This window comes from Paenibacillus sp. NEAU-GSW1 (assembly GCF_009737085.1).
Lineage (GTDB): Bacteria > Bacillota > Bacilli > Paenibacillales > Paenibacillaceae > Pristimantibacillus.
The window spans coordinates 1-111552 of record NZ_WOVL01000009.1 but is presented as its reverse complement, the minus strand read 5'-3'; the positions used below and the strand labels follow the sequence as shown (position 1 = coordinate 111552).

Annotated in this window: 133 protein-coding genes, 1 tRNA gene and 2 pseudogenes (1 of these 136 only partly in view); 98 read left to right on the top strand and 38 right to left on the bottom strand. The window is 48.8% G+C overall.

Annotation, left to right across the window (positions count from 1 at the left end):
- Positions 1–135, bottom strand: the 5' portion of a protein-coding gene (locus GOM71_RS08960) for a helix-turn-helix domain-containing protein (RefSeq protein ID WP_253944771.1). The gene continues 210 nt to the left of window position 1, outside the view; only the first 135 of its 345 coding nucleotides appear in the window; it begins with the start codon at positions 133–135; the stop codon falls past the left edge of the window.
- Positions 136–283: 148 nt separating this feature from the next.
- Between GOM71_RS08960 and GOM71_RS08955 the strand changes: the two genes are divergently transcribed.
- The 16 genes from GOM71_RS08955 (at position 284) to GOM71_RS08880 (ending at position 6594) form a co-directional block, all read left to right on the top strand.
- Positions 284–520, top strand: a complete 237-nt coding sequence (locus GOM71_RS08955) for a helix-turn-helix transcriptional regulator (protein WP_156280039.1) — start codon at positions 284–286, stop codon at positions 518–520.
- Positions 521–568: 48 nt separating this feature from the next.
- Entirely contained in the window at positions 569–1348 is a 780-nt protein-coding gene (locus tag GOM71_RS08950) for a phage antirepressor (protein ID WP_173275423.1), read from the top strand.
- A gap of 115 nt (positions 1349–1463) precedes the next feature.
- Entirely contained in the window at positions 1464–1631 is a 168-nt protein-coding gene (locus GOM71_RS08945; RefSeq protein WP_156280035.1) for a hypothetical protein, read from the top strand.
- An 81-nt stretch (positions 1632–1712) separates the two neighbouring features.
- Entirely contained in the window at positions 1713–1946 is a 234-nt protein-coding gene (locus GOM71_RS08940) for a hypothetical protein (RefSeq protein ID WP_156280032.1), read from the top strand.
- The gene (locus GOM71_RS08935) at positions 1943–2242 is read left to right on the top strand and encodes a hypothetical protein (protein ID WP_156280030.1); all 300 of its coding nucleotides are present in this window, start codon (positions 1943–1945) and stop codon (positions 2240–2242) included. The genes GOM71_RS08940 and GOM71_RS08935 overlap by 4 nt, the downstream gene beginning before the upstream one ends.
- Positions 2239–2544: a hypothetical protein gene (locus tag GOM71_RS08930; RefSeq protein ID WP_156280026.1), complete on the top strand. Its 306-nt coding sequence runs from the start codon at positions 2239–2241 to the stop codon at positions 2542–2544. Before GOM71_RS08935 ends, GOM71_RS08930 begins: the two co-directional genes overlap by 4 nt.
- A gap of 147 nt (positions 2545–2691) precedes the next feature.
- Entirely contained in the window at positions 2692–2907 is a 216-nt protein-coding gene (locus GOM71_RS08925) for a hypothetical protein (protein WP_156280021.1), read from the top strand.
- Positions 2900–3643, top strand: coding sequence for a hypothetical protein (locus tag GOM71_RS08920; protein WP_156280019.1), 744 nt, complete (start codon positions 2900–2902; stop codon positions 3641–3643). Before GOM71_RS08925 ends, GOM71_RS08920 begins: the two co-directional genes overlap by 8 nt.
- A 312-nt stretch (positions 3644–3955) precedes the next feature.
- Positions 3956–4165 (top strand): hypothetical protein, encoded by a 210-nt coding sequence (locus GOM71_RS08915; RefSeq protein ID WP_156280017.1) that lies wholly within the window; start codon positions 3956–3958, stop codon positions 4163–4165.
- Positions 4162–4599: a hypothetical protein gene (locus GOM71_RS08910; protein WP_156280015.1), complete on the top strand. Its 438-nt coding sequence runs from the start codon at positions 4162–4164 to the stop codon at positions 4597–4599. The genes GOM71_RS08915 and GOM71_RS08910 overlap by 4 nt, the downstream gene beginning before the upstream one ends.
- Positions 4596–4796 (top strand): hypothetical protein, encoded by a 201-nt coding sequence (locus tag GOM71_RS08905; RefSeq protein WP_156280013.1) that lies wholly within the window; start codon positions 4596–4598, stop codon positions 4794–4796. The genes GOM71_RS08910 and GOM71_RS08905 overlap by 4 nt, the downstream gene beginning before the upstream one ends.
- On the top strand, positions 4780–4935 hold the full coding sequence (locus tag GOM71_RS08900) for a hypothetical protein (RefSeq protein WP_156280011.1): 156 nt from the start codon (positions 4780–4782) through the stop codon (positions 4933–4935). The genes GOM71_RS08905 and GOM71_RS08900 overlap by 17 nt, the downstream gene beginning before the upstream one ends.
- The gene (locus GOM71_RS08895) at positions 4928–5263 is read left to right on the top strand and encodes a BC1872 family protein (RefSeq protein ID WP_156280009.1); all 336 of its coding nucleotides are present in this window, start codon (positions 4928–4930) and stop codon (positions 5261–5263) included. The genes GOM71_RS08900 and GOM71_RS08895 overlap by 8 nt, the downstream gene beginning before the upstream one ends.
- The gene (locus GOM71_RS08890; RefSeq protein ID WP_156280007.1) at positions 5260–5628 is read left to right on the top strand and encodes a hypothetical protein; all 369 of its coding nucleotides are present in this window, start codon (positions 5260–5262) and stop codon (positions 5626–5628) included. Before GOM71_RS08895 ends, GOM71_RS08890 begins: the two co-directional genes overlap by 4 nt.
- A 335-nt stretch (positions 5629–5963) precedes the next feature.
- On the top strand, positions 5964–6269 hold the full coding sequence (locus GOM71_RS08885; RefSeq protein WP_156280005.1) for a hypothetical protein: 306 nt from the start codon (positions 5964–5966) through the stop codon (positions 6267–6269).
- Positions 6270–6306: 37 nt separating this feature from the next.
- Positions 6307–6594 carry a hypothetical protein gene (locus GOM71_RS08880; RefSeq protein WP_156280003.1) on the top strand — a complete coding sequence of 96 codons (288 nt, stop codon included), beginning with the start codon at positions 6307–6309 and terminating at the stop codon, positions 6592–6594.
- Here GOM71_RS08880 and GOM71_RS08875 read toward each other — a convergent pair.
- On the bottom strand, positions 6591–6806 hold the full coding sequence (locus GOM71_RS08875) for a helix-turn-helix domain-containing protein (RefSeq protein WP_216651741.1): 216 nt from the start codon (positions 6804–6806) through the stop codon (positions 6591–6593). The genes GOM71_RS08880 and GOM71_RS08875 overlap by 4 nt on opposite strands.
- A gap of 147 nt (positions 6807–6953) precedes the next feature.
- Here GOM71_RS08875 and GOM71_RS08870 point away from each other — a divergent pair, with 147 nt between their 5' ends.
- The 37 genes from GOM71_RS08870 (at position 6954) to GOM71_RS08690 (ending at position 32084) form a co-directional block, all read left to right on the top strand.
- Entirely contained in the window at positions 6954–7097 is a 144-nt protein-coding gene (locus GOM71_RS08870; RefSeq protein ID WP_156279993.1) for a hypothetical protein, read from the top strand.
- A gap of 4 nt (positions 7098–7101) precedes the next feature.
- Positions 7102–7920, top strand: a complete 819-nt coding sequence (locus GOM71_RS08865) for a hypothetical protein (RefSeq protein ID WP_156279991.1) — start codon at positions 7102–7104, stop codon at positions 7918–7920.
- Positions 7874–8386 carry a replicative helicase loader/inhibitor gene (locus GOM71_RS08860; RefSeq protein ID WP_156279989.1) on the top strand — a complete coding sequence of 171 codons (513 nt, stop codon included), beginning with the start codon at positions 7874–7876 and terminating at the stop codon, positions 8384–8386. Before GOM71_RS08865 ends, GOM71_RS08860 begins: the two co-directional genes overlap by 47 nt.
- A 1-nt stretch (position 8387) precedes the next feature.
- Positions 8388–8582, top strand: a complete 195-nt coding sequence (locus GOM71_RS08855) for a hypothetical protein (RefSeq protein ID WP_156279987.1) — start codon at positions 8388–8390, stop codon at positions 8580–8582.
- A gap of 21 nt (positions 8583–8603) precedes the next feature.
- Positions 8604–8861, top strand: coding sequence for a hypothetical protein (locus GOM71_RS08850; protein ID WP_156279985.1), 258 nt, complete (start codon positions 8604–8606; stop codon positions 8859–8861).
- A gap of 113 nt (positions 8862–8974) precedes the next feature.
- Positions 8975–9415, top strand: coding sequence for a YopX family protein (locus GOM71_RS08845; protein ID WP_156279983.1), 441 nt, complete (start codon positions 8975–8977; stop codon positions 9413–9415).
- Positions 9412–9576: a hypothetical protein gene (locus GOM71_RS08840; protein ID WP_156279981.1), complete on the top strand. Its 165-nt coding sequence runs from the start codon at positions 9412–9414 to the stop codon at positions 9574–9576. Before GOM71_RS08845 ends, GOM71_RS08840 begins: the two co-directional genes overlap by 4 nt.
- Before the next feature lie 2 nt (positions 9577–9578).
- On the top strand, positions 9579–9980 hold the full coding sequence (locus GOM71_RS08835) for a RusA family crossover junction endodeoxyribonuclease (protein WP_156279978.1): 402 nt from the start codon (positions 9579–9581) through the stop codon (positions 9978–9980).
- A 344-nt stretch (positions 9981–10324) separates the two neighbouring features.
- Positions 10325–10546, top strand: a complete 222-nt coding sequence (locus GOM71_RS08830; protein ID WP_156279973.1) for a hypothetical protein — start codon at positions 10325–10327, stop codon at positions 10544–10546.
- A gap of 25 nt (positions 10547–10571) precedes the next feature.
- Entirely contained in the window at positions 10572–10844 is a 273-nt protein-coding gene (locus GOM71_RS08825) for a hypothetical protein (RefSeq protein ID WP_156279971.1), read from the top strand.
- A gap of 17 nt (positions 10845–10861) precedes the next feature.
- A complete protein-coding gene (locus GOM71_RS08820; RefSeq protein WP_156279969.1) occupies positions 10862–11197 on the top strand; it encodes a hypothetical protein in 336 nt (111 codons plus the stop codon).
- 37 nt (positions 11198–11234) lie between these two features.
- Entirely contained in the window at positions 11235–11468 is a 234-nt protein-coding gene (locus GOM71_RS08815) for a hypothetical protein (RefSeq protein WP_156279967.1), read from the top strand.
- Positions 11469–11519: 51 nt separating this feature from the next.
- Positions 11520–11828 (top strand): DUF4406 domain-containing protein, encoded by a 309-nt coding sequence (locus GOM71_RS08810; protein ID WP_156279965.1) that lies wholly within the window; start codon positions 11520–11522, stop codon positions 11826–11828.
- 204 nt (positions 11829–12032) lie between these two features.
- Positions 12033–13073: a coiled-coil domain-containing protein gene (locus GOM71_RS08805; protein ID WP_156279963.1), complete on the top strand. Its 1041-nt coding sequence runs from the start codon at positions 12033–12035 to the stop codon at positions 13071–13073.
- Between the two features lie 76 nt (positions 13074–13149).
- A complete protein-coding gene (locus GOM71_RS08800; RefSeq protein WP_156279961.1) occupies positions 13150–13653 on the top strand; it encodes a sigma factor-like helix-turn-helix DNA-binding protein in 504 nt (167 codons plus the stop codon).
- A 229-nt stretch (positions 13654–13882) separates the two neighbouring features.
- Positions 13883–13955: transfer RNA gene (locus GOM71_RS08795), tRNA-OTHER, on the top strand.
- Positions 13956–14158: 203 nt separating this feature from the next.
- Positions 14159–14344 (top strand): hypothetical protein, encoded by a 186-nt coding sequence (locus GOM71_RS08790; protein ID WP_156279959.1) that lies wholly within the window; start codon positions 14159–14161, stop codon positions 14342–14344.
- A 10-nt stretch (positions 14345–14354) separates the two neighbouring features.
- The gene (locus GOM71_RS08785; RefSeq protein WP_156280216.1) at positions 14355–14885 is read left to right on the top strand and encodes a transposase; all 531 of its coding nucleotides are present in this window, start codon (positions 14355–14357) and stop codon (positions 14883–14885) included.
- A complete protein-coding gene (gene terL / locus GOM71_RS08780) occupies positions 14848–16347 on the top strand; it encodes a phage terminase large subunit (RefSeq protein WP_156279957.1) in 1500 nt (499 codons plus the stop codon). The genes GOM71_RS08785 and terL overlap by 38 nt, the downstream gene beginning before the upstream one ends.
- Entirely contained in the window at positions 16344–16607 is a 264-nt protein-coding gene (locus tag GOM71_RS08775; protein ID WP_156279953.1) for a hypothetical protein, read from the top strand. The genes terL and GOM71_RS08775 overlap by 4 nt, the downstream gene beginning before the upstream one ends.
- A gap of 11 nt (positions 16608–16618) precedes the next feature.
- Positions 16619–16837 (top strand): hypothetical protein, encoded by a 219-nt coding sequence (locus GOM71_RS08770; protein ID WP_156279948.1) that lies wholly within the window; start codon positions 16619–16621, stop codon positions 16835–16837.
- 3 nt (positions 16838–16840) lie between these two features.
- Positions 16841–19102: a portal protein gene (locus tag GOM71_RS08765; protein ID WP_253944765.1), complete on the top strand. Its 2262-nt coding sequence runs from the start codon at positions 16841–16843 to the stop codon at positions 19100–19102.
- The gene (locus GOM71_RS08760) at positions 19095–19256 is read left to right on the top strand and encodes a hypothetical protein (protein WP_156279946.1); all 162 of its coding nucleotides are present in this window, start codon (positions 19095–19097) and stop codon (positions 19254–19256) included. Before GOM71_RS08765 ends, GOM71_RS08760 begins: the two co-directional genes overlap by 8 nt.
- Before the next feature lie 17 nt (positions 19257–19273).
- Positions 19274–19468: a hypothetical protein gene (locus GOM71_RS08755; protein ID WP_156279944.1), complete on the top strand. Its 195-nt coding sequence runs from the start codon at positions 19274–19276 to the stop codon at positions 19466–19468.
- Positions 19469–19570: 102 nt separating this feature from the next.
- A complete protein-coding gene (locus tag GOM71_RS08750; RefSeq protein ID WP_156279942.1) occupies positions 19571–20350 on the top strand; it encodes a hypothetical protein in 780 nt (259 codons plus the stop codon).
- 13 nt (positions 20351–20363) lie between these two features.
- Positions 20364–21563: a phage major capsid protein gene (locus GOM71_RS08745; protein ID WP_156279940.1), complete on the top strand. Its 1200-nt coding sequence runs from the start codon at positions 20364–20366 to the stop codon at positions 21561–21563.
- Between the two features lie 62 nt (positions 21564–21625).
- Complete coding sequence (locus GOM71_RS08740; protein ID WP_156279935.1) at positions 21626–22018, top strand: hypothetical protein; 393 nt, start codon at positions 21626–21628, stop codon at positions 22016–22018.
- Between the two features lie 13 nt (positions 22019–22031).
- Positions 22032–22631: a hypothetical protein gene (locus GOM71_RS08735; protein WP_156279933.1), complete on the top strand. Its 600-nt coding sequence runs from the start codon at positions 22032–22034 to the stop codon at positions 22629–22631.
- Between the two features lie 131 nt (positions 22632–22762).
- A complete protein-coding gene (locus tag GOM71_RS08730; protein WP_216651740.1) occupies positions 22763–24517 on the top strand; it encodes a hypothetical protein in 1755 nt (584 codons plus the stop codon).
- Between the two features lie 11 nt (positions 24518–24528).
- Positions 24529–24984: a hypothetical protein gene (locus GOM71_RS08725; protein ID WP_156279926.1), complete on the top strand. Its 456-nt coding sequence runs from the start codon at positions 24529–24531 to the stop codon at positions 24982–24984.
- A 12-nt stretch (positions 24985–24996) separates the two neighbouring features.
- On the top strand, positions 24997–25449 hold the full coding sequence (locus GOM71_RS08720) for a hypothetical protein (RefSeq protein WP_156279924.1): 453 nt from the start codon (positions 24997–24999) through the stop codon (positions 25447–25449).
- Between the two features lie 10 nt (positions 25450–25459).
- Entirely contained in the window at positions 25460–25885 is a 426-nt protein-coding gene (locus tag GOM71_RS08715) for a hypothetical protein (protein WP_156279917.1), read from the top strand.
- A gap of 5 nt (positions 25886–25890) precedes the next feature.
- Positions 25891–26316, top strand: coding sequence for a hypothetical protein (locus GOM71_RS08710; RefSeq protein ID WP_156279915.1), 426 nt, complete (start codon positions 25891–25893; stop codon positions 26314–26316).
- An 85-nt stretch (positions 26317–26401) separates the two neighbouring features.
- Positions 26402–26644 carry a hypothetical protein gene (locus GOM71_RS08705; protein ID WP_156279913.1) on the top strand — a complete coding sequence of 81 codons (243 nt, stop codon included), beginning with the start codon at positions 26402–26404 and terminating at the stop codon, positions 26642–26644.
- Positions 26637–26789, top strand: coding sequence for a hypothetical protein (locus tag GOM71_RS08700; RefSeq protein WP_156279911.1), 153 nt, complete (start codon positions 26637–26639; stop codon positions 26787–26789). Before GOM71_RS08705 ends, GOM71_RS08700 begins: the two co-directional genes overlap by 8 nt.
- 11 nt (positions 26790–26800) lie before the next feature.
- Complete coding sequence (locus GOM71_RS08695) at positions 26801–28336, top strand: hypothetical protein (protein ID WP_156279908.1); 1536 nt, start codon at positions 26801–26803, stop codon at positions 28334–28336.
- A 10-nt stretch (positions 28337–28346) separates the two neighbouring features.
- Complete coding sequence (locus GOM71_RS08690) at positions 28347–32084, top strand: LPD38 domain-containing protein (protein WP_156279903.1); 3738 nt, start codon at positions 28347–28349, stop codon at positions 32082–32084.
- A gap of 118 nt (positions 32085–32202) precedes the next feature.
- On the opposite strand, the gene GOM71_RS08685 is transcribed toward GOM71_RS08690, so the two are convergent.
- Positions 32203–32757 carry a hypothetical protein gene (locus tag GOM71_RS08685; protein WP_156279901.1) on the bottom strand — a complete coding sequence of 185 codons (555 nt, stop codon included), beginning with the start codon at positions 32755–32757 and terminating at the stop codon, positions 32203–32205.
- Positions 32758–33372: 615 nt separating this feature from the next.
- Here GOM71_RS08685 and GOM71_RS24085 point away from each other — a divergent pair.
- On the top strand, positions 33373–33927 hold the full coding sequence (locus GOM71_RS24085) for a hypothetical protein (RefSeq protein ID WP_216651739.1): 555 nt from the start codon (positions 33373–33375) through the stop codon (positions 33925–33927).
- An 11-nt stretch (positions 33928–33938) separates the two neighbouring features.
- Entirely contained in the window at positions 33939–34703 is a 765-nt protein-coding gene (locus tag GOM71_RS08675) for a peptidoglycan recognition protein family protein (protein ID WP_156279899.1), read from the top strand.
- 109 nt (positions 34704–34812) lie between these two features.
- On the opposite strand, the gene GOM71_RS08670 is transcribed toward GOM71_RS08675, so the two are convergent.
- The 6 genes from GOM71_RS08670 to mscL form a co-directional block, all read right to left on the bottom strand.
- A complete protein-coding gene (locus GOM71_RS08670) occupies positions 34813–35184 on the bottom strand; it encodes a YhjD family protein (protein WP_156279895.1) in 372 nt (123 codons plus the stop codon).
- 149 nt (positions 35185–35333) lie between these two features.
- Positions 35334–35912, bottom strand: coding sequence for a superoxide dismutase family protein (locus GOM71_RS08665; protein WP_156279893.1), 579 nt, complete (start codon positions 35910–35912; stop codon positions 35334–35336).
- 236 nt (positions 35913–36148) lie between these two features.
- The gene (locus GOM71_RS08660) at positions 36149–36667 is read right to left on the bottom strand and encodes a hypothetical protein (RefSeq protein WP_156279891.1); all 519 of its coding nucleotides are present in this window, start codon (positions 36665–36667) and stop codon (positions 36149–36151) included.
- A 117-nt stretch (positions 36668–36784) separates the two neighbouring features.
- Complete coding sequence (locus GOM71_RS08655; protein ID WP_156279889.1) at positions 36785–37045, bottom strand: hypothetical protein; 261 nt, start codon at positions 37043–37045, stop codon at positions 36785–36787.
- 304 nt (positions 37046–37349) lie between these two features.
- Positions 37350–37982 carry an NUDIX hydrolase gene (locus GOM71_RS08650; RefSeq protein WP_156279887.1) on the bottom strand — a complete coding sequence of 211 codons (633 nt, stop codon included), beginning with the start codon at positions 37980–37982 and terminating at the stop codon, positions 37350–37352.
- Between the two features lie 15 nt (positions 37983–37997).
- Positions 37998–38504 (bottom strand): large conductance mechanosensitive channel protein MscL, encoded by a 507-nt coding sequence (mscL, locus tag GOM71_RS08645; protein WP_156279885.1) that lies wholly within the window; start codon positions 38502–38504, stop codon positions 37998–38000.
- A 253-nt stretch (positions 38505–38757) separates the two neighbouring features.
- On the opposite strand from mscL, the gene GOM71_RS08640 reads away from it, so the two are divergent.
- Together GOM71_RS08640 and GOM71_RS08635 are read left to right on the top strand one after the other, a co-directional pair.
- The gene (locus GOM71_RS08640; RefSeq protein ID WP_216651738.1) at positions 38758–40587 is read left to right on the top strand and encodes an ATP-binding protein; all 1830 of its coding nucleotides are present in this window, start codon (positions 38758–38760) and stop codon (positions 40585–40587) included.
- A gap of 122 nt (positions 40588–40709) precedes the next feature.
- Positions 40710–41795, top strand: a complete 1086-nt coding sequence (locus GOM71_RS08635) for an FUSC family protein (RefSeq protein WP_156279880.1) — start codon at positions 40710–40712, stop codon at positions 41793–41795.
- 386 nt (positions 41796–42181) lie between these two features.
- Here the strand turns inward: GOM71_RS08635 and GOM71_RS08630 are convergent, their stop codons facing one another.
- The 6 genes from GOM71_RS08630 to GOM71_RS08610 all read right to left on the bottom strand — a co-directional run bounded on the left by GOM71_RS08630 (position 42182) and on the right by GOM71_RS08610 (position 46234).
- Positions 42182–42487 carry a transposase gene (locus tag GOM71_RS08630; RefSeq protein WP_156279878.1) on the bottom strand — a complete coding sequence of 102 codons (306 nt, stop codon included), beginning with the start codon at positions 42485–42487 and terminating at the stop codon, positions 42182–42184.
- 50 nt (positions 42488–42537) lie between these two features.
- Entirely contained in the window at positions 42538–42681 is a 144-nt protein-coding gene (locus GOM71_RS23850) for a hypothetical protein (RefSeq protein WP_173275417.1), read from the bottom strand.
- 95 nt (positions 42682–42776) lie between these two features.
- On the bottom strand, positions 42777–43115 hold the full coding sequence (locus tag GOM71_RS08625; protein ID WP_156279876.1) for a hypothetical protein: 339 nt from the start codon (positions 43113–43115) through the stop codon (positions 42777–42779).
- 20 nt (positions 43116–43135) lie between these two features.
- Complete coding sequence (locus GOM71_RS08620) at positions 43136–43762, bottom strand: TVP38/TMEM64 family protein (protein WP_253944764.1); 627 nt, start codon at positions 43760–43762, stop codon at positions 43136–43138.
- Between the two features lie 67 nt (positions 43763–43829).
- Complete coding sequence (locus tag GOM71_RS08615; protein ID WP_367649523.1) at positions 43830–45011, bottom strand: MFS transporter; 1182 nt, start codon at positions 45009–45011, stop codon at positions 43830–43832.
- 44 nt (positions 45012–45055) lie between these two features.
- Positions 45056–46234 carry an MGDG synthase family glycosyltransferase gene (locus tag GOM71_RS08610; protein ID WP_156279874.1) on the bottom strand — a complete coding sequence of 393 codons (1179 nt, stop codon included), beginning with the start codon at positions 46232–46234 and terminating at the stop codon, positions 45056–45058.
- A gap of 513 nt (positions 46235–46747) precedes the next feature.
- Between GOM71_RS08610 and GOM71_RS08605 the strand changes: the two genes are divergently transcribed.
- On the top strand, positions 46748–47725 hold the full coding sequence (locus GOM71_RS08605; RefSeq protein WP_156279872.1) for an aldo/keto reductase: 978 nt from the start codon (positions 46748–46750) through the stop codon (positions 47723–47725).
- Positions 47726–47733: 8 nt separating this feature from the next.
- Here GOM71_RS08605 and ilvA read toward each other — a convergent pair whose 3' ends face one another.
- Positions 47734–49029: a threonine ammonia-lyase IlvA gene (ilvA, locus tag GOM71_RS08600; RefSeq protein ID WP_156279870.1), complete on the bottom strand. Its 1296-nt coding sequence runs from the start codon at positions 49027–49029 to the stop codon at positions 47734–47736.
- A gap of 154 nt (positions 49030–49183) precedes the next feature.
- Here ilvA and GOM71_RS08595 point away from each other — a divergent pair, with 154 nt between their 5' ends.
- Positions 49184–49735 carry a hypothetical protein gene (locus GOM71_RS08595; RefSeq protein ID WP_156279868.1) on the top strand — a complete coding sequence of 184 codons (552 nt, stop codon included), beginning with the start codon at positions 49184–49186 and terminating at the stop codon, positions 49733–49735.
- Between the two features lie 1123 nt (positions 49736–50858).
- On the opposite strand, the gene GOM71_RS08590 is transcribed toward GOM71_RS08595, so the two are convergent.
- On the bottom strand, positions 50859–51026 hold the full coding sequence (locus tag GOM71_RS08590; protein WP_216651737.1) for a hypothetical protein: 168 nt from the start codon (positions 51024–51026) through the stop codon (positions 50859–50861).
- A gap of 186 nt (positions 51027–51212) precedes the next feature.
- On the opposite strand from GOM71_RS08590, the gene GOM71_RS08585 reads away from it, so the two are divergent.
- From GOM71_RS08585 to GOM71_RS08575, 3 genes are read left to right on the top strand one after another with little or no spacing between them, the layout of a single operon-like run.
- Positions 51213–51383 carry a hypothetical protein gene (locus GOM71_RS08585; protein WP_156279864.1) on the top strand — a complete coding sequence of 57 codons (171 nt, stop codon included), beginning with the start codon at positions 51213–51215 and terminating at the stop codon, positions 51381–51383.
- Positions 51380–52228 (top strand): hypothetical protein, encoded by an 849-nt coding sequence (locus GOM71_RS08580; RefSeq protein ID WP_367649522.1) that lies wholly within the window; start codon positions 51380–51382, stop codon positions 52226–52228. The genes GOM71_RS08585 and GOM71_RS08580 overlap by 4 nt, the downstream gene beginning before the upstream one ends.
- A 40-nt stretch (positions 52229–52268) precedes the next feature.
- Positions 52269–52715 (top strand): flavodoxin, encoded by a 447-nt coding sequence (locus GOM71_RS08575; protein ID WP_156279862.1) that lies wholly within the window; start codon positions 52269–52271, stop codon positions 52713–52715.
- A gap of 104 nt (positions 52716–52819) precedes the next feature.
- Here GOM71_RS08575 and GOM71_RS08570 read toward each other — a convergent pair whose 3' ends face one another.
- From GOM71_RS08570 to GOM71_RS08560, 3 genes are all read right to left on the bottom strand, one after another.
- On the bottom strand, positions 52820–53506 hold the full coding sequence (locus GOM71_RS08570; RefSeq protein ID WP_216651736.1) for a zf-HC2 domain-containing protein: 687 nt from the start codon (positions 53504–53506) through the stop codon (positions 52820–52822).
- Positions 53507–53510: 4 nt separating this feature from the next.
- Positions 53511–53990: an RNA polymerase sigma factor gene (locus GOM71_RS08565; RefSeq protein ID WP_367649521.1), complete on the bottom strand. Its 480-nt coding sequence runs from the start codon at positions 53988–53990 to the stop codon at positions 53511–53513.
- A 105-nt stretch (positions 53991–54095) separates the two neighbouring features.
- The gene (locus tag GOM71_RS08560) at positions 54096–54623 is read right to left on the bottom strand and encodes a hypothetical protein (protein WP_156279858.1); all 528 of its coding nucleotides are present in this window, start codon (positions 54621–54623) and stop codon (positions 54096–54098) included.
- Between the two features lie 250 nt (positions 54624–54873).
- Between GOM71_RS08560 and GOM71_RS08555 the strand changes: the two genes are divergently transcribed.
- Both GOM71_RS08555 and GOM71_RS08550 read left to right on the top strand, forming a co-directional pair.
- Positions 54874–55728: an AraC family transcriptional regulator gene (locus tag GOM71_RS08555; RefSeq protein ID WP_367649520.1), complete on the top strand. Its 855-nt coding sequence runs from the start codon at positions 54874–54876 to the stop codon at positions 55726–55728.
- 72 nt (positions 55729–55800) lie between these two features.
- A complete protein-coding gene (locus GOM71_RS08550) occupies positions 55801–56472 on the top strand; it encodes an SOS response-associated peptidase (RefSeq protein WP_156279856.1) in 672 nt (223 codons plus the stop codon).
- A gap of 820 nt (positions 56473–57292) precedes the next feature.
- Here the strand turns inward: GOM71_RS08550 and GOM71_RS08545 are convergent.
- The 3 genes from GOM71_RS08545 to GOM71_RS08535 form a co-directional block, all read right to left on the bottom strand.
- Positions 57293–58348 carry an S-layer homology domain-containing protein gene (locus tag GOM71_RS08545; protein ID WP_156279854.1) on the bottom strand — a complete coding sequence of 352 codons (1056 nt, stop codon included), beginning with the start codon at positions 58346–58348 and terminating at the stop codon, positions 57293–57295.
- 402 nt (positions 58349–58750) lie between these two features.
- Positions 58751–59743 carry an electron transfer flavoprotein subunit alpha/FixB family protein gene (locus tag GOM71_RS08540; RefSeq protein ID WP_156279852.1) on the bottom strand — a complete coding sequence of 331 codons (993 nt, stop codon included), beginning with the start codon at positions 59741–59743 and terminating at the stop codon, positions 58751–58753.
- A gap of 36 nt (positions 59744–59779) precedes the next feature.
- A complete protein-coding gene (locus GOM71_RS08535; RefSeq protein WP_156280202.1) occupies positions 59780–60625 on the bottom strand; it encodes an electron transfer flavoprotein subunit beta/FixA family protein in 846 nt (281 codons plus the stop codon).
- Positions 60626–60896: 271 nt separating this feature from the next.
- On the opposite strand from GOM71_RS08535, the gene GOM71_RS24395 reads away from it, so the two are divergent.
- The 13 genes from GOM71_RS24395 (at position 60897) to GOM71_RS08465 (ending at position 79945) form a co-directional block, all read left to right on the top strand.
- The gene (locus GOM71_RS24395) at positions 60897–63377 is read left to right on the top strand and encodes a (Fe-S)-binding protein (protein ID WP_483311030.1); all 2481 of its coding nucleotides are present in this window, start codon (positions 60897–60899) and stop codon (positions 63375–63377) included.
- A 238-nt stretch (positions 63378–63615) separates the two neighbouring features.
- Positions 63616–65997 carry a 3-hydroxyacyl-CoA dehydrogenase/enoyl-CoA hydratase family protein gene (locus GOM71_RS08520; RefSeq protein ID WP_483311033.1) on the top strand — a complete coding sequence of 794 codons (2382 nt, stop codon included), beginning with the start codon at positions 63616–63618 and terminating at the stop codon, positions 65995–65997.
- A gap of 102 nt (positions 65998–66099) precedes the next feature.
- Positions 66100–67323 carry an acetyl-CoA C-acyltransferase gene (locus GOM71_RS08515; RefSeq protein WP_156279850.1) on the top strand — a complete coding sequence of 408 codons (1224 nt, stop codon included), beginning with the start codon at positions 66100–66102 and terminating at the stop codon, positions 67321–67323.
- A gap of 1499 nt (positions 67324–68822) precedes the next feature.
- The gene (locus tag GOM71_RS08510) at positions 68823–70595 is read left to right on the top strand and encodes an acyl-CoA dehydrogenase family protein (protein WP_156279848.1); all 1773 of its coding nucleotides are present in this window, start codon (positions 68823–68825) and stop codon (positions 70593–70595) included.
- 15 nt (positions 70596–70610) lie between these two features.
- On the top strand, positions 70611–72542 hold the full coding sequence (locus GOM71_RS08505; RefSeq protein ID WP_156279846.1) for a long-chain-fatty-acid--CoA ligase: 1932 nt from the start codon (positions 70611–70613) through the stop codon (positions 72540–72542).
- A gap of 41 nt (positions 72543–72583) precedes the next feature.
- Entirely contained in the window at positions 72584–73024 is a 441-nt protein-coding gene (locus GOM71_RS08500; protein ID WP_367649527.1) for a PaaI family thioesterase, read from the top strand.
- A 173-nt stretch (positions 73025–73197) separates the two neighbouring features.
- A complete protein-coding gene (locus GOM71_RS08495; RefSeq protein ID WP_156279842.1) occupies positions 73198–73398 on the top strand; it encodes a hypothetical protein in 201 nt (66 codons plus the stop codon).
- A 210-nt stretch (positions 73399–73608) separates the two neighbouring features.
- Positions 73609–73797 (top strand): hypothetical protein, encoded by a 189-nt coding sequence (locus GOM71_RS08490; protein ID WP_156279840.1) that lies wholly within the window; start codon positions 73609–73611, stop codon positions 73795–73797.
- A 223-nt stretch (positions 73798–74020) separates the two neighbouring features.
- On the top strand, positions 74021–74767 hold the full coding sequence (map, locus tag GOM71_RS08485) for a type I methionyl aminopeptidase (RefSeq protein WP_216651735.1): 747 nt from the start codon (positions 74021–74023) through the stop codon (positions 74765–74767).
- 134 nt (positions 74768–74901) lie between these two features.
- The gene (locus tag GOM71_RS08480; protein WP_156279838.1) at positions 74902–76203 is read left to right on the top strand and encodes a molybdopterin-dependent oxidoreductase; all 1302 of its coding nucleotides are present in this window, start codon (positions 74902–74904) and stop codon (positions 76201–76203) included.
- Between the two features lie 270 nt (positions 76204–76473).
- Complete coding sequence (locus GOM71_RS08475; RefSeq protein WP_156279836.1) at positions 76474–77961, top strand: P-loop ATPase, Sll1717 family; 1488 nt, start codon at positions 76474–76476, stop codon at positions 77959–77961.
- 388 nt (positions 77962–78349) lie between these two features.
- A complete protein-coding gene (locus tag GOM71_RS08470; RefSeq protein WP_156279834.1) occupies positions 78350–78868 on the top strand; it encodes a hypothetical protein in 519 nt (172 codons plus the stop codon).
- 234 nt (positions 78869–79102) lie between these two features.
- On the top strand, positions 79103–79945 hold the full coding sequence (locus GOM71_RS08465) for a sulfurtransferase (protein WP_156279832.1): 843 nt from the start codon (positions 79103–79105) through the stop codon (positions 79943–79945).
- 279 nt (positions 79946–80224) lie between these two features.
- Here the strand turns inward: GOM71_RS08465 and GOM71_RS08460 are convergent, their stop codons facing one another.
- Positions 80225–80620, bottom strand: a complete 396-nt coding sequence (locus GOM71_RS08460; RefSeq protein ID WP_156279830.1) for a winged helix-turn-helix transcriptional regulator — start codon at positions 80618–80620, stop codon at positions 80225–80227.
- 146 nt (positions 80621–80766) lie between these two features.
- On the opposite strand from GOM71_RS08460, the gene GOM71_RS08455 reads away from it, so the two are divergent.
- From GOM71_RS08455 to GOM71_RS08410, 10 genes and pseudogenes are all read left to right on the top strand, one after another.
- Positions 80767–81120 carry a DoxX family protein gene (locus tag GOM71_RS08455; RefSeq protein ID WP_156279828.1) on the top strand — a complete coding sequence of 118 codons (354 nt, stop codon included), beginning with the start codon at positions 80767–80769 and terminating at the stop codon, positions 81118–81120.
- Between the two features lie 25 nt (positions 81121–81145).
- The gene (locus GOM71_RS08450; protein ID WP_156279826.1) at positions 81146–81556 is read left to right on the top strand and encodes a DUF6069 family protein; all 411 of its coding nucleotides are present in this window, start codon (positions 81146–81148) and stop codon (positions 81554–81556) included.
- A 21-nt stretch (positions 81557–81577) separates the two neighbouring features.
- Positions 81578–82346 (top strand): annotated as a pseudogene (locus GOM71_RS08445) (DODA-type extradiol aromatic ring-opening family dioxygenase).
- Between the two features lie 25 nt (positions 82347–82371).
- Positions 82372–83223 (top strand): SDR family oxidoreductase, encoded by an 852-nt coding sequence (locus GOM71_RS08440; RefSeq protein ID WP_156279824.1) that lies wholly within the window; start codon positions 82372–82374, stop codon positions 83221–83223.
- Positions 83224–83340: 117 nt separating this feature from the next.
- Positions 83341–83676, top strand: coding sequence for a hypothetical protein (locus GOM71_RS08435; protein WP_156279822.1), 336 nt, complete (start codon positions 83341–83343; stop codon positions 83674–83676).
- A 221-nt stretch (positions 83677–83897) separates the two neighbouring features.
- Positions 83898–84128 carry a hypothetical protein gene (locus GOM71_RS08430; RefSeq protein ID WP_216651734.1) on the top strand — a complete coding sequence of 77 codons (231 nt, stop codon included), beginning with the start codon at positions 83898–83900 and terminating at the stop codon, positions 84126–84128.
- Positions 84129–84932: 804 nt separating this feature from the next.
- Complete coding sequence (locus GOM71_RS08425; RefSeq protein ID WP_156279818.1) at positions 84933–85457, top strand: hypothetical protein; 525 nt, start codon at positions 84933–84935, stop codon at positions 85455–85457.
- A 381-nt stretch (positions 85458–85838) separates the two neighbouring features.
- The gene (locus GOM71_RS08420; RefSeq protein WP_216651733.1) at positions 85839–86558 is read left to right on the top strand and encodes an RNA polymerase sigma factor; all 720 of its coding nucleotides are present in this window, start codon (positions 85839–85841) and stop codon (positions 86556–86558) included.
- A gap of 75 nt (positions 86559–86633) precedes the next feature.
- Positions 86634–87422 (top strand): VOC family protein, encoded by a 789-nt coding sequence (locus tag GOM71_RS08415; RefSeq protein WP_156279814.1) that lies wholly within the window; start codon positions 86634–86636, stop codon positions 87420–87422.
- Between the two features lie 70 nt (positions 87423–87492).
- Positions 87493–88143: an alpha/beta fold hydrolase gene (locus GOM71_RS08410; RefSeq protein WP_156279812.1), complete on the top strand. Its 651-nt coding sequence runs from the start codon at positions 87493–87495 to the stop codon at positions 88141–88143.
- Positions 88144–88334: 191 nt separating this feature from the next.
- On the opposite strand, the gene GOM71_RS08405 is transcribed toward GOM71_RS08410, so the two are convergent.
- The 12 genes from GOM71_RS08405 to GOM71_RS08350 form a co-directional block, all read right to left on the bottom strand.
- On the bottom strand, positions 88335–88592 hold the full coding sequence (locus GOM71_RS08405) for a hypothetical protein (protein WP_156279810.1): 258 nt from the start codon (positions 88590–88592) through the stop codon (positions 88335–88337).
- 29 nt (positions 88593–88621) lie between these two features.
- Complete coding sequence (locus GOM71_RS08400) at positions 88622–88858, bottom strand: RNA polymerase sigma factor (RefSeq protein ID WP_156279808.1); 237 nt, start codon at positions 88856–88858, stop codon at positions 88622–88624.
- Positions 88859–88863: 5 nt separating this feature from the next.
- Complete coding sequence (locus GOM71_RS08395; protein ID WP_156279806.1) at positions 88864–89289, bottom strand: VOC family protein; 426 nt, start codon at positions 89287–89289, stop codon at positions 88864–88866.
- A gap of 512 nt (positions 89290–89801) precedes the next feature.
- On the bottom strand, positions 89802–90653 hold the full coding sequence (locus GOM71_RS08390; protein WP_156279804.1) for a sulfurtransferase: 852 nt from the start codon (positions 90651–90653) through the stop codon (positions 89802–89804).
- A 49-nt stretch (positions 90654–90702) separates the two neighbouring features.
- Positions 90703–91476, bottom strand: coding sequence for an ABC transporter ATP-binding protein (locus tag GOM71_RS08385; RefSeq protein WP_156279802.1), 774 nt, complete (start codon positions 91474–91476; stop codon positions 90703–90705).
- 21 nt (positions 91477–91497) lie between these two features.
- Positions 91498–92532, bottom strand: a complete 1035-nt coding sequence (locus GOM71_RS08380; RefSeq protein ID WP_156279798.1) for an ABC transporter substrate-binding protein — start codon at positions 92530–92532, stop codon at positions 91498–91500.
- 35 nt (positions 92533–92567) lie between these two features.
- Positions 92568–93347 carry an ABC transporter permease gene (locus tag GOM71_RS08375; protein ID WP_156279793.1) on the bottom strand — a complete coding sequence of 260 codons (780 nt, stop codon included), beginning with the start codon at positions 93345–93347 and terminating at the stop codon, positions 92568–92570.
- A 42-nt stretch (positions 93348–93389) separates the two neighbouring features.
- The gene (locus GOM71_RS08370; RefSeq protein WP_156279791.1) at positions 93390–94757 is read right to left on the bottom strand and encodes an LLM class flavin-dependent oxidoreductase; all 1368 of its coding nucleotides are present in this window, start codon (positions 94755–94757) and stop codon (positions 93390–93392) included.
- 57 nt (positions 94758–94814) lie between these two features.
- Complete coding sequence (locus tag GOM71_RS08365; protein ID WP_156279786.1) at positions 94815–95801, bottom strand: aldo/keto reductase; 987 nt, start codon at positions 95799–95801, stop codon at positions 94815–94817.
- A gap of 356 nt (positions 95802–96157) precedes the next feature.
- Positions 96158–96793 carry an FMN-dependent NADH-azoreductase gene (locus GOM71_RS08360; RefSeq protein ID WP_156279784.1) on the bottom strand — a complete coding sequence of 212 codons (636 nt, stop codon included), beginning with the start codon at positions 96791–96793 and terminating at the stop codon, positions 96158–96160.
- Positions 96753–98168 (bottom strand): MFS transporter, encoded by a 1416-nt coding sequence (locus GOM71_RS08355; RefSeq protein WP_216651732.1) that lies wholly within the window; start codon positions 98166–98168, stop codon positions 96753–96755. Before GOM71_RS08355 ends, GOM71_RS08360 begins: the two co-directional genes overlap by 41 nt.
- A 57-nt stretch (positions 98169–98225) precedes the next feature.
- Positions 98226–98957 (bottom strand): type 1 glutamine amidotransferase domain-containing protein, encoded by a 732-nt coding sequence (locus tag GOM71_RS08350; RefSeq protein ID WP_156279779.1) that lies wholly within the window; start codon positions 98955–98957, stop codon positions 98226–98228.
- Between the two features lie 140 nt (positions 98958–99097).
- Between GOM71_RS08350 and GOM71_RS08345 the strand changes: the two genes are divergently transcribed.
- Positions 99098–99469 carry a winged helix-turn-helix transcriptional regulator gene (locus GOM71_RS08345; protein WP_156279777.1) on the top strand — a complete coding sequence of 124 codons (372 nt, stop codon included), beginning with the start codon at positions 99098–99100 and terminating at the stop codon, positions 99467–99469.
- Between the two features lie 133 nt (positions 99470–99602).
- Positions 99603–100397, top strand: coding sequence for an N-acyl homoserine lactonase family protein (locus tag GOM71_RS08340; protein ID WP_156279775.1), 795 nt, complete (start codon positions 99603–99605; stop codon positions 100395–100397).
- An 83-nt stretch (positions 100398–100480) separates the two neighbouring features.
- On the opposite strand, the pseudogene GOM71_RS24390 reads toward GOM71_RS08340, so the two are convergent.
- Positions 100481–100697: pseudogene (locus GOM71_RS24390) on the bottom strand (GNAT family N-acetyltransferase); the annotation flags it as partial.
- Positions 100698–101060: 363 nt separating this feature from the next.
- Between GOM71_RS24390 and GOM71_RS08335 the strand changes: the two are divergent.
- Entirely contained in the window at positions 101061–102338 is a 1278-nt protein-coding gene (locus GOM71_RS08335; protein ID WP_156279773.1) for a methyl-accepting chemotaxis protein, read from the top strand.
- Between the two features lie 116 nt (positions 102339–102454).
- On the opposite strand, the gene GOM71_RS08330 is transcribed toward GOM71_RS08335, so the two are convergent.
- Entirely contained in the window at positions 102455–103222 is a 768-nt protein-coding gene (locus tag GOM71_RS08330; protein WP_156279770.1) for a class I SAM-dependent methyltransferase, read from the bottom strand.
- 338 nt (positions 103223–103560) lie between these two features.
- Between GOM71_RS08330 and GOM71_RS08325 the strand changes: the two genes are divergently transcribed.
- The 8 genes from GOM71_RS08325 to GOM71_RS24935 all read left to right on the top strand — a co-directional run bounded on the left by GOM71_RS08325 (position 103561) and on the right by GOM71_RS24935 (position 111537).
- Positions 103561–104154, top strand: a complete 594-nt coding sequence (locus GOM71_RS08325; RefSeq protein ID WP_156279768.1) for a histidine phosphatase family protein — start codon at positions 103561–103563, stop codon at positions 104152–104154.
- 96 nt (positions 104155–104250) lie between these two features.
- Positions 104251–105138, top strand: a complete 888-nt coding sequence (locus GOM71_RS08320; RefSeq protein WP_367649526.1) for a helix-turn-helix domain-containing protein — start codon at positions 104251–104253, stop codon at positions 105136–105138.
- Between the two features lie 65 nt (positions 105139–105203).
- Entirely contained in the window at positions 105204–106304 is a 1101-nt protein-coding gene (locus GOM71_RS08315) for a phosphotransferase enzyme family protein (protein WP_156279764.1), read from the top strand.
- Positions 106305–106532: 228 nt separating this feature from the next.
- Entirely contained in the window at positions 106533–107213 is a 681-nt protein-coding gene (locus tag GOM71_RS08310) for a class I SAM-dependent methyltransferase (RefSeq protein ID WP_156279762.1), read from the top strand.
- Positions 107214–107345: 132 nt separating this feature from the next.
- The gene (locus GOM71_RS24940) at positions 107346–108146 is read left to right on the top strand and encodes an aminoglycoside phosphotransferase family protein (protein ID WP_367649519.1); all 801 of its coding nucleotides are present in this window, start codon (positions 107346–107348) and stop codon (positions 108144–108146) included.
- Positions 108147–108543: 397 nt separating this feature from the next.
- A complete protein-coding gene (rsgA, locus tag GOM71_RS08300) occupies positions 108544–109617 on the top strand; it encodes a ribosome small subunit-dependent GTPase A (RefSeq protein ID WP_156279757.1) in 1074 nt (357 codons plus the stop codon).
- Positions 109614–110621, top strand: a complete 1008-nt coding sequence (locus tag GOM71_RS08295; protein ID WP_156279750.1) for an aminoglycoside phosphotransferase family protein — start codon at positions 109614–109616, stop codon at positions 110619–110621. The genes rsgA and GOM71_RS08295 overlap by 4 nt, the downstream gene beginning before the upstream one ends.
- Before the next feature lie 115 nt (positions 110622–110736).
- Entirely contained in the window at positions 110737–111537 is an 801-nt protein-coding gene (locus tag GOM71_RS24935) for an aminoglycoside phosphotransferase family protein (protein ID WP_367649519.1), read from the top strand.
- The last annotated feature ends 15 nt before the right edge of the window (positions 111538–111552 follow it).

Genomic DNA, 111552 nt, shown 5'->3' with positions numbered 1-111552 from the left:
AGGGAATCCCCCTTCCGTTGTCTCATATCTTCTTATAGTAGATGCAGGTAAGTCTAATTTTTTTGCCAGATCCTCCTGTGTCAATCCTCGCTCGTTTCTCAAAGATTTCAAGCGATCTTTAAAGGCCATAATCATCACCTCGTATTCCTCCATTCATTTTAATTTATAATGTTCATAAAATAAACGTTCAACTATTGAACAAAAACTATTGACAAGTTCAAAATATGAACGTATACTGTGATTACAAAGTTCATTTTTTGAACATAGGAAGGAGGACAAATAAATGCAGACACTAAAGCCATTAGATGCCTTAGTTAGAGCAAGAAAAAGCATGGGATTGAATCAAGAAGAGTTCGCAAAACGAGCAAAGCTATCAAGACCAATGCTTTCTCACATTGAACGTGGTGCAGCTCTTCCATCTCTTGATGTTGCGTATCGTATTTCCAAGGTTGCAAATATGAGTATTGAAGAGATTTTTTTTGTAAAGAACGCTCGAAAAATGAACAAAAAGGGCGCGTAACACTTCAATAATAATCCATCAATAACTTTTATAAAAGGAGGAATGAAAATGAATATTTTCAAGTTTTCACAAAACGAAGTTCGGGTCATTGAAGTTTCAGGAGAACCATGGTTTGTGCTGAATGATTTGGTTAACATTCTTGGTCTTTCAAACGCTCGGATGGTTAAAGAGCGATTAACAGATGATGTAAGTTCAACTTACCCCATCCCCGACGCACTAGGACGCATGCAAGAAACAACAATAGTTAATGAAGATGGCCTTTACGACGTAATCCTCGAAAGTCGCAAACCTGAGGCTAAAGCGTTCCGGAAATGGATTACAAGCGAGGTACTTCCTTCGATTCGTAAAACTGGATCGTACAGTGTTCAACATCAATTTCAGTTGCCGCAAACCATGCCCGAAGCCCTCCGGCTGCTGGCTGCAGAGATGGAAGAAAAGCAACAGATTCAAATTGAAAAGGATCGGCTGGCTCTACAAACGGCAGAACAGCAAGCGAAGCTGAGAGAGCAGGAAGCGCCAATCGCCATCTACAACCTTGCAATATCAGCTAAGAACACAATGACGATGCAAGAGGTTGCTAAGGCGCTTGGAACAGGCCGTACGCGTTTGTACAACATACTTCGAGAAACCGGCTTGATCATGACAAGCTCCACGCTTCCATATCAACGCTACCTTGATGCTGGTTATTTCAAAGTAGTTGAACGGCCAAGACAAAGCGGTGATTCAATCGTAAACGACACGGCTACTCGGGTGACGGCTAAAGGGTTTGATTATATCGCTCGGATGATGCAGAAGCGTAATGAAATTCACCTTGTACAGGAGGCCTAACCCCATGAACAAAGTAACCATCTCCACATCAATGTTCAGCCGAGAGTTGCTAGAGAAAATGCACCGAGAGATAGAAGAGAACAAAGGCAAGAAGAAGGCTAAGGGGGCTTAAACGATGGACGAGCTGCTAAAGCAAATCTACCGCGAGAAAAGCCAGCTAGAAGAGCACATAAAGCATAAAGAGCTAGCGGAATACGGCGGGAACAACGCCGACGATCTGATGCACTTATTCAATGGATTAATCCAATATTTCAGCAAAGGAGCTGGTAAAGATGCGGCATAGAGTCCAGCAAGTAGTAAGACCACAGCCTATAAGAAATCCGCGTAATGGCGATCCGTTTAACGGGAAAGGGGGAGTGAGAGCATGAAGGTTGATTTCATCCATAAATACGGTGGCGCTGAGTTCGCTGCAAAAATGAATATGCGGAACAAACATAATCAAGTTTTAAAGCTATTCATTGAAACGGAAGAAGGCGAGTTTGCTCATAAGTTAACCGTCGATGAAGCTATCAAACTTATTGGCGAACTTGAAGATGCGCTAGATGATATCAAACGTGCTGAGCGATATATCAAAGAAGCTGAGGGGGTAAACGCATGATAACCGTTCAAATCAACGTAAACTGGTCAATTCTCATGCCACAGCTGGCAGATTGCATTAAAGACCTAACAAGCTTTGGATACACCATGGAGGATATCAATAAATCCCTCTCAGACCGCCACAATTGGACGGAGAGCAATTTGTTTCGGCGGCAGGAGTTCAATTATGAGAATGCTAGATTCACGCTTACACAGCTTTGCAACTTGGTTGAGTTACTAACGGGTAATGACCTTTCATTTTTGGACGAGCTGCGCGGACGGATTCAAGGATTGTTGAGAGAGGTAGTGGCGGCATGATTAATAGAGAGCGGTGGCTTCCTGGTGGCGATAAGTACGAAGATCTCAAATATGACGAACGTCGCGCCTTTTACGAACGAGTAGAGGCTGAGCAAGAGGACATTCTAGCAGCTCTTAAAACTCAGGTAAGCTGCTGGACGGAGAACACGATGGAAAACGGTGACGAACCGCTAATTAGCGATTTTCTGAACGAATATCCAGAGTGGGATCACGAACAATTGCATGGCTTCATCACAAAGGAGCGTGACCGCATTGAATCTCTCATTTTGCGAGATCGCCAGAATATGGCGGCATCGTCCTAACGGTGAGCGGATAGCTAAATTGATGCTGCTTAACCAGCACAGACGCATGAGAGTGCAAAAGAAAAAGGCGCAGTAGCACCTGCGCCAAAAATCACCAATTGTCGAAAAAGGTTACCCCTATTTTAATACGAAGGCGGTGATTGTGCAATGGAAACAAAACGACAAATCGTCCTTCGCCATAAATCCGGCCTCTACTTCGGGAGAGATACAGAGTTAACCAAAAAATTATGGAGTGCTTGGCGATGGTATCCAGAGCAATTCGAAGTATGGATAGAGGCCTCTATATACGCTCCGAAAAATAAAGACGAATTTGATCCAATTGAGGTTGAACTGGTGATTAGGGAGGTAGAACAAAATGAGTGAAAACATGAAGGTTTATGAGCAGGTTCGTGCAGTTCCTCCGGAAGCATTGAAGGCTATAAACGGTGGACGGTTGAAGGGCATGAGCGATATTAACCCCATGTGGCGCATTAAGATGCTTACGGAGATGTTCGGTATGTGTGGTATTGGATGGAAAACCGAGATTACCGACAGGCGTTTAGAACATGGATCGGGAGATGAAGTTGTTTGCTTTGTCGATATCCTGCTCTACGTGAAAGTGGATGGAGAGTGGTCGGCTCCTATTCCTGGCATGGGAGGAAGTTCATTCGTAACAATGGAGCGCAATGGGCTTTATACGAGCGACGAGTGCTTCAAGATGGCATATACGGACGCTATCAGCGTTGCTTGTAAGTCTCTTGGTTTCGCAGCTGACGTTTACTTTGCAAAAGATCGCACTAAATATTCAGACCAAGAAGATAAAGCGCCACAATCCCCACAAGGCTCGCAGAACAATTATGCAAATCAACCAAATCATAATACCCAAATGCAACCACAAGATCCTAGTTCGGCTCCTGCGTCTCCTAACAGGAACTCTGTATTATCAGAGGTTGCATCAGGCGCACAGCTTGGCATGATCGGGCGGCTCAAAAACGAGAAGAAAATCAGCGATGACGATTATCGCGAATTACTGGTTGCTAAATTCAACCTTAGCAGTTCAAAGGAATTGAGCAAGAAGCAAGCTAGTGAATTCATTAAATACTTACAGGATGCGGTGTAAACATGGGATTACCATTCAACCCTGTTCCAAAGCCCTCATATGCCCGTAACAAGCCCACAGCTAAACAGCGTGGGCAAATCACCACAAAGGTTCGCAGAGAGCTTAGAGAGCGCTCAGGAGGCATATGCGAACGATGCGAATATAACCTTGCAGTCCATGCAGCGCATTTAGTCCGGCGGTGGCAGATACCCGAAAAGACAACGGTAAAGCTGGTCGCACATTTATGTCTTGGGTGCCATACGTGGGCAGATACCACTAAGGGCGGTAGAGAGTGGCTGAAAGCATTTAAAACCAAATTGGAGGCGAAGAAAAATGGCTAAAGCTAGATTCACTTTAACAGTAACAGTGGAACGGGAAATTAATCCTCGAAATTATTTACCATTTATTCCTCTAGAGGGAACAGATGAAGAACGAATTGCAGTAGATATAGAAATTATCCAAGATAGTCACTTTCTCATCCTTGACGATGACAACGCAATTTATGAGGTTAAAGGCGAAATCATTCAGGAGGATGCGAAATGAACGATACGATCAGGCAGATAAAAGAAGCGTTGGAGAAGGCGACACCGTATCCATGGAGTTTTCAAAAAATAGAAGGTGATGAATTCGACGAGGGGGCATTTGTTGCCAAAAACGACGAAACAATATGCTCATTTGGCAGTTCTGAACAATTCTATCCTACCAGTGGAGAAGCGCCAAACAAACATGATGCTCACCTAATAGCCAACGCTCCAACATGGCTGCAATGGGCGGTAGAAGAACTGGAGAAGGCACAAACACTAGCAGAAGATTATTCCGATCGTTACTTGGATGCAATAAGGACATTAAACGAGACTCGTGATGAACACAAGGCCATGAAAGAAGCATTGGAATGGATTGAGGAATGCGGCGTTGATTACCAGAGCAATAACAAAGCCCGTTCCGTCCTCTCTTCTCTAAAGGAGGAATCTGAATGAACTATCGAGTTATTAAGGACATAGATGATGGCTGGGAAATTAGTGCCAAGATTGGAGATATACTACATGTCCAATGGTGGGAAGGAGCTCCAACTTTGATGAAAGGTAAAAAGGCTGTGTGTGACAAGGATAGTAAGTTAGCTAATGAGAACTGCGAGCTCATTAAGGAGGAATCAGCAAATGAAGAAGTTAGATAAGGATAAGCTACTGGAATGGCTGAATGAACAATATGATGATGAAAATTTTCCAATTTCACAGGCGAGAGCTTACCAGCGTGTGATTAGAGAGATTCAATCAGACCGTTTTGATATCAAGGAGGAACAATCCAATGATTGATATACCAGCAGGACGCGAGTTGGATGAACTGATTGCAACGAAGTTGATGGGGTGGGAGCAAGGAGAGTCATGGGGAAGTGCTTATTGGGTTGACTCAGATGGTTGTATCCGCTTCGAAATAAAAAAATTTAAACCGTCTCTCTATTGGGAAGATATGCGCCTAGTGGTAGAAGAGATGCATGGACGGCGGGGGTATGATTTCACCCTCGAATGGTATGGAAATAGATACATCTCATGGTTTGGCTCAATGCAATCAGTCGGAGCAGACACCGCACCTCATGCAATTTGTCTTGCGGCTCTATCAGCTCTAGAGGGGGAATCGGAATGAATTATAAAACGTGGTTTGCAGGAGATTCGCGAGTAGAAACATACATGCATCCTATCAGCGAGGCTATTTCAAGACATATTTCAAAAGGTGATTCATGGACTGATATTTACAACAGATCATACGAAGCGGTTTTTAAGGCTATTAAAGATCAAGAATTGAATGTTCTTGCCAATAAAAATAATCACGCCATAGACCGAGCCTTAGCAGCAGAGAAGGAACGGGACGAGCTGCGCGAACGTGTTGAGAAACTAGAGAAGGAACTTGTCGCTCATAAATGCCCTGATTGTGCGGTAACTGATTTTGAATACTGTCCAGAACATCATAGTGCTAGAACTGAAATTTGGTCAGGTGGTGATGGTTGGTAATGAAACATCCTAACGAATCCGGCCAACTACAGCAAATGAAAATCCGTCACAACTGGCTGCAACTATGGATATGGAAATGGCGGTACTTGCGCAAAGAGAAGAAAGGACGTAGTAGAGAAAATGGAATTTATTAATATACACCGTATGCTCCAAGCTGGATCGGAACCTACGGAATGCTTGGAAGGCAAAGAGCATGATTTCAAGCACGTATTGCACGTTGACGGAGCTGAGATACATGCGAACGTTTCTCAGTGTCAGCATTGCAGTCAGTACGTTAAAAAGACGTTTCAGCGGTCTAAGGAAAGTCGCCAATATTGGGATTAGGGGGAGAGTCAATGAAAGAGTTAGCTATGACCAAAGAACAATACGATCTTGTGATAAAGGAGATAGAGGAAAATCATTATTTTGGCAAATCTTTCTCCACTGCTCCTAATAGCAAGCATATCAAGTATGTCCGTCCTAATTGGGATATGCGAGACGGAATGTGCTTTTCCATTCAGTTTGACGGTTTAAGTTGTGGCATGGGCGGTAAAGCGTTTGGTTCAGGACATCTAGAGTCAGAACCTCTTTATGATCGAGTCATGAACTGGTTAAAGAGCGATAATCCTGCACTTATTCCTCGCGATGGTCGACACGCATAGAAACGCCCTTTAGATAAGTGAAAAGGAGTGCATGCGAATGAGGTTTATTAAATATCAGTTGATACTTGAAGATTTAAATGAAGACGTTTTTAACGAGAAGTTTGGTGATGACGGATTTTGGAACGAAATAGAAGATGAGGACATTAAGTATGGGATAGAAGGATTTGGAATAAGTCGTAGCGATAAAGTAGTTGTTATGGGCGAGATTAGAGGTAACAACTCCAGTTTGTGCAAAGGACTTTTGTCTGAATTCAAACAATGGTTGAAGAATGAATACAAGAGCAAAATCACAGAGCGCTTAATTGCTTCAGGTAAACTTATTTAATCTTTATCTTCTGCAACATACTCTAGCAGATCACCAGGAGTGCAATTGAATCGTTTGCAGAGGGCGTTGAGGGTTTCGTAATCGATGCCGCCGCCCTCACCATTGAATATCTTGGCTAAGGTTCGACGAGAAACACCGGTTTCTTTTTCGAGCTGGGAGAAGTTTTTGACTTTATGTAGACCCATCATTTCCGACAACTTTGGTTTTATCATACGATCACCTATTAGATTATTAGTTAATCCTATCATACCCATATAGCTTCATAAGTAAACGATATAAGCCAAATCGGTAAGCATATATACCAAATTGGTTGTTATATGATACAATGACGTCATAGTAAATAATAGGAGTGATGAAAAATGAACAAGCCTAAAAACATTCCTTATCGGTTGGACGAGCATGAACATAAACGGCTAAAAATGTTCTGTGTCGAACATGGTATTCCGATGCAGCAGTTTCTTGAAAAGGCTGTACAGGAGTACATGAAGAAATGGGCGGTGTAGTCCAATGTCAGGCGCATTCCAAACAAGCAGAGAGATATTCGGGAGCCCCATATGGAAAAACATCGTCGATTTCCGGATGTTCTTCCTAATCTACGGTAATGCGGTATTCTCCGATGAAGGCGTAAGGCTAGCTGATGATCTTGATTTAAAGCGCGGTGAATGGTGCCGATCCACTCGTAAGCTGCAAGAAGATTTGCAGTATATCGAGAACCGGCAGATCAAGACATATTCTACTTCCGTTGTTAACCGTTGCATAAAGAGGTTGGTTGACATGCAGATGATATGCACGAGAACGCACCAACTTGGAACAGTGTTTACGGTAGTGAATTACGAGAAGTATCAAGGACTTTCCAACTACAAGAAAGACAACTTGGAACGGAACTTGGAACACTCGGGGAACAGTGGAGGAACACTCGGGGAACACTCGGGGAACAATAATAAGAATGTAAAGAATGCTAATAAGGTAAAGAATGAAAAAAAAGAAGTAATTAAAAAAGAATATGCGCCTTACATCTTCCTGACGGAAGACGAACACTCCAAACTGACCGATTTATTTTCTGAAGATGAATTACAAGGATGGTTTCTCAGATACGCATCATGGATTAGTGGTCAATCCGAATCGGTTCAGAAAAAGAGAAGCGCATACTTCTCCATACTTAACTGGCATCGAGATGAACAGAAGAGACCGAAACAGGTATTTCAACCGCAATTATCCAGTTATCAAAAAACTAAAAGTAGGCTAGATCAGATGCTGGCTGAAGAGGAGGCGAAGAAGAATGGAGCGCGAGGATATTATCCGACTGGTACGGATCCTTTCAGCTAACTACCGTAAATGGCCTGAAGAAGGCAAGGAAGACGATGTCATATCACTTTGGGATATGATGCTATCTGACTTATCACTAGATGTGGCAAAGAAGGCGGTTCAGTACCATTTAAGCCGGTCTGTATATCCTCCGACCGTTGCGGACATTCGCGAAGCTGCCGCCAAGGTTTCGAATCCGCGCACACTCGATTGGATAGAGGCATGGGAGAAGATCGGAACGGCAATTCGAAGGTTTGGTTTCTACCGCGAGAAAGAAGCCTTGGAGTCCATGCCTGACGAGGTGGCTCGGATGGCGAAGCAATTCACATGGCGCGAATTATGCCTAAACGAAAACATCGACACGCTCAGGGCTCAATTTCGGATGGCATGGGAGACGCAAACCAAACGGAACAACGAGCAGCGCATCTTACCACTTGAGCTGATGGATGCTTTAGAAAATCCAATGCTGGTAAAGAGGTTGGTGTGAAATGGACAGGGCGACGATCCTAGCGCGTATCGAAAAGTCTCGATACTACCTTGACCGGTTGGACTTGACCAAAGGGCAGCGAGAAAAGGCAGAGAAGCTAAGGGGCGAGTTGAGCGCGCAGTTGAAAGAGTTGGAATATTCCGACGAGAGAGTTATCAAATCTATCAATGCTATTCGTGAAATGCTGAAAAAATAATCGGTTAGAGGGGCGGCAAAGGTGCCAAGTAAGAAACAAAACTTGCAGGAGAAGAAAGAAAGTGAAATAAATTCAGCATGGAATCTATGGGAGATGATCCTATACAGCAAGCTAGAAGGAGATAGATACGGATTAGATTACCTCATAGAGCAGATCATCCATGATCTATCATCAGCAGGATTGCCTAAAAAGAAAGGTAGAGTATTCGTCCAGCAGCAGATGGATGAAATGATTGAGCAGATTCGGGAAAACAAATTGGCTCGGAAGAGAGCCGGCTAGGAGGAAAACACGATGAAACCAAAACCAAAAGTAATATCCCTAGAAAAAGCAAAAAGAAAGCGTAAGGGTAAGGTAAAGGTTAACCAGTATAACGGCGGGGGGAACGATAGCGCATGAGAGAGATTAAATTCAGAGCATGGGACAAAGAAAGAAAAGAGATGCTGCCGGTAACATTGATGGATTGGCCTCAATGGTGGGTGAGTTGCGAACCTGTTCTTGAAGGCGTGATTCAACCTTCGGATTATGGCGAGAGAAACAGCTTCAAAAACGAAGAAACGGATCGCCATATACTTATGCAATACACAGGCCTAAAGGATTGTGAAGATCGAGAAATCTATGAAGGTGATGTACTGGAATTTGTGATATTCGACCATGAAGGCGCAGATTCAGGAGTGTTGAAAAGAAGCGTCAAATGGGCAAGTGAAGCAGCTTCGTTTGTTGTTGGTGAGGAAGAATGGTGGATGTTCTTTATTTTAGCCAATGATGACGGAGCAAAAATAATCGGAAATATCTACGAATCCCCTGAACTATTAAACAAGGAGGAATCACCATGAAAAACCATTTAGTATTTGCAAACAAAGGTTTCATCAGCGCACCTATGAGCGCGCTAGAAGCATATCGGTACAGTTACAATCTCAAATTACTGGGTAACGAAAACGTAATGGTTCTGTCGGAACGGGATTTAGCCGGTTATCATGCCTGGAAAGGGGTGTAGGGATGCAACTAACCGTAAACATTGCGCCGATGGGCTGTGTTCGAATGACGCGGCGAGGGAAATGGACGAACGCATACGCTCAAAGGTACCTAGCCTATAAGAACACAATCGCATGGGCGGCACGAGAAAAGGTTAAGAAGCCGATAGAATCGCCAGTAACGGTAAAACTGACATTTTACTTTCCAATCCCTCCATCTTGGCCGAAGTGGAAGAAGCAAGAAGCCCGCGAGGGTAGGATACGGCCAACGGTTAAGCCGGATATCGACAATATCGTGAAAGGCTGCTTTGACGGCATGAACGCGATTGTGTGGAAAGATGACAACCAAGTGGTCGAGGAATCCAGCAGCAAGTGGTACAGCGATCATCCAAGAATCGAAATTGAAGTGCTGGAGGTATCGGCATGAAGGTATTCCGAGACATTGAAAAATACATCGTTATAAACGGCACTCATTTAGCTCTTACAAAGGACAATGTAGCGGTAGGGTACATCATACCAGTTGAGAACCTTCCTAGACCGCGTAAAAGGCTCGTATAGGCGTTTAAATCGTTAGGACGGTAATTTGTATGTATGATATACAGCGTGTCTCTATGAGTCTTGTAGAGCGTTTAAAGTGATAGGCGGTGATCGCGTGAAAATCACATGCGTATTCTGCAATGGTACAGGGAAGTTCAAACACATTAACGGCAAGTGGTACCGCTGCTATTGTGTGAGGGTTAAATAATTCAGTGAATTGGCGGTGAACGTGGGATGACTCCAGAAGAAATCGAAAAACTAAAACAAGAGCGCGACGCTTGTTACTGGTTCGTGAAGCGTTATTACATGACATATTTGCATTACCACAACAAGCGCGAAGACATTTCTCACAACGAACAATTTTTTATGTGTGGAGACGCAAACGCAATAATTGGAGAAATTGAAGGCAAGGCTCCGAATGGTGCGAATGTGGAAGTCGAGAAAAGTTTTAAGTAATTCAATGAATAGGTGGTGTTCATGAATGAGCAATCTTGGATTTGGATTGTGGCACGAAGGCGGTAATCCATCCTGTTACGCAGCTCCTAAAAAGAGGTACACCAAAGAGGAGTTCGAAACCGAGTGTGTTGAAGAAGCTGACGGGTATTTCGAGTTTGGAGAAACGAGAGAAGGGTTTGCAAGGTGGTACCCCATAGCTCCTGAAGGAGTGGACATAGAGGGTGGGTGCTACTCTTTCTGTAAAGAAGGCAAGGGAGCATTTCCTGTTTGGATAAAAGACGTCAAAGTATCTGAATGAATAGGCGGTGTAAATGAATGGAACGGTTAAATATCGAGGATGGTAAGCATTCGAAATTGCTAGAGGAAATCGAAAGTTTAATGAACGAAGGAGAAACACTTGACGTTGTTTTCTTTGACAGCGTTGGTGGAGAGCCGGAGCATAAGATTTATACAAGGACAGCTGTAATAAATTGGGGTGGAGAATGGCTCATTCTACAAACGCACGATTGGGTTGGCGAGTCGGACGTTCATACCGTGCGTATTCCAGAAGCAGTTGTGAAATTCATGTGTTCTGACCTTTTGGCAAGGTCGATTTATTGTGAGGGATACCAGATTTCATCAAGCGGTGAGCGCAGGCGAATCAAGCTTTAATTCGGTGAAACATATTGAATAGCAAAGGAGCGAGGACATGGAAAAAGTAGTCGGGATTAGAGAGACAGAGCAGAAACTGCGGCAAGAAATCGAAACATTGAAACTCCAATTGGAATCAGTAGAACGTGTGACCAATCGGACTTTGTCGAGGATGGACTCGCAAATCAAACATTATCGTGGGGCATTGCGAAGGATCGTTTGTTTGAACACACCAATGCCTGATGAAGTGTTCGAAATCGCTAATAACGCATTGGAAGAAGACAATTACTAAGCGGTTCGACGATACAACATAGTGAATATTGAGGATCATGGAGGGGTTAATTTGAAAGTTGTATATATCTCCGGGCCAATGACCGGTTATGAAGAACTTAACTTTCCAGCGTTTTTTGAAGCAGAGGAAAAGTTACTATCACTCGGATATAAAGTAATCAACCCAGCACGGATTGAACAACCGAATAAGGATTGGGCATCGTGCATGAAACGTGATATTGCTGAAATGATGGCAGCAGATACAGTGGTGACTCTGTCAGGGTGGGAAAAATCAAAAGGGGCAACTATTGAGGTTGAGTTAGCCAATAATCTCGAAATACAAGTTGTTGAGATTGGGAGCCTTGTTACTAAACCAGCTTGAACATAGAGGAATAAAACATCACCTGAAAGGGGGCATCCATCCCAAATGGAGAGGGCACCGCCATGACTATATATAGCACAATACTGACGTAATAACCATTAGTGAAATAAGGTATAAAACAGTCTTAAACCCTTGATAATACTGGAAAATTAGCACATTTTGATGTATACTATATGTAGTACTATTATGATTCGGAGGGATAACATGAGCGTAGTCGAAACAGAAAGCCGAGAGGTGCAAATTAGCAACTTGAAAGTGCAGATTGAGAACTATGAAAACGAGCTTGAGTTGCTCAATTGTGAGCCGAACAAGAATGACGCGCAGCTGAATGCAATATCTGCAATTGAAACGGAGCTTGAAACGGCGAAGGCAAAACTTGCTGCTATCAAAGGGATGGAACAGGCGGCAGAAATCGAGGTTCAGGAGTCGCTTGAAGCTTTGAACATTCCAGGCACAGATGATGTCATTTCGCTGGCGTTGCTGATCAACTCGGATGATATCCCGTTAGAAGATAAAATCGCAGTTATCAAACACCATGTGCAGGTTAAACAAGTGAATGCCGCGGTAGTGAATGCTAGCTTGCGCAGTCAGTTGTTGGACGTTGAAAAGAAGAACGGCAATTTGGAGATGCAATTGGCTTCAAAGGACGATGAAATCTTTAAACTGACGGAAGAGAACGACGATCTGCAGCGGAAGTTAAGCAACGCGGCGGCACAGCTTGAAGAAGAACGCGGAGACAAAAAGAGATTGGGCGAAGAAGTGGAGAAATTGCGTGAGCAATTAACCAAATCTTCGCTACCAACCCAAACCGATCTTAACATGTCTTCGGCAGAATTGGTACAAAAAGTAAAAGACGCTCAAAAGCCAATCATTAATCTGCGTTGGGAAGACGAAATCAAGCACGTTTACTATCTGGCCGAACTTGCTGAAACAGGGGAGACGGTTCGATTCCACTATTTCAACAAAGGCTTGTATAGGGAGGTAACAGCCGAAGAGGCTGAGACATTTCGGAAAGAAGCTGAACAGGCTGCTGCAGAAAGCCAAAATAACGCTATTCCAGATAACACACTGGTAACCGATTATCCGGAGGTTCCCAAGGATTTGTTTCCCGAGAGCGCAACCGACGGAGTGGATGAAAACCAATCTATACGAGAAGATGATGCGCCGCCTACTCGCGCAGAATTCGAAGCTTTGAGCGCTGAAGTCGCTGAAATTAAACGTGTGATCGGCATTAAAGCAGCTTAAATCAATCAGCAGTCAGCTCACCGCAGCCAAAATGTTTTTTACGGTGGGCTGATTGCATTTACAGGGTGGTGTGAACATGAGACGGGAAAACGTTACAGAACTCCTTAAAAACTACCGTAGCTACAAATACGCAATCAATCGATATGATCGACATAAGCCGGGAGCGGCTGCGGGCGTTGCTAGTTACGATGCAATGCCAAGCGGTTCGGGGGCATCGGAATACTTCTTTGACCTTAACGCTCGAATGGCCGATATGGGCACGACGAATAACGCCGATTATAAAGACTATCTGGAATATAAACGTGTCGTACAGGACATTGAAGGCGGATTAGACGAACTGACTGATGAAGAACAAAGCGTTGTGCGCCTGAAGTGGATGGAAGACATGAGTTTACGAGATATTGCCAAACGAAAGCAATACAGCGTCGAAACGGTCAAACGAAACCATAAACGTGCGCTTGAGAAGCTTGGCATCTGTTACCGGTTTATCAAAGTGCCGCAGATCGAACCGGTCACGTTGAGAGGTTCGGAACACTACCACCATCAGGAGAATCCGAATAACCGCCTGACACTTTTGTGACACTTTTTTGACACTAAAGTTTGCACTTTTTTGACACTTTACCCATGTTAAAATGTTTGTGTAGGATGCTGTGATGAACGTTCCCGATGATCACGAGCCGTTCACACGTATCGTTCTGGCAGCTCGCTGAACTGGCAAAGCGCACCCTGCGCCCATTCGGCGGCTGTCACTGAATTCGGTGACTAGCATACCTTTAGCCAGACAGCCTGCCGGTATGCATCACATAAACGTACACTTAGCTCAGTTGGGAGAGCGAATGGGAATAACCATTTATGACACTGGTTCAAATCCAGTAGTGTGCATTCGGTTGAAACCATCTGACGGTGACAAAAGAGCAAGAGGGAATGGGTTACCCGTTCGGCCGTCGATGGTTCACATAAAATAACTCGGTTGTCCCCACGCAAGATAGGGCGTACCGGTTATGATTGACACGCATAAATTTAAAACTCTGCAAGGAGGAGCCGCCTAGTAACCGGTTCCTTTTTTGCGTTTATAGAGGTGAATCATGAGTGAGGAACAAATCCAGAAAGCCATTGATCACGGTCTTGAACCCGATTCAATCAAAGTCGAGGATGTCCCCTTGGGAACGGGTGAGGAAGCGGCTGGGAAAAGCGTTAAGCAGGTTTCGGGAAAAATGAAGGTAGGGAATCAGCTCATTGATGTTTCGTGGGAAGTAAAATCAGAAGAGTGAGGTGATGATTATGGCAGTAGGTAAGTACGAAACACATATTAAGCCCAAACTACTGCTGATAGAAGCGTGGGCGAGAGATGGGTTAACAGATGAAGATATCGCAAAGAATCTTGATGTAGGCGTATCGACATTTCATGCTTACAAGAAGGATCATCCAGAGTTGGTAGAGTCCTTAAAAGTATCGAAGGATGAAGCTGACATAAAGGTTGAAAATGCGTTATATAAACGAGCTATTGGTTATGAGTATGACGAGGTTACACAGGAGCCGATTTATAATGCTGTAACTGGAGATCCTATTTTAGACGAATATGGGGAGCCAAAGATTGCAATAACCAAGATTGTTCGAAAGATGGTCAACCCTGATACGACCGCGCAAATATTCTGGCTAAAGAATCGCAAGCCTAAACAATGGCGAGACAAGCAGGACGTTGAACATAGTGGATCGGTTACAACTGAGGTAAAACACGATTTGAAGAAATTGAATAGCGCGGAGTTGATGCAGCTTGAGCAAATTATTGCAAAATCTGCCGACACTGAGTGAAGTCCAGAGAGCGAGAGCTTTCGTGGACTTTTCTTATTTTATGGACTACGACAAGAACACAGAGGGCTCACAAGATGCAGACGGCAAGCACTTGGATGTACTTGACCAGCATTTGCAGGACGTGTCAGAAGGGCGTATAAAGCGGCTGATCGTTACAATGCCGCCACGGCATGGCAAGAGTGAGCGAGTTTCTAAGAAGTTCCCTGCTTGGCACATTGGGCGTAATCCCAATGATGAAATGATAATTGCATCGTACTCAATCGATTTGGCGCGAGACTTTAGCCGAATATCGAGGGATACATTCACGAATCATGGTGATGTGTTCGAACATCCGCTTGATCCTAACAACAAATCCTCCGAGTCATGGGGTATTGCAGGTTATCGCGGTCGTATTACAGCTGCTGGTGTCGGTGGTGCGATAACTGGTAAGGGCGCACGAATAGCAATCGTTGACGATCCTATCAAGAACCATAAGGACGCACAATCTGAGGTTATACGAGAAACGCTATGGGGCTGGTATCAATCGACTCTGTACACTCGTTTAACGCCAGATGGTGCGATCATTGTCGTTCAAACGCGCTGGCATGAGGATGATTTAGTAGGGCGGTTACTTGCTGAGGAAGAACGGCAGATTGCAGATGGTACGCACGTAGGTGAGCGGTGGACGGTAATCAACTTTCCTGCAATCGCTGAATCAGATGACTTTTTAGGCCGTGATATTGGTGAACCATTATGGCCTGAATATGGATTTGGTGCTGATCAGCTAGCAAAGATCAAATCAGAGGTTGGCTCATATGTGTTTAATGCCCTGTACCAACAACGACCGGCAGCGGCTGAGGGCAATATGCTCAAACGGCAATGGTGGAAGTATTACGAAGAGCTACCACCTATTGCGGTTCAACTGATTACCGTGGACGCAGCATTCAAAGACGGTGATGACAATGATTACGTTGTCTTACAGGTATGGGGGAAAGCTGGCCCTGATATGTACCTAATAGACCAAATACGCGATCATATGAACTTCCTAGCTACCTGCCAAGCGATCCGCAATATGGCTGCCAAGTATCCATCAGCTCACGTTAAATTGATCGAGGACAAGGCGAATGGATCGGCAATCATTCAGACGCTCAATCTGGAAATGTCGGGGATCATCCCAGTAAATCCAGAGGGTGGAAAGATTGCTCGAGTTAATGCGGTTTCGGCTGCGATAGAGTCTGGACATGTTTACCTTCCTGCTAACCGTACATTCATTGATGATTTCATTGACGAGTGCGCTAGTTTCCCGAATGGTAAGCATGACGATCAAGTAGATGCTATGTCACAGGCGCTTCATAGATTCATTTACTACAACGCAGGATTGAAGAAAGAAGAATACCCTGATACCTCTATGGAGGCGCGTATACGCCGAAACATGGCGACAGGAGGACACAAGTCCAAACGAAAGGGGGCGAACTTACTATGATTGAGGTTGTCATTATGGCGCTTCTATTTATCATCACAATTCTGCTGGTTGACCGGCACTTTGTACAGCAACGTATGGGCGATGCAGTCAAAGGGGCATATGAGGATATGCGAAGCCAACAAGAGTTATGGATACAGGAACGATCCGAACTGCTTGATCGGATACAGTCTACTTCATTCCAAGAGTTTAAAACGCAACAAGTACGGACTATCAAAGCTCAGAACAAAGAGCCGGAACAACCGGCAGTTCAACTACTATAGGGGGTTAACCAATGAGACTTTACCGTTACACGATAGGGCATACGGAACTATACAGCGCAGCTGATAATGATGAAGAAGCATATGAGCGAAGAACTGAAGTCGATCCTACATTCGGTTGGACACCAGTGGTTATTGAAGAGGTCAAACTCGAAGGCTATGAAATCACGGTTACACCATTAAACGGTGAACCATCACGTAACAGAGGCGGCAGGCCAAGAAGAGAGGTGTAGTCGATGGCAGCACCTACAAAAGACGATTCTCGTACGGGTGGACACTCGAAGGTTGTACAGAACGACGAGCCACAAACGCGAGATCAATGGGTATCATACGTCGAGAACAAGATCAAAGAGGCTACCAACTGGATTGAGCGGCGGCAGATGCTGGTCAACCTTAACTATTATGTGGGCAACCAGTGGATAGTATGGGACAACAACCAAAGACAGGTTGTTACGGCTCCGAATCCTAACAACCAAGAGAGGATTACCCATAACGTTCTGGCTGCACGGGTAATGGCTAAGCTGGCGAAGCAGACAAAGAACCGAATTAAGTTCGATGTACGACCGGACACCAATAGTCAGGAGCGAATCGAGACAGCGAAAGCCGCTACTAAGTACGTCCGAGTTTGGTGGGATGAACAAGAACTGGACTTGCTGACTCGTGACATTCACCTTAACGACAATGTTAAAGGCTGGTGCGCTCTCAAAATCGTGTTTGATAACACGAAAGGCGTTGATATTACTCCGGATGGCGAAGAATCCAAGATATATACTGGCGAGATTACGGCGCAACTCATTGATCCGTTAACGTTGTATCTTGATCCTGCTGCAACGACAGAGGATGGTTTACGGTGGGCGGTGGAAGAAACTCCAAAAGATATAGATTATATCTTCGCTAAGTATGGGGTGAAGGTGTCGCCTGACCAAAACATCAACTACATGTCGGCCTATGACGTTACGCAGACAGCTTCTAGCGGTCTTACAACGCAATCTCAGACGCGCAAGACAACGAATATGGCGATGGTTCGTGAAATGTGGATTGCGCCTTGTAACGAGCATCCGAAGGGTTTGAAGATAACTTGTACAACTGGCGTGCTCCTTGATTATGACGATGCAGCCGGTGAGATTCCATACACCCTATTTGGTGATATTCCAGTACCTAACACTGTGAAATATCGTTCGTTCCTGCAAGATATGATACCGATACAGCGTACCATCAACATCGCTAAAACGATGATGGCTACGCATATGAAGAGAATGGGTAACAGTATGTGGGCTATTCCGATGGGGTCTGATGTTGATGAAGAGATGCTGACCAATGACGAAGGCGGTATGTTCTATTTTAACGCCATGAATGGGTCTCCACAGCGCATCCCACCTAATGATATTCCAAGCTTCTTCGACCGGATTCTTGAGTACATGATACGCGATTTGGATGATATGTCCGGCGTTCGGGAAATTACAGGCAACGCGCTCCCGGCTGGGTTGGATACTGCATCCGGCTTGTCACTCATGGTTGAGCAGGAAAACGAAAAACTAGCTGTTACTGCACAAGGGTATGAGCGCGGTATGAAAAAGGTTCTGAATCGCGTACTGCGTCTCATGAAAATGCATTATACAGAAGAGCGGCAGGCGAAAATACTCGGTCCCGACAACGAAATTGAACTCGTTAGCTTCCGGGGCTCTGATCTTTCTGGCGAGGAAGACATTAATATCGTCTCGGGATCTTCGCTCCCTGAAATGCGCAGTGCTCAAGAGGATAGAATAATGACGCTCTGGAATGCTGGCGCAATAGTAAATGACTCGGGGCAACCTGATTCTAATAAACTGCTGAAACTCATGGGAATGGGTGACTCCAAGCATCTCTATGAAATGGACATGCTGGACGAAAACAAGGCCAAAATGGAGAACAAGCAGTTTAAAGACATGGGTGAAAACCAGCAATTGTATGTGGCTGCGCAAAGAATTAACGGACAGCGCGAACAAATCATGCAGACGAACCAACAAATACAGATGGAAGCACAGAACGGCGGCATTCATCCCAATGCTGTCGGCGCTATGATGCAGCAAGTTCCGCCTCCGCCTGAGTTTATACCGTTTGTGAGGGACTTCCAAAACCATGAGATTCACGTTTTCAATCATAACCTGTTCCGTAAATCTTCCGAATACGAGCGGTTGCCGTTTGAAGTACAGCAAATGGTGGATTCGCATATCGCAGACCATGAAAGAATCCTGCAAGAACGTGCGCAGAGTATATCTCCACCGCCTGATATTGCAGTAAAACAGGAAGCAAACCAAATCAAGCGTGAGCAAGTGCAGAATGATGCGAAGAATGACGCTGAGAAGAACCAAATCGAAATTATGAAAGTTCAAGCTGGTCAGCAGCAAGCCGTTGCCAAGATGGCTCATGAGTCGAGAATGTCGGAGCAGAACCATAACTCAGCATTCCAGCAAACAATCCTCAATAGCCGCTTGAAAGGTGGTGATAACAATGGCTAAAGCAGGTAATCCGGGTAGCGGTAAGAGCTGGAAAACAAGCGATTTTAAAGACGTTATCATGACCGACAACAAAATTGCCGCCAGCATGGGGCAGAAAACGGACGATTCCAGCCGTTCTAAAGGCGCTGCGATCACCGATTACAGCAAAAAATAATAAAGGAGTGGTCAACAATGGGTAAATGGACAGCTTCACAGTTCGGAGTAAGTAAAAACGGTGTTAGCAACATCAGCGGTACTGACTATAACCGGTCAAACAACAGCACGGATACGGCATCGACCAAATCCGGTCAAACAAGCTGGAACAATTCGAGCGCTACGCAGTCCGGTCAGACGCAAATGGGCAACAGCCGGTCGACGAAATCATAATCAGCAGGGCATCCGAAGAGCATCGGGTGCCCTTTTTCATGCAGTTAATTCGTAACGGGCGTTAATGATCTAGTGCCGCCGACTAGAAAGGGGAAAGGGGAAATGGATATGCCAGCATTTTTAGCAAGACTGTTTAACTCGTTCCATATGGACGCTGACACGGGCGTAGAAGTACCGACTGGTACTGAGGGTGCCGCCGACCCAAGCGCACAGGAACAACCTCCTTCGCCTTCTGGTGACATTACTGCCGAGCCGCAACAAGCGGACGAACGCACAGAGAAGGCCTTTGCAAACCGCCTAGCTTCTGAACGCAAGAAATTGGAAGCGGAGTTTGCGGAGAAGTACAAGGACTATGACACATTGAAGGATGTTAGTGAGTACTTCCGGCAAGTAAACAACTTTGATGATGTGTTGTCCATGAAAGAACAGATTGAGCTTCAACGTTTGCAAGAACGGGCTGCTGTTTCTGATATTCCGGTAGAGGTGCAGCGCCGCTTGGAAGAGTTGGAGAGCCGTGCAGAACGAGCCGACAAGCTCGAGCAAGAAAAGGAACTCCAAGACTGGTACCGCGATTTTCGTAATGGTTTGGAGAAGTTCGCGGGAGAAAAGGGTGTCGACGCAAATGAACTCGAGAAGTTCATGTCCGACAACCAAATCACTAATAGCGAGATGGCCTATCGTGCAATGACCTTCACTGATGCGGAAGCTCGGAAGGAAGAAATCAAGCAACAGGCCATACAAGACTATTTAAATAGCAAGAAGGCTCCAAGAGTTGAAGGAGCTGCCACGCCGGGATATATCCCTCCAGCAACGCCAAAAACATGGAAAGAAGCCACTGCAGGAGCGCTTGAAATGATTCGTTCTATGCGACAACAACAATAAGGAGATGAATTAAATGCCAGCTAACTTAACTACCTTTGCAGACGTACTGAAAGTTCAATACCTTCCGGTGATCAAAGAGCAAGTAAACAACGGATCTAACTACTTCATCATGGAGTTGATGAAGAAAGCGGAGAAGATCGACGGAGACGGCAAGAACTTCTCGATCACTCATCACTTTGGTCGCAACAGCGGCGTGGGTTACACGACTGAGGCCGGTGCGTTGCCGACAGCAGGAAACCAAGGTTACAAAGCATCCACTGGTAACGTTTCATACCTGCATGGCCGCTTGCAAATCACGGTTGCAATGATCGAAGCTTCAAAGCGTGATGAAACATCGTATCTCCGCGCAATGCAAGCAGAGGTTCAAGGCCTTACGGCAGACCTGCAGAACCAAAAACGTGTAGCAACTTACGGAAATGGCACAGGTGCAATTGCTACATTTCCGGCGAATGCTTCGGGAACAACGCTTGTTGTGTACGATGTGAAGCCGTTCTATATCGGGCAGATCATCGACATTTACACGCTACCTTCTACTTCCGTAGTAACAGCGCGCACGATTACAAACATCGATTACACAGCAAAAACAATCACAATTTCCGGTGGAGCAACTGCAACTACTGCTGGAGATGTGGCTATTCCGACTGGTTCTTTGAACCTTGCACCAATGGGATTGAGCGGCATCATTTCTGATACGCTGACGCTCCAAGGGCTTACAGTAGCAGCGCAGCCATGGTGGAAAGCGAATATCCTCGCTAACGGTGGTACAGGACGCGCAATATCTGACGCGCTGCTTCGTTCGATGGTAGACCGCGTAGATGTTGTATCTGGTAAAAAGGTAACATTCTTATCCACTAACCATGGCGGACGTGCGGCGTATGAAGCTGTACTGACAACGAATAAGCGCTATACAAACGTTATGGAGCTTGAAGGCGGTTATAAGGCGTTGGAGTTCGACGGATTGCCATTGCTGGCAGATCGCTACCACCCGAACACATCGGCTACTACCACTTCCGTATATTGCGGTAACTTCGACGACCTCGGCTGGTATTACACAGCAGACCTCCAATTCATGGAGGAAGACGGCTCGATGTTTAGCCGTGTACCAAATACGCCAGCGTACGAAGCTACGGCATACTGCTACGAAACAATGGTCTGCCACGCGCGAAACGCATTCGGCAAGCTGGATGACATCACAATGCCAGCTGGTTACTAGTCACTTTAAAGGGAGGCTGCGAGCCTCCCTTTTCTTATATCTTCAGTCATTAGGAGGTCAAAATGCTTGAAATTGTACGAGAGGATTACCACTTTGACACTGTTGTAATGTCCCGAAATCACTTGGAGAATAGGGGCTTTTTTCCGTATCCATGCCAAGTTGAGGACTGGTTAAAAGAGCATGACACTGATTTGGAGGTATGGAAAAACGCCCGTACGAACAAATATCGAATCGTGGGCGTTGATTACTGGACGATCATGGAGATTGATGCCTGGCAGCTCAGTTATGGAATTGTTGAGCATATCAAGCGAATCGATAGCCGAAGAGGATACCGCGCTATCAACGAATTGAACGCGGCAGACGAACGACATGACCGTAACCAGCAAAACTTGCTTGAAGATATTGGTTACAACTTAGCCAAGGACACAAGGAAGATGGTTAGCACTATGCACTAAGGGGTGATGTTCTATGAATGTGGGGCAGATTAAAAACCTTGCGCTTAAACTGATGGACGAGTATACATTGTCGGGTGTTCCGGAGACTGGACAGTTAACGCTCGACTATACCAACAAAATGAATAGTTTTATCGACATGGCGCAGCAGGAAATAACGGATCATGTTGGCATTTATGCATTTACAACTATTGATACAGTGGCGACAACGGCGGTCATGTCTGCGAATGGTTACAACTTTTACGCGCTCCCAACGGATATGAAAGACTTCCGTTACTGTGTAGTCGATAACTGGCCGAATCACTTCAACGATTTCGAAGTCGAAATCGGTATGTTTAAGATCAACACGGCTTATAACAACTCTCAATTCGTTCTGCATTACTTCAAGTACCCTGAAATGATTACAGACGCTACGCCTGACGATACGGAGCTTGAAGTAGACTTATACACACAATATGCGATTCCGTATTATGTGGCTGGCATGTGCTTAGCTTCAGCATCTGAAGATTTGCAGTTGTCCGACAAACTAATGACCGTTTGGTCTACGAAATTGAATGGAATGACAAAACGAGAGATTCGATATCCTCGCCGTGCGCGGGAAGTGGTGTGGTTCTAATGCCTACAAAATGGCCTGTAACGAGTTCTACCACTACGCCAACACAAATGGTAATCGAGAACTTTGCTGGTCTGAATACGTCAACTACGGCTTCACAGATCGCGTTTAACGAGTCGCCCGATATGCTGAATATGACGCTGGACGCGGAAGCAAAGCCGGATAAGCGATTAGGCTATGATCGCATCTATTCATCTTCTCTCGGCAGCGGCAAGATTAATGGGATGTTCTTCTTTGTGAAGAAGGACGGCACCACGAGGTTTCTAATCCATCATGGGACCGTATTGTATACACAAACAGGATCAGACCAGCCAGTCGGCATATATGCGCTCATGGCAAATAATCGGAGCGTGTTTTTTGCTTTTAATGACTACGTTTGGATTATGGACGGCACAAATTATCTGCGGTATGACGGAACAAGCGTTGTTACTGTAAGTAGCATAGCGTATGTGCCGACCGTTCTTGTCAGCACTCCGCCGGCAGGTGGAGGGACAGCACTAGAGGATTTCAACTTACTTGGGTCAGGATTCAAACAATCATTTAGCGGCAATGGCACAGCAAAGGATTTTCAACTGGCGCTTAACACATTGGATGCTACGCCGCCTGTAACCGCTGTTGTAAATGGTACGACGATTACTGAAGGTTCAGGGCTAACGGTTAACCGGTCAACTGGCGTTGTAACATTCACAACTTCGCCAACAAACGGCACAAACAATGTCGTAATAACCGCTTATAAAACGGTGTCCGGTAAGTCAGACACAATCAATAAGGTCACTAATTACGTCATTTTCGGCGGAACACAGGACACGCGGGTATTTTGGTATGGAAATCCTAATTTTCCCGCAAACGTGTATCGTTCAGGGTTATACGATCCTTCCTACGCGCCGGAGAACGGGTTAATCAAAGTAGGTTCAGACGCTTCAAAAGTGGTCAATATGATCGCCCAATATGACAGCTGCATCATTGTGAAAGGAAACCTTCAAAACGCTCAGGCGACCACTCAGAACGTATACGATGTGCTTATATGGCAACTTAGGTATGAACTATCTGCATCCGGTTCCGTTTCGTTTCCGGTGCTTCCGCTTAACAATCAGATTGATTCGATTGCAAAAGACTCAATGCAGCTGATTGACAATACTCCAACATGGTTAACGTCTCGCGGAGTGTACCAGTTAAGTGGAACAAACGTTAAGGATGAACGGAATACGATGCATATTTCAGCAAAAATTGACCGGTCAGCAGATGGCGTACTGGTTGGTTTGCTGGACAATACAAATCTTGTGAACTCAGTGAGCATCGACTATGACAAAAAATACATCTTAGCCATCCAAGACAGCGCAAATACAGCATTTGTATTCGATTACGTGTTAGGGATATGGCTTAAATGGGACAACATCAAAGCGTCATGCTTCCTTGAGATTAATGATTATCTGTATTTCGGAGATAACACTCAGGGCTTAGTGTATCGGTTCAAGAAAATAACGGAGGCATTGCCATTCAACGACGATGGATCCGCGATAAACGGGTATATCAAAACAAAACTGATGAATTTTGATACGCTCCGGTATTTGAAAACGGCACCTCGCTTGTGGTTGCATTTGAAACCGGCAGATATTTCGTCAGCAGACCTGTATTACACCACAGATCAATTCGATACTGTGGGTCTTGGCCTATTCAATACGGAGTATACGAACATATTCGATTACTCTCTGTGGGATTACTCCAACTTCACGTATAACCTTACCTCAATTCCATCTACTCAGATGTTCAAAATAAAGGCTAAAAAGTTCATGTATTTGCAGATTACGCTTCGAAATCCGCGTGTGAATGAGTCGATGCAAGTGCTTGGGCTTCATATCTATGCGCAGATGGTAAAAGAGGCTAAATAAGGAGGTTTCCTATGTCTATAGCAGACAACAAGGTTACGAGCTTTACGTTTGAGCATAAGAACCAACCGGACAGACCGAACACCGTATTTCCCAGCTCGGCAGCGTTTAAAGCTGCCCTCGATACACAAGCAGAGCAGTTGCAAGCGGGGCTTAATGGTCTAATTGATACGCTATTAAGCGCTATTGCTGGTAATAGCGGTTCTGAGAATATCGGATCTGCACCAATTACAGGAGTAGCAGGATTGACAGTATTCCAACAACTGACTGATTTAAAAGCTCAGGTTCAAGCTATAGTGGGCGATAGTATCCCGACCGGATCCATTGAAACCGAAATGATTCAAGATGGAGCGGTTACAACTCAAAAAATCGCTCCGGGCGCGATCCAGTACAGCATTCTTGATGATCAACTTAAAACCGCAAGCGTAGGCGGTCTGCTCTACGCATATCAAGCCTGCTACGGCGTTTAGGAGGAAAAAACAATGACATACAATCGTAATCCGGTTTTCCCGAATGTGTTCACATCGTCGTGGGCAACTCTTATTTCTGCCAATACCGCTAAGGATGGAACAGGTACTGTAGCAACGGTATTTACGGCCACTCCTTCTGGTTCTGGTGGCGTAGGTGCAAAGGTTGACCATATCAAGGTGCGCGGACTTGGCACGAACGTTCCAACGGTGTTACGTCTATTCATTAACAACGGATCGACAAATGCAACAGCGGCTAATAACAGTTTGTTTTTGGAAGTGACTATTGCGGCTACTACATTGTCGGAGGTTTCTGCACTTGCGGATACAGTAATTCAATTCGACGGAATCAGTAACCCGCAATTAATCCTTCCTGCTGGTTATAAGATTAACGCCACAATCGGGACGGCTGTAGCAGCTGGACTTCAAATCACAGCATTCGGTGGCGAACTGCTGTATACGGCGTAGGGGTGATCCTATGACGATGATATATGAGCCAATCCAAGTTGCCAGGTTGAACACACTCCGGATGAACACCTTTAATACAACAACAAGTTTATTCACCGCAACAACAACACCTACAAGTGTTTTTGTATTAGAAGTACAGGGTGGTGGAGTGATAACGGATTTTTCATTACTTGCAGGAGGAACAGGCGTCACATTACTGACAACTATTAAAATTGATGAATTCACATATACGCTAGGACAGTTTGTAACCGATAGACAATGGCGCAGATTTTTAACAGCTGCTATTTTCGCGAACGCATCGGCAAATGATAACAGGGCTATACAATTTTCAGGGCCATTTCTCTTTAAGAGAATTGAAGTATTGCTTGCTACTGTATCTGGAACATCAGCCAATGCATCGGTTACATGTAATATTGTTTATTCTACTAGGAGGTAATTGAAATGGGGATGATACCACAACCTTCTAACCCATCAATGAGTGATTCTTTCTCATCTGGATTAATTTTTAGGGCGTTGGACGTTGCAACGCCTGCTACATCAATTGGAACAACGCCGGTTAAAATACTAGAGATAAATGAAAATGTAGGGATATTAACCCAATTTGAAATGACGGCAAATGGATCAGACTCACATTTTGCAATTTTAGAAGTGGATGGGGTGCAATATACCTTTCATACAGCATCAGGGGGTAATGCGGTACGTGTGTACAATGCTTCCATACATTATAGCGGCTTACCAGCTGGAATAAACTTCTACGGCTATCGCACGAACATGTTTTTGCGCTTCAAAAAAATCGTTCTTTATGTCGCTGACACTACAACGGCATCTAGCATAATAGTGACGGCATCATTAATCTATGGGAAGTAGGTGTGACATGAAAACAATCGAAGGAAATTATGTTTATGAAACTGAGACAACAGAAGATGGCGCATCAATTACAAAATTGATAGGTATGACTAAACGAACAGAATTAGCCTTTACAGGCACGCATATAACGGCAACGGTGCTTAATTACGAGGGCATCGTACAATTCGGCTACAACGATCCTGTGACGTTTGAAGTTGAAGGGTCAACGTTCACAACAAACGCGATCAACGGCGTGGCTACGATGGAATTTGACGTGGATCCGGGGACGTACACGGTGCGCACCGTAAACGCCGATCTTGCTAACGGGGAGTTGATTGTCAATGCCTAATGAAATCGAACAAACCAGCGGCGGCATTAAGATTCGAAAAGTAAAAAGTGCGCTAGAACAGAAAGCTGAATCCTCTGATCAACTCGAACGGATTGAAGCTAAGCTTGACGTAATTATCAAGCATTTTGATATCAAAATTGAGTAGGAGGGAAAAATATGGTAATAGCAGACTTAACTAAGCTGCAAGCCGTCAAGAATATGAAAAATAAACCTCCGAGTATGTCACAAAATATGTCGTTAAACAAATTGAATACAATGGCACCTCCTACCACTGGAACTGGTGCGGCTACTCCTGCCGTCATCAAACCCAACGCAGTCCCCACTCAAGTTCAACCGCAATCATTTAATAAGACGCAACTTAGTGTTCCAGTAGCGAATTATAAAGGCGGAATCGACTATAACAATACGAATGCGGCCGGACGTGCGGCCGTGACAGCGAATGAACAGCGGTTGAAGGATGATCCTGCTTTTGCCGGTCAAGATTTACAACGAGCATTGCAAGTTCAGAGTGATATGGCAGCACAAGGATTGGATACATCACAACAAGACGCGTATATTAAACGACTACAGGGAATGGTTAATGCACAAGGTGCTCAAGGTGTAACGGAAGGATCGGACAATTCTTCAAACAACTATATCCGTCAGATGCGAGATTTAGCAGTCAAACAAGCCAATCAAGCGGCCTACGATTCACGGAACCAGACCGATGCAGTTAACTTGCAAAACGCACAAGGACTGCAAGAGTTGATGGCTAATCGTGGTCTTGGTGCATCTGGTGAGAACATAACCGCTACCCTTCAACAGAATGCGGCACGTTCAAACGACCTAAACTCCATTAACAATCAACTGGCTGCAAACATCGCTAATATTGACATGAATATGGCACAGCAGTTGCAAAACCAGTCCAATATCGACAAAGACAGGGCATTACAAATAGCGAATATGATGGGCAATTATAATGGTCAGTCGACGTTAGCCGGTAGGCAATTTGATTGGGGCAAGGCGACAGATATGGCTAATCTCACTGGTTATCTGAACGGCCAACGTACTATGGCGGGTCAATCGTTTGACTGGGGAAAAACAATGGATTCAGCCAATATGACCGGATATTTTAACGGAAACCCTACGTTTGCACGCGAGCAATTCAACCGTAATAATTTCGTTGATGATAGGAATTACAACCGCGGCGTGTACGAGGACGACCGGAACTATGATCGAGGGGTCTATGAAGATGACCGTAATTATGATCGTGGAGTATACGTAGATGATCGCAACTATGACCGTGGCGTATTCGAAAGCGATAGGGGCTATAATAGGAACGTTTTCGAAAGTGATCGAGCGTATGACAGAGGCGTTCTTGAAAGTGATCGAGACTATGGGTTAGCCAGTAGAAAAGCCTCAGGTGGAGGCTCTGGAGGCTCTAAGAGCACTAAAGGTTCGTCAGATACTGCCATTATCGCGGATTTGAACAAGCCTAAAACATCATCAACTATGGAAACTTGGCTCCTGAAAAATCTACCAGGCGGGACAAAAACGGCGGGGCCAATTGTAGATAGTAAAGAAGGAGCTGGCGGTAAAATAACAGCGAGTCAGCTCGAATGGATAGAAACCAACATCTTAGCTAATCCGAACTTATCGGATAAGGATATAATCAAACTTTTCAAACGCTTTGGAATCTCACTTCCGGAATAGGAGGTACCCAATGAGTATATTTGATCAAAGACGAAAAGAAATCGCCGAAAAAAGAGAAGCCGAGAGGCAGCAGTCAATAAAAGAATCCGAGGAGAGAAGAAGGCGCGGAGAGTATAATGATACTCCTTCGAAAAAAGCTACCGCCAATTTCGGCTCTCCTTTCCAGCAGTTGGAGAATACGAAGAAGGTAACCAGTCCGTCAAAACTTAAAACCCAAATTGGAAGGGAGTCGCTTAAATCGCGACTTCCTTCTTTTAGTGAGCAGGTTGAAAATACGAAGCGATACGAACGGAATGATGAACCTCAGTATAAATCAAAAGGTTTAGCAACTGCAGCAGCAGGTGGTATTGGTGAGATCCTCGACCGTATTACATTTGGCGGTACCGATAAATTTACGGATTGGTTTGAGGGATACACCGCTGATGCGACAAAAAGTCCTCCCTTGGATGAAAAGAAAACGAGGGTGGCTAAGGAAGTGTCAGGTCTCGTGGGAGAGTTGGGGGCAGGCGCTGGGTCGTATCGGCTTGCAGCGAGGGCAACTAAACCATTAGTTTCTAAATTACCATCATTAGGCGAGAAAATAGTTAGTCCATTAGCCAACAGGCTTTCTCCACAGGCTGGCGCGTTAACTAAGATTGGTGCTAATACAACGGGTAAAGTGGCTGGTGAAGCTCTCACAGGGGTTGCGTCCGGTGCTTTGTATGGAACACCTAGGGAACTTATTGATGAACTGCAAAATCCAGATAAGCAGACATTAGCTGAACGATTAAAGGATGTTGGCATAGATGCTGCAACTGGGGGAATCGCTGACCCATTCATAAGTTCACTTGGACGTGCATTAAAACCTTTCCCTAATTTGGATGCGAATACAGATAAAACCAAACAGCCCATTATTCCAGATAAAGTAGCCGAATCCCCGGTTAATACTTTGAAGGGGTTAAGTGCAGCGCCAGAACAAGCTGCGGCAATAGCTGAAAAAGGAATCATGGCATCAAACGCAAAAGAATTACAAGCCCCTAAAGAGCATTGGTTTACCAAGTTGTTTGGAAATCAAGGTGTCGGGGTAACGCCGGGGAAAAAGACAAAAGAGTTGATTGACACACAAGTTGTTAGTAATTCTCGCGAACCTCTGGCATTGATGGATAAAGCGCGAGAATTTACGGAGAAAACTAATCAAGATTACATTGATCGTTTTTCTCCATTCCGTAAGATTAACGAACAAACATATGATGCTGCTATGGACTCCACAAGGGCAAACAACCTTGCTAATATCGCGATCAAAGACAAGCTCGTAGACCTTGAAGGTAACGTGATCGGCAACTCCCTTGCCGAAGTATATTCAACCGTTCCAAGAGGACAGAAGCACGTTGCAGATCGTTACCTTATTGCTCGTGATGCGATTAACCGCATGGACCGTCAACAGCAGGTATACGGAAAGGAACAATGGTTCCCACAAACGTCCAAAGAAGCGGAAGCGCTTGTAACGAAACTAGAGCAGCAATATCCGTGGCTTAAAGAGTTTGGTACGGAGTGGAACCAGTTCAACCGTAATCGTCAAGATTTATGGGTACAAAGTGGGATATCTTCTCAACAACTAATTGACACGCTGAGACACACAAACCCGAACTATACGCCTATGTTCCGTCAGCAACCGAAACTAGGATTGGGTCGAAAACTTGCGCTTAATACAGGTTCAGCAGGGTTCAGTGGACAAAAAGGGCCGATCAAACGCGCAGTAGGTAGCGGACGAAAAATCATTGATCCGGCGCAGGGAATGATTGAAACGACAGCATCGTCATACAATGCCATGATGCGTAATCGTGCCATGCAGGAGCTTTACAAGGCTGTACAAGCTAATCCTGAGCGTTATGGCGGCGTTATGGAAATCGTCGAAGAAGCGGCAGACGCGAAGCAAGCAACTCTTAAGACGATCAACGATGCAATTGCAGAAAACGGCGTAGACGGAATTGCAGACCTTCTTAATGACGAAATGAACCATCTTTGGAAGAAGGCAAACCAATCCGGTAAGACAACGGATAATATCGTCACTGTCATGGTAAACGGCGAACCGGTTAAGATGCGAGTCATGGACCCTAGCCTATTGAAGGCAATCGATGGTATTACACCTAACCAACTAGAGGGATTCATGAGGATTGCGGACACCATTTCGCGCGGCATCAAGCAATCTGCAACAGGATTACTTGCACCGCTTCAAGGGGCGAGGCTGGCATTTCGTGATCTTCCTGTGGCATTGGCGCAGTCTAATGACAAGTTGCACTTCTTTCAAGACATTTCCCATGCACTTGTTAGTCAAATTGGGGACTGGTTGCCATCTTTCATCCCAGGTTCAGAACGTTTGGGACGATTGGCTAGGGAATATTATCGCGCCGGCGGTGGGTACGAGGCGTATTTGAAAGGAGATAGTCGCATACGTGCGGCATCGCGTGACATTACGAGAGACCCTATATTATCAGGACGCAACATCGCAAAACAGGTTGTTAAATATAACCCGATGCGGCCATTGAAGGAGTTAGGGGATGCAATGGAGAACATTCCAAGGATTGCTGCATACGCTGCGGAGATGCGAAAGTCGGGATGGAATAAAACACCTCAGAACGTCCGCAGAGCTTTGGACGCTGGCAGGGAAGCTACGGTTAACTGGTCTCGTAGAGGCGCAAAAACACAGGGTATTGAAGCCGTAGCACCTTATACAAATGCCGCAATTCAAGGGACATATAGGATTGCAAAGCGGTTTAAGGAACAGCCTATTTCCGCTTCTGCGCTAGTCGCTTCTATCGCTGCTGCGAAGATATATGCCTATGAGCAATTTAAGAACGATCCCGACTATCAACAACGCAGCAAGTTTGAAAAGGGGATACCTGTATGGAAGAACGCAGACGGAAAATTCGTGACAATTCCGGTGGAGCCATCAGACGCATACATTGCCGACCAAGTTCTAAACTTCTACAAATGGGCAAAGGATAAAGAATCAATGCCTAATGCAAAAGAAAATGTTCAAGCCGGCCTTGATTCGTTTTTACCATCTGTTTTATCGGGTCCGGCCGCAGCGTTTACCACTCCGGGCAGAATGGTTGATCTCAAAGAGGCAGGAGTTAAGACGGCTGGCGGCACTGTTTTAGAACCGATTATTGCTGCTACAACAGGAAAAAATTATTTCGGTGGCGATATTGTACCGAGAGAGTATCAAGACGATCCAACGCAATTGCAATACGACGAAACGTCCAGCGCTGCTGCAAAATGGGCGGCTGAGAACCTAGGTATTGATGCTTTCACTTTCGACTATATCGCCAATAAATTCGGCGGCGATATTGCGAAGATTGGTTTGCCCCTTACGTCTGATGTCGGCAAGGGAGATATAGAAGGCAACTTTATAGACCAGGTGAACGCAAGGATCAAACTTCTTGAAGATCCAGTTATGCGCAATAACATTTCTGAGGACTATTATAGCCGGTTGGAAAAGGTATCCGATACAAAAGCGATCAGCGATAGAAAAGATACGCCATTGCCAACGTGGTATCAAAGGGCTTATGATGAAGTCACGAGCATGAAAAAAGGCAGCCTGAACAAAGCCATTTCGGAACTTAACGCCATGAAGAAAGAGATCACCAAAGACACAACGCTAACCGCCAAGGAACGCGCCGATCAACTCCGAGATGTGCAACGTAACATTAACATGCTACGCATACAGGGAATTAAGCGCCTAGAGGAATTGGGCGTACCTAAGTAGGAGGGGCTCTTTCATGTCGTGGGGTTTAGTCATATTTATTATTGTAATCTATTGCTTTCTTTACTTGTTAGGAAGAGCAAGATAACAAAAAAGACACCTCTAAGGGGTGTCTTTTTTGTTAACCAACTACGATCTTGTAAATGGCTACTATGGCTGCAACGGAAGAGACAGCAATTCCAATCCAAAATTTTCTGTTTGTTACAGAGTCGCTGCTTTTAGTTTTTAAGAATTCAATATCCTTTTTAACTTCAACTAATTGAGTGTTTATAGTTGCTGCAGGAGTTTGTATCTCCTTTTGGATATAATCTTTACTAGGTATGTTATCGAGCTTGGAGGATATTGTCTTCAACGTTTCTTCGATAGCATTGAAACGAAATTTCATTTCAGTCTCAATTTTACCCAGATTTACGTTCAAGGCATTTACATTGCCTTCTATAGTATCAACTTTATCTTTTATGATGGCTAATGTTTCACTCATATGATCACCTTCCTTACTAGAGGCGAAGTACATTTCAATTGAAAGTTGCTTTAAAGCTTCTTTTAGTTGTTCCTGTTCATTGGTAATTCCTTTTATTTCAAGTGTAGCATAGTCAATCCATTGACGGAAAGGGTAAAGTTGTCGTGATGAAATTGTTTCAATAAGTCGGTGAATATCGGGGACTATTTTTGACAACCAACTCACCCACCATTGTGTTTATTTTCTTTGTAATTATCATATAGGTTTTGCAGAGATTGTATGATGAAAGGAAGTTGATCGGGTTGAATGTTAATCGTTGTATGTATCATGTTAATAAGATTTGACTCGGGTGGAAACGAGTCTACTTCTCCATCAGGTGAAATCGAATATCCCCTTGGATGAGTCAAAGTTTCTTCACAAAGATCAATAACTGCAATATCCCTATGAAGATTAGTCATAACATGGGTAACTAGATGCCGTCTATGCTGCGGATCCTTTTCAAAAGTTATTATGTAATTACTTCCCATACAACACGCTCCTTTATACTAATCGACACAATTCTACTACAATTACTACATTTTGCCTATATAGGAGGACGAAAATGGCTAGAGATGCACCTAGATATTTACAAATCCGCTAGAATCGAATAAAATCATATCGAGCCGTATGGGAAAGCATCCCTGCGGCTTTTTCTATTGGAGCTGATGCTTATGCTTGTCTTTGACGAATCCGAATATCTAGACTCACCACTGAGCGACGAGGCCTTACGCCTTATCGCTCTTTTTGTTGACCGCGACACTTACGACAAACTGCTATACAGGCAGGTGCACTATGTACGATATCATCATCGAATTGGCTCACGCCCTTTGGAAAAACGGATTCAGCTTAACCGCATTAGGCACAGCCGTATTCGTATTATTGAAGCAGCGGATAGTCAAGAAGAAGCTTCGCCGCTATATCCCTTGGCTTCTGGAGGATGATTCAGAGGTTAAAGAATACGTTCATAACCAACGACTTATCATGGAAAGGCTTGGTATACCATGGAATGCAACTTCTGGAGAAGAAAAACCCAAGGACTCAGCAGACAAGCGAAAGCCGTTATCGCGCTCGCACTTGGAGACGTTTACTACTGCCCACGGTGCAGAACTACCCACAATATTAAGGAGGAAAAGACTTATGAAGAAGCTTAAAAGCAGAAAGTTCATTTTGGCGGTCGTTGGTGCTGGCTTGATTGTTGCAAATGATGGGCTAGACCTTGGAATCAATTCGGATACGGTGATTGCTTTTGCCGGCCTGTTGGCAACATGGATTGTTGGGGAATCGGCGGTTGATGCGAAGAGAGCTGCAGCATCATCGGAGGCACCTAATCTAAACGACATGGAATAGGAGTGGTGGCTATGCGCGGCCTAAAGCTTGCAAGTAATTTGCCATGGAACGACATTCCGGAGATCGTGGATATTACCGATCAGCTGCCTAAAAAGGCTTCGTGGGAGTCACTTAAAAAGAAGTGGACCGTTAAAGGCGTTTGGGATCAAAAAACATACCTGACCGGTCTCAGAAAGCCTGAAGATATAAGCTGTATTGTGATTCATCATAGCGGACCGCCAAACGGTACGCTCGAGTCACACGCACTATACCATGCGAATAAGTGGGGAGCTGGCATTGCGTATCATATCGCTATCGATAAAGGCCGGATACTCCAACTTAACGATCTTCTATCCATGACGTACCATTCCGGAAACAATAATACGTATACTGTCGGGATCGTGATAAACCGTGATTTATCCAACTCAGACTTAACCGATCTTGAAAGGAAACTGCTCTACGCCGCCATATTGAGCGTTAAAGCAGTGTTGCCAATTAAGGAGATAAAAGGGCATAGGGAGTTGCCAACGGCTGCTACGGCTTGTCCTGTAACGTCTGAGAATAGAATAAGAGAGGATGTCTTTACATTGGAGCAGCAGATTGAACAAGCGGATTCTTCAGCGAAGAAAGCTGAGATTGCCTACCGTATGGCTAACGAATTTATGTGGCTCTACAACATGTATTATAAAGGTGTTGACTCGAAGGGGAAGCCGGCCACTGATGATCAAAGGGAATGGGCTCTCAATCGAGTGTTAAAGCTTGAACCTGAAATGCGCCGACTTGGCTTCTTGCAATAATGGCTTTGGCAAAATCGACGTGAAATATTCCAAAAAATATTCCGAAGGATATTCGGTTGCAAAATCATCGTTATTTTGGCAAAGGATATGCAAAGAGCAAAAGGGGCGTTCATCGCCCCTCAAACATCCTATTTATATACCTCCCCAGCCTGACTGAAATCTCCGATTTAACAACCATCCGCATTAACGAAAAGTGATCCTCATACCCCTTGTACCAAAACTTATAATTTAAAGCTGTTGGAGTCCGGTCTATTTCCTCCACTTTGATCCCCAGCCGTTTAAGCTCCTGTTTAACCGCGAATAAATCTTTCATCAGAATGTTCAATAAAGCATCGTCGGCCTTCAGATACAATTCTTTCAACGATAAAAACTCATACTTCATTTTATCGCGGTCACTTTTAACCACATCGAGCATGATCGGGAGCAGCACATAATCGCGGATTAATTCAAGTTCTTCTTTAGTCGGTAATGATGCCGTCATGTTATCACCCGATGTTATTATAACACGAACCTATGTTCCCGTTAAATCTAATATTTTGTATGTACTTTATGATTGTTCACGCCCTTCATCAGCACCACTTGAACAAACAAACAGCGCGGCTCCGATTCTGATCGGAAGCCGCGCTTTTTTCATTTAATTACGCCGCATGCGATGCGGTTGCCTGAATTGCCGGAAGGATCTGTTTTGTAATCGTCCGTCTTTTCGTGAATGATCAGCGCGGAGCCTTCGGAAGACAGCAGCGAGCCGGGAGCGTTTTTTACCAGCGTAACGTTTTTCGAGATGATCTTCGCATCAATATTGCCGGAGGCATCTGCGATCACGTTGGGGAGATCGCCGAAATGGAAGCCCTTCGGATTCTCAAAGCCATGCTCTTTGCCGCTTGGATTGAAGTGAGCGCCGGCAGATTCAAAGCCTGGCGGTTCGCATTTCCCGACAGCATGGAAATGAAAGCCGTGCGAGCCCGGAGTAAGGCCGCTTGCTTTCAATACGATATGTACGCCGTCGCTTTGCTCCTTGAGCGTTGCGGTCCCGACCGCTTTTCCGTTGCTGTCGATAAGATCTGCTTTCGCTTCAGCGATAGCCGGACTAGGGCTATGAGCGAAATGGGCGTCATGCGGCCCGTAAGAAGAAGCCGCGGCTGTGCCGTCTGTGCATGCATACGCTGCGAGAAGGGCGAGCAAGCCGAACGCCGTTTGTTTTTTGAACATCTGAATTACCTCCAGTAATTGGAAAGTTGATCTACTCGCATAGCTTCTCCGAATCGCGAAAAATCATGCAGCCTCATTTCCATTTTCACTTCCACTTCCCCTTACCGTCGAAATGACTCTGCGTGACTGTTAGGATGGCGGCTTGCTGCCTATGCGCCAATTAACCGAGCTCGGATGTGCGGATCGCGCGGCTGTCTTGTCCATACCCCCTTTCGAATCTAGCATAAGATGGAGCATTAAGCGTGAGAGGGGGAGAGGGAGTGTCTGCTAAACGTAAACTGTTCATTAAAAACGTCAAAACGGTGCGCAGAACGAAGAAACAGGCCCGTGTCTCTTCGAACAGCACTTGCGGGGACAAGAAAGAGGATCACAAGAGCTATGGCTGTGATGACAAGTGCTACAGGTGCGGTAAACACGTAAGTGAATGCAAATGCGATAAAAAATGCTGCGACGATTTGTTTGATCGGCTGAAATGCGACGAAGATAAACTCGTCAAAGCGATTAAATGCCATGATGCGAAAACGATCCACAAGCTGATCGGATGCGATTGCAGAATTATTAAATTTTATGGCACTTGCTGCTGTGATTGTGTGAAAGTATGCTGCAAGTTCGGCAAATGGCATGAAATATCGATCGTGTTCGATATTTGCATCAAACGGAAATGCGACAGCTGCAACCATTGCTAAGGAGCTGTTTGCAGCAAAATCCTGCCCTCGCTTAGGCGACAGGCAGGTTTTTTGTTTGTACGGCTGCATCGAAGCCAGCAGCTGCCCACACTTGTTTTTCGCCGACCGCATATGATGTTGCAGTGAACAATAGGCGAATGAACAAGCATGGAGGCGAAAGAGATGCCGTTAATACCGAATTTTCCGTCAGCGCTGCTTCAGGAACATCAAATTTGGCATCATCAGCACCACGTTACGCCGGGAACCGTCCCGCCAAGAGGCTTCGGAGAACAATTTATGCGGTTTCACCGCGATTATATTTACCGGGTGCGTGCCTGGTATGTAAGTCAAGGCTACGATGCGCGGCAAATCGCGGGATGGACCGATATTCCGCAAGGCATCCTGTATGCGCCTTGCTTTAACCGCCAGGCCTACGACCGGCTGAGCAACAACCCGCGTTCTTTTCAAACGTTAGACGATCTGGGACGATTTATTGAATCAAGCGGTATTCACGGCTGCTTTCATGCTGCTGCTTCGAGAATGTACAATGAGCCGGAGATCGACAATTTCGATTTGGCACCGAGGCATACGATTTTCTACAATATCCACTTCCTGATCGACTCCTGGTACAGCAATTGGGAGAGGGCATGGGGACTTCGGGCGGGCGTTGAGGCAAGAGGCGTAAAAAAAGCGCAGAGCTTAAAGCGAAAAGGAGCTAAGGCGAACAGATCGCCAAAGCTCCATCAATCGTCGTATCCAGCTGGGGGCAAAGTTAAGTACAAGCGCGAAGCGCGCGCATCACTTCGGCAAAATAGCCTGCATCGCGAGGCACGAACTGGGAGGAACGGACGATCCGTTCACTCGCCGACTGGACGCCGTCCGGGCGGACTTCGATGCCATGTGCGGTCAATTCCGGCAGCATCCCGTCGAACAGGGCGAGCAGCTGCTCAAGATCGGCTTCATAAATCCCGGCCACCTCTTCGACTTGGAGCGTTAGCGCGGACAAAGGCAGGTCGCATACGCAGCCGAATACGTCGCTAAACTCGCGGTCGATGAACGGGATTCCATTTGCAGTCCCGGTCTTTTCTTCCTGCACTTGCTTGAGGAGGATTAAGTCCTCGAAGCGGACGGAAACGCCCAATTCCTCTTTAAGCTCGCGTACGGCGTCGCGCATCGTTTCACCGGCCGAGAGATGGCCCGCTGCCGTAATATCGTAATGTCCCGGGAATGTATCTTTGCCGGACTGGCGCAATTGGAATCGCACGTAGCGGCGATTCCCTTCGCGCCGGGTTAGCCAGCAATGAAAGGTCCGGTGCCAGTAGCCTTGCGCATGCGCTTCCGAGCGCGGGGCAGTGCCTAGCGGGTTCAACTGCTCATCGTAAATATCGAATAATTCCTCAGCCATATCGCGCGGGCCCGCCTAAACGCTCGTTGCCGTCGCGTCGAGCTGCGACGTGCAATGTTTGCAGCGCGTCGCTTTAATAGGAACCTGGGACAAGCAGTACGGACATTCTTTTTCCGTTGGCGCCGCTTCTGGCTCTGCTTGTGTCGGTTTGATCCGCCGCACGACATTAATAAATTTCACAAGGAAGAAAATACATATCGAGACGATTAAAAAATCCAGCAGCACGTTAATGAATTGACCGTAAGCGATAACGGCAATGCCATTGTCGGTAGCTTCCTTTAAGGAATGGACAGTGACGCTAGGCGTTTTGGCTTCAAGGGCAGCTGTCTTTGCGGGATCCAGATTAATGTAGAGGTCTTTAAAATTGGCGCCTCCGAGAATGCGACCGATAGGCGGCATAATAATATCGTTTACGAGCGATGTGACGATTTTGCCGAATGCAGCGCCGATAATGACACCGACGGCAAGGTCGATAACGTTGCCTTTGACGGCAAATTCTTTAAATTCCTGAATGATTTTCATAGCAATTGTTCTCTCCTCTTTCGAAAAAAACGACTCGATGGACGAGCGGCTTTTCGATTCTCTCATTTTCAGTATGATCATATAATTCGTAATCTACTCTAGCATTTTAGACGATTTTTTGCGAGATTGGAAAGTTTAAGTTTGCGCCTGTGAGTGAAAACGGTTTGATCGAAAACAAAGGCGAATTTGACAGTGAAGGCAGAGAGGAATTTATGAGGAATTGTCGAATTTCCCTATTGTATCCAATATATTTGTGAACAAAGGGAGCCCTATGAATCAGAATCTTGATTTAATTGGCAATATTTACTATATTATTCTATCGTTGATCATCATTTTCTTTGCTTGCTATACGATGTTCAGCATGATAGGGCAGCCGAAGGGTGGAAAACAAGTCGTCTTTTTTAACTGGGCTGGCGGAGGCGTCCTCGTATACGGGCTTGGCCTGTGGGCGATGTATGTCGTATCGCTGCTTGGCTCCGATTTTTTAATCGTAATCGACGGCTCGCTGCTCTATATCATGCTTGGATTCGCGATCATTACCTATATGGGAATAAGCTGGCTCAAATCTCCCTACTCGAATTTTATTCGGTTGTCCGTCAGCAGCCTCTTATTGTCATCAGGCGCTGCGCTAATGCATTACTTGTCGATGCTTTCCGGCGAAGTTGTAAATACCGAATTGAATCTTACGCTGTTTCTCGTTTCAATTCTCATCATTTATACGGGCACTTTCGCTTCGCTCTATTTATTTGTCCAGAAGCGGCCGGCGTTTAAATTGGCCAGCAGCATCATTATCGGCATGTCGGCTATGGCGCTGCATCTAATTGGAATGCACGCGTTAGAAGTGGAGCAAGGCGAAATTGTAACTACGGATTCGTTGAACGACTACTTGCTTATTCTCGCGTTTTTGCTCGGCATAGCAACATTGCTGATTTGCAGCTTTACGCTGACGACTTGGCATGCTTCTCGAAAATACAGCGAGGTGAATACGCAGTACAAGCTGCTGGTCGAAAATTCGCTGGATACGATCGCTGTCGTCAACTACCGCAAAGAGTGGGAGTTTATGAATCGGGCCGGACTCCAAATGTTTGAAGCGGATCATGCCGATTCGTTACTTGGCAAGCCTATCGCCGATTTTTTGCATGAGAAGCATCACGCGCTTATGAATGAGTGGTTTTGCAGAGACACGGAGACGGATCAGGCAGTGATGTCGAGCAAGCCGATTGAAGTGGAATGGAGAACGGTTAAAGGAACCTTGCTCTACACGGAAATGGTTTGTACCTGCACAATCGTTTCTGGAAAATGCGTCGATCAAATGATCATAAGGGATATTTCCGAGAGAAAAAAGAACGAAGAATTGTTGATCAAAAGCGAGAAATTGTCCATTGCCGGACAATTGGCGGCCGGTATTGCGCATGAAATCCGCAATCCGCTCACTTCATTAAAGGGCTTCCTGCAATTGATCGCATCCGGTCGCTCCCAGAGCCTTTATTACGACATTATGAACTCGGAGCTTGTACGCATCGAATCGGTCGTGAGCGAGCTGCTCATGTTGTCCAAACCTCAAGTGTATGAGCTTAACCGGCAAGACGTCCGCAATATGCTCGCGGATACGGTAACGCTGATGGAGACAGAAGCGAATTTACATAATGTGGAGATGGTGCTTCAGCTTGAACAGCGCCCGCTTTGGATTCAGTGCGTCTCGAATCAAATAAAGCAGGTGTTTATTAACGTTGTTAAGAATGCGATTGATGCGATGCCGCAAGGCGGTTTGATCAAAATTTCCGCCGAATTGGAAGAGGATCATTATGTTAAAATATCGATTCAGGACGAGGGTCTTGGGATGGATGAGAAGCAGCTTTTGAAAATCGGACAGCCCTTCTATACGACCAAAGTGAAGGGGACCGGGCTCGGCCTAATGATTTCCTATAAAATCATTATCAATCATCAAGGATGCATTATTCCAAGCAGTATCGAAGGCGTCGGGACGACTTTTGTTATTCGTCTTCCTTATGCGGAGCCGGAGACGGGCAAGGAGAAAGCCGTCAAGATGGCTTTAAGCGGCATGATGTCCTGGGGGGAATGAAGGTGCAGCTATCAGGCTCGGGACTGACTGACGCGCACAATTATGGCATAATAGATAGAAAACTGCTTCACAGTCCGCATGCCGAAGGCGGAGAAGCGCGTAAATAGCAGAGGAGAGTTACGATGACGATAGGAGCGCGGGTGCTTAAGACAGGAATGGCTGTCGCGCTGGCCATCTATTTAAGTGAATTATTTGGATTTGATACGCCGTTGATTACGGCGGTCGCCGCTATTTTGACGATTCAGCCTTCCATTTACCGCTCCTGGCAGCAGGTGCTGGATCAATTGCAAACGAATGTGCTTGGAGCTGCGATGGCTTTGGGCGCAATGAAGGTTTTCGGGCAAACGCCGATCGCTGTCGGCATTGTGTGCATCGTCGTCATCCTTGTCAGTATTCGGTTGAAAATGGAGACGACAATAGGCGTTACGCTTGTCACTGTCGTTGCGATAATGGAGGCGCACGGTCAAGGGCTGACCGTGGCGCTGGATCGTTTTCTTATGGTGCTTGCCGGAATGGGAGCAGCCTTTGCCGTCAATGTGGCGATCTTTCCGCCAAGGCCGCGCAAGCAGTTTACCGAGCAGGTTCACCAAGCCTACGCACAGCTTTCGCTGCTGCTGCGAACCGCGATTTCCAACGAGATGAAGGAGCAGGTGTTTCGCAAGGAAAAGGAGGCGCTGCACGCCACGCTCCGCAAGCTGGAGGACCGGTATATTCTTTTCGAAGAGGAGCGGAAGGTGCTCGCGCGCACGAGGAAAAGCCATGCGCGGCAGCTGCTTGTCTCCAAGCAAATGATTAAAACGTTGCAGAAGGGCGCGGATCTGCTGGACAGCGCCGTTGAGCATTATTTTGCTTCGCCGGGGGCCGAGCAATGGGCGAAGCGCTTTGACCGCCAGATCGAAGAGCTGACCAAGTACCACGAATCGATCCTGCTCAAGGTCGAAGGGAAGATGAAACCGAATGCGGCGATCGAGCCTGCGGAAGAGCGCGAAGGACGGTTGGTCAGCGATCTTACCGCATTTTTCGTTGAGGACCCGGAGGAGCATAAACGGCTCGTATTTGTAGCATCTGCTTTATTCGAGTATGCATACCATTTGCGCCGACTGGAGAAGGTTGTCGATCAAGTCCAGCTGCGCGGAACCTCCGACAATGCTCGCGCAGAGCAGGAGGATGAGACGAGGGCCGGCTTATCGCTTCGGAAACTGAAGTAGTTGTCGGCTGATGCTCGTTCGTCGGCCGGCCGGCGTTCGGCCTCGTAAAGTAACTGCTACTTCTTTGACGCTCCAACGAATCAGCTTCTCAAATTAGCGAAAAGAAGTTCGCTAATTTGCCGTTTCGGTGCAACGAATGACCCAATAGCGCATTATAATTCGCAATTAAAGAAAATAGGTTCGCAAATTGCGAACCTATTTTCCTTGTACCGTAAACTTTAGCTGGAGCGGACAGGTTTAGGCGCATTATAGCGAAAGCTGATTCGTTATATAGCGAATCAGCTTCGCAAATCCTGCAGCTTCCACCCCAGCTGCGCCGCCCGCATAAAAAACGGACTGTTCCCGAACCTAATCGGGAAACAGCCCGTTTTCTCATGCATGGAAGCTCATTTATCCGTTTTGTTGCTGCCTTTATGGCGGCGCGGATGCTGCATGTGCGCTTCCGGATTGTCATCATCGTCCTTCGGAATGAGACGAGGATCGGTCCGTCCGTCATGGTGATTGTCGAAATCGAGTTCGATAAGCTCCCATTCGGTCGTTCCGTTCTGCGGATCGGCCGGGAATACGTCTCCGCGGTCCAGCTTCTCCACGCGGCCCCATTCATTTTCATAAACGCCGTCTACTTCGACATGCTCGCCGGAAACAGGGTCCATCTGATTATGCGAGCTTTTGTTGCTATGATGCTCGTTCATATGTTCGTCCTTCCCTTTGCTTATAATCCGTGTTTAAGCAAGTCCAACATTTATAATCCGTGCTTCGTTACTGCAGCCTTGTCTGCTTCGGACTGAAGCTCGCTTGCCCTCTGCTTGCCAACGCCGTTGCGGTCAGCCTGGGCCTGCGCTTTGCTTGCCGCTAGCTGTTTGTGGGACGGGTTTTCACCTGACAATTGCGCCTCCTCCTTTCGGCTGTGGATGCTCCAACAGTTTGCCTCAAAAGGAAGGAATGTATGAGCGAGGGAAGTACGAAAATGGATGAACCGAGCTACATCAAGCGCAGCCCGCATGACGGACATTCGGCGTGCTGCTCCGATACGGTGTGACCGCATGCCGGACATGGTTCAGAGAACGGGCTCGCATCGCGTGGAGCTGCTGCAGCGGCAGCCTCATCGTTGCGGCGGTTCAGTTCCGTATCCGGACGAAGATGGGCGGGCGTGCCGAACAGCGTCTCGATCATTTCTTTCAAGTCTTTATATTTCTCGGATTCATCGGTGGAGACGCGAATGAACAGAAACATCGCAACGAGCAGCAAAATACAAATCGTTACCGCGATCAAAGTCCCCGTAATATTTACAGTGTTAGCCGATATCAGCGGATAAAACACGACGAAACAGACCCCTCTCGTTAGCTGATGTGATAACGCGACTCCAGCCTTTTGCCGCCGAACCACATGAGCAGTATGACGCCGATGGTCACAAAGATGCGCCATGGCTCGTCGCGGAAGCTGCCGATATCGAAGCTGAGCAGCGAGATGCTTAGGATCATGACCGCTTTGCCCAGCACTGTTGCGATAACGAACGTGCGAAAGGGAACAGAGCTCAAGCCGGATACGATATTGATGAGCGAGGAGGGCGAGAACGGGAAGCACGCAAGCAGAAATAATGGCGTAAAGCCTTTGCGGTCCACCCAGTTGAAAAAGCGCTCCGAACGAGGAAAACGTTTTTCAATTCGCGCTTTTACATTGTGTCCGAGCTTGCGGCTGATCATAAAGACACACACTGCTCCGATCGATACGCCGACCCAAGAGAACAGGAAGCCGAACCATAGGCCGAAAATATTGGCGTTCGCAGCGACGATAACCAGAAGCGGGAGAAAAGGCAGAAAGGCTTCCAGCAGCGGCAGTGCAATGCCGAGCAGCGGGCCGAATTCAGCGAAGCTTTCTAAGGTGCGCTGCAAATTTTCAAGGTCGATGCTTTCAAAAGCCAACTTTACATTGCCAATCATAGAAATTGCCGAATACCAAAGCTTCATAAACATAATGGCTTAACCTCGATTCTTCCAGTCAGCGGAGGGCGGAGGTTCTAGGGGGCCGATTCAACTAATGGCTGCTGCCGCTTAATACCTTCGACGGGAGAAATAAATAGAACAAACCGATCAATGCGAACAATACGGCGCTAATCCAGACGACGGAGGGCTCTCCGTAGGAAGCCGCAATAAATCCGCCGGCCAGTGGTCCGATCATGACGCCAAGTCCTTCGATGGTGGATAAAATGCCCCAGCCAAGCCCCTCCTGTTTAGGCGGTACGTAAGCGGCCAGCAAAGCGTTCCACGACGGGAGAATTGCGGCGTATGACAAGCCCAAAGCGATCGCGATGATTAAACAATACCAAAACGGGAGCTTCAATGCCAATACATATAATCCGAACGCGAAAATGAAAAAACCGAAAACGAGAAAGCTCTTTTTACTGTCGAGCTTGTCCGACAATCTGCCCATCGGCATCATACCCGCGGCCGCGAATATTCCTCCGAGCGTAAGCAGCAACGAATACTGGGCTCCGGGGATGCCCAGATGTTTTTCCGCAAAGCTTGGCAGAACCGGAACCAGCATGCTGGCTCCTGCCGTTTGCAAAATCATGCCGGGCAGCAGCAGCCGCATTTGCCGCAGTTGAGAGGCGAGGACGGTAAATTGATCGCGTATCGGAATCGGTTTAAGGTCATTGGCGCGCGCGCTGCTCATGAAGAAGGACAGCAGCCAGCTGATGGTCGCAAGAGCGAGCAGCAAATAATAGGTGAATGCGGCGTTATAGTCGAGCAGGATGTTGCACACAATCGGTCCGGAGCCCAGTCCGACAAACCAGATCGTATAGAGAAAGCCCATTTGCGTAGCGCGCTGATCAGAAGTGACCTTCGTCAAGCAGACGATCCAAATCGGCGACATCCCGATCCCGTACAGGGCAGAAGCCGCAATGAACAGCCATCCTGTCTCCGCGAACTGGAACAAAAATACGCCCAGCAGCGAGAGGAGCAAGCCGATTTGCACGACGAAACGGATGGAGAAACGGTCGAGCAAATAGCCGATCGCCATTTTGAGCAATGTATCGGTCAAATAATGGGCAGTTATCGCCACCCCGATAATGTCGAGAGACAGGCCGAGATTTTTTTGGCCATAGATCGGAAGAAGGCTGATGAGGACGGCGCCGCGCACAAATTCGACGATAAATAAAATAACGGAGATAAGCCGCATCTCCGCGCCGAACCAAGGGTTGTTCTTTATTTTCACAGGCAAATAGGCTCCTTATCGTCAAGGTAATAGTGAGGCAGCCGTCATGGCGCGGAGGACAACGTTTGCCCTGCGCCTAATTGGGTCAAAATATCGCGGGCAATCGAGTCCGCCGAAGCGTCGGACAATTGCAGCCGGTTGATGCAAGCTCTGCTGTTCATCAGCCGCTCGGGATCGTTGATAACGCCAAGGAGGCTGGCAATCAGCTCAGCCGGCTTATAGCAAATGACAGCCGCGCCTTTTGACTGGAGATAGACGGCGTTCTGTTTTTCTTGTCCGGGAACCGGACGGTAGATAAAGATCGGCAGGCCTGCGGCAATCGCCTCCGATAGCGTAACGCCGCCTGGCTTGGTAACGAGGCAGGTCGAAAGCGACATCAGCTCGTGAATTTGCTCGACAAAACCGAACAAACGGAGCCGGTCCGCATGCGGATGCTGTTTGAAACGGCTGGCGATTTGCTGCTGCAGCTTGCGGTTGCGGCCGCAGACGAGCGCGATTTGCACGCCGTCATGCTGCTCCAGCAGTCCGGCGCATAGCTTGGCGATATCCGGCATGACGCCGTGCGCTCCTGCCATTAACAGTATTGTCGGACGTTCCGCATCTAAACCAAATTTACGGTAAAGGCTGATATCGGGCGCTACGCTGCGGAATCCGCGCTTGAGCGGAATGCCGCTGACTTGCACGCGGCTTGGGCGAATGCCGAGCGAGCCAAGCTCTTGCTTGAGATCATCGGTCGGAACATAATAACGGTCGATGCCGGGATGCACCCAGCGGCGGTGGAGATCGAAGTCAGTAATGACGGCGTATGATGGCGGATTGCTCGCGCGGTAGCGGGGCTTCTGTTTCAATGCGGGCAGCGCGAAAAGCGGGAAGGTGTGAATGACGGCATCAGGCTGTTCTTCCGCGATAAGCCGTTTGATTTTATCGCGGCCGATGGAGTGCAGGAAGCCGCCGAATAGCGAGTTATGTTTCATCGGGCGCGTTACGTCGTACATCCAGCCGTATAGGGCAGGCATGCTCGTGTAGCTTTTCAGGTAAAATTTGCGTGTCATTTCGTTTAGCCAAGGATGCGATTCGGCCATTAGGTCAATCAGTACGGTTCTGTAATTGCCCTGCTCCTCAAGCGCGTCTCGTATTGCGCGGGCAGCCTGCACATGTCCTTCTCCGTACGATGCGTACAAAATAAGAAGCTTTGGCTGGCGATAGCGGGTAAACATGGCCATTAGTTAACGCACCTCCTGCCGCAAGTATAGCGGGCAATTGTCATGCCATTGTGAACGCAATTTGGATGAAATTTATTATTTTTGTATAATGGGGTTGGAATGAAAAAAATTTAAATAAGAGTTCAAAAAGTTCGGTTTTCAGCACACTAGCATCGCTTCCGGAGCTGCGTTTTTTCAAAACGCTTCAGAAGGTTGAATAAAGCTAGAAAATGAGGATCGGAGCTTAGTGTTGTGCTATGTGAGAACCTAAAATGTTTCTGAAGGAAACATGGCTTCGGAAGCATTCGCTTATTTTCGGCTAAGTTCAAGGTTCGACGTCGAGTTTGCACCTTGAATGACTTCGTGATCAAAAGCGGACTTTTTGACCACATAAGAATTTACAAGTTTCCGAGCTTGTCGGAAGAACAAATTCTTATTGGCGATAAAACCTACCTTTAAGCGCGGTCGCACATCTTCGAAATGCCTCGATAGAGGTTTTCTCAACAACATTTTAGAAGCAGAGGTGAATGGTTGATGGATTTTACATACTTAGGACAGTCAGGACTTCGTGTTAGCCGCCTATGTCTTGGCACAATGAATTTCGGCGTGGATACGGACGAACGGGAATCATTTCGCATTTTGGATGCGGCGCTTGACGCCGGCATTAACTTCATCGACACTGCAAACATATACGGCTGGGGCGAAAATGCCGGCCGCACGGAAGAAATAATCGGCCGCTGGTTCAAAAAAGGCGGCGGTCGCCGCGAGCGCACAGTGCTCGCTACCAAAGTATACGGCGACATGCATGATACTTATGACGGACCGAATCGCGACGCCGGGTTGTCCGCGTACAAAATTCGCCGCCATCTTGAAGGCTCGCTGAAACGTCTGCAAACCGATCATATCGAGCTGTATCAAATGCATCACGTTGACCGCAATATCAACTGGAACGAGCTTTGGACCGCTTTCGAGACGGCTGCTGCCCAAGGGAAAATCGGTTATGTCGGATCGAGCAATTTTGCTGGCTGGGATATTGCGGTAGCGCAAGGCGAGGCGAAAGCGAGAGGACATCTGGGCCTCATTTCGGAGCAGCATAAATACAATTTGTTATGCCGATTGCCTGAGCTGGAAGTGCTGCCTGCCTCGATGGCGCTTGGTCTTGGCGTCATTCCATGGAGTCCGCTTGATGGCGGCTTGCTTGCCGGCAATCATCGCCGCGGCGATGCGGGTAGAAGAAGCGGGGATAACAAAAGGCTGGAGAAACACCGGGAACAGCTGGATGCTTACGGAAAGTTTTGCGATGAGCTCGGGGAACCTGAGGATTTGGTATCGCTGGCTTGGCTGCTGGCGAATCCGGCAGTTACCGCGCCGATTATCGGGGTGCGGACGCTGGAGCAGTTTGAACGCTCGCTGCGCGCTTTAGAAGTGAAGCTTGATGAGGCGGCGCTCGCCCGGATCGACGAAATTTTCCCGGGACCGGGCGGAGATGCGCCTAAAGCATACGCTTGGTAACAAAATAATCAGATAAGCAGGTTGAACAGAACAGGATCCTTGTTCAGTTCAACGAATTGAATGCCCTTCTTCTGCATTCTGCCGATGAGCGGTTCGTAGTCTTCACGATGCTTCAGCTCGATGCCGACCAGGGAAGGGCCGTTGTCTTTATTGTGCTTTTTCGTATATTCAAAGCGGGTAATGTCATCGTTTGGACCGAGCACGTCATCAAGAAATTCGCGAAGCGCGCCAGCCCGTTGCGGGAAGCTGAGCATAAAATAATGCTTGAGCCCTTCGTAGATGAGCGAACGCTCTTTGATCTCCTGCATCCGGTCGACGTCATTGTTGCCGCCGCTGATCACGCAGACGACCGTTTTGCCGGAAATTTCCTCGCGCAATTGCTCAAGCGCGGCGATCGGTACTGCGCCAGCCGGTTCGGCAACGATGGCGTTTTCGTTGTACAGATCGAGCAGCGTCGTACAAACTTTGCCCTCGGGAACGGCAATAACGTCGTCGAGCAGCTCGCGGCAGATGGCGTACGTCATATCGCCGACGCGCTTAACGGCAGCTCCGTCAACGAATTTTTCGATCTGCTCCAGCGTTACGACATGGCCGGCGTCAAACGCCTGACGAAGCGACGGCGCGCCTTCCGGCTCGACGCCGATGACCTTCGTAGCGGGGGAGACGGCCTTTACGTAAGAGGAAACGCCGGCAGCAAGTCCGCCGCCTCCGACGGTGACCAGCACGTAATCCGGAACGGATTCGGCCGCTTCCATCAGCTCTTGGCCGATCGTGCCGTTGCCGGCGATAATTTTCGGATCGTCGAACGGATGGACAAACGCCATGCCGCTGCGTTCGCTCTCGGCAACAGCTTCGGCATAAGCATCGTCAAACGTGTCGCCGGTTAAGATCACCTCAACAAAAGTGCCGCCGAAAAATTTCACTTGATGCACCTTTTGCCTTGGCGTCGTGCTAGGCATATATATTTTGCCCGGAATGCCGAGCGTTTGGCAGGAGTAAGCGACGCCTTGGGCGTGGTTGCCTGCGCTGGCGCAAATGACGCCCGAAGCGAGACGCTCCGGCGGCAGCGAGCGCATCAGATGATAGGCGCCGCGAATTTTGAAAGAGCGGACGATTTGTAGATCTTCCCGTTTTAACAATACCGTGCAGCCGTAACGCTCCGAGAGCACACGATTGTACTGGAGCGGCGTCCGTGTAATGACGTCCTTCAAATGCATTTGCGCGTGGACGATTTCTTCAAGCCCGATTTTGACGGAAGTTTGCGTTTGCGATTGTTGCTGCAGTTGAGTCGGTTGGAATTCCATGTGCGATCACCTCTCGAATGTTAAGCTTCTTGCGACAGCTTAGAATGATTCATTATAGCATTCTCGCTTGCAACGTGCAGTTGTTTTTAATAGATAAATCCGTAATCAGTTATGGTTGCGGGGAGGGTTTGGAGCGGAGGGGAGAGCATCGGGAATGGGAAAATGGTTAAAACGTTTTATTCTCTTAATTGCAGCGGCGGCAATTGTACTTATTGCCGGGGGCTTGTGGCTGAAATCGTATGTCGCGCCTCGCGAAAGCTTGGATCTGCGGTACGAGCCGGTTGACATCCAGGCGAAAGCGCTCAGCATGGTGAAGCGGCTGTCGCCTGAGCTTGTGCTGACCGAAGCGGATGTTAACAATCTGATGAAAATGAATTTGAGCGAGATCGCCGAGGGTCTGCCGGCAGGCGTGACGCTGGATGGGGCGCGATTTGAGCTTGAAGGGGACAGGCTGCTCGCGCATCTTAATATTACTTATCGCGATCGGCTGCCTGTCGGCTTGCTGGGGACATACAAGCTGTCCTGGCAACCGCCGAATGTCGTCCTTGAGCCGGTATCGCTAACTGTTCGCGGTCATGGCTTGTCGACGGGACTGCTGGAGCGGAAAATTGTGCCGCTTGAATTTTCGCAGAACATAATTAGTGTCGGCGACGTTCGTTTTGAGGCGGACACCGTCGTCGTCAAGATGAAATTGCGATTGAAGTAGGGGCGCGCGAACTGAGTACAGAGGAACTAGTGAGCTGTAAGGCCGTAAGTGGCCTTACAGCTGTTTGTGTTGGGCGCGAGCGAGGTTGTAAGGCCAGAAATGGCCTTACAGTGACGGTGAGCCGCTGCAGTTGGGTGGAATGGAGAGCTGTAAGGCCGAAAGTGGCCTTACAGCTGTTTGTGTTGGGCGCGAGCGAGGTTGCAAGGCCAGAAATGGCCTTACAGTGGCGGTGAGCGCTGCAGTTGGGTGGAATGGAGAGCTGTAAGGCCGTAAGTGGCCTTACAGCTGTTTGTGTTGGGCGCGAGCGAGGTTGCAAGGCCAGAACTGGCCTTACAGTGGCGGTGAGCGCTGCAGTTGGGTGGAATGGAGAGCTGAAAGGCCGAAAGTGGCCTTACGGCTGTTTGTGTTGGGCGCGAGCGAGGTTGTAAGGCCAGAACTGGCCTTACAGTGGCGGTGAGCGCTGCAGTTGGGTGGAATGGAGAGCTGAAAGGCCGAAAGTGGCCTTACAGCTGTTTGTGTTGGGCGCGAGCGAGGTTGTAAGGCCAGAAATGGCCTTACAGTGGCGGTGAGCCGCTGCAGTTGGGTGGAATGGAGAGCTGTAAGGCCGAAAGTGGCCTTATAGCTGTTTGTGCAGGGTGCGAGCGAGGATGTAAGGCCAGAACTGGCCTTACAGTGACGGTGAGCCACTGCAGTTGGATGGAATGGAGAGCTGTAAGGCCGAAAGTGGCCTTACAGCTGTTTGTGCTGGGGGCGAGCGATGAGTCGATTGGTAAGCGAGGTTCTTTTAGTCTTAAATGAGCCTAAAACGCGTCGCAGAAGCAGTATGGCAAAGATTTTAGACACAAATGAGCCTAAAAGGGAATTGTTTCAAGTTGAAGGTTGACATTGTAATTGAGAATGGTTATCATAAATACGAAAGTGATAATCATTATCAACTATTGAATTATCAATGAGTGAATAGTCGCCAAGCGACAGATCAACAAGCGACAGATCAACAAGCGACAGATCAACAAGCGATAGATCAACAAGCGATAGATCACCAAGCGATAGTCACCAAGCGATAGTCACCAAGCGATAGATCACCAAGCGACAGATCACCAAGCGATAGTCGCCAAGCGACAGATCAACAAGCGATAGTCACCAAGCGATAGTCGCCAAGCGATAGATCACCAAGCGATAGATCACCAAGCGATAGATCGCCGAGCGACAGATCGCCGAGCGATAGATCGCCGAGCGATAGATCACCAAGCGACAAATCGCCAAACGATAGTCGCCTAGCGATAGTCGCCAAGCGATAGATCACCAAGCGATAGTCACCAAGCGACAAGTCACCACACGACTAATCACTAACATCAAGCAGCTGATTACTGATCGATCAACTTTCACAAGTCATATCGTTCAAGCCACAATACATCTACTTACATAGCATCATGAAAAGCAAAGCATACACCGGCAGGTATAAATAGGAGGAAGCAGGATGGGATTGCTTTACGAGATGGTCGTAAAAAAGAAAAATTCAGCGAAGCTCATGCTTGAATATAGACGCGTCAATTGGCAGCAGGATCGTCAGCCTGCAACGGCAGCAAGCCTGGAACGAGGCTCGGTTGAAGGAAACCGACAACAAAGAATGGAGCTGATTCAACCGTGAAGGAGCATTCTTTTGACAATACGGCAAAGCAGCTTGGCAGCACAGAGTCCGGCCGTCCTTGGAACTGGATGCTGTTCCCGTTCTCTTCGGTAGCGGCGGGAGCAGAGTCGCTCTATGTCGCATCGACCGGCCATGGCATCTACGAAATTAGCGGGTCCGGCAAATGGGAGCGATTGAGCGACGGACTGCCCGAGAAAGCAAGCGCCAACAGGCTTCAGCTGCATAGCGGGTTGCTTCATGCGTGCACGAACGAAGGGCTTTTTCAACTGGATAACGGACGATGGGCCGATACCGGGCTTGCCGTTCCTTGCTATCAATACCGGCTGCTCGGCAGCATCGGCTATGCCGCGACAGAATACGGGCTATGGGTTCACGCCAAAGACCGCTGGGAGCAAACGGATTGCGCCAATAAGCGAGTTTATGATTTTCTGAACTTGCCCCAATACCTCATTGTGGCCCACGACGAAGGGATTTCGCTTTATGACCGCTTCATGGACGACTGGGCTCATTTCGAGTTGAATTGCACGGTAACGAGCTTGAGCATTTTTCGCGGTCATTTGCTTGGCGTAAGCGACAAAGGGGAATTGCTGGTCGGCGATAAAAAAGGGCGCTTTGATCGCATTCGTTTTGGCAATCATTTTATTTTCAACATTCGCAACTTCAATAAAGAGATCTATGTGTGCACCGATCATGGCTTGTTCCGTTTGTCTTATATAAAGGAGAGGCTGATGATGCTGTCCGTTAAGATGGGCTTCCCGGTGACGGACGTCGATTTGCAGGGCGGGCAATTTTACATGGCTACGCTGTTCAACGGCATTCAAACGATGGATGCTCATGTAACGTAGCGGAAGCTAATCCTATTTGATAAACGGGGAGAGACGTCATTTGCCGAAAATTTTGGTGCTGTATACGAGTCTGACCGGCAATACGGAGGAAATGGCTGAATACATCGCGGAAGGCGCTCAGGAAACGGGCGCTGAAGTGGTCTCGAAGGAAGCGTTCGACGCTTCGCCGGGCGAGATGCTTGCCTATGACGGGATTGTGATTGGCGCTTATACGTGGGGGGACGGGGAGCTTCCCGATGAGTTTCTCGATTTTTACGAGGGAATGGCTGGACTCGACCTGTCAGGCCGCAAAGCGGCAGCGTTTGGTTCGGGCGATACCTCGTATCCCATCTATTGCGCGGCGGTAGACTTGATCGAGCAAAAGCTGCGGGAGCTCGGAGCTGAGATCGTGGCCGAAGGGTTGAAAGTCGAGTACAGTCCTTCAGCTGAGGAAAAGGAAGCGTGCAGAGCTTTCGGACGGTTGGCGGCAAAGTCTGTGCTTGCATAAATGAAGGAATGAAAGCAACGCTCGCATCCGGCGGATTGCCCCTCATCCGGATACGGGCGTTGTTTTTTTTGTGGAACCAGCCGCCGTACGCACGGCATGCAAGTTTACTCGGGCTGAAATTGCGCTTCAAATTGCGGGCTTGCCGCCGGCAGCTCCATTCCCTTCTTCCAGATCAAAATATCCTTGCCTGACGTCCTGAAATAGATAGCTGTGATTTCCGCCGATTGGCCATACTTTTCTTTATAGTAGTAGCTTTCATGCTCCAATGTATCGTAGAGGTGAGAGAACCTTTCGGTTAAAACCTTTGTTTTGATGACGGGACGAAGCGGGGTTAAATAAAAATTGCCGTCGCCGTCCATCGAATAACGGATGCGATTTACGTCGTAGCCGTCTGTAAATTTGGCATGGTAGGCAATTCTGCCGTCGGATAGCTTGTTTACTTCAATAACGTCAATAACATTCGAAGAGACCTTCATAATCTTCCATTGCGACAGGCCGGCATATCCTCCGAATAGAAGGGTAGCAGCTAGCAGCCCAAAGGTTAACCATTTTACATTTGAACGCCGCCAAACAGCGACAATCCTTTTCATCGCAGCAGCTTCGTTTCTATTGTTTATCTTTTCTAGTTCAGGCAGGGGGATTGTTGCCTTGAATTTATCCAGCTCCATTCTGCAGGCTTGGCAGTCCTCAAGATGCTCTTCGATCAACCGAACGCTTTCCGCGCTGCATACCTCATCGTGATACAAGGGCAACAAATCTTTAATAATTTCGCATGACAATGGTTGTTTCAAAGCGTTAGACCTCCTTTAAGCGTTCTTGCACTTTTCGTTTGGCACGGTGGAATGTAACCCTGGACCAGCTTTCCGTCTTCTCAAATATTTGACTGATCTGAGCGAACGATAATTCTCCAAATATCCGCAGTGTAAAAACTTCTTTATAGGGCTCCTCCAGATCATGCAAAGCTTTATGTATGCGAAACACCGCCTCTTTGTCCAATATCATGGATTCGAGATTGTGCTCGCTTACGGTCTCTGCCGGTTCATGGGGCGCGAATCGTTTCTGTTTCTCTAAGTGAGAAAAGTAGGTGTTTTTAGCGATTTGACAAAGCCAGACATTGATTTTGCTGGTGCCTTTGAATTGATGAATACTTTTTAAAGCTTTAAAGAAAGTCTCCTGCGTGATCTCCTCGGCCATTGCAGCATCTCTGCAAAGGGACAAGACAAAGCGGTAGACGTCCTTGAAATGTTGATTGTAAATGAGCTCAAATTGGGTCACATTCTCACCTCCTCCAGACATAAGACTCGCAAAAGGACATTTCGTTACAAAACAAGGCTATCGAATTTCTCGACAGCCTTGAAGCGTTTATATGAATGTTTAAGATTAGCCTTTCGATATCGATTTATTCCATATGGCATGCAGCTTGCGCGAGATCCAGCCGGCCTTGAAAAGAAGAAAAAAACTAACCGTCAAATTGAAAATATGCACAACCATATCTAAATAAAATCCATATCCGGCTACGTTATAATCCAGTCCAAGCACCCCGCCAAAATAGTTCCGAATGGACCAGGCAACAGCTGAAAAATCTATCAGCAAGGAGTAGATACCGACCAATCCGATTGCCACCTGCATGATTCCGACAGTGTTAATCTCGAATCGAAGTTCGTTATTCGGCACAAGCATCCGTGTAATTTTGGCTGTAAACACCCATAGCAGCACTCCGATAACGATATAGGCGATAAAAGGGCCTACATCGGCAATGAGCTTTCTCGGAATGGATGGATAAAGGTACGGTTCTCCGATCCAATTGAAGAAATAATCAATGACAATGCCAATCGTCTTCAACGCTTGTATAAAACATATCATTGCTATAGCTTTAACGCTTAAAAATGTGAGCCGAAATACGTTCATAGCCCAAGTCCTCCTTATACAAAGCAACGTGAAATAATGTCTCGTACACTATTATCCTTATTGGCATAAATATTTCAACCTATTAATTCCAAATCGCACTTATTCTCGCTATCGCCGTGGTCCATCTTCGGTAGACAAAACCTAGCGATTTTTGTAACATGGCAGTAGCTCCGCAAAATAAGAGATTATTCGTTTATTACTTATAGATGGCGCTTTCACAGCAGGTCATAACATACAGGGAGAGATTATTGTGCAAGAAGAATTGCTGCTAACGTTTCGTTCGCCTCCGCTGCCCTTTTTTATCGAATCGAATCGAAGCACTTATGAGGTTGGACAGGAGCATCCGAACCGGACGAATATCGGCGTGTTCGACTTGCTTTTTGTGCAGGAGGGCTCGCTTTATATTATAGAAGATAAAAATAAATGGACGCTTAAAGCAGGCGACGTGCTTATACTCCGTCCGGATAAGTGGCACGGCTCTTTCAAACCGTGCACGGAGGAGACGACGTTCGACTGGGTTCATTTTCAGACGGTGGGGGCATGGGAGGAAACCGAGGGGAGCCATAACGGCTCGCTGCGCGGCGACTATTATACGTATGCCATTCGGCTGCCGAAAAAAATGCATCTCTCTTTCCCTGACGAAGCGAAGCTGATCTTCTCGCAGCTGCACGAAGCGGCGCAAAGCTCGTCGCACGGCGCTTTCTGGGAGCGGCAGCAGCGATTTCTTCATTTGCTCCAAATGCTCGACGAAGGCTGGCGGTCTGATGCGGCAAGAGCTGGCGTGTCAGTCGCGGAGCGGGCGGCTGCTTATTTGAAAATGAACTATCGCAGCGTCATTACAAATACGATGCTGAGCGAGGCGCTGCAGCTGCATATCAATTACATTACACGCAGCATGACCGAGGTATTCGGCTGCACGCCGCAGCAATATTTGCTGTATTACCGGCTGGATCAGGCCAAACTGCTGCTCATTAAAACCGACTGGACGATCGCGCGCGTCGCCGAAGAGACGGGATTCCGCCAAACGGCGCATTTTTCGAGGCTTTTCGCCGCACAGACAGGTTTGCCGCCATTGCGTTTCAGGAAACGTTTTACAACGAATTAGTTGCCTGAGCGAATAGTTCATACCCCATTATGCAAATACTTGAAAAAGAGGAAAGCAGAAGGGGATGGACAAATGATTGAACGGTACTCAATTACAGCGGATGTCGGCGATATGGTCGATGCTTTTCAAGTTAAAAAGCTGGTTAACTGCTATACGAATCGATTTAACGTAGCGCCAACGCAGACCGTATCCATCGTCATGAACGATCGCTGGGGCGAAAGAATGATGCATGACGCGAGATGGGGACTGTTCCCATTCTGGGCAAAAGATTCGGTCAATGCGGATTGCGATACATTGTCAGATAAACGGTTTTTCGATCGGATGCTGCGGAAGCAGCGCTGCGTTATACCATGCAGCGGCTTTTTCGGCTGGCAGCAGCACGGCAAGGAGCGCGACCCGCGCGCGATGCATATCGTCGTGCCGAATCAGCGATTGCTTGGCATCGCCGGCTTCTATGACGAGTGGCGCAATTACAGCGGCGAGCTCGTCCGTGCGTTTACGATGCTGACAGCGCCGTCTTCGGGCGCGATGTCGCAATGGCAGCCTCGGGTGCCGATCATCCTCGACGAGGACGGCATGGAGGATTGGCTCGATCCGCGCTTGCAGGATTACCGCTCGCTTCGTAAGCATTTGGAGCCGCTGGAATCGTACCAGATGCGCGCTTATCCGGTGACGAACGCGATCGGCGACGAAGCGTATGAGTCGCCGGACTGCATCCGGGAGATTCGCCCGGATTTCGCGTAGCGAATGGGGAAGCCCGTTCCACCTGTATGGGGGAACGGGCTTTTTGCTGTGTGTGCGGGAGGGAGCGGTGGAGAGCGGTGGAGAGCGGCGCTCGTAATCTCGGTGTGGATGTGTGGTGCGGACATGGTGTGTAAGGCGGAAATTGGCCTTAGAAGCGTCGGAGTGGCAGAGTTGGCGGGTTCTAAGGCCGAAAATGGCCTTAGAGAAGGAGTGCAGCTACTATTCTCGGTGCTGGGTTGGCGTGTAAGGCGGAAATTGGCCTTAGAAGCGTCGGAGTGGCAGAGTTGGCGGGTTCTAAGGCCGAAAATGGCCTTAGAGAAGGAGTACAGCTACTATTCTCGGTGCTGGGTTGGCGTGTAAGGCGGAAATTGGACTTAGAAGCGTCGAAGTGGCAGAGTTGGCTGTCTCTAAGGCCGAAAATGGCCTTAGAGAAGGAGTGCAGCTACTATTCTCGGTGCTGGGGTGGCGTGTAAGGCGGAAAATGGCCTTATAGGCGTCGAAGTGGCAGAGTTGGCGGGTTCTAAGGCCGAAAACGGCCTTAGAGAAGGAGTGCAGCTACTATTCTCGGTGCTGGGGTGGCGTGTAAGGCGGAAAATGGCCTTAGGAGCGTCGAAGTGGCAGAGTTGGCGGGTTCTAAGGCCGAAAATGGCCTTAGAGAAGGAGTGCAGCTACTATTCTCGGTGCTGGGGTGGCGTGTAAGGCGGAAATTGGCCTTAGGAGCGTTGGAGTAACGGAGTTTGGGGCTCAAATGAGCTTAAAAAGGCAGTTTCGAATGAGGGATTCCTCAAATCGAAACTGCCTTTTCTAAGAAGTGCTGCTATTACTCAGCCAAGTAGAAATTGTACACTTTCCATTGGCCGTCGGACATTTTTTTCAGCAGGTAGGTGCCGTCTGTCGATTCATTGTCGATGCTGGTGTCTTCACCGTCAGTGACTGTAATTTTGTAGCTGCCGCCAGTCGATTCGACAACTGCGAAACGGTCTGTTTTGGAAATAACTTCAAGCTTCTGGTCGGCTACTTTCTCCATTTCAATGGATAGACCATCCTCGATAGCGAGAGGAAGCATTTCGGCAAAAGAAAGGCCCGAAGCCAATTGGTAGCCAGTTGTGTACTTCTCATACAGAGCGCCTAACTGATCGTAAGCTTTGTCTTTGTAAATTTGCAGCTCGGCAGCTTCATTATCAAGGATGACCGAAGTCAGAGCGCTGTCTTCCGGCAGGTTGCTATGCTGCAAATCCAAAGCGCGTTGCAGCATGACGACCGACTCTGCGCGAGTCGCGTTTGCAAACGGCTTGAACAGGTCGGCGGTGCTGCCTTTTACGATGCCGGCTTGGCTGGCTTGTTCAATGAATGGCGTTGCGAAGTAGTCAGGGACATCGACGAATTTTTTAGCTTCGCCTTCAAACGATACTGTCGACGCAAACGCGCGAACCACTAGCGTTGCGATCTCGCCGCGAGTAATTTGTTTTTCAGGTCCAAATTTTGTCTCGCTAAGACCGTTAACGATACCGAGGGAGCTTGCGACGCGAACCGGCTCTGCGTACCATCTGCTTTCTTCAACGTCGGTGAAGCTTTTGCCGGTTTCCTCGCTATGCAGATCCAGCACGCGAACCAGAATCGCGACAAACTCAGCGCGGCTGATCGAGTTATTCGGCTTGACTGTTATGATGCCTTCCTGATCTTTATATCCCCGAAGCAAGTCGGCATTGATGAAGTTGTCCAATTCATCGAAGGCCCAATGTTCATCGATATCGATTGGAAAATACATGTCCAAGGCAACGGCATCGGCTGCTTTGACGGAAGGGAGGTTCAATGGTAAAAGCATAAATGCGGATAGTGCGAGCATTAGAGCTGCGCGGTAAAACTTCTTTTTCATCTGGCTGGTTCCTCTCTCTGCTGGTGATTTTAAGTAGTGCCATTAGTAGAAGATATCAGAACAGAGAGGACGTTTCTATAGGAAAATGGTGGCGGGTTTGGTTAAAAGAATAGGCAATTTCGGCAGGAGGAGCTAGTGCTCTCGCTGTCCGAAATTGCCTTCTTAGACTAATGGGGGATAAAGAAATGAGAGATACAATAAACATGACGAGATAGAGACGATAGACGATGAAGTAAAAACAATAGCGAATATGATCATACAAGAGTTGGGTATATAGTGTGTTCTTGAAAGCAAAAAAGCTCCGAAGCGGTCGTTGCATTATCGCAACTGACCGTTAAGGAGCTTTTATAGTTAGTCGAGCTGAAGGTTAGCGGGATTGAAAGTTAACCTCGTAAAAAACGGCTAAGCAAGCGTGCGCTGCAGCTCGGAGGTGAGCAGCGGGACGACCTCGAACAGGTCGCCGACGATGCCGTAGTCGGCGACGCCGAAGATCGGGGCGTCCGGGTCTTTGTTGATCGCGACGATGACCCGCGACTGGCTCATGCCGGCCAGATGCTGAATCGCGCCGCTGATGCCGCAGGCGATATAGAGCTGCGGCGTCACGACTTTGCCGGTTTGCCCGATTTGCAGGGCATAACCGCAATAGCCGGCGTCGCATGCGCCGCGCGAGGCGCCGACCGCGCCGCCGAGCACGCCGGCGAGCGCTTGCAGCGGCTCAAAGCCCGCTGCGCTGCGCACGCCTCTGCCGCCGGAGACGACGACGTCGGCCTCGGCGAGGTCAAGCTGGCCGCCGGCACGGCGCACGAGCGAGCGCACGGCGGTGTACAGCGCCGGGACCGCGAAGGGCAGCGGCTGCACGGCGCCTTGGCGGTCGCCGCTGTCCGCAGCCTCGGCCGGAGGCAGGTTGTTCGGGCGCAGCGTGATGATCCACGCGCCGCCGCCCGGGGCAAAGCTGCGCCGCTCGAACGCCTTGCCGGCGTAGAGCGGGCGGGTAAAGACGGCGCCGCCATCGGCATCGAGCTCGATGGCGGTAACGTCGGCGATGTGGCCAGCGCCGCCGGCCGCGGCCAGCCGGGGCGCGAGCTCGCGCCCCGCAGCGGTGTGGCCGAGCAGCACGGCGTCCGGCCGCACTGCCTCAATAGCTGCGCTTATGGCGGCGATGTACGCCTCGGGCGCGTAGTCGCGCAGGGCCGGATCGTCGGCGATATGCACGACGTCCGCCCCGCGCGCGGCCAGCGCGGCCGCCTCTTCGGCCGCGCCGCCGGAGCAGGCGATAACGGCGTGCACCGCGCCGTCATCGCCTGCCAGAAGCCGCGCCGCGCCCAGCGCTTCGAGCGCGACGCGGCGCAGCTTTCCTGCTCTGCATTCAGCGAAAACCAATATTGTTCTAGCCATGTTAGCGATCTCTCCTCTCAGGCAGTGGAATGAGGGTCAAGGCTGCAGCTTAACCGCCGACTGCAGCAGACGCGCCAGCTCCGCCGCTTGCTCGGCGGCGCCGCCTGCAAGGCGCGTTCCCGCCGCTCGCGGCAAGGGCGGATACAATGCCGTCCGAGCCGTCCGCGCGGCTGCGGCGGCTTGCCATTCCGCGCCGAACTCATCGGTGTCGATCCGCACGAGCGGTTTTTTCTTCGCTTTCATAATTCCCGGCAGGGAAGGATAGCGCGGCTCATTGAGCCCTTGCTGCGCCGTAATGAGCGCAGGGAGCGGAATGGCAATCGTCTCTGTATCACCTTCCACATCGCGTTCCACAATGGCAAAGCGTGAAGCCGTTCCGGCCGAAGCGGCAGCGATAGCTCCCGACGCAGCGGCATCCGCCGTGCTCGCGATATCGAGCTTCACCGCTGCCGTCGCATGCGGCAGCCCAAGCCGCTGCGCCACTTGCAGCGCGACGCTGCCCGAGCCGGTGTCGACGGCAAACAGCCCCGCAAGCACAAGGTCCGGAGCTAAAGGGGTGATCGCTTCTGTAAGCGCGGCCGCAACGGTGAAGCTGTCACCTTCCGCAAGCGCGCCGTGACCTCCGCTGTCCAATCGGATCGCTTCGTCCGCGCCCATTGCAAGCGCTGTGCGCAGCGCTTCCTCCGACCGTTCGGAACCGACCGTGACGACGCGCACTTGTCCGCCGTGCAGCTCGCGCTGGCGCAGCGCTTCCTCTAAAGCGTATTCGTCATAAGGGTTGATGACGAGCTTCGCGCCTTCGCCCGATACGGCGCCTGCCGGCGTAACGATAATCTTTTCCTCTGTATCGAAGGTTTGCTTCAATAGAACAACAATATTCAGCATGCCTCTGAACCCCTCTCTTAACAAGCAGCTTTACAAGCATGGTTCATACACTCCTGCGCTGCCAGCCTCGGACATAGCCGAAGCTCGGCTAACCTTACTTCCATCAGTGCTACGATATGTGCAAAAAACGGCAAATAGACCGCTTTCCAGCTCTCATGGCGCGGCATGTTCGCGTGACTCGGTTCATATACTTGGAGCACCGCGTCTATTTTTTTTGAAAGCGCTTTAAAGCTTGTCCAAAGGTGAGGGACGGAAGGGGGCGAAGCGCATGGCGGCAGCTCTTGAATGGCTGGTGGAGCACGGTGCAGAAGCGGCGCGCTGGGCGGGCTTTGCGGCAGCGGTGCTGCTCGCCGGATATGCATTTGCAGCAGTAATAATCAGACGGATCGGGTACATAAGGCTCGGCAGGCCCGCCCGGTTCGACTGGCTGCCGGGCAGGACGAAGGAAAAACCGGGAGAGGACTCGCAGCAGGAGGCTGCTCGGCAGGAACGGCTGGAGAGGGGAGGATGGGCGCAGGCAGGCTCGGAAAGCCGAATTCCGCCTGCGAAGCCGTCTGCTGCGCCGCCTCCGATGCAGTCCGAGGCGAAAAGGCCGTCTTTTGCCGCCCAGATGTTCGGCCACCGCAAGCTGCTTCACGATTTGCGGAGCGGCATGATGCACTTGATTTATTTTTACGGCTTTATTGTGCTTCAATTCGGCGCAGCGGATCTCATCTGGAAAAGCTTGAGCGGAAGCCCTATTCCGTTCCCGTACTACAATGGCTTCGCGCTTAGTCAGGAGATCGCCGTATCGCTGGTGCTGCTTGCCGTGCTGTACGGCGCGTACAGGCGCTATCTGGAACGGCTGCCCAGGCTCAAACGAGGCTGGAAGCCGTCGCTCGTCCTCTGGTTCATCGGCACGCTGATGCTGAGCGTACTGTTTACGCTCGCTTTCGAACGGTTGGCGCACAGCAGCGACAGCGTTCCCGAGCGATTCGCTCCCGTGTCGGCGGCGATGGCGGAGGGGCTGCGCGCAATTGGCGTTCCGCTTGGCGGCTTGGCTGCGGATATCGGCTACGAGCTGTTCTGGTGGCTGCATTTGGCCGTGCTGCTTTCTTTCCTTGTGTACGTGCCGCAGTCGAAGCATTTTCATCTGCTGACGGGACCGGCGAATTTGTGGCTTCGCCGCCGCTCTCCGGTCGGCACGCTGGCGCCGCTTAATTTGGAGGACGAGGAAGCCGAATCGTTCGGCGCCGGGGCGGTCGAGCATTTTTCGCAGAAGCAGTTAGTCGATCTGTACGCATGTGTGGAATGCGGCCGCTGCACGAATGTGTGTCCCGCATCGAATACCGGCAAGCTGCTGTCGCCGATGCATCTTATGGTAAAGCTTCGCGACCATTTGACGGAAAAAGGAGCCGCGATTACGTCGAAGTCGCCGTGGATTCCGCGTTCGATGGGAGGCCGCCTCGCAGGCGCGCATGTGATGGGGGCGGCGCTGCCGGCATGGGAGGAGGGCTTCGAAGGAAGCATGACCTCTATCGCGCCGACGATGGCGGCGCAAGCGCAGGCGTGGAGCGTGAGGGAAGCGGCGGACGCAACGGAGGCGCAATTGATCGGCGACGTGATGACCGAGGAGGAATTGTGGTCGTGCACGACCTGCCGCAATTGCGAGGAGGTATGCCCTGTCGGCAACGAGCATGTCGACAAAATCATCGACATGCGCCGCTATCTCGTGCTGATGGAAGGACGGCTTCCGACCGACGGGCAGCGCGCGCTGCAAAATATCGAACGCCAAAGCAACCCGTGGGGGCTGCCGCGCGGGGAGCGGGCCGCTTGGATTGAAGATTGCGAGAGCAAGACCGGCATTCGCGTGCCGACGATGCAGGAGCTGCGAAAAACGGCGGCAAAGCGGGCGTCAGGAGCACGGAGCGGACTGGAAACGGCAATGGCAACGAAAGCGGCAGCGGGAGCAAGCGGCAATGGGGCGTCGGCTGCGGTCGCAGAGCCGCACGCTCCGGAGCTTTTGTTGTGGGCGGGCTCGATGGGAGCGTACGATACGCGCAGCCGGCGCGTGCTGTACGATGTCGTACGGCTGCTCGAACGCGCGGGCGTCTCGTTCGCGACGCTTGGATTGGAAGAGCGCAGCTCGGGCGATACGGCGAGACGCATTGGCAACGAGCTGCTTTTTCAAGAGCTGTGCCGCGAGAACATCGGGACGATCGAGAAGTACGGCGTTACCCGCATCGTCACTGTATGTCCGCATACGTACAACGCCTTCAAGAAAGACTATCCCGATTTCGGATTAGCGCCGGACGTTGTCGTCGAGCATCATACGGAGCTGCTGGCACGGCTGTTGGAAGAAGGACGGCTAAAGCCGCTCTATCCGCTGCGGGAACGCGTCACCTATCACGACTCCTGCTACTTGGGGCGCTATAACGGCGTATACGATGCTCCCCGGGAGGTGCTTCGCGCTATTCCAGGCGTGCAGTTGAAAGAAATGGAGCGTTCTCGCGCGAACGGCATGTGCTGCGGGGCGGGCGGCGGACTGATGTGGATGGAGGAGCAGAGCGGCGTGCGGGTGAATGCGGCGCGAACGTCGCAAGCTCTGGAAGTGAAGCCGTCCGTTATCGGCTCGGCATGCCCGTACTGCCTGACGATGATGGAGGACGGCCTCAAATCGCTGAATGCGGATGAGCGGGTGGCGGCGCGGGATGTGGCGGAGCTGCTGGCGGCCAGCGTGTTCGGATCGGAGCAGGCGGACGGGAGCTGACGGCGGAGTTCATGAGTCGGGGCTGTGCGAGTATGGGATAAGGGATAGGGGATAAGGGATAAGACACTCGCAGGGTCGTATGGAGCACCCAATGAAGTGGGGAAACCGGCGAGAAGGCGGGCTATGCGGGAGTCATGAGGGCAACCACGCTTTTATAGCGAAAAAAAAGGGGTTGATGCATTTGTCGAACAATCGTGCGGACGCGGTTCGCCGCGCTGCGGTTATCGGTTCCGGCGTGATGGGGGCGGGAATTGCCGCGCATCTTGCGAATGCGGGCATGCGAGTGCTGCTGCTCGACATTATTCCGCCTTCATTAACCGCAGAGGAAGAGCGGATCGGGCTGACGCTCCACCATACGCAGGTGCGCAATCGGCTGGCGCAAACGGCGCTTCAGCGTTTGATCAAGGCGCAGCCCGCAGCGCTGTACGATCCGTCGTTTGCCGAACGGATTACGGTCGGCAATGTAGAGGATCAGCTGCAAGAACTGGCGGGCGTCGATTGGATTGTCGAGGTCGTCGTCGAGCGGCTCGACGTGAAGCGGGAGCTGCTGGAGCGGATCGAGTCGGTATGGTCGCCGGGGACGATCGTCACGACCAACACGTCGGGGCTGTCGGTGGCGGCGATGGCCGAGGGGAGGAGCGAGGCGTTCCGGCGGCATTTTGCGGCTACGCATTTCTTCAATCCTCCGCGCTATATGAAGCTGGTGGAGGTCGTTCCGACAGCGGATACCGATCCGGCGATTGTCGCGAAGCTGACGGAGCTGTGCGAGAAAAGGTTGGGCAAAGGCGTAGTGCTCGCCAAGGATACGCCGAATTTTATCGCCAACCGGATCGGGACGTACGGTATGGTCGTCACGCTGGAGGCAGTTCAACGCCATGGTCTGACGGTGGAGGAGGCGGACGCGCTGACCGGGCCTGCGATGGGCCGACCGAAAACGGCGACGTTCCGGATGCTTGATCTCGTCGGGCTCGATACGCTGCTGCATGTGCTGGACAATGTACGGGAGCGGAGCGATGATCCGGCGGAGAAGGCGGCTTTTGCGCGGCCGCTTATTCTGGAGCAGCTCGTTGCCTCGGGACGGCTTGGGGAAAAAAGCGGCAGCGGCTTTTTCCGCAAGGTGAAGCGCGAGGGCGGAGGGAGCGACATCGAGTCGCTCGACCTGGAGACGTTGTCTTATGCGCCAAGGAGGCAGATCAGTTCGACTGTGATCGATGCGGCGAAAGCGGCAAAAGGGGCTGCCGGCAAAGTGAAGGCGCTGCTTGCGGCCGAGCCGGGAAGCCGGTACTCGCTCTTTGCCTGGGAGACGATCAAGCGCACGCTGCTCTATTCCGCCAAGCTGAACGGAGAGATCGCCGATTCGTTAGTCGAAATCGACCGTGCGATGAAATGGGGCTTCAACTGGGAGCTTGGCCCGTTCGAGCTGTGGGATGCGATTGGGCTGCGTTCGTCCGTCGAGCGCATGCAAAGCGAGAGCGAGGAGGTGCCAGCGTGGGTGCTGCAGTGGCTTGAAGCCGGTAATGAGAGCTTTTACCGCGCGGCGGGCGCGGACGCTGGAGAGGAACCGATACGTTTCTACGCGTCGGTTGCGACGGGGCTATATGAGAAGGAACGCGTGTCGGCGGACGAGATTTCATTAGCGGCGTTAAAAAAAACCGGCAACCGCACGGTGCTGCGAACGTCCGGCGCTAGTCTGATCGACATTGGAGACGATGTCGTGTGCCTTGAATTTCATTCGCCGAACAATGCGATCGGCGGCGATATTTTGACGGCGATCAGGCAGAGCGCTGAGGAAGTGAGCCGCAATTGGCGAGGGCTGGTCATTGCGAACGAAGGACGCAACTTCTGTGTAGGGGCCAATCTGATGCTGCTGCTGATGGAGGCGCAAAGCGGCGAATGGGAAGAGGTGGAGGATATAATCCGCCTGTTCCAGTCCAGCATGCTCAGCTTGAAGCGGCTTGACCGGCCGATTGTCGCCGCGCCTCACCGGATGACGCTTGGCGGCGGCGTTGAAGCTTGCCTGCCGGCGGATCAGATTATTTATTCGCCGGAGACGTATTTTGGGCTGGTGGAGACGGGGGTTGGCCTCATTCCGGCGGGCGGGGGCTCCAAGGAAGCGGCGGTGCTGGCGGCCGAACGGGCGGCTGGCGGCGATATTCAGCCGCATTTAAATGCGCTATTCGAAACGGTAGCGCTTGCAAAAACATCCTCAAGCGGCTTCGATGTCGGCCGCATCGGGCTGAAACGCCCGCAGGACCGGGTTATTGCGCGGCAGGATGCGCGGATTGCCGAGGCGAAGCGGGCTGTGCTTGAGCTGGACCGGGCGGGCTACGCACCGCCGCAGGAGAAGCGCGTCCGCGTCGCCGGCCGCGAAGGCAGAGCGGTGCTGCAGCTTGGCGTGCAGAGCTTGCGGCTGAGCGGCCAAGTGAGCAAGCATGACGCGCTGATCGGCGCCAAGCTGGCGCATGTGATGGCGGGAGGCAACGCCGCGCCGGGAGCCGAGGTGAGCGAGCAATATTTGCTCGATCTGGAAGTTGAAGCGTTCCTGAGCCTGTGCGGAGAACGCAAAACGCAGGACCGGATGAGCCACATGCTCGCGACCGGAAAGCCGTTGCGGAATTAGCGGCGTGCTGGCGTGTTGGCGTGCTGGTGTGCTGGCTGGCGGGTTAGCAGACTGCAGTCAGCAGCTGTATACAGCAGATTCGATTATTAGGGAGGTGAGCCGATGGGGACGGCGGATAAACGATTTAGCGACGATGACCGCGACGCGGTCATCGTATCGGCGGTGCGGACGGCGGTCGGCAAAGCGAAAAAAGGCAGCCTTGCCGACACTCGCGCCGAGGACATGGGGAGAGCGGTGCTGATCGCCGCGCTGGAACGGGCGCCGGGACTGACAGCGGAGGAAGTCGAGGATGTCATTATCGGCTGCGCGATGCCCGAAGGCGAGCAGGGGCTTAATATGGCGCGTGTTATCGCGCTGTATTCCGGTTTCCCGGTGACGACTCCGGCCGTCACAGTCAACCGTTTTTGCGCCTCCGGCTTGCAGGCAATCGCGTACGCGGCCGAGCGCATCAAGCTCGGCGAAGCGGAAGCCATTGCCGCCGGCGGCGTAGAGAGCATGAGCCATGTGCCGATGTCCGGCTTCAAGCTCGCTCCGCATCCGGGCATCGCCGATACGATGCCGGAAGTGTACATGGGCATGGGCCACACCGCCGAGGAGGTGGCCCGCCGCTATAACGTGAGCCGCGCCGCCCAGGATGCATTTGCGGCTGCGAGCCATCGCAAGGCGGCGGACGCGATTCAGTCCGGCCGCTTCAAGGAAGAGATCGTGCCGATCGCGGCGCGGCGTTCCGGCGTTAACGAAGCCGGACGACCGTACGAGAGCACGATCGCTTTTGATACGGACGAGGGCGTCCGTCCGGAGACGTCGCCGGAGACGCTGGCGCCGCTCAAGCCGTCCTTCGCCCGCGAAGGTACGGTAACGGCGGGCAACGCGTCGCAAATGAGCGACGGGGCGGCGGCGGTCATCGTCATGAGCCGCGCCCGCGCCAAGCAGCTTGGGCTACAGCCGCTCGCTGCGTTTAGAGGTTTCAGCGTCGCAGGCGTCGCTCCCGAGGTCATGGGCATCGGCCCGATTGAAGCGGTGCCGAAGTTGCTTGCCAAAACGGGCGTCGAGCTGGGCGAGATCGATCTGTTCGAAATCAACGAGGCGTTCGCGGCTCAATGCGTGCCGATTATCGAACAGCTTGGCATTGACCCGGACAAAGTGAATGTGAACGGAGGCGCTATCGCGCTTGGGCATCCGCTCGGCTGTACCGGCGCGAAGCTGTCCGTATCGCTGATTCACGAGCTAAGGCGGCGCGGCGGCGGATTGGGCATCGTGACGATGTGCGTTGGCGGCGGGATGGGCGCGGCAGGTTTGTTCGAGGTCTATGGAAACGAGCCGTAAGCGTTAGTTGGCGTGGCAGTTCGGCAGATAGTTAGTTGATGATTGTTGAACAGAGTAGCAGTCTAGCAGCAGAACAGTCGATCGCGGCGGTAACGTGGCAGGTTGGCGGACTAACTAATTTGTTTGTGGAATTGGCAATTAGCGAAGCAGATTCGCAATATAACGAATCTAAATTCGCTAATTGAAGCCTCGGAATGCAGTGCTGCACTCATAGCGAAGGGAACTTCGCAATTAGAGAAACTGCGTTCCCGAACAGCGAAAATTAGTTCGCTATTGAACGCAGCGAGCTGCTGAATGGCGCGAATAGCGAAATTCAGTTCGCTAAATAGCGAGGCGGGTTCGCTAACCGTGCAGCGGCGGAGGGAGGGCGAAGGCAGCGTGGAGCCAGGAGAAAGGCTTTGTCGAGCCGTGCAGCAAGGCTAGTAGAGGTTAATTGCCAAGTTTGAGTTTAGCGGCAGTCTTGCGGATAGTTAGTCGATGATTGTTGAACAGAGTAGCAGTCTAGCAGCAAAGCAGTCGATCGCGGCGATAACGTGGCAGGTTGGCGAACTAACTAACTTGTTTGTGGATTTGGCAATTAGCGAAGCAGATTCGCAATATAACGAATCTAAATTCGCTAATTGAAGCCTCGGAATGCAGTGCTGCACTCATAGCGAAGGGAACTTCGCAATTAGAGAAACTGCGTTCCCGAACAGCGAAAATTAGTTCGCTATTGAACGCAGCGAGCTGCTGAATGGCGCGAATAGCGAAATTCAGTTCGCTAAATAGCGAGGCGGGTTCGCTAACCGTGCAGCGGCGGAGGGAGGGCGAAGGCAGCGTGGAGCCAAGAGAAAGGCTTTGTCGAGCCGTGCAGCAAGGCTAGTAGAGGTTAATTGCCAAGTTTGAGTTTAGCGGCAGTCTTGCGGATAGTTAGTCGAGGATTGTTGAACAGAGTAGCAGTCTAGCAGCAAAACAGTCGATCGCGGCGATAACGTGGCAGGTTGGCGGACTAACTAATTTGTTTGTGGAATTGGCAATTAGCGAAGCAGATTCGCAATATAACGAATCTAAAATCGCTAATTGAAGCTTCGGAATGCAGTGCTGCACTCATAGCGAAGGGAACTTCGCAATTAGAGAAACTGCGTTCCCGTACAGCGAAAATTAGTTCGCTATTGAACGCAGCGAGCTGCTAAATGGCGCGAATAGCGAAATTCAGTTCGCTAAATAGCGAGGCGGGTTCGCTAAGCTAACCGTACAGCGGCGAGGCGCGAAGGCAGCGTGGAGCCGGGAAGCAAGGTCAGTTCGCTAAGCGAACAACGGCGAGGCGAGTAGGAGCAGGTTGTCGGAAAGCAAGGTTAGTTCGCTCAGGCTGCAGCGGCGAGGCGCGAAGCAGCATGCGAGGAAATCGAGCCGCAGGTTCGCGCTTGGGTTACTAATTTCGCATATCAAGTAACGCTGACGGAGGAGCTGGGCTATGAGCTTTAGCGAGATGTTGGCGAACGGGAAGGGAGACAAGCGGCATGACGGATAAAATTCGATTTGGCGGCCGGTTTGTCGTGGAGGACGCACTGCCGTCGGCAACGGTGACTCCGGAGGATTTCACGGAGGAGCAACGAATGATGGCGCGCGTGGCGGAGGAGTTTGTCGAAGGAGAAATTGCTCCGAATGACGAGAAAATCGAAGGTCTGGACTATGACTTGACCGTCAAACTAATGCGTCAGGCGGGCGAGCTCGGCCTGCTCGGCGCCGATGTGCCGGAGGCCTACGGCGGCCTTGGCCTCGACAAGGTGAGCACGACGCTGCTCTCCGAAACGCTGGCGCGGGCATCCTCGTTCGCCCTGTCGGTCGGCGCGCATACCGGCATCGGTACGCTGCCGATCGTCTTTTTCGGCACGCCGGAGCAGAAGCGGCGCTACTTGCCGAAGCTGGCGACCGGCGAACTGATCGCCGCCTACTGCCTTACGGAACCGGCCTCCGGCTCCGATGCGCTAGGCGCCAAAACGACGGCAAAACTGTCTGAGGACGGCAAGCATTATGTGCTGAACGGTTCGAAGCTGTATATTACGAACGCCGGTTTTGCGGATGTTTTTATCGTGTATGCGAAGGTGGACGGGGAAGCTTTCTCCGCGTTTATCGTGGAACGCTCGATGCCTGGCTTCAGCATTGGTCCCGAGGAGCACAAAATGGGGATCAAAGGCTCGTCGACCTGCCCGCTTTATTTCGAGGACGTCGCCGTTCCGGTCGAGAATGTGCTTGGGCAAGTCGGCAAAGGCCATCAGATCGCCTTCAACATTCTCAACATCGGACGGTTCAAGCTCGGCGCAGGCTGCGTCGGCGGCGCCAAAGAGACGATCGGCCTTGCTGCTAAATATGCCAATACGCGCAAGCAGTTCGGCCGCGCCATTTCCTCATACCCGCTCATTGGAGCGAAGCTCGCCGATATGAACATCCGCACCTTCGTGCTGGAGAGCATGGTGTACCGGACAGCGGGCTGGATCGACGGCATGCTTCGTACGACCGATGCGGAAGCGGATGCCCCGGACGCTGGCGCGCTTGCCGCGAAGGCGATCAGCGAGTACGCGATCGAATGCTCGATGGTCAAGGTGTTCGCCTCGGAAACGCTCGATTACGTTGCGGATGAGGGGGTGCAAATTCACGGCGGCTACGGCTACATCCGTGAATACAAGGTAGAGCGGATATACCGCGATTCGCGGATTAACCGGATTTTTGAAGGGACGAATGAAATTAACCGGATGCTCATTCCAGGCACGCTGCTCAAAAAAGCTTTAAAAGGCGAGCTCCCGCTGCTCCAAAAAGCGCAGGCGCTCCAAGCCGAGCTCCTTCAGCCGATGCCGGTGCCGTCGTTCGACGAGCCGCTTGCGAAGGAAGCCTACCGCATCTCGCAAGCGAAAAAAGCGTTCCTCGCCGTTGGCGGACTGGCCGTGCAAAAGCTCGGAACGCGAATCGAGCAGGAGCAAGAGACGCTTTGCGCGCTTGCGGACATTATGATTCAAATTTTTGCCGCAGAGAGTGCGCTTCTGCGATCGCAAAAGCTTACGGCAATCGGCTCCGCCGACAACGCGATTGAAATGACGGAAGTGTTCGTGCAGGAAGCGCTAGATCGGATTGAGTCGATCGCCAAGGGCGCGCTCGCTGCGCTGGAGCGGGGCGACGGCCTGCAAATGCAGCTTTCTGTGCTGAAAAAACTGATGCGGGCGCCAATTGCCGATACGGTGGCGAAAAAGCGGAGCATCGCAGCGCGCGTCATTCGCGGGGAGCAATACATTGTGTAGGAGGGGGAACGCTTTATGGATCCGTTCAATAAGGAACGTCCGCTTGTACCCGAGGATCGGCAGGAGCCGACCGCATCCGCACCCGATGAACAGGCCATACCGCTACAACAGGAAAATACCGAGTCCGCGCAGCCATTAGAAGCAATCGATTCGTCTATATCGGAACCGCAGGAACCGCAGGAACCCGAACCCGAAGCGTCGGTGCCGCCGCCGAGGCCGCATATTTCCGACCGCGATTACGCCGTTCCAAGGCCGTGGCTCGGCAGCTACCCAGAACAGGTTCCGTCGTCGCTCGAATACCCGAGCCATAACATCGCTCATTTCCTAATTCGAGCCGCCGACAAATACCCGAACCATGAGGCGGTATATTTTCTCGGCAAATCGTTAAGCTACCGGGCGCTTTACCAAGAATCGTGCCGCATTGCGAACGGGCTCATATCCCTCGGCATCGCCAAGGGCGACAGGGTCGCGATCATGCTGCCGAACTGTCCGCAGGCGGTTGCTTCGTACTTCGCCGTCCTGCTTATCGGAGCTGTCGTCGTCCAGACCAACCCGCTGTACGTGGAACGGGAGCTGAAGCATCAGCTGTCCGACAGCGGCGCCGTCGCGATCATTACGGTCGACTTGCTCTACAACAGGCTGGCTCGCGTTCGCGGCGAGCATCCGGAGACGGGGCCGCTGCCGGATTTGCGCCACGTCATTGTCACCTCTATTAAAGACGGCCTGCCGTTTCCGAAAAACTTGCTTTACCCGATCAAACAACGCCGGGAAGGGTTCCGCGCGGACATTCCGTACGGCCGTCACGGCGTGATCGCTTACCGCCGCCTGCTGGCGGGAAGCTCCAGCCTGCCTGTCGTTTCAGCGACGGAAGCTGACGATCTTGCGCTGCTGCAATATACGGGCGGTACGACCGGAACGCCGAAAGGGGTGATGCTGACCCATCGCAATTTAGTCGCCAACTGCATGCAGACATCGGCATGGTGCTATAAAATCGAAGACGGCAAAGAACGGTTTCTGGCGGCTTTGCCTCTATTCCACGTGTTTGGATTAACGGTATTAATGAATATGTCCGTTCTAATAGCGGGTACGCTCATCCTGCTGCCAAGATTTGAGACAGCGACGGTGCTGGAGACGATCGCGAAGCTGAAGCCGACGATTTTTCCGGGAGCGCCTACGATGTACATCGCACTGATCAATCATAAAAATGCGAGCCAAAAGGATCTTTCCTCTATTGAAATGTGCATCAGCGGATCGGCGGCGCTGCCGCTCGAGGTACAGGATCAATTCGAGGCGTTGACCAGAGGCCGCTTGATCGAAGGCTTTGGGCTGACAGAGGCGTCGCCGGTCACGCATGCCAATCCGATCTGGGATAAGCGCAAAATCGGCACGATCGGCTTGCCGCTCCCGGATACGGAAGCAGCGATCGTCGACGCTGAGGGACATTTTCTGCCAGCGGGGGAGGTTGGAGAGCTTGTGCTGAGAGGACCGCAGGTGATGCCGGGCTATTGGAATCACCTTGAGGAATCGGCGCATACGCTCAGGAACGGCTGGCTGCATACGGGCGATCTCGCCTCGATGGATGAGGAGGGCTATTTTACAATCGTCGATCGGATGAAGGATGTCATCATTGCCGGCGGCTTCAACATTTACCCTCGCGAGGTGGAGGAGGCGCTGTTCGAGCATCCGGCTGTCATGGAGGCCGCCGCCGTTGGCGTCAAGGACCCTTACAGGGGCGAGACGGTGAAAGCTTTTATCGTGCGAAAAGAAGGCTTGGACGTTACCGAAGAAGAACTCGACGCCTGGTGCAGAGAACGGCTGGCCGCTTTTAAAGTGCCTCGCTTGTACGAATTCAGGGACAGCTTGCCGAAAACGATGATCGGAAAGGTGCTGCGCCGCAAGCTGCTGGAAGAGATCGCGGCAGAGGAAGCCGAGGATGGCAAGAACTGATTGAGTCCGGCTCGATAGGCAAGGAAAGGTTGTGATTGCGCGTGTCTTTTGAAGGCGATCGTCAATGGGATGATGCGTCCAGCTTTATAGCCGGTCTCGGGGAGCAGGCGCAGCAAACGTTCTGGGGCGATCTGGGCTGCGAAGTCGTTCGAGCGGATGGGCAAAAAGCGGTCATTAGCTTGAAAGCGGAACAGCGTCATTTGAACCTGCTCGGCATCGTTCATGGCGGCGTGCTGATGTCGTTAATCGACAATGCGATGGGGCTTGCCGTCATGCTGGCCTATCGCGATCAAAAAACGGTGACAGCTAACATGAATACGCACTTTTTGGAAAATACTAAGAAAGGGACGCTTTATTGCGAAGGCTCCATCATGCATCGGATCGGACGGACGATTACGCTGCAGGCCAGCGTGACGAACGAGGAAGGCCGGCTTATCGCCTGGGGGAGCGGAGCTTACCGGATTGTGACCCGGACGGGATAATATTTTGCCGGCGAGGCGGTCGCGGCGGCTTGCTGTCGACCATCCAATTCGATATAATTTGTCCTATATATGGAAATGTGACGTTTTAATAAATGTGTGAAAAAGCGATTTGAATTTGCCGATAAATATAGTGTGACTTTGACCTTGATATCTAGTGGAAAGGAGGCGGAAATATGGTTGACGGCTGGGTTACGATGCTGATGCTGGCATTTGGAATTATAGTCGCTGTTATTGGAGTCACTGCCTATTTGCGAATGTTTAATAAGGAGAAAAGCCTTTCTTCCTCCCATTCTTCAATCGATATTCCGCCTCCGTTGTCTAGACATACAGCGCCGGAGGAAGATCGGTCTTCCGACGAGCGGCAAGGAAGATAGGGACCATAGAACTAATATGGGCATGAATGTCAATTGAATACTTTTACAATCGTCCCGATAATGTTATAATAGTAAGAAAAATGCAAACATTGTGACTCATTCACCATGGAGTTGCCTGCACCGATCGGGGGTTTTGCGTTGTTAGCGCCGCATCCGTTCTCGGATTTTGTTGTTTAGGACGACCATCCAACGTATAGGGGAGGAGATTTCATGGCAAAGCATAGCCAGAATGAAGTCAAGGAAAGCCTGAAGGAACTCACGAGAATTTTTCAGCCTAAGGACCCGCGCAAATTTGTACGGGACTACATTCGGAAATACCGAATTACGGGCGGATATGAAGATGAGTTAACGATGTTGGTCGAGGACGAGATGGGGAAGCATAACTCATCGGTCGGATAATGTGCAGAAAATAATGGCTTTGTGTCTGTCGATGACAGATGCAAAGCCTTTTTGTTTTTTCAGGGCGATTCATTTCAACGCAATACGAGCTTTGACGCCAAGGGGGCGCCAGCCGTAAGCGATTGTAGCGGATGTTGTCGCATAATTTTCATAAATTGGACGCTGTAACACGTTATGTTCGGTCTGTTCTTCGAATAGGGTGTTCATAGGGGGGATGCCTGACATGGCGATGGAATTAAAGTCCAAGGACGAGATTCGGTCTATTCGAAAAGCAGGGCAAATTGTAGCTGCCTGCCACAAAGCGATTGCCAAGCGAATCGCTCCCGGAGTGACAACACTCGAGATTGACCGTTTTGCCGAACGTTTCATGCTGGAGCGGGGAGCGTACCCTGCCCAAAAGGGATACAAAGGGTATCCCTATTCGATATGCGCCTCGGTCAACGAGGTCGTGTGCCACGGCTTTCCGGACATGGTACCGCTTTCGCAGGGCGATATCGTCACTATCGATATGGTCGCGGATGTGGACGGCTGGAAGGCCGATTCGGCATGGACCTATGCAATCGGCACCCCTTCCAGGGAGACCGGCCGATTGTTGAAAATGACCAAGCTCGCATTAAACCGCGGCATAGCCGAAGCGAAGCCGGGCAACAGGCTGGGCGACATCGGCCATGCGATTCAGCAGTGCGCGGAGCAGGCCGGGTTGCGCGTTATTACGAGCTTTACCGGACATGGCATCGGAAGGCTGCTGCATGAGCCGCCGCAGGTCGATTCCAAGGGCCGCGCCGGTCACGGGGAGCGATTAAGAGAAGGCATGGTTATTACAATTGAACCGATCCTGACGATCGGCAACGCAAACGTATACATCGGCACGGACGGCTGGACGGCCAGAACGATCGACGGCACCATGTCGGCGCAATTTGAACATACAGTGGCTATTACGGAATTGGGGCCGGTTGTGCTGACCCGTTAAACGGCTGCCTGGAGAGAAGCATTCGATTCGAGAAGAGAACCTCGCCGGCGGCGGGGTTTTCGCCATATATGCAGGCACAATTTGGTATACTGATAATAGATGAATGACTTGGAAAGAAAAGAGGCGAGCGGCGAATGTCGGGATGGCTGGCAAGGCTGCGTAAAGGCTATGGCAAGAAGCTTATCACACTGCATGCGTGGAACGGCTGGATCGTCGTCATCCTTGCCGTCAGCGGCCTCGTGCTGCTGGGCGGTTTTTGGCGCGGGGTGCTTGGCGAAGGACGCGTATGGCTCAAAGGGCTGCATATCGTCGTTGGCATCGCTTCTATTGCGCCTGTGCTATATTACTTGCTGCTCGCAGGGAAGCACTGGAAGCAGCTGCGAGAGAAGCCGTGGCAGCGGTTTAACGTGCTTGTTGTGCTGGGGCTGCTGGTTGGCTGGTTTTTGTCCGGCATGCTGCTATGGCAGCATCGAGCCGTCGGTCCGGCATGGTCGAACACGGCGCTTGTTGCGCATGATTTGCTCACATGGATTGGACTGCCTTACATCATCTATCACTCCATCACTCGGGCGAAGTGGCTGAAAGAGCCTGCGAAGCGGACGATTCGCGGCGAGGATGGGCGACGGGCTGCGGGCGAGCGACAGGACTTTGGCGGTTTAGCTGGCGAGGGCGCTGTAGAGAATACAGGAATGCATCCTGCGGCTGGGCCGCAGGCGGTTTATGGGCGCAGAACCGTCATCAAGTGGTCGATCGGCGCGGGGCTGGCGGTCATTGTCGGGCCATCTTTTTTGCAGTGGATGGGCGGCGTTCTAGGCTCCAGCCTTGGGGGCGGCAAGAGTATCGACGAAATCGTCAGCAGAGACGGCAACCGGCTTCTGCCAGCGCCGGAGCCGCTGCCTGCGTCATTGCCGCCGACTGGCGGAGGGGCGAAAGGCAACTTCCGCATCTACACCGTCACGCCGATTCCGGCGTTTGACAACAGCAATTGGTCTTTCACGATTGACGGACTGGTCGACAAGCCGATGAAGTGGAATTGGGAGCAATTCGTGGCATTAAATCGGACCGTGCAGGTGAGCGATTTTCACTGCGTGACGGGGTGGTCCGTGTACAGCAATACGTGGGAAGGCATTCCGCTGAAGCAGCTGCTGAAGGAGGCTGGCGTACAGGCTGGTGCGCAGACGGTGAAGTTCTATTCGGGCGACCAAGTCTATACCGACACGCTGACACTGGAGCAAGCCGATATGGACGATGTCATAGTCGCGGTCCTGCATGACGGCAAACCGATCCCGAACGAGCTCGGCGGTCCGGTGCGCTTGATCGTGCCGAAGATGTATGCGTACAAATCCGTTAAATGGCTGAGCCGGATTGAATTGATCGAAGGCGAGCATGTCGGGTACTGGGAAGCGCGCGGTTATGCGAATGATGCTTGGGTGTAGAGCGGGTTGGGATGAAGGTGGAGATGAGAAGGTGAGGTTGAAATGGTGCGATTTTTGGCGGTGGAATTATTGGGGGAATGAACAGTGTGGTTGTTATGATTTGCCGGCTTCTATTAATCTTGCTGTTGGCAGAAATTATATAGAATAAACCTCGTAGCAAACAGGAGGGGATTAAATTGTAGAACGATATTGGAGTTTCATTGTGTAACTATTGCACTAGTAAAAAGAAATATATGATAACATAGTTATAATAACTTTTTGGAGGAACATATGGGACTAATAGATAATATTGGAGATTTTGGTGCGATTGATGCCGAGAATGATGATCGTTTATTTGAGTACTTCATTCAGTCAGATTCATTAAAGCGTATTACTAATGAAAAAAGAAGAATCATAATTGGTAGGAAAGGTTCAGGAAAAACAGCACTATACAAATTTTTATCAAAAGCAGATACTAATAAGCTGACTTCTGCATTATTATTCCGTGATTACCCATGGAAAGTCCATGATCAATTTGCAAATGATAATGTCTCAGAGAGAGAAAGTTATGTTAACTCATGGGAATTTCTGATATATGTCGAGTTGGCGAAGCTTATTGTTAAGGATATTGACCAATATAGTTTTTTTCAGAAATTTAAAGTAAAGAAAATTAGAAAATGGTTAAAGAAGAGTTGGGGATCAAGTAATTTTGAACATAAAGAAACAATGAGTCCTAAGAGTTGGGATTTTACGCTTTCTCCTCAAATAATGGGTAACGGCATTGGATCGATTTCTAGGAAAGACGCGCCTAAGAATTTAGGAGGTACTATAGGAGAGGTAAATAAAAAACTTTTAGCAGCACTACTTCCTTTTATGAAAAAAGAGAAGAAGTATTCTTTATTATTTGATGAGTTAGATTTAAGTTATGACCCTAAAGATAAAAAATACTTGACGAGAATCATTGGTCTATTAATAGCTGCATATAATATTAATTCCTATTTTCAAGATAAAGAGATAAATGCCGGGGTCTATGTTTTTTTACGTAGCGATATCTATGAGGTAGTGGATTTTCAAGATAAAAATAAAGTTACTGATAATCATGTGGAATATTTAAACTGGAATCATCAGAATGAAAATGCGAATTTAAGTTTGAAAAAGTTAGTAGCCAAAAGGATTAAAGAAAATATAGAAGAATCTAAGGATTCATTTCAAGAAAATTGGTATAAAATATTTGATAATCCTAATATCGGAAGTAATCAATTGAAATGGAACTTTATTTTTGAGAGGACATTTTTACGGCCTAGAGATGTCATAAAGTTTCTAAATTTATCCTTATCTGAGGCTAAAAAAAGAATAGGCTTAGATCCATCAAAAGAAGAAGATTTAATTATTAATAAAGATATACATAATAGCCGTAAAGATTATTCAGATTATCTATACTCCGAATTGAAAGACGAAGTTAATGCAAAATACAATGATTTTGATAACTATATGGAAGTTCTACGAGACATGCACAAAACAGTGTTCTCGTTAGACAACTATGAAAAAAGCTTTGAAGCTTGTGCAGCTCGATTAAATATTACGGATAATGGAAGCACTGTATTAGAACGTCTATATGAATTTAGTGTTGTTGGTTTTTATAAGCCAGGTGGCGGTGGATATGGGGGGTCCACATACTGTTTCCGCTATACAGACCCTAAAATTAAGTTTAATCCGAAGGCCGCCAATTATAAAGTTCACCCTGGATTTAAAGAGTATCTAGAATTAATTGATGGTTAGGTTTACTTAGGACGCGAACTATGTACGATATTTTAATTGAATAATAGGGTGTGATATTTAACCAAAAACAGAGCGCAATGAAAGTTATCGTGCTCTGTTTTTTTGTGTTTAGTATTGATACATAGATGCATACTATAAATTTCACTGATGAACCTTCTGTTCAAGAAGATGAGAAAATATCCATACAGTATAATACTTTCTTAATGGAGTCGGTTTGACGAAGAAACTTAAGGAAATTACGGAAATCGCAAACGAGCTAAGTTTACTTGGCATATTATTAAAAAGTCTTATCCTTGCAAAGGTATAAGTGCATTTTAAAATCAATGTTATGAAACGAAAATTATAAAACTTTCGTATTTACATAAAAATACACAAAGGGGAAATAAAAATGATTATAACAGCCATCTGTGTTATTAGCATTTTGGTTATTGGGATTGTACTACTGGAATCGAGAAAATTTATCTGGATTCATAAAAACTTAAATAAACACATCAAAGATTATAAAAAAGATTTTTCGATAACTCCACAAAAGGGCCTTTTTTATCAACTTCCTGCTAGTGATGAAGTGTATAGAAGTTTCTTTCAGCGTGTAGATACAAAAAGTTTGGAAAATCTTAAATTTAGAATTACTATCATGCAAAGTACTAATGATTCCATTCATACAGTAGCTTCCTTTATCTCTAATAACATATTGCCTTTGATTGCTGTAATGCTTGCAGGACAAGCATTGTATATCAATTATATGAATTCAATTGATTTATTCCATACTATTAAATACTTAGTTTTGTTTACAATAACTTTTATTGTTATTTTCACAATACGATTCACATCACAAATAATAATCGAAAATCCTCTTGCTACATATTTAGGAATGATAAATCAATCACTGGCTGAAAGAGATGAATAAAAATTAAAAACAACATAATTTCATAATCAGTCATACACGAATTCATGTTCAGAGGTTATTTTAATTACGTTATTCATACAGGAACTACCGCAGTTCAAGATTATAAATAATTGGAGAATGACAAGCCGGGAGCCTCCTTAGTGGAGAGTTTCCCGGCTTTTGTTTTATAATGGACTAAAGAACTGCTAAGAAGAAAGACATTCATACATAAATGAACGAGAGAGGCGAGTCGTAATGAATAACATTGTGTCGTTGGAATGGTTGAGGGAGAAAATGGGGGAGCCGAATCTCGTCATTGCGGATTGCCGCTTTCGATTGGACGATACTGAGGCAGGACGCAGAGCCTATGAAGAGTCGCATATTCCTGGGGCTGTCTATTTAGATTTAGAGAAAGATCTGTCCGGCGAGGTCGAGGAGCATGGCGGACGTCATCCGCTGCCGGATATTTTTGCGGCGACGGTGACGTTCGGTCAGGCAGGTATAAGCAATAACTCCATTGTGGTTGCCTATGACGATCAAGGCGGAGCGATGGCTTCGCGGTTGTGGTGGCTGCTGAAATATTTGGGGCATGAGCAAGTGTATGTATTGGACAAGGGCTTCACAGCTTGGGCGAAGCAGGGGCTGCCGGTAACGGCTGAGCAGGCGGAACCACTGACTGCTGCTTTTATCGCAACGGTACAGCACAATATGCTTGTTGAAATGGACGAAGTGAGGGAGCTGCTGGGCAGCGAGGGGACGACGCTCATCGATTCGCGCGAAGCGCCGCGCTACCGCGGCGAGGTCGAACCGATCGACCGCGTTGCAGGCCACATTCCGGGCGCGATCAACCGTTTCTGGAGAGACGGTCTGATGGAATCCGGCGCATGGAAAGACGTTGACGCTCAAGCTGAGCGGTTCAACGATCTGGACAAGAACGGCGATCTGATCGTGTACTGCGGCTCCGGCGTTACGGCTACGCCGAATGTTATTGCTCTGGAAGAAGCGGGATTCACGAGAGTAAGGCTGTATGCGGGGAGTTGGAGTGATTGGATTAGTTATGAGGGAAATCCGATTGCACAGGAGAGAAGTAAGAACTGAGAGGCGTACAGCAGTTTTAAGATTTGAATACATTCCCTGAGGTGTGATACGCCTCAAGGGATGTATTTTTTTATGTTCCGAGTCTATAGCAAGGTTGAAAGCACGTAACAGAGTAATAAAGGAGTTAGGCGTATTTTTAATGAAGTCTATTCGAGACAATGAATATGTTTGTTTTGTCCGCTGAAGTAAGCAAATTTTAAGTTTTGCTAGTTGAATCAACATAGAATCAACAAGTTGTGAATCGAATAAATTAGTGTTTAAGATTAATCTAAGCGAACCCTATGGGGTCTTTTCCTGTTTAGGAGCCATTTCATAATCCAGTTGACCAGGAACATTCGGTGACGCATTTTCACCATATATCTCATTTAAATGCTCAATATGGGCCATGCCCCAGTTGTTCATTGCTTCCAGGAGCGGGGTCATTCGCTGCCCATAATCCGTAATGGAATACTCGACTTTGGGAGGGATTTGATGAAAGATTTTGCGGTTCACGATGTCATGGTATTCGAGTTCCCTCAGCTGCATAGTGAGCATCTTTTTGGTGATATCCGGCAACGCTTTTTGAAGTTCACTAAATCTCATCGTGCCGTTAGAAAATAGTTGATACAGGATAACGGGCTTCCATTTGCCAACCAGAATTTCTAAGGCAGTTTCAACTTTGCAATTAGATGTCATCTTGTTCACTCCTTATTTTTATCATATAAGGTCTAAGGTATCTTTTTTTATACTATGTTTATTTTAAGTGCCTACTTATGAATTAGTATTCTATGAACTATTATATACCTAGGTCGCAACATAATACAAACAGGAGTGAATAAAACATGAATATCGCTTTGTGGGTCGTACAAGGACTATTAGCATTAATGTTTATTTTTGCGGGGATGACGAAGGCTTTTCAATATGAGAAAGCCAAAGCCTCTATGCCGTGGGTTAAAGATGCCTCGAAAAGCCTAGTTACTTTCATCGGATTGGTTGAACTACTTGGAGGTATTGGTCTGATACTTCCTTGGTCCACGGATATCGCACCTAGTTTAACGCCAATTGCTGCAATTGGTCTTGCTTTGATTATGTTGTTCGCAGTTGTATTCCATGCAAAGCGAAAAGAGAATCAAGCGATCGGTATGAACATTATTCTGCTGGTATTGGCTATTTTCGTGGTTATTGGACGTCTATAAAAAAGAAATCAAGGAGGTAGCAACATTGAGTAGCACAGCAGTTCATGCATCAAAAAGATTAACATTGAAAGCATACGCAGTAAGGGCATTTGTAGCAGCGCTTATCGCTACTGTTCTCAACATTGTCGTTTATTACATTGGAGATGCAGCGGGAGCTTTCCCGAGTACGATCGAAGTAATGGCCGGTAAATCCTTGCAAATATCTAATGTAATCATGATGAGCGTATTGGGGACATTAATAGGAATGGTTATTTTTGCAGCGGTTGGCAGTTTAAAGATTTTCAGGATTATTGCAATTGTCGGATTTATCTTGCTGCTTTTCACTCCGGCATCCGTCAAAGATCCGACAACCGAGTTTGTTGTTTACCTAGAGATCATGCACGTCGTGGCTACTGTTGTCGTTCTTTGGGTTGCTTGTTGGAAGAAGCACGCTTAAGTAATCGTAAGGAGGTTCGTTATGATACCATCTTTATTTATTTGTCATGGTTCACCATTGTTGGCGTTAGAAAATTCGCCTTATACACATTTTCTAGCGGAAACGGGAAAAAGATTTCAACCGAAGGCGATTGTCATGTTTAGTGCCCATTGGGAGCAACAGGTTACAACGATTTCTTTTGTAGAAGGAACGTTACAGACGATTTACGATTTCGGTGGATTTCCCGATGAATTATATCAGTTGAATTATCCTGCTCAAGGATCGCCTGAATTAGCGGAAAGATTGGAAGAACGCTTTCGTCTTAATGGCATTGCAACCAGAAGAGATTATGAGCGAGGATTGGATCAATGGCTCGTGGGTCTTCTTAAGGCATATGTATCCGGAGGCAAATATTCCGATTGTAAGTATATCCGTCAATCCATTTCTAACTACGAGGGAACAGCTTGATATTGGTATAGCTTTAAAAGGGCTCGGAGAAGAAGGAATTCTTATCATTGGGAGCGGAACAACCGTTCACAATTTCAATGAGATCAAGTTTAATCAGACGTATCCCGAAGAATGGGCTGTAGAATTTGATAATTGGATTGAAGATAGAATCGTTAATCGCGACATTGAGGGTTTGCTCCAATTTGAGCAATCGGCACCTTATTCCAGACGTGCGGTTCCGAGGGCGGAGCATTTCGTGCCGCTGTTCCATGCCTACGGGAGTTCAAGTGGAACGGAAAAGCCGAAAGCGATCTTTAAGGGATATCAGTTCGGGACATTTAGCCATATTTGCTTCGAAATATAGAATGTGAAGTTGGGGAGGATACAAAATGAAAGTACTCGTAACGGGAGCGACCGGAAATCTTGGGGCATTGGTGGTAGAGGGTTTAATAAAGGTAATGCCGGTAGAACAGATCGCTGTTAGTGTCCGCGATCCCAAAAAGGCAGAGAAACTAAGCGGTGTTGGCATAGATGTGCGTTATGGCAATTTCAACGAACCGGAATCTCTGGTTAAAGCCTTTGAAGGAATCGACAGACTCCTGATTATCTCATCCGGAGATTTGCAAGGCCGGGATCAACAGCATATCAATGCGATTAAGGCAGCAAAAGAAGCTGGTGTACAGTTTATCGCTTATACGAGCGCGCCGAATGCCCAGGAGAGCAATCTGTTCGTAGCGCCGGACCACCGCGTAACGGAGAATGAGCTTCAGGCGTCGGGTATTCCGTTCACTATTTTGCGTAACAATTGGTATTTGGAGAACGAGATCGGAACTTTTCAAGCCGTGCTTAACGGTGCGCCCTGGGTTACATCTGCAGGCACCGGCAAAGTAGGATGGGTTGCCCGTCGCGACTTTGCAGAAGCGGCAGTAAAGGTTTTAACCAGTCAGGGACACGACAATAAGGTATATGAGTTATCGGGTAAACCTTTGACACAACAAGAGTTGGTTACAATTTTCAATCAAGCGGTGAACAAAGAGGTTCAAGTTCTTCAAGTCGACGATAATACCTACGGTAAAATGATGAGCGATGCGGGCGTTCCTGAAATGTTCATTCCCTTTTTGGTTTCTACTCAAAGCGGGATTCGCGACGGCGAGCTAGATATCGAGAGCGATGATTTAGTGGAAATATTAGGGCGTCCGGCTACGCCGTTGGACGAGGTAATTAAACAAATATTGAATTGATGCAAAAGGAGCACGGATGTTCGATATCTGTGCTCCTTGCATTTTCGCCGTTAGACACGTTAAGCTGAACCTTATCATAAGTAGGGCGAATAATATTGAGTGTAGAAATGGCGAGAGATGATGGTGGAGCTGTGGAAAAGAATGCTATCGAGATATGTCCATCCCTCTATTAACTGTGCAGAAGATTCATTACGAGCTCTCCTGGATAGATCAGAAATAAAGTGCAAAGAAATTTGGGAGTTTGTTTTTATCACTGACCAAAATGCAGTCAAACAACATTTCTTTGGTCAAGATATTACTTTTGAAATCGAAAAGCTTAAAGAACTCTTAGAGGATCACATTTTCGATATTGGCAATGAGATTGATTATGATGGAAACATTGAAAACTCAACAATGCAATTTGCAAAGAATCTATTAAATAGAATAAAAGGTGAATCACATTCCTCCACCTAATCACGTTGCGGCTGGTCATTTCGTGACCTTAGGTGAAGGGACGTCGTGCAAAAACGTTATGCGTAATTATTGCTGATAACGAGGCTTAAAAGATGAAAGAAGATGATCGTGGAATTACAATCTATCATGTAGTTAAAAGATAAGAAGGATTTGAGAAGTCGGCAGAAATTTTATTCACTTTAGTTAAGAATGCTCAAGAAAAATACCCAAACAAGAACAGAATGATTTACATGGATATTGAGGGTCATAAGAATAAAGACGGTGGTTTTGATCACGATATGTTTGAATTACAAAAAGACTTTATCTTAAGTTTCTTAATGCAGTTTATATCAGAAGTAAGTATGCCATTGGGAAGATATAAAAATGAAAATCAGAAAAATGACATCCCTATTGGAATAAATATAGTGCCTGCAAAGTTTCGAAGTGCATTCGAAGATGGTATTAACTCATAGTGAATTTATGAACCCATTTTTGCCTATATGAATGTAAGGTATGAAGATTCACCGTCTTTTGTCTCTTACCTAAATGTGATTGAAAGCCATGTTGATCATTGTGTGAGTTTAATGCTACCTGTAATTTCTTGAGCAATACTAAGACTCAAGGATCGCATAAATATGACTTCCGCAAAACGAATCGCTGAGGAACGTCATTGCTATATGGAACGATATATAGAGCTATTTTACCAAGAATGGGAGGTCCGAGCGTAGATAAAGAAAAGAGTGGTCCGACAACTGGAGCGATTGGAGCTGATTTCTAGTAACACGGTTGCTACGGGTGAGGAGTAAGAGCTGAGAGGCAGATAGCAGTATGTTAGATTTGAATACATCGCCCGGCAACCCCTCCTCTTTCGAGTGGTAATCTCATATTTAGATTTGGAAATTCATCTTCTATTAAACAGCAAATCAACATGCCATAGCTAGAAGTGTTGAATCAACATGAGATCAACAATGACATCACGATTGTGATTGTTGAGAGCATTCGGGGCTTCAAAGCTTCGATTCTCTTGGCGTGAAGTAACAGGACAAAGTAATAATCTAATTAATGGATGGTATAAGGTAACCGCAGCGGAAGTAATCGTTGGCGTGTTGATGTTGCCGTTGCATCTAAGCGGACAAGGTATGTCTTCTGTAAATCGCACATACTTTACAAAATGAACACAGTAGATCTATTTGTCATACAGGAGTATGTCATTTTATGTGGAACTATATATTTAGGTGTTAAATTACAGTTTGATAGGCTGCAAGGAGGATTTATTTATGACAAAATCACTTGAAAGTTGCGAAGTAATTGGAAGCTCAATATTGGGAGTCATTAATGGATTGGGGGCTTTTCGATCGCAAGCGGAAAGACTTTTGGAAGAGCATAGTTTGCCCACGGAACCTCAACCGGATCAATGGATTCCGATGCAGCCGTGGATCGATGTTTTAAATGCTCTTGGCAAAAAAGTTGGACCAACCACCCTCTATAATGTCGGGAAAAAAACAGTGGAAGTTTCAGTGTTTCCTCCCGATCTCGATACTGTGGAAAAAGTACTTAGCATCATGGACACTGGTTATCGAATGAATCACAGAGGACCCAAATCTGGAAGATGGACCTATTCAATGACGGGTGAAAAATCGGCTACTGCTGTTTTCGAAGGTTCCCACCCTTGCGATTTTGTTCGAGGCATTCTTGATGCCTTAGTAAACAAGGGTTCTGTCTCTAAAGTAACCGTAACCCATGCAGAAGGCTCTTGTGTCAAAACAGGCGGTATTAATTGTTCCTATAATATTAATTGGTAAGAAGCATGGCTGCATTTTTACATTCTTACTGCCAACTATCATTCAACAACCACGTCCACAACCCAACCCCTTCACCCTTCCGGGTGCTACAAACAACCGGCGATCATCATGTTCGATACTACAATTATGTTGCAACATAACCCGATAGCCACTGGAGATGATGAGAACCCGAGCAAGGCATAGCAGTATCTACACGACAAATAAGCCGCCATATAGCCCGAGGGCTTTGGCGGCTTGTTTTGCATATACGAAGTCAACGAGATCCCCTTTTGGAGGTTACGCCGCAGCCAGATTCCATTTCAATAAGACGTTGGTTGGTTTTACCAATCAGAGGATTCCGAACCCCTATTGTCGAAATATACCAAACAGATTTGAAATTTATTGGGAAAGCAGCGATGTTTGATGTCAGAAGAATATTTTGACGAGCTTCGCAAGAAAACGATCCGATACTGCCAGCATATTACCGGCTTGGAATGGGATGCCGAAGATTTGGCCCAAGAGACCTTGATGCGACTGGTCAGACTTAAACAGGAACATCCAGGTACGTCCATTTCCAATGCGTTTGTATATCGAATCGCGCACAATCTGTGGGTGGATCGGCTGCGTAAAAAACGGGTCTTGGAACAGTCAATCGATGATGCTCGTGATGTTCCGGAATATTCGCAGCAATATGACACGCGTGAGTTGCTGGAGCTTCTAGTAGAACGGCTGCCTGCAAAATACGTCGTGGTACTGTTATTGATGGATGTGTTCGATTATACCGCCAAAGAAGTGTCAGGGTTCATTGCCGGAACGGAAAATGCTATCTTGGTAACGCTGCATCGGGCAAGGAAAATGTTGAAGAAATGGGCTTTAACCGATGATTCAGTCAATCAATCAAACCGCAAACAAAAAACGGAAAAGTTTCAGCAGGGAGCATTGTTCGAACAGCTTCTGCATGCGTTTCGGCAGCGTAGCCCGGAATTGATCCGCCAAGTGTACATCGACCTCTTGAGTGAAGGGATTCGGGTTCAACAAATTTTACTACGAGAAAACCGCCTTGTTTTCTTGCTTAGTGACCCTAATGGAAATCTATTTAGAATTAGTACAGAACAATTGTAACGAGCTGTAAGATTCGGCTGTAAAATGACGTTACTTATGTGTAATAACATCATTTCTCACTGGGAGGAAAAATCAATGCATGTCCGTATTGAAATGTTTTGCTTGCCGGTAAGCAAGCTCGAACAGGCTGTTGAGTGGTATGGTAAGCTTGGATATTCCAAAATGGACGCTGGGGCCGACAAACAAAGTGCGCGGGTTATGGTCGGTAAAGACCAGTGGATTCAACTGGTGTCCACAAAGCGGCAGACGAATATGAATTTTTTCAACGATGAAGGGTATGAGATGTTCCCATGTACGATCAGAACGGCTGATGTACATGGAATGCATCATCGGCTTGCGGCTAGCGGGTGGGATGCGGGTGAATGCATAGACGAGTGTGGCTATAACTTTAAGGCTTACGATCCCGACGGAAACAGGCTGCATCTGTGGGGCGGATTTATCGGATTTGAGCACCCATCTGCCGATGGTATTGAAACCGTATATATTCCGGTTGCGGATTTAAAGTCATCTAGTGATTGGTATATCAAGTACTTCGGCGCTGTCCTGCAAAGGCCGGGGGAATACAACTTCCATCTGCTTCCTTCCGGTCAGACGATCATGTTGATCGAGATCAAGGATGGGAAACGATTGAAAATCGAGGCGGAGTTACAAAAGGAGCAGTACGGGATTTCGTTGGCAGTCGATGATTTTAACGGAATGGTGCAAAAGTTGAAAGACGGTGGAGAACAAATCGCGGAAGTCCGGGAAGACGAGCAGGAGCGGCTGCAGACGATTATAGCCGATCCTTCAGGCAATGTGATCCGAATTGCGGAAGATGCCTTGAGTAAAGGTATCACTTTTGAAGAGAAGGCATTGTGTCTATAGCAAGGGTAAAGCGCGGAATCCGACAGCTATCGGGTTATCTAAACTTGAATTATTTGGTATAGGGGACATTATGAATAAATCCAAGGCGCCTATTTTCAAAGATAAAAATGGAATTCGCTTAAGAAATAGTGTTGCTAATATAAGTCCCATTAGTATTCGAGGTAATAAACAATGGATTTTAGTCCGCGGAAGAAACATTCAAAAACCTTTATTGCTATTTTTACACGGTGGTCCAGGAGTCACAACAATGGGCTTTGCAAGTAAATTACAAAGACAATTAGAAGAACATTTTATCTGTGTCCATTGGGATCAAAGAGGTGCAGGAAAATCGTACGACAAAAGGGTGTTCAACGACCATCTGACTATTGATGATTATGTAGAGGATATCCGTGTACTCTCAATTTATCTTAGCCAAAAGTATAACAAGCAGAAGATTATTCTTGTCGGAAGATCATGGGGAACAATTATCGGTTCGTTGGCGGCTCACCGGTATCCTGAACTTTTTCATGCGTATATTGGAATTGGTCAAGTGGTACATATGATGGAAGGTGAAAGAATGCTCATTTATGGTGTTGACCTCACCGGGGGGAAAAGCAGGATATATTGTTGGAGAAAAGTAGGTTCAAGTGGTTTCAGTGGCGATGAGAGAAGGGTGTGGCGCACACTTGGTCCGACTCACGCTGAAAGTATTTACAGGAATCGCTTATTGACTCCGTGTTGACTTCGGGGCATAAAAAATACAGAGCAGCGGTAATAATCTTACCGTGCTCTGTACTCAGAAAATAGCATGCTGCTATGTGTTGCTCGGTTATTCCTCGTCACTTTTGGCAATCGGATTCTCCCCATAAGAGATCCAATCGCTCCAGTTTCTTACTCCCCCACGAACCCCTCTTAGATGACTTATTGCTGATTTTACACTATAAAAAAACTATATTTCTTGCCTCGTCTAGTCTGAATGAACTTCTTAATCCCTTTATACATGAGCCAAGCAAATATTAGTAATATCACTGGGGCTAGTTCAGGAGCTAGCAACGCCGCCATCGAAATAGCTAGTTCATAGTAAACAAGGAAATCTAAAATGCCTAATACGGCAATGCTCATGATCAAATATTGGAACTTCCCATATATATAACCTATTTTGAAAATCAAATTTTTAATGAATTTTAACATCTTTTCATGCCTCCTTTCTCCATGAGAATCTAAGATGTTTGGATTGTATCAAGCCATGCATTCGCCGCGATACGATACATGTAGGGCTTGCTCAGTTCGCGCTCCGGCCATCTTCTGAATCTGTGAAACGCCTTAATAATCGTCTCTTGAAATAAATCGTCACCGTCCCACTCAGAACCGGCTATTTTCCTGCAGTACCTGCACAGTTCCGGCTCAAGCGACAGCGTTAATTCCTCGAATGCCGCATCCGTCGGGAGAAGGGCCATAACCTTCAATCTCTGCGGTACTTTTGCTTATGAGCGTAGAAGGCGGCCGAGCCTGGCAATTCTTCAACGATACCAAGCAAGTTACCGTCCGGATCATGGAAATCAAAGAATCGAGTCTCTTCCTCGTGTATCTCGATCTCTTGCACGTCCACGCCCTTCTCGATCAGAGCGGCATGCGAGTATTCAATATCAAATGACTCAAAGTTATAGTAGGGGACTTTAAACGTTCCCGTATCGAAATGTATCGGCTGCGGCTTCTCGACTTTCCATAGACCTATGCTGGTCACTTCCCCTGGAAAGGCAAGCCCCGTGTACATTTCCGATCTTTCGATGACTTCCAAGTCAAAAATCCTAATGTACCACTCCGTCGAACGCTGTAAGTCGGTTACCGGGATAAAGATACCGCTGATCTTGCTGACGATTTTTCTCATCGAACCAATCCTCCATGTTTGTATTAAACATATACTAATATAACGGGAAATTTTGTCGCATAGATATGGGGGTGTACAATAAAATCTCTTAGTTCACAGAGATTTGTTGAGCTTCGGAGTCGTTTCTAATATTGTATACACGATATTCCCCCCTCTTTTTCAGCTTCATCGGGTTAATAATACTATAAAATTACAGACGGGCTTCATCAATTTTATTGTAAAAGAAAACCACGTTGATTCTGCGTTGAATAACGTTCTTGTTATGTAAAGTTGTTGACTTGCTTATCGGGACTGGGCGATTGCAACACTGCAAAGGTGGGGCAGACCCGGCCCTTTTTGTCTGTGCAGGTTACTGAGAGCGTACGCTCGCTTTTGACCCGTCATGAAAGTACTTTCAGCAACTGCGTGTTGACTCCTTGTTGACTTCAGAGCATAAAAAATACATCGCCAGGGCATATAAGCCGAATGGCGATGTATTCATGATCTGTATACTGTTATATGCCTTTCCGTCTTTACTCTTCCCCCGTCGCAATCGGGTTTTCCTCGTATGAGATCCAGTCGCTCCAGCTCCCCGCATACAGCTTCACGCGAGTGAACCCAGCCTCCTGAAGAGCCAACACGTTCGGCGTGGCTGAGATACCCGAGTTGCAATAGACGATGATCTCGTCCGAGGCGGAGGCAACGCCGCCGAAGCGTTCGCGAAGCTGTTCCGGAGACTTCCAGCTCCCATCCTCGTTCAGCGCATCCTTCCAGAAGTAGTTGACCGCCCCCGGAATGCGTCCGGCTATCGGATCGAATGGTGCTTCGAGGCCGAGATATTGGTTGGCGTCGCGAGAATCGACGAGCGCCGAGGTTACGCGGCGTTCCGACGCCGCGCGCACGTCAGCCACTTCGGCGAGCAGTTCCGGCCGAACGGCGGGAACGAACGTGCGTCTTTCCAGCGCTGAAGGCTCGTCCGTAACCGGAAATCCGACCGCAGTCCAAGCCGAGTATCCTCCGTCCAACACGTAGACGTTGTCATGACCGAAATACTTCAATATCCACCATAGCCGAGAAGCCGCCGGACCGTTACCGTCCTCGTAAACGACGACAGTCGTGGATTGATCGATTCCAAGGCCTCCGAACACGCCAGCCAGACGTTCCGGAGACGGAAGGGGACTGCGCCCTCCATGTTCTCGGGCAGGATCGGTCAGATCCGCTTTGAAATCGACGAACACCGCTCCCGGCAGATGTCCCTTATCATAAGCGTTGCGTCCATACTGAGCATCCTTAGGCGAGAACCGAACGTCTGCGATTACCAGCTGTTCGCTCGCACTCTGGCGAGATCGAACCCATTCCGCGTCAACGATATTCTTAAATGACATACTTGCACACTCTCCTCCCAGCGATTACGAGTTCTGAACATCTACGCTATTAAATCGTGAATTCCAGATGCTCCTGCGTCTTCACTTCATGTATCGCCATGTAAATATCGTTCTGAATCTTGAGCAGCTCGATGTCGTCGCGCTTGCGCGTACGCTTGTTCGGCACGTGGAAGATCGTATTGATTCTTCCGGGCCTCGGGGAGAGCAGTACAACCCGGTCTCCGAGAAAGACCGCCTCCGATACGTCATGCGTGACGAAGACGACCGTCTTCTTCTCGGCTTCCCATATTTTCAACAGATCGTCTTGCAGTTGCAGTCGGGTCAAGTGATCGACCGCTCCGAACGGTTCGTCCATGAGCAGAACCTCGGGGCTGTTGGCCAGCGCGCGGGCGAGGCCCGCCCGCTGCTTCATCCCTCCGGATAGATGATGAGGATACTTATGCTCGAAGCCTCGCAATCCTACCATCTCGAGGTATTTATGCACGCTAGCCTTTCGATCCGCCTTCGAAGCCCCTCGAATTTCGAGTCCTAACTCGACGTTCTGGAACACCGTGCGCCAAGGGTATAACGATGGATCCTGAAAAACGACCCCTCGCTCAATTCCCGTTCCCTGTAGCTTTTTGCCCCCGAACAGCACTTCTCCCGAGGTAGGCGACTGCAGACCGGCCAAGATCTCGAGCAGCGTGCTTTTGCCGCAGCCGCTCGGACCCAGAATGCTCAAGAACTCTCCGTCCTCGATCGTCAGATCAATATTCGTCAGCGTCTCCGTAGGGGTAGCACCCCCGTATATTTTCGACACGCCCTTAATCGAGAAACCGGCCATGATTGAACACCTCTATTCGTCTTACTGCTTAGGGATGAACCGCAAATCGAGAATCTTCTCGACATCGTAGATTTCGTCTTGGAAACCGAGCTCGACTTGAATTTGCTGCGTCTCCAGCAAGGCATTGGCATCCACGTTCGGGTTATTCTCCCATAACACTTTCTCGCGTTCGAACGCGCTATCGACCGCCTTAGGGTCTACTTTGACGTTCTCCAGGAAATAAGCTTTATACTCTTCGATATTGTTCTTCGCGTATTCTTGGGATTTGAAGTAAGCGCGCAGCAGCTTCTCGATCAATTCCGGATTCTTCTCGATAAAATCGTTCCGGGAAGCGAGCACCCCCGTATGGAAGTTTGGCAGGTAGTCCCACCCCTTGGCAAGCAGCTTCCCTTTGCCAGTGATCTCCACCAGGGAGGCGAAAGGTTCGTGTATAATCGTCGCATCCACTTGACCGGATTCCAAGCTCGCGTATGCCGCTTCTTGCGCGCCGTTGGCCACGTAAGTGACGTCGTCTTTGGTCAAGCCATGCTGTTGCAAAATTTTCTGCGTGTAGACGTCCAAGCCGCTTCCGAAGACGGCCGCTCCGACTTTCTTCCCCTTCAGCTCTTCAACGCTGTTGATACCCGGGGCCGCGATGAGATAGAATGGGCCTTTCGTGCGGAACATGGAGGAGACGATCTTGATCGGGGCTCCTTTGCCTGCCGCGATAATTGCCGTTGTCGTCGCGACGTCTGCGATATCGACGTCTTTGCTCGTTAATCCCTCGACGGCATTCTTAGTGGTAATGAACTCGACGTCAAGGCCTTCTTCTTTGAAAAAGCCTTTGTCCGCACCGAATCGGACGGCCAATCCGCTAACGCCGTTTAAAGGCGCGTACCGGATTTTCTGCAACTCTTGGTTGGCTGCCGGCGAAGCGGACGGAGATTCGGAAGTTTCCGGCGATGCCGGCGAAGCTGCTCTGCCATTGTTATTATTCGAGTTGCCAGAGCAACCCGAGAGAACGAGTGCTACCGCTACGCTTAATATCCATGCTCCTGCCCATCTTTTCTTGTTCATCTCTATCTCTCCCTTATCCTAGTTAGCTTTAATTTCTACGAAGACTTCCATCTCAGAACGACTCGCTTCTCGAGTAAGTCGATCACGGCGATAATGAGTACGGAGACGATCGTCACGACCGTAATAATCGCGAACGCTTGAGCCGTGTTATACAGCGATGTCGCCTGAACGAGCAGATTGCCGAGTCCGTCCTTCGACGCGATCATCTCCCCGAACAACGCTCCGACCAGCCCCGTTGCCGCCGATAACCGCAAAGCGACGAATATGGTCGGCGCCGCGGAAGGCAGAATCACCTTGATGATCGTTTGAACCTTTGACGCCTCGAACACGCGGGCCACCTTCAGATGATTTTCCGCCGTCTGCTTGATTCCGGTAATCGTATTAAACGCAATCGTGAAGAAGCAAAACAGAAATACGATAGCGACTTTATTGGAAAGTCCGATCCCCAGCCACAACATTAACAAGGGGATGATCGTCACCTTCGGTATCGCCAAGAGGGCGGACAGGAAGGGCTTGAAGAACATTTCCGCCTTCGGGACGAGAACCAGCAGCATACCGGTTCCGATTCCGGCGACCGCGGAGAGCGCGTACCCTGCCGCGAACTCGCGAAGAGTGACGGACAGGTGATGAAAGACATCTCCATCGGCAAATAATTTGATGATCTCATGAATGACCTCGGTCGGCGCCGACAAGTACAAGCTGCCGACGATACCCGCCCTTACAAGATATTCGATAATTCCCAGAACGAGCAGCAAGAGCGCAACCTGACCTATGACGATTCCGCTGCTGTATCGGTTCGATGTTCCGTCGCCCATACGCTTCCCTCGTTTCCGCGCTAGTCCGGATAGACCGGCGCTTTATTCGGCGGCTCCCTGCAGTGCGCCCTTCTTCGCGAACCGGTTATCCGGACGAGACAAGCCGAAGTGTTCCCGGAATGTCGCTCCCTCGTAATCGGTTCTGAACAATCCGCGACGCTGCAGCACCGGCACGACTAATTCCACGAATAAATCCAACCCTCCCGTCATGTACGGAGGACAAATATTGAAGCCGTCGGCCGCTTCTTGAACGAACCATTCTTCCATCTGATCCGCGATTTGCTCGGGATCACCCACGATCAGAAGATGGCCCCTTGCCGTCGCGGCGAAATAATGGAACAGCTCCCGAACCGTAATGTCTTCGTGCCCGGATGCCCGTTGCGCCAACGCGACCAGTCGCCTAGCCTTGTCGTCCGGAAGGCTGGATAGCGATAGATCGGGTAGCGGCCCGTCGAGAGGATACCCGGTCAGATCGATGCCGATTCGATTGGATAACGCGGTCAAATTAAAATCGGTTACGAGAAGCGAGCTCAGTTCCCGGTATTTCGCGTGCGCCTCTTCCTCGGTTCTTCCCACCAAGGGTACAAGTCCCGGCATAATCGATAGCTCATCCGGAGTACGGCCGTACTTGGCTAACTTGCTCTTGATGCCGGCATAGAATTTCTTCGCCTCTTCGAGCAGCACCTCTCCGGTGAAGATCGCGCTGGAGAATTGGGCCCCGAGCTCCTGGCTACGCTCGGAGGTGCCGGCGGATAACAACGGAATCTGGCCTTGCGGCGGTCTAGCCACGTTAAGCGGTCCTTCGACGGAAAACTGATCGCCCACGTGATGAATCGCATGCACTTTGCTCTCGTCTATAAATTCGCCGGACTCCTTGTCCCGGATGAACGCGTCATCCTCCCACGAATCCCACAGCCGCTTAACGACTCCGACGAACTCGTCCGCGTAATCGTAGCGCTTGGCGTTATCCCAATGCTTCTCGCGGCTGAAGTTAAGCGCGGCGCGGGTATCCGCTCCCGTCACGACGTTCCATGCGGCGCGTCCGCCGCTCAAGTAATCCAGCGATGCGGTCATCCGAGCCACATGATACGGTTCGGCGTACGTCGTATTCACCGTCACGATCAAACCGATCTTCTCCGTGAACGCCGCGAGATGGGACAGGATCGTGAACGGCTCCGGCCGGACCATCTGCGAGGGAAACGTATATTGCTCGGACGCGCTAGTTGCCAATCTGTCGCCCAAGAAGAAGAAATCGAACTTCGCACGCTCTAGCTTCTGCGCCACTTCGATGAAGAACCGGGGATCAAACGAACCGTCGGCCCGGGCTTCGGGCAATCTCCAGCCCGCGGGATGATACCCTGTCGAGAATAGGAAAAGGCCGAGATGCAGCTTGCGTTGGAGTTTACTCATATTGTTTTCCTCCCCATTAATATCTTAGTTATCACATGCGACAACAATGGATTGTAGTTATGACAAAAGGCCAAGACGGCGCGATGCTTCATTGATCTCCGTCAACTCTCCCTGCGTAAGGCGCTCATCCGCGAACTTTACCGAATCCAAAATCTGCTCCGGCTTCGATGCTCCAAGAATAGCAGACGAGATGTAAGGGTGACTCAATACCCACGAGAGCGCGAACTGGGCCAGCGTCCATCCCCGGGCTTCGGCCAACGGGCGAATCGTGTCAACGAGATCGTATGCAGGATTCGCGTTAAGCAAGAGCTTGAGCCTCTTCTCTCCGGCCGCGAGCCTGGAATCGGACGGAGGCGCTTCGCCTTGACGGTACTTCCCCGTCAGAATGCCTCTTCCGAGAGGACTGTAGGAGATGATGCCGACATTCTCGGATTCGGCGAACGGGACGAGCTCCTTCTCGATGTTTCTCGTGATCAGGCTATACTCCGGTTGAACGCTGTCGAAGCGGTGCAAACCATGCAAGGCGCTCACTCCATGAGATTTGGCCAACTGCCACGCCGCATAGTTCGAACATCCGATGTACCGGATTTTCCCTTGTTTAATCAGATCGTCGAGGGCGCGAAGCGTCTCTTCGATCGGCGTTTCCGAATCGAAGCCGTGAATCTGGTACAGGTCGATGTGGTCTGTCTGCAACCGTCTTAAGCTGTTCTCCAGCGCCCGGTAAATATGATAACGGCTCTGACCCTGGTCGTTGACGCCCGGACCTGTCCGATTATGGAATTTCGTCGCCAGTATAATGTCGTCTCTCCGACCCTTGAGGATTCGGCCGATAATGGCTTCGGATTCGCCAAGCAGCGAGATGTCGCCGAGATCCATTCCTCTGCCGTAGACATCCGCCGTATCTATGACGTTAATGCCCGCGTCCAGCGCGGTATCCAGTACCTTCGCCGAAGCTTTCTCGTCGATCCATCTGCCGAATGCCATCGTTCCCAAGCTGACTTCCGACACCTTAAGCCCGGTTCTTCCTAATCTACGATATTTCATTTTGTCGCACTCCCCTTGTGAATAACAAAACGGACAACCGGAAAGACGCCTTCTTCTTGCAAGCGTCTCTCCGGTTGTCCGGCAGAGTCATCTATTTATTAATAAATACTTATCCGATGAATTAAGTAGGATAATAACATTGACAAGCTTTTTTGGCAATCCTTTTTTCAAAAAACGACAGCAATCGCAGACAGGAGAGGAGTAAGAACTGAGAGGCATACAGCGTGCAATCGGAGCGATTGCGATAGCGAGAACGTTTCTATATGCCGGGAGGGTGCTCTCATACTTTTTGCTGGAGTCAACAATCACTTTTAATTATCTGGAGCTAACCGCGATTTCATTTCCCTTATGGCAGATCAATACACGAGAGCCATTTGTTCGGCAGCCGCGATCGAACGAGCTCGGATTCGCTCCGTTTCACTTGGCAGCTGTCCCATGCCTTCTACGTATATGGAAGCAACATCACTAATGCCCATAAACGACAGGACTGTTCGCAAGTAACGATCCCCTAGTTCTTTGTCCCCGAGCGGTCCCTCTGAGTAGATGCCTCCCCGCGCCTGAATATGCAATGCTTTACGGCCGGACAATAGTCCGACAGGTCCGTTCTCGGTGTAGCGGAACGTCTTGTCTGCGATACAAACGTTATCGATATAGGCTTTCATGATGGCAGGCAGCCCGAAGTTCCACATCGGCGTGACGAACACGTATTTGTCCGCGGAGACGAACTGCTCGAGCAGCGCGTTCATGAAAGAGAGCTTTGAACGTTCGTCAGCGGCTAAGTCCGTGAAGGATACGCCTTCTTGCAGCTTCTTCCAGCCATTGAATACATCACGATCCAACAGCGGGACCTGCGTCTGATACAGGTCCACTTCTATGATCCGGTGCTCTGGATTGCTTTTTTCATAGGCGTTCATGAATTTGCGGGCAACGGAAAGACTGAAAGAATCCTGTTCAGCTTTCGGATTTGCGGTAACGTACAACAGGGTCGACAATGGTATGTTCCTCCTTCTTAATGGCGGGTTGGCGGATGAATAACGATAGGATGAGTGCGATTAGCGTCGCTGCGATCCCGATCTGGCAGACAATCTCGATGGAATTGTGAAGCGCATTTGGAGTATCGGTCAGAGCTGATGAACGGTTTGCCAAGCGCGACTCGAAGGCATAGCCCATGACGGCAATGCCGATCGCCGCGCCAAGCTGACGCGTGAGCTGATAGGTCGCAGTAGCTGAGCCGACGATCGACCGAGCGACGGTGTTCTGCGCCATCAATGCGTATACCGATAGTACGATACCTAGTCCGAATCCGTAGACGACCGAATACGATGAGGCTTGCAGAATGTCCGTCTGCATGTCCATGAACGTCAATAAGACGTTGCCGACTAGCATAACAATTAATCCAGAAAAGGCGACTGGCCTCAGTGTGCCTTTACGTGCGAGCAGCCATCCGCTGCTCGCATTGGATAGCGATAGGCTGATCGAGAGTGCGACCATGACGAGTCCCGATTGTGACGCAGAGGAGCCTAGCACCTGCTGCACATAAAAGGGGAGATACAGCATCACTCCGAACATACTGACGCTCGTCGTGAAGCCGACAAGGCAAGAAAGCGCATATTCGCGATTGCGGAACAAGCCGGTAGGCACGATCGCGTTCGGGTTGCTTCGGCAGATTGCCCAGAACCATATTGCACAACCGGCAGATAAGGCGTACAGGCCAATGATCAGAGACGCAGGAAATTGTGATCCTGAACCGCTATGCGAGATGGCGAGCAAGAGAGCGGATAAGAAGATGGTTAGCGACAGAGCGCCTTTGTAATCAAAGGGACTGCGATTCGTTCGCGGGCTTGAGGGGTATCTTCCCGTTATGAACGCAAGCGCGATGAGCCCGATCGGGAGGGAGACGAAGAACGCCCATCTCCAGCTCGCTCGGTCTGCGATTAAGCCGCCTAATACCGGGCCGATGAGGCTGGCTGCGCCATATACGGATGTCAATATGCCTAGCCATGTCCCGCGTTCCCGAGGCGCGAACAGATCGCCGACGACGGCGAATGAGGTCGCGATTAGAATGCCGACGCCGCAGCCTTGTAACGCCCGGAATAGGATTAACTGATCCATCGATGCGGATAGTCCGCAAAGTAGAGTGCCAAGCATCAGTACACTGATGCCGACGATAAGCAATGGCTTACGGCCGATTCGATCGGATAGACTGCCTGACAGCGCCGTCGCAACGGCGCAGAAAAGCTGAAATACGTTGAACAGGTCATTCATGTCTCGAATCCGGTCCCATTCCATCGAGATGCGAGGGGAGAGGGTTCCGATCATCGTCTGGTTGACGGCGGCGAATAAAAGCGCTGCCATCACCATCACCATTAAGGAGCGTCTATTCGAAGGCGTTAACTGTGTCATATTACCGGATACCGGAACACGTCACGCCTCACCGTTTAACGCCCGGACGACGAGACGTGCCGTCAGCTTGCCGGAATGCTGCTGCTGTCCTGTAATTAAGTTCCCGTCCCGTACGACATAAGGCTCGAACGGTGCTCCATGAACGAACTTTGCGCCCTGAAGGACAGCGCGATCTTCGATTCGGAACGGCATGACGGTCTGTCCGGCCATGCGGTCGAAAGCATCCTCTTCATCATTCGTTACTCCGATTATGGTCCTCCCTTGGACGAGCGGCGAGCCGTCCGCTAGACGGCATTCGAACAGCAACGCAGTGCCGTGACATAACGCTGACGCGATTTTACCAGTCTCGAAGAATTCGGTGAATAACCGCTGCAAGGACAGATCTGCCGCGAAGGTAAACATCGGCGACATGCCTCCTGCGACGAGGACGGCATCGAATTCCGATGAAGAAAATTGCGAGATGGAGGGTGTATCCTCCAACTGCTTCAGGAATGGCTCGTAGTGCAAATAGCCGAGCGATACGATATCATCCATTGCATAGCCGTCCGGATTGCGTGGATCGCTGTAGGTGTCCATTTCGACTTTGCCGCCTTGCGGGCTGGCGATTGTCACCTCGATGCCGGCCTCGGTCAATTCGTAGTAGGCATGCGTTAACTCCGACAACCAATAGCCGACAGGCCAGCCTAACGTCGTCGACACGGAGGGGTTCGCGACGATTAATAATACCTTCTGTTGCTTGCTAGCTTCATTCATGTTCTGACTCCCATTCGGATGGATTCAATCCGCACCATTGCGTTTGCCGGATTGTAGCCCCTATAATAAATCCTAATCGTGGGCGCTGAGAAGAATGCACATTCTTGTAACCTACTTACTATTGGGAAAGCGGTGATGGGATGACGAAGTATCGTATGAACGAATACACGTACAACTGTCCGGTCGAATTGACGCTGAATACGATTATGGGTAAGTGGAAGGCGCTTATTCTATGGCAGCTGCGCAAAGGGGCCAAACGCTACAACGAGCTAAGACGCTCACTTCCGAACATTACGGATAAGATGTTGGCGCAGCAGCTTAAGGAGCTTGAAGGGGCGGGCATCGTTACGAGAACGGTATATCCGACCATCCCTCCGATGGTGGAGTACGAGCTGGCCGAGCTCGGGCAAGAGATTCAGCCGATCTTGAAGCTCATGCAGCAGTGGGGAATGAAGTTTAAGACGAATAATCCGGACGACCCGCAACAATCCGACCAGACACCTGTCTATTGAATTGTAACGGAAGGGGCTTACTTACCGTCCGGTAAGTACCCATCGTGTAAGTGCGTACTTGCGCCAGCGTACCAGTTGTACTATTGTTCTCGTCGAGGAATCGTCGATTACTGAGAGATTGGCTGGTGGTTACATGGAATCACAAATTAAAGTTCACGTTATGCATACGGGCAAGGTAAAGGTAGACCGAGCGCTGCCATACAAAGAGCTCGATGTCGTACCGCCCGTTCATGCCAGGGAAGAGGCTTATCGGATGTGGCTGCCGATATCGTCGTACTTGATCGAGCATCCTGACGGAAATATCGTGGTCGATGCAGGGTGGCATGAGGATGTCCGCACGAAGGCGCAAGCCCATCTTGGCGCGGCAGCTAGTTTCGTGGAATACGAGCTGCCTGCAGGCTGGTCGATTAAAGAGCAGCTAGCGGCGCGGCAGCTATTGCCAAGCGATATCGATATTGTCATTATCTCGCATCTGGACGTCGATCATATTAGCGGGCTGTCGCTACTCAAAGGCGCTCGCTCATTCTGGGTCAGCGAGCCTGAGCTGGCGAACGCAAAGCCGCACAAATTGGCATGGTATGGAGAGCTGCCTGTCCAGACGTTTACCTATGAATCTATTCCTTACGGTCCTAACAAACGGGGCCGAGATATTTTCGGAGACGGAAAGATCTACCTCGTCGATACACCAGGACACACGCCGGGACAGCTGTCCGTTCTCATAAGGCTTCGCGCAGGCTGGCTGTTGCTCGCTTCGGATACGGGCTATACGGGACGGTCTTTGGAGGAGTTGATCCTACCGGGGATTACGACGGACGAACGGCAAGCTGTACAGTCTTTGCAATGGGTGAAGGCGTTCTCGGAGAGTGCTGATTGTGTCGGCGTGCTCCTGAACCATGATCCGGCGATCGTTCCCGCGACATATAGCTGATCCGGATTAGCGTGCGAAATTAACGAAAGAAGAGTCTTCCGGGTGTCGCTATAACTACTATGAGGTGGCTAAAGTACATTCGGCTAACCGTCTTGTCCATGCTTCTCTTTCTTCATAACCTTTCGAAATTTGAAGAAGTCTTCACCACCTGGCATGGACTTGTCATTCTCGTGTCTATTGTCATGCATATGCGGGTCAGAGTGATATTCATTGTAGAACTCGACGATTTGACAATCCGCACTTATTCACATAGAAGTTGATGTTTCGTTTCTCAAAATAGGGTGTCACAGTTTCCCAGAGTCTTACATAATGAAATTAATTATATCATTAATCTTCCTTCTCAACGCTCAGCTCTTTAGCAACGCCAATTTGCTTACAGGTAGCCATGAAACCGTTTCCTCCATTTATTTTAAAAGTCCAAGTGCCTGATCATGACCAACTGTCGAAGCTGCTGGATGAGATTCTTGTCTACGGCTATTATAAAATCAACATCTCTATTGGGCAGTATAAGTAACGATTATATGCTCAGTAGTTTTGCATCAAGATAAAAGTGTGATTTTAATCACAGTGGATTGATTCGGAAAGGTTCATAATGAACAAGTGTGGCTTGATGATCATGCAGCTCGCGCAACTTATGACCCCCATACATAAGGAGGCAGACGAATGAAGATTTCAACCAGTCTGGTGATGAAGATTGTTGTAGGGATTTCCGCAGTGGCTACAATTACATATGGTACGAGCGCGTTTTTTATTTTTGTGTTGAAGGACTACTTGGCTCCGAGAATGGAGTTATTGTTTTTTTCGGGTATCATTTTTGGATTAGGCGTGTTTTGGACGGGTCTTCTTGGCTGGATAACGGCGAGATGGCTGGTTAAGCCGCTCAATAATTTGCAGAGAGCGGCTGAAATCGCAGCTAAAGGGGACTTGAAGGTAGGGGTAGCCGTTCCGAGCTCACGGGATGAATTAAGGCAACTCGCCGCATCGTTTAACCAGATGATTGCAAGTTTGCGCGGCATCGTCGCCGATATTGATGCGCATTCTACCGCTACCGGATCCGAAGTGGAGCAGTTGCGGCTAACGCTGGAACAAACGGCGAAGCTTCTGACGGACATAGCGGAGCGGGTGGATGAAATTTCCTGCAATACGGATACGCAGGCGGAGCTATCGCGGACGATGTACGCGTCGATTGAGGAAATAGCTGAAATATCGGCGGATGCGGCAGCTTGCACGGTTGCCGCCCAGCAGGATGCCGAGCAAATGGCAGCGGCAATGGTCAGGAGCAACGAGGCCATCGATTCCTTGTCGACTGCCATGAATCGTTTGGCGGTAGAGGGCAACGAAACAACAGTCATCATGAGAAGGCTGGAGGAGCATGCCGAGCAGATCGATGAGATTATTCATGTCGTGGAGGAGATTGCAGCCCGAACCAACTTGCTTGCCTTGAATGCTTCTATTGAAGCGGCCCATGCCGGTGAGCATGGACAAGGCTTCCAAGTGGTTGCTGTTGAAATTAGGAAGCTGGCGAACCACACGACTATGGAGGTGCAGCATATTGCGGGTTTAATCGAGGCGATTCAAGGCGACTTGACCGTTGCGGTCGGCCGCATGGAAGCGCAGGCTCGGCACACCGATACGGGATCGGACCAAACGAATGAAACGGTGGGCAGTCTGCAACGGATTTCGCAATCCGCCGATCGAACCGTCCAGGCAGTCAACCGCATAGCGGAGCTGATGGGCATACAATCCTTGAAAATGAACGCTATGCTTTCCGGCGCGGAGCGGGTAGCCGATGTGGCTGAAGACAATGCGGAAAAGCTGAACAAAATCTCATCATCTGTACAAGAGCAGAATGCGATGGTTCAGGAGGTCGCCGCAGCGTCCAACGAACTGCAAAATATGACCCGTGCTTTGCAAAGCGGCATTGGAAAATTTCAATTTTAGTATGCGGATTCCATCGGTTCACGGCGAATTTCACTGCGTTGTCTCTGCTTTCGATTATTAGGGTGGGAAGAAAAAACAGAGGCCTTGGCTTAAAACCAAGAACCTCTGTAGTCTATTTACTGTCGTATCGCTTCATAAACAAATTTCTGCTTCCCATTTGTTGGTGCTTTGCCGTATTCGAAATCAGCTGATACAACCACATTCGAAAAGCCGATGCTTTCTAAAACGAGCTTAAATTCTTCGATACCATACCAACGTAATGCAAAACGCTGTAATTCGGTCTGGATAAGTGCGCCGTTACGCCATTTTTCATATTTTAGATATGAAACTTTGTATTGATTGTATAAATCTGCTTCAACAAGCTTGCTTTCCATTGTGATGATGTCTCCATTCGGCAAGTTGAATGTTGACGTTCCACCAAACTGACCGCACTCAAAATTATTGTCAGGCAGGAAAAGATCAAGAATTAGACGCCCGCCTGGCTGAATGTGGTGGTAAAGGCGCTTCAAAGCGTTTAGTGACTCCTCTCGTTTTTCAATTAACAAGAAAGAGCCGCCTGGAATAATAATAGCTTCATATTTATCGGGCAAAGACAGTTCTTGAAGATTTGATTCATACAAGTTGGAGACTAAGTTTCGTTCCTCAAAACGTTGACGGCAAGAAGCCAACATTTCAGGAGAATAGTCAACTCCATCTACATGAAGACCCGATTCGAGAAGCGGAATGATTACCCGTCCAGAACCGACCATTGCTTCAAGGATACGACCCTTACAATGCTTTAGTCTATCACGGTAATATTCTACGTCACCGCCAAAAGATTGCCCGACTTTCTTAGTGAGGTCATAGACCTCTGTACATAATTCTCCATAGTAGCTAAACGACATGCACTTTTCCCTCCGAATGTAGATGTACCACGGAAGGGATCATTTAGATTTATCCCTTCCGCACCGTATAGATGGACACGTTGGATTTAAGCATTTGCATGAGAATCACTCACCTTCGTATGAAATTATTCCAATTATAGTTTCTAGGTAAAATTTGGTCAACAGGACAAGACAAACGGGTAAAGGCTGTCGTGAAAGTCATACTACAGCCTTTTTTTACATGCAAATTTGTTACAGACGCGGCTTCCTTGAATCGGTCAACAAGGAGAATATAACATTTTCTCGAATACTCTGAAGTACTGATATTTTAGGCGTGTATTCACTGATGGGGGATTCAAATGTCTGTTACTTTATATATTATGAGACATGGTGAAACGGATTGGAATAAGGAAAAGAGGCTCATGGGCCACTTTGATGTGCCCATTAATGAGGTCGGATTACAACAAGCTCATATATTGGCTGAAAAACTTTATAAAATTAAATTAGATTCAATTTATAGCTCAGATCTTCGAAGAGCTTTACAGACATCAGAAGTTCTCGCTGATCAGTTAGGGATTAGCAAAATAAAAAGCGATTATCGATTGCGAGAAGCGCAAGGTGGAGTTTGCGAAGGATTAACTTGGGCAGAAATGCATCAAGCACATCCTGAGTGGTCGGAGCGTGACCAGAAAGACTGGTATTCCACTCCTTATCCAGGCGGAGAAAGTTTGCTCGATGTAGCTAGCCGTGTTGAAGATATGTTGAATGAACTCGCAAAAAACCACGTCGGAGAGCATATTGGTGTGGTGACACACTGGGGAGTCATATGCGCTGTATTAATTTCTGTACTTCAAATAGATCAAGAACATATGAAAAGAGTACATATCGATAATTGTGGGTTAACAGTAGTACATTGGGGAGAAGAAAAGTCATTGCTACGATTAAATGCTTGAGAATATACTAGGCTAACGAAAACTTGCCGTTACAGACGGCGAGGAGAACCGTACCATTATGTAAGAAACGAAAATACCAGGAGAGTGACATAGGCTATACAACCTTACAAACTTCTTTCTGAGCTCCTATCCCGAATAGAAGAAAAGGTTTCGGGTACGAGCGAGACAGAGTATCTGAACGATCTCCCGATCTCCACTGTTCATTTGCGTCGACTTTTCAAGTTCGCTTTTGGCGTGCCGCTGCAAAGCTATATCCGCTCTCGAAAGCTGGCTGTCAGCTTGGAAAATTTGATGCAAACCGAGAGGCGGGTCCTCGACATTGCCATCGAAAGCGGTTATGAGCATGAACAAACCTACATACGCGCGTTTAAACGCGAATATGGGATAACGCCTGGCGAATGCAGGGAATCCGGTAGAAACATTCACGTAACCCCTCCACTTCATTTATTTCCAAAGAACGATGTTTGCGGAAATATGGTATACGGGCCAAATATGGTCATGATTCCATCCTTTCATCTAATCGGGCGAAGGTATCGAATTGAGATCGCTGAAGCGCCGACCAAAGCGCCCGAAGCGGCCAAACAGTTTTGGCGGGAAAAGCGGCATGAAGTGCCTAATCCGGCAGAACCCAATATCTATTACGGTCTAACGAGGACAACTGATCCATCGTTTACTTGGACGAACTATCTGCCATCTATGCGTGTAAAGGATCTGAACGTTATTCCTGACGGATTTACAGGTGACACAGTCCCTGCTACTATGTGTGTCGGCTTCCGCTATATTGGGAACCATCATTACGAGGAGATTAGCGAGCTTCGCGCAGAGGCGCTTTATACTGCCATCAATAGGCTTGTCAATGAGCACAACGGAAGATACGAGCTTCTGGATAGCGAATTCTTCTTCGAAAAAATTGATACGGATGCGTATGATGGACAATATTGTCAAATGGAGTGGTTTGCGCCCATCAGAATGAAAAACGCTTAAAATGATCAAAAAAGTTCATCGAGCTTGCCGCTATTGAGGTACGCTCTTTTTGTATTTATTAATAGATGGCAGTACGAAAAGGAGAGATCGTTATAAACGATAACGAAGTTGTTTCAATTGGAGATACCTATTTACTTGCAGCGGTATCAGAGTTGTTCGGATTAGAAGGCTATGAAATCCAGTTGATTCCGGCACATGATGGAGGACGAAATATCGTTTATACCTGTGAAAAAGAGGGTGAGGGGGCTAAAATACTCAGAATCGCTTTCTTACCAGACAGGAGCCGAGAAGATTTCCTAGGCGAAGTGGAATTTGTTCGGTATCTATTTGAGCACGGAGGCAGTGTCTCAAATATTATCAGCTCCCGAAAGGGGAATCTGCTGGAGGAGATCACCTACAATAACCACATCTTTTTTGTCTGCCTGTTTGAAAAGGCTAAGGGGAAAATGCTTGTAGAAAATCATTATCGGTACCGAGAAGGAGTTCCAATTACCGAATATTATTATAATTGCGGTAAAACCCTGGGGAGACTGCACCAAATATCGAAAGGGTATACGCCTATCCATCGCCGGTATAGCTTTTTTGACAAATACAATGCCGAATATATCGATTCACTGATACCGGGTTCTTTATCCCTGGTTAAGGAGAAGATGATAGAGCTCCTTGATACCTTACAAGGATTGGATAGGGACCAGGAGACTTTTGGTATGATCCATTTTGATTACAACGATGGGAATTACTCCATAGATTTTGATACCGGGCAAATTACCGTATATGATTTCGATAATTCGCTTTTCGGTTGGTATATGTTTGACCTAGCGGGTCTCTGGATACTAGGAGTGGGCTGGATACAATTTGAGCCAGACGCCGGAAAACGCAAAAAGTTCATGGATGATTATTTTAAAACAGTACTTGAAGGATACAGATCCGAGACCGAAATTGAAGATTCGATGGTGGATAAGCTGCCGTTGTTTATCCAAGTAAGCCTCATGGAAAATATTATAGATGCATTCGAGGTCATGCGGAACAACGGCGAAGAGCCGGAGTGTGATGAGGAGCTGTCGTATCGGATAAAATGTTTTGAAGACGATATTCCGTATAAAGGATTTTTACATGAAATTTACTCTTGTGAAGAGCCGTTTGAGTATGAGAAAAGAAATATTTAGTCTTTTTGTTGCGGCCTTGCCGTTTATCTCCATTATGGCTTGGGTAGCGGACGAAAATGCAGAATTGTCAAACGGGTAGCATTGTTTATTATTTTTTGATAAACTTGGAATATCTAGGGAATGGAGGCGGTTTACATGAAAAGTAAGAAGTATAATGGGCAAAAAAACGGGGAACCAAGCGCATAATTAGCCCTATAACTGCGACTCCCCATATGGGAGAAAACTGTCTTGAATAATCCTTTTCTAAGTATCCAAAATCCAACTCCAGTAGGCGCCGGTTCTTACGAAATGGCTTTGCCTCTGATTACTGCTTTAGAATTGAAGCCAGGTATGCGTATATTGGAAATAGGCGCTGGTACTGGTCAAGTTGCGGCAACATTAGCTAAACATTGGGGAGTAACTGTAATTACTTTAGAACTGTGGGAAAGCTTGAATTTTATCCAAGAATGCGCTTCAGAACAAGGCGTATATAATGACGTTCTGGCAGTGAAGGCAAATGCTGAACGTATGCCATTTCCTGACGAAGCATTTGATGCAGTCTTTAGTATCGGCTCCTTTTTTATGATTGAGGATAGGGAACAAGCTCTGAAAGAAATTACACGCGTTACTCGCGCTAACGGCTATTTTGGAATTGCTGAGCCTATGTGCACATTAAATCCAGTGCCGATTGGTTTGGGAAATTTCGATATCTTTAAGTCCTATAAGAAATGGCTTCGGACATTGGACTGGAATCGCAATTTACTTCAAAGTCAAGGCTTTTTAATCACGGAAAGCTTTTACTTTAGTGAGGGTTACCAATGGATGCTCGATAATTTCCGATATTATGACGGTGAAAAGGATTTTATTCTGCACGATGCAGGACGTTGGTTGGGACTAGGGCTTGCTGTTGGCAAGAAAGTACGGAGGTAAGCGTTGAATTAGCAGAGAACGATTTTTGAACACCGACATGGCTGCCACACGATAGCCCTTGAATAAAATAAATATATAAAGGGCCATCCCACAAAGGATGGCCTTAAAATTATAGAAATGAGGTGAGGCATAGTGACACAGGAAGAAGTGTTAAAAGGCGGAAATGTGAATCACATTGTCCGTAGGGAAAATACGGTTCTCCGTCCCACAGGTTATTGGAGCCCGTGCGTTCATGAGCTGCTTAAACATCTAGAGAAGCAAGGCTTTGAGGGAGCGCCAAGATTTCTCGGAATCGACGATTCTGATCGTGAAATATTAACATTCATTTCAGGGGAAGTCCCGGGGAATGAGTACCCTGAACTTGAACCTTACATGTGGTCGGATGAAACGCTTGTAGGTTTAGCGCGTCTTTTACGCCATTTTCATGATGCGACTGAAGGATCAGCTCTCATGACGAAGAGCAAATGGCAGCTTAGTTATGTCGGCGAACGTGAGCACGAAGTGATATGTCATAATGACGCTGCATTGTACAATGTGGTCTTTCAACAGGGGATTCCTGTAGGGCTGATCGATTTTGATATGGCTGGTCCAGGTCCGCGTATGTGGGACATTGCTTATTCCCTCTATACATCGGTTCCGCTTGCGAGCTTCGAGCCAGACCATTCTTCGAGAAAAACGGTGAAGTACCAGTCGGATGTACACGCTTCGGAGCGCCGCCAACGCATTCATTTGTTTTTTGAATCGTATGGAATTCCCGTCCCGAATGATCTGTGTCAGTGGATTATTCAACGATTGACTACAATGTGCGATACGCTCCGAAATGGTGCTGCCGAAGGGAATCTTGCCTTTCAAAAAATGGTTGATGAAGGACACTTGGCTCACTATGAGAGCGAGATTCGATTTGTAGCAGATCATTTCAATGATTGGACATAGCATGATTTGTTACTCAAGTGGATTACTATAGTTGAAGTATAGCGAGAGTAAGATTGTATTGATTTTATTTCCAGAATAGGGTATTTTAAATACAGCTTAGCGATAAGCTAGTTCCTGATACGAAAGGAGATGTGTTTTAATGGCAACTACTTATATGATGGTGGTTTGGTCTTAAAACTGAATAGAAGGCATACGTGAAAAAAAGCGGGAAATCGTCCGTATTATTTGGTGTGCCGTTCAAAGTAACCTTTCGTGAATATTGCTGTTTGCAGGATACGATGAAGGTCGTATCTTTTTTTTGCGTCCTGATGCCGCGCGACAGCAGCTTCTTTAGAGGCTGCTTGTCCGTGGCATTTTTGCGTCCAAAAACAATAGTAAAGGAGCTAGAAAAAATACCATGATAGATTTGAAAACCTATGGCTTTACCCAAATAGAAGCAATCCCAGACGGATTAGTGCCTGGCAGAGTAACGGAGCTTCGGCGCGAGCGCTTTACGGTTATGACCGGGCGCGGCGAAGTAACGGCGGTGCTCAAAGGCGCGTTTTATCACAGCGCGGAAACGCGCGGAGACTTTCCGTGCGTAGGCGATTTTGTACTGCTGCACGACAACGAGAATGGAGACTCACTCATTCATACCGTATTGCCCCGCCACGCCAAGTTCTCGCGCGCGAATTACTCCGGGCATGCTGCCGGCTATGCCAAAACGGTGCTGGAGCAGGTCGTCGCAACCAATTTTGACTATGTGTTTATCATTTCATCACTGAATGGGGACTTCAACGTTACCCGCATCATGCGGTACCTGACACAGGCCAGGCATAGCGGCGGCCAGCCGATCGTCATTCTGACCAAGGCAGATCTCGTTGAAGATTATACGATCCCGCTCGCAGAAGTCACAGGCAGCATCCCTGATGTGCCGGTTCACGCGATCTCCAGTCATACAGGCCAAGGGCTGAACGAGCTGGATGCTTACCTGTCGCCCGGTAAAACGGTCGTCTTCCTCGGCATGTCCGGCGTCGGCAAATCGTCTCTGCTTAATGTCTTGATGGAGCAGGATGTCATGAAGGTTCAGGCAATTCGGGAGGCTGATAGCCGGGGGAGGCATACGACAACGCATCGTCAGCTGTTCATGCTTCCTTCCGGTTCAATGGTCATCGATACGCCGGGTATGCGCGAGCTTGGATTATTTGATGCCGGCGAGGGCATTCGCGCAGGCTTTGCCGATGTGGAGGAATGGTTGACGCAATGCCGCTTTACGGATTGCCGCCATCAAGCCGAGCCGGGCTGTGCCGTTCTCGCCGCGCTTGCCGATGGCTCGTTATCTCGTGAGCGGTGGGAGCGTTATGTCTCCCAGCGTCATGAGAACAAGTATGTCCAGGATAAAACGACCTACCTCATCGACAAGAGAGCCCGCAATAAATCGATCGCCATGTGGAGCAAACAAACGAAGAAAAACGGAGGCTGGAAAAAATGAATATAAAAAACGAAGCGCTAATCTCTGCCCTGCAACAAAGGTTCAAAACGAATATCGTCTCCGCTGACTGCCATGCAGTGCCTCTACGAGGCGGAACGGTGGGAGATGTGCAGCTCGTAACGGGGAATGCAGAAACCGCCGATGGTGAAAAATGGCCGTACCGCATGGTGCTAAAAATCCAGAAAAAATGGGAGCGTTACGACGATCCGGATTCATGGCGCCGGGAATATGATCTGTATACATCTGACCTGGGATCGACGTTCTCGGATGCTTTTCGCTGGCCGGCGTGCTATCATGCCGAACTCAATGCTGAAGAAGATGAATTCGAGCTGTGGCTGGATTATATCGACGGCGTAACCGGTCTGGACTTGACGGGCGACATGTACGAACAGGCCGCGCTGGAGCTGGGACGCTACCAAGGCAAGCTGTATGCGGAGCAGCCAGCCGTGCTGCATAGCCTGACCAACCTGAGCCATGCCGATTTCATGAAGAATACGTATCTGCATTACCGGTCATGGCCGGTCGTCTACAATTATATACGCTCAGAGGCGTGCGAATTCCCGCAGCAGGTAAGGCAAATGCTCATCGACATCGATGAGCACGCGGAGGAGATTTTCGCCCGTATTGAAAAATTGCCCCTCGTGCTATGCCACCGGGACTTCTGGGTGACCAACCTGATCTACGCTGACGGCAAATTCGTGATCATCGACTGGGATACGAGCGGCTGGGGCTACCTGGGCGAGGATCTCGCAAGTCTGATCGCGGATGAAGCAGATATCGACCACATGGTTGAATATTACCAGCGATGCGTCCCTGCGTATTACAAAGGCTTTTCCCAATATGCGGATGTACCGCCTGTCGCTGAGCATTGCGTCTACGAGCTGATCCTGTTAGTTTTCGGGTACAGACTCGTGGAGTGGTATCTTCACACCAAGGACGATGACGAGAAGGCGAAGCATCTTCATGTTCTCCAAAAAATCTATGAAATGAAGGCCTGCCCATGACAATTGTTACAGACAACGCGGAGAACCGTAACACAAGTAACGGCAATTTTTTAAACTTAAATGATTTGATGAACCCTGATTACAGGGAAATATTATAGAAATGAGGTGAGGCATAGTGACACAGGAAGAAGTGTTAAAAGGCGGAAATGTGAATCACATTGTCCGTAGGGAAAATACGGTTCTCCGTCCCACAGGTTATTGGAGCCCGTGCGTTCATGAGCTGCTTAAACATCTAGAGAAGCAAGGCTTTGAGGGAGCGCCAAGATTTCTCGGAATCGACGATTCTGATCGTGAAATATTAACATTCATTTCAGGGGAAGTCCCGGGGAATGAGTACCCTGAACTTGAACCTTACATGTGGTCGGATGAAACGCTTGTAGGTTTAGCGCGTCTTTTACGCCATTTTCATGATGCGACTGAAGGATCAGCTCTCATGACGAAGAGCAAATGGCAGCTTAGTTATGTCGGCGAACGTGAGCACGAAGTGATATGTCATAATGACGCTGCATTGTACAATGTGGTCTTTCAACAGGGGATTCCTGTAGGGCTGATCGATTTTGATATGGCTGGTCCAGGTCCGCGTATGTGGGACATTGCTTATTCCCTCTATACATCGGTTCCGCTTGCGAGCTTCGAGCCAGACCATTCTTCGAGAAAAACGGTGAAGTACCAGTCGGATGTACACGCTTCGGAGCGCCGCCAACGCATTCATTTGTTTTTTGAATCGTATGGAATTCCCGTCCCGAATGATCTGTGTCAGTGGATTATTCAACGATTGACTACAATGTGCGATACGCTCCGAAATGGTGCTGCCGAAGGGAATCTTGCCTTTCAAAAAATGGTTGATGAAGGACACTTGGCTCACTATGAGAGCGAGATTCGATTTGTAGCAGATCATTTCAATGATTGGACATAGCATGATTTGTTACTC

What these genes read in the sequence shown, in the direction of transcription:
- GOM71_RS08955 (WP_156280039.1), top strand. Translation starts at nt 284, where the DNA reads ATGCAGACACTAAAGCCATTAGATGCCTTAGTTAGAGCAAGAAAAAGC.
- GOM71_RS08950 (WP_173275423.1), top strand. Translation starts at nt 569, where the DNA reads ATGAATATTTTCAAGTTTTCACAAAACGAAGTTCGGGTCATTGAAGTT.
- GOM71_RS08945 (WP_156280035.1), top strand. Translation starts at nt 1,464, where the DNA reads ATGGACGAGCTGCTAAAGCAAATCTACCGCGAGAAAAGCCAGCTAGAA.
- GOM71_RS08940 (WP_156280032.1), top strand. Translation starts at nt 1,713, where the DNA reads ATGAAGGTTGATTTCATCCATAAATACGGTGGCGCTGAGTTCGCTGCA.
- GOM71_RS08935 (WP_156280030.1), top strand. Translation starts at nt 1,943, where the DNA reads ATGATAACCGTTCAAATCAACGTAAACTGGTCAATTCTCATGCCACAG.
- GOM71_RS08930 (WP_156280026.1), top strand. Translation starts at nt 2,239, where the DNA reads ATGATTAATAGAGAGCGGTGGCTTCCTGGTGGCGATAAGTACGAAGAT.
- GOM71_RS08925 (WP_156280021.1), top strand. Translation starts at nt 2,692, where the DNA reads ATGGAAACAAAACGACAAATCGTCCTTCGCCATAAATCCGGCCTCTAC.
- GOM71_RS08920 (WP_156280019.1), top strand. Translation starts at nt 2,900, where the DNA reads ATGAGTGAAAACATGAAGGTTTATGAGCAGGTTCGTGCAGTTCCTCCG.
- GOM71_RS08915 (WP_156280017.1), top strand. Translation starts at nt 3,956, where the DNA reads ATGGCTAAAGCTAGATTCACTTTAACAGTAACAGTGGAACGGGAAATT.
- GOM71_RS08910 (WP_156280015.1), top strand. Translation starts at nt 4,162, where the DNA reads ATGAACGATACGATCAGGCAGATAAAAGAAGCGTTGGAGAAGGCGACA.
- GOM71_RS08905 (WP_156280013.1), top strand. Translation starts at nt 4,596, where the DNA reads ATGAACTATCGAGTTATTAAGGACATAGATGATGGCTGGGAAATTAGT.
- GOM71_RS08900 (WP_156280011.1), top strand. Translation starts at nt 4,780, where the DNA reads ATGAAGAAGTTAGATAAGGATAAGCTACTGGAATGGCTGAATGAACAA.
- GOM71_RS08895 (WP_156280009.1), top strand. Translation starts at nt 4,928, where the DNA reads ATGATTGATATACCAGCAGGACGCGAGTTGGATGAACTGATTGCAACG.
- GOM71_RS08890 (WP_156280007.1), top strand. Translation starts at nt 5,260, where the DNA reads ATGAATTATAAAACGTGGTTTGCAGGAGATTCGCGAGTAGAAACATAC.
- GOM71_RS08885 (WP_156280005.1), top strand. Translation starts at nt 5,964, where the DNA reads ATGAAAGAGTTAGCTATGACCAAAGAACAATACGATCTTGTGATAAAG.
- GOM71_RS08880 (WP_156280003.1), top strand. Translation starts at nt 6,307, where the DNA reads ATGAGGTTTATTAAATATCAGTTGATACTTGAAGATTTAAATGAAGAC.
- GOM71_RS08875 (WP_216651741.1), bottom strand. Translation starts at nt 6,806, where the DNA reads ATGATAAAACCAAAGTTGTCGGAAATGATGGGTCTACATAAAGTCAAA.
- GOM71_RS08870 (WP_156279993.1), top strand. Translation starts at nt 6,954, where the DNA reads ATGAACAAGCCTAAAAACATTCCTTATCGGTTGGACGAGCATGAACAT.
- GOM71_RS08865 (WP_156279991.1), top strand. Translation starts at nt 7,102, where the DNA reads ATGTCAGGCGCATTCCAAACAAGCAGAGAGATATTCGGGAGCCCCATA.
- GOM71_RS08860 (WP_156279989.1), top strand. Translation starts at nt 7,874, where the DNA reads ATGGAGCGCGAGGATATTATCCGACTGGTACGGATCCTTTCAGCTAAC.
- GOM71_RS08855 (WP_156279987.1), top strand. Translation starts at nt 8,388, where the DNA reads ATGGACAGGGCGACGATCCTAGCGCGTATCGAAAAGTCTCGATACTAC.
- GOM71_RS08845 (WP_156279983.1), top strand. Translation starts at nt 8,975, where the DNA reads ATGAGAGAGATTAAATTCAGAGCATGGGACAAAGAAAGAAAAGAGATG.
- GOM71_RS08840 (WP_156279981.1), top strand. Translation starts at nt 9,412, where the DNA reads ATGAAAAACCATTTAGTATTTGCAAACAAAGGTTTCATCAGCGCACCT.
- GOM71_RS08835 (WP_156279978.1), top strand. Translation starts at nt 9,579, where the DNA reads ATGCAACTAACCGTAAACATTGCGCCGATGGGCTGTGTTCGAATGACG.
- GOM71_RS08830 (WP_156279973.1), top strand. Translation starts at nt 10,325, where the DNA reads ATGACTCCAGAAGAAATCGAAAAACTAAAACAAGAGCGCGACGCTTGT.
- GOM71_RS08825 (WP_156279971.1), top strand. Translation starts at nt 10,572, where the DNA reads ATGAGCAATCTTGGATTTGGATTGTGGCACGAAGGCGGTAATCCATCC.
- GOM71_RS08820 (WP_156279969.1), top strand. Translation starts at nt 10,862, where the DNA reads ATGGAACGGTTAAATATCGAGGATGGTAAGCATTCGAAATTGCTAGAG.
- GOM71_RS08815 (WP_156279967.1), top strand. Translation starts at nt 11,235, where the DNA reads ATGGAAAAAGTAGTCGGGATTAGAGAGACAGAGCAGAAACTGCGGCAA.
- GOM71_RS08805 (WP_156279963.1), top strand. Translation starts at nt 12,033, where the DNA reads ATGAGCGTAGTCGAAACAGAAAGCCGAGAGGTGCAAATTAGCAACTTG.
- GOM71_RS08800 (WP_156279961.1), top strand. Translation starts at nt 13,150, where the DNA reads ATGAGACGGGAAAACGTTACAGAACTCCTTAAAAACTACCGTAGCTAC.
- GOM71_RS08790 (WP_156279959.1), top strand. Translation starts at nt 14,159, where the DNA reads ATGAGTGAGGAACAAATCCAGAAAGCCATTGATCACGGTCTTGAACCC.
- GOM71_RS08785 (WP_156280216.1), top strand. Translation starts at nt 14,355, where the DNA reads ATGGCAGTAGGTAAGTACGAAACACATATTAAGCCCAAACTACTGCTG.
- GOM71_RS08775 (WP_156279953.1), top strand. Translation starts at nt 16,344, where the DNA reads ATGATTGAGGTTGTCATTATGGCGCTTCTATTTATCATCACAATTCTG.
- GOM71_RS08770 (WP_156279948.1), top strand. Translation starts at nt 16,619, where the DNA reads ATGAGACTTTACCGTTACACGATAGGGCATACGGAACTATACAGCGCA.
- GOM71_RS08765 (WP_253944765.1), top strand. Translation starts at nt 16,841, where the DNA reads ATGGCAGCACCTACAAAAGACGATTCTCGTACGGGTGGACACTCGAAG.
- GOM71_RS08760 (WP_156279946.1), top strand. Translation starts at nt 19,095, where the DNA reads ATGGCTAAAGCAGGTAATCCGGGTAGCGGTAAGAGCTGGAAAACAAGC.
- GOM71_RS08755 (WP_156279944.1), top strand. Translation starts at nt 19,274, where the DNA reads ATGGGTAAATGGACAGCTTCACAGTTCGGAGTAAGTAAAAACGGTGTT.
- GOM71_RS08750 (WP_156279942.1), top strand. Translation starts at nt 19,571, where the DNA reads ATGGATATGCCAGCATTTTTAGCAAGACTGTTTAACTCGTTCCATATG.
- GOM71_RS08745 (WP_156279940.1), top strand. Translation starts at nt 20,364, where the DNA reads ATGCCAGCTAACTTAACTACCTTTGCAGACGTACTGAAAGTTCAATAC.
- GOM71_RS08740 (WP_156279935.1), top strand. Translation starts at nt 21,626, where the DNA reads ATGCTTGAAATTGTACGAGAGGATTACCACTTTGACACTGTTGTAATG.
- GOM71_RS08735 (WP_156279933.1), top strand. Translation starts at nt 22,032, where the DNA reads ATGAATGTGGGGCAGATTAAAAACCTTGCGCTTAAACTGATGGACGAG.
- GOM71_RS08730 (WP_216651740.1), top strand. Translation starts at nt 22,763, where the DNA reads ATGACGCTGGACGCGGAAGCAAAGCCGGATAAGCGATTAGGCTATGAT.
- GOM71_RS08725 (WP_156279926.1), top strand. Translation starts at nt 24,529, where the DNA reads ATGTCTATAGCAGACAACAAGGTTACGAGCTTTACGTTTGAGCATAAG.
- GOM71_RS08720 (WP_156279924.1), top strand. Translation starts at nt 24,997, where the DNA reads ATGACATACAATCGTAATCCGGTTTTCCCGAATGTGTTCACATCGTCG.
- GOM71_RS08715 (WP_156279917.1), top strand. Translation starts at nt 25,460, where the DNA reads ATGACGATGATATATGAGCCAATCCAAGTTGCCAGGTTGAACACACTC.
- GOM71_RS08710 (WP_156279915.1), top strand. Translation starts at nt 25,891, where the DNA reads ATGGGGATGATACCACAACCTTCTAACCCATCAATGAGTGATTCTTTC.
- GOM71_RS08705 (WP_156279913.1), top strand. Translation starts at nt 26,402, where the DNA reads ATGACTAAACGAACAGAATTAGCCTTTACAGGCACGCATATAACGGCA.
- GOM71_RS08700 (WP_156279911.1), top strand. Translation starts at nt 26,637, where the DNA reads ATGCCTAATGAAATCGAACAAACCAGCGGCGGCATTAAGATTCGAAAA.
- GOM71_RS08695 (WP_156279908.1), top strand. Translation starts at nt 26,801, where the DNA reads ATGGTAATAGCAGACTTAACTAAGCTGCAAGCCGTCAAGAATATGAAA.
- GOM71_RS08690 (WP_156279903.1), top strand. Translation starts at nt 28,347, where the DNA reads ATGAGTATATTTGATCAAAGACGAAAAGAAATCGCCGAAAAAAGAGAA.
- GOM71_RS24085 (WP_216651739.1), top strand. Translation starts at nt 33,373, where the DNA reads ATGTACGATATCATCATCGAATTGGCTCACGCCCTTTGGAAAAACGGA.
- GOM71_RS08675 (WP_156279899.1), top strand. Translation starts at nt 33,939, where the DNA reads ATGCGCGGCCTAAAGCTTGCAAGTAATTTGCCATGGAACGACATTCCG.
- GOM71_RS08670 (WP_156279895.1), bottom strand. Translation starts at nt 35,184, where the DNA reads ATGACGGCATCATTACCGACTAAAGAAGAACTTGAATTAATCCGCGAT.
- GOM71_RS08665 (WP_156279893.1), bottom strand. Translation starts at nt 35,912, where the DNA reads ATGTTCAAAAAACAAACGGCGTTCGGCTTGCTCGCCCTTCTCGCAGCG.
- GOM71_RS08660 (WP_156279891.1), bottom strand. Translation starts at nt 36,667, where the DNA reads ATGCAGCCGTACAAACAAAAAACCTGCCTGTCGCCTAAGCGAGGGCAG.
- GOM71_RS08650 (WP_156279887.1), bottom strand. Translation starts at nt 37,982, where the DNA reads ATGGCTGAGGAATTATTCGATATTTACGATGAGCAGTTGAACCCGCTA.
- mscL (WP_156279885.1), bottom strand. Translation starts at nt 38,504, where the DNA reads ATGAAAATCATTCAGGAATTTAAAGAATTTGCCGTCAAAGGCAACGTT.
- GOM71_RS08635 (WP_156279880.1), top strand. Translation starts at nt 40,710, where the DNA reads ATGACGATAGGAGCGCGGGTGCTTAAGACAGGAATGGCTGTCGCGCTG.
- GOM71_RS08630 (WP_156279878.1), bottom strand. Translation starts at nt 42,487, where the DNA reads ATGAACGAGCATCATAGCAACAAAAGCTCGCATAATCAGATGGACCCT.
- GOM71_RS08620 (WP_253944764.1), bottom strand. Translation starts at nt 43,762, where the DNA reads ATGAAGCTTTGGTATTCGGCAATTTCTATGATTGGCAATGTAAAGTTG.
- GOM71_RS08610 (WP_156279874.1), bottom strand. Translation starts at nt 46,234, where the DNA reads ATGGCCATGTTTACCCGCTATCGCCAGCCAAAGCTTCTTATTTTGTAC.
- GOM71_RS08605 (WP_156279872.1), top strand. Translation starts at nt 46,748, where the DNA reads ATGGATTTTACATACTTAGGACAGTCAGGACTTCGTGTTAGCCGCCTA.
- ilvA (WP_156279870.1), bottom strand. Translation starts at nt 49,029, where the DNA reads ATGGAATTCCAACCGACTCAACTGCAGCAACAATCGCAAACGCAAACT.
- GOM71_RS08595 (WP_156279868.1), top strand. Translation starts at nt 49,184, where the DNA reads ATGGGAAAATGGTTAAAACGTTTTATTCTCTTAATTGCAGCGGCGGCA.
- GOM71_RS08585 (WP_156279864.1), top strand. Translation starts at nt 51,213, where the DNA reads ATGGGATTGCTTTACGAGATGGTCGTAAAAAAGAAAAATTCAGCGAAG.
- GOM71_RS08560 (WP_156279858.1), bottom strand. Translation starts at nt 54,623, where the DNA reads ATGAACGTATTTCGGCTCACATTTTTAAGCGTTAAAGCTATAGCAATG.
- GOM71_RS08550 (WP_156279856.1), top strand. Translation starts at nt 55,801, where the DNA reads ATGATTGAACGGTACTCAATTACAGCGGATGTCGGCGATATGGTCGAT.
- GOM71_RS08545 (WP_156279854.1), bottom strand. Translation starts at nt 58,348, where the DNA reads ATGAAAAAGAAGTTTTACCGCGCAGCTCTAATGCTCGCACTATCCGCA.
- GOM71_RS08540 (WP_156279852.1), bottom strand. Translation starts at nt 59,743, where the DNA reads ATGGCTAGAACAATATTGGTTTTCGCTGAATGCAGAGCAGGAAAGCTG.
- GOM71_RS24395 (WP_483311030.1), top strand. Translation starts at nt 60,897, where the DNA reads ATGGCGGCAGCTCTTGAATGGCTGGTGGAGCACGGTGCAGAAGCGGCG.
- GOM71_RS08520 (WP_483311033.1), top strand. Translation starts at nt 63,616, where the DNA reads ATGGGGGCGGGAATTGCCGCGCATCTTGCGAATGCGGGCATGCGAGTG.
- GOM71_RS08515 (WP_156279850.1), top strand. Translation starts at nt 66,100, where the DNA reads ATGGGGACGGCGGATAAACGATTTAGCGACGATGACCGCGACGCGGTC.
- GOM71_RS08510 (WP_156279848.1), top strand. Translation starts at nt 68,823, where the DNA reads ATGACGGATAAAATTCGATTTGGCGGCCGGTTTGTCGTGGAGGACGCA.
- GOM71_RS08505 (WP_156279846.1), top strand. Translation starts at nt 70,611, where the DNA reads ATGGATCCGTTCAATAAGGAACGTCCGCTTGTACCCGAGGATCGGCAG.
- GOM71_RS08495 (WP_156279842.1), top strand. Translation starts at nt 73,198, where the DNA reads ATGGTTGACGGCTGGGTTACGATGCTGATGCTGGCATTTGGAATTATA.
- GOM71_RS08490 (WP_156279840.1), top strand. Translation starts at nt 73,609, where the DNA reads ATGGCAAAGCATAGCCAGAATGAAGTCAAGGAAAGCCTGAAGGAACTC.
- map (WP_216651735.1), top strand. Translation starts at nt 74,021, where the DNA reads ATGGCGATGGAATTAAAGTCCAAGGACGAGATTCGGTCTATTCGAAAA.
- GOM71_RS08480 (WP_156279838.1), top strand. Translation starts at nt 74,902, where the DNA reads ATGTCGGGATGGCTGGCAAGGCTGCGTAAAGGCTATGGCAAGAAGCTT.
- GOM71_RS08475 (WP_156279836.1), top strand. Translation starts at nt 76,474, where the DNA reads ATGGGACTAATAGATAATATTGGAGATTTTGGTGCGATTGATGCCGAG.
- GOM71_RS08470 (WP_156279834.1), top strand. Translation starts at nt 78,350, where the DNA reads ATGATTATAACAGCCATCTGTGTTATTAGCATTTTGGTTATTGGGATT.
- GOM71_RS08465 (WP_156279832.1), top strand. Translation starts at nt 79,103, where the DNA reads ATGAATAACATTGTGTCGTTGGAATGGTTGAGGGAGAAAATGGGGGAG.
- GOM71_RS08460 (WP_156279830.1), bottom strand. Translation starts at nt 80,620, where the DNA reads ATGACATCTAATTGCAAAGTTGAAACTGCCTTAGAAATTCTGGTTGGC.
- GOM71_RS08455 (WP_156279828.1), top strand. Translation starts at nt 80,767, where the DNA reads ATGAATATCGCTTTGTGGGTCGTACAAGGACTATTAGCATTAATGTTT.
- GOM71_RS08440 (WP_156279824.1), top strand. Translation starts at nt 82,372, where the DNA reads ATGAAAGTACTCGTAACGGGAGCGACCGGAAATCTTGGGGCATTGGTG.
- GOM71_RS08435 (WP_156279822.1), top strand. Translation starts at nt 83,341, where the DNA reads ATGATGGTGGAGCTGTGGAAAAGAATGCTATCGAGATATGTCCATCCC.
- GOM71_RS08430 (WP_216651734.1), top strand. Translation starts at nt 83,898, where the DNA reads ATGATTTACATGGATATTGAGGGTCATAAGAATAAAGACGGTGGTTTT.
- GOM71_RS08425 (WP_156279818.1), top strand. Translation starts at nt 84,933, where the DNA reads ATGACAAAATCACTTGAAAGTTGCGAAGTAATTGGAAGCTCAATATTG.
- GOM71_RS08415 (WP_156279814.1), top strand. Translation starts at nt 86,634, where the DNA reads ATGCATGTCCGTATTGAAATGTTTTGCTTGCCGGTAAGCAAGCTCGAA.
- GOM71_RS08410 (WP_156279812.1), top strand. Translation starts at nt 87,493, where the DNA reads ATGAATAAATCCAAGGCGCCTATTTTCAAAGATAAAAATGGAATTCGC.
- GOM71_RS08405 (WP_156279810.1), bottom strand. Translation starts at nt 88,592, where the DNA reads ATGTTAAAATTCATTAAAAATTTGATTTTCAAAATAGGTTATATATAT.
- GOM71_RS08400 (WP_156279808.1), bottom strand. Translation starts at nt 88,858, where the DNA reads ATGGCCCTTCTCCCGACGGATGCGGCATTCGAGGAATTAACGCTGTCG.
- GOM71_RS08395 (WP_156279806.1), bottom strand. Translation starts at nt 89,289, where the DNA reads ATGAGAAAAATCGTCAGCAAGATCAGCGGTATCTTTATCCCGGTAACC.
- GOM71_RS08390 (WP_156279804.1), bottom strand. Translation starts at nt 90,653, where the DNA reads ATGTCATTTAAGAATATCGTTGACGCGGAATGGGTTCGATCTCGCCAG.
- GOM71_RS08385 (WP_156279802.1), bottom strand. Translation starts at nt 91,476, where the DNA reads ATGGCCGGTTTCTCGATTAAGGGCGTGTCGAAAATATACGGGGGTGCT.
- GOM71_RS08380 (WP_156279798.1), bottom strand. Translation starts at nt 92,532, where the DNA reads ATGAACAAGAAAAGATGGGCAGGAGCATGGATATTAAGCGTAGCGGTA.
- GOM71_RS08375 (WP_156279793.1), bottom strand. Translation starts at nt 93,347, where the DNA reads ATGGGCGACGGAACATCGAACCGATACAGCAGCGGAATCGTCATAGGT.
- GOM71_RS08370 (WP_156279791.1), bottom strand. Translation starts at nt 94,757, where the DNA reads ATGAGTAAACTCCAACGCAAGCTGCATCTCGGCCTTTTCCTATTCTCG.
- GOM71_RS08365 (WP_156279786.1), bottom strand. Translation starts at nt 95,801, where the DNA reads ATGAAATATCGTAGATTAGGAAGAACCGGGCTTAAGGTGTCGGAAGTC.
- GOM71_RS08355 (WP_216651732.1), bottom strand. Translation starts at nt 98,168, where the DNA reads ATGGTGATGGTGATGGCAGCGCTTTTATTCGCCGCCGTCAACCAGACG.
- GOM71_RS08350 (WP_156279779.1), bottom strand. Translation starts at nt 98,957, where the DNA reads ATGAATGAAGCTAGCAAGCAACAGAAGGTATTATTAATCGTCGCGAAC.
- GOM71_RS08345 (WP_156279777.1), top strand. Translation starts at nt 99,098, where the DNA reads ATGACGAAGTATCGTATGAACGAATACACGTACAACTGTCCGGTCGAA.
- GOM71_RS08340 (WP_156279775.1), top strand. Translation starts at nt 99,603, where the DNA reads ATGGAATCACAAATTAAAGTTCACGTTATGCATACGGGCAAGGTAAAG.
- GOM71_RS08335 (WP_156279773.1), top strand. Translation starts at nt 101,061, where the DNA reads ATGAAGATTTCAACCAGTCTGGTGATGAAGATTGTTGTAGGGATTTCC.
- GOM71_RS08330 (WP_156279770.1), bottom strand. Translation starts at nt 103,222, where the DNA reads ATGTCGTTTAGCTACTATGGAGAATTATGTACAGAGGTCTATGACCTC.
- GOM71_RS08325 (WP_156279768.1), top strand. Translation starts at nt 103,561, where the DNA reads ATGTCTGTTACTTTATATATTATGAGACATGGTGAAACGGATTGGAAT.
- GOM71_RS08315 (WP_156279764.1), top strand. Translation starts at nt 105,204, where the DNA reads ATGGCAGTACGAAAAGGAGAGATCGTTATAAACGATAACGAAGTTGTT.
- rsgA (WP_156279757.1), top strand. Translation starts at nt 108,544, where the DNA reads ATGATAGATTTGAAAACCTATGGCTTTACCCAAATAGAAGCAATCCCA.
- GOM71_RS08295 (WP_156279750.1), top strand. Translation starts at nt 109,614, where the DNA reads ATGAATATAAAAAACGAAGCGCTAATCTCTGCCCTGCAACAAAGGTTC.